This window comes from uncultured Sphaerotilus sp., assembly GCF_963924895.1.
Classification (GTDB): Bacteria; Pseudomonadota; Gammaproteobacteria; order Burkholderiales; family Burkholderiaceae_C; genus Sphaerotilus.
In genome coordinates this window covers 1-101,121 of record NZ_CAWURG010000005.1, presented here as the reverse complement: position 1 = coordinate 101,121, position 101,121 = coordinate 1, and the positions used below count along the sequence as shown (strand labels likewise).

Sequence of the window (101,121 nt, the reverse complement as noted above, 5' to 3'; positions counted from 1 at the left end):
GACAGCACGCCAGCGTGCTTGTCCTTGATGCGCAGCTTGAGGGTCTTCACGGCTTCCATCCGGCAACTGTATTTCCATACATGTCGGTTGACAAGCCGTCCCGGCTTGAACGCTCGACCCCGGGCTGAACCCCGGGGCTTGTCGCTTCGTCCGGGTCATCCCCGGGGCCGGTCCTGCGTTAAGGACTGGCCCCGGGGATTCTGAGCGTGAACCCAGTTCAGGTACCGGGCGGTTTTATGTCGCAGAATCAGGACGCTCGTCGTCCGTCCCGGAGGTGGAACATGTGGAAACGAATCGCGGTGGTGTGGACCCTGGTCAAGGTCGATGCACGGGTGCTCTGGTACGCCCTGCAGCATCCGCAGTCGCCCGGCTGGCTCAAGGTCGGTGTCGTTGGCATGGTCGCCTACCTGCTGTCGCCGATCGACCTGATCCCGGACGTGCTGCCGGTGATCGGTGTCGTCGATGACCTGGTGCTGATCCCGCTGGCCATGCGCTGGCTGCTGAAGCGCCTGCCCGCGGCGATCCGGGACTACGCCGAACGCCGTGCCCGCGGCGAGTCGGTCGACAAACCAGGCCGTCCCACGACGGTGCGCGTGGTCGACTGAGGTCCCGGCGACAGGACCTGCGCCGCTGACGTACGATCGGGTCCATGAACCTGATCGACTTCGAACTCCGCGGCGAGTTCATCCCCCTGGATGCCCTGCTCAAGGCCACCGCCGTCGCGCACAGCGGCGGCGCTGCCAAGACCCTGGTCGCTGATGGCCAGGTGCAGGTCGACGGCCAGCCCGAATCACGCAAGACCTGCAAGATCCGCGCAGGTCAGGTGGTGACCGTCGAGATGGCGCACACGCGCATCCGCGTCCACGCCCCGGCCCTCTGAAGCTTCAGCCCTGGTCCGGTCGCCGGAACTTTCCGGCGGACGGACACTCTCAATGTGGTCCACGGGCATTTCCGCCCAACCATGTCCACCCTAGAGGAAATGATGAACCGATTCTGGCGTACCGCGGTGTGTGTGCTGGCCCTGAGCACGGCCCTGGCTCCTGCGCTCTCCGAGGCCAAGCGCCTCGGCAGCGGCGGGTCTTCCGGGATGCAGCGCAGCCTGCCTTCTCGCAGCACCCCGATGCAGAACGCGCCGGCGCAGGCCCCGCAGCAGGCCGCACCGACCGCGCCGATGGCCGGTGCCGCCGCGACGGGTGCAGCAGCCGCGGGCAAGCGTTCCTGGATGGGCCCGCTCGCCGGTCTGGCTGCGGGTCTCGGCATTGCCGCCCTGATGAGCCATTTCGGCATGGGTGAAGCCTTCGGCAACTTCCTGATGATCGCCCTGCTGGTCATGGCAGCGCTGGCCGCCTTCGCGTGGTTCAAGCGCCGCTCGGCCGGCAACGGTTCGCGTCCGGCCATGGCCGGTGCGGGCGCAGGCCCGGCCTTCGGCACGGCGCAGGCGGACACCCCGGCGCAACGGACGGCGCACAGCGTGAGCTGGCCCGGTTCGGTGGGTGCCGGTGCTCCGGGCAGTGCCGCGGCGAGTTTCTCCCCGGCGGGATCGGCTTCAGCTGCAGCGAGCCTGCCGGCGGATTTCGACCGCCCCGGCTTCGAGCGCATCGCCCGCATGATCTTCATCCGCATGCAGGCCGCCAATGACCGCAATGATCTGAACGATCTGCGCGAGTTCACGACGCCCGAGATGTTCGCCAGCATCCGCACCGACCTGCAGGACCGCGGCAGCAAGGCGCAGGAAACCGATGTGGTCGAGGTGCGGGCCGAGATCATCGACTTCGACCGTGAAGCACAGCGCGACGTGGTCAGCGTGCGCTACACCGGCCTGATCCGCGAAGAAGCCGGTGCACAGGCGGCGCCATTCGACGAGGTCTGGCACCTGATCCAGCCGAGCGACCGCAGCCGCAACTGGGCGATCGCAGGCATCCAGCAAGCAGGCTGACCCACGGCCGGCACGGTGTGCCGGTGTCGGGCGCACTCAGGCGATCATGACCCTGTTGCGCCCGAGGTGCTTGGCACGGTAGAGCAGATCATCGGCCGCCCCGTAGAGCAATTCCACGGTGGTGCCCAGATCCTCCAGCTGGGTCGTGCCGATGGCCACCACCCCGACCGAGACGGTGATCTGCAGGGGCAGCCCGTTCCGCCCGGGCATCGACAGCGACGCGATGGTCTGCCGCAGATCCTCGGCCAGTTCGAGCGCGCCGGCCCGGTCCGTCAGCGGCAGCCCGATGCAGAATTCCTCGCCGCCCATCCGGCCGAACACGTCCGACGCCCGCAGGCGCAGGCGCACCGCCTCGGAAAATCGCCGCAGCACCAGGTCACCGACCAGATGGCCGTGCTCGTCGTTCACCCGCTTGAAGTGGTCCAGATCGAGCAGCACCAGTGCCATCGGTGTGCGCTCGCGCCGGCAGCGGTCGAGCAGGTGGTCCAGCATCGACCGAGCCGTTGCCCGGTTGTAGCAACCCGTCAGCTCGTCGTGCGAGGCGAGTTGTTCCATCTGCCGCTGCGTGCGCTCGAAGTTGGCCAGCAGAAAGCCGAAGCTGACTCCGATCAACGCCAGAAATGCCGTCATGAGCGTCAGGCCTTGCGTCCATCCGGGCTGCAACAGATCGACATAGCGGTCCGGTTCCACCAGAGCATGTGCAGCGCGCGCCGTCAGCGCGACACAGCACACGCCCAACATGATGGAGATGGACCGCAAGGACGGTTCAAGCTTCCAAGCATTTCGCCAAAGGACCTGGAGACTGGGAACCAGCAGCAACGCGAACCAGAAGCTGGCCACTGCCGCATAGTAGGCGTAGGGTTTTGGGTGCAGAACCGTCCAGGCCATCAGCAACAGTCCGCTGCCAAAGAGGATCTTGGTGGCACGCGGCAGGTTCCGCTGGCAGACGAACTGGTGCAGCGCCTGGCCATACACCGTGAGTCCCATCGCCATCAGACCGTTGCTGAGCAGAATCCCAGGACCCAGCGGAATCCAGTGTCGCAGCGGAATGGCCAAGAAGCCCAAGAGCAGCAGCAAGCTGCCGTAGGCCCAGGTGCGCAACTCGGGTCTGTCGGCCATGAGCGAGCGACGCGCCAGAAACAGATCCAGCACAAGCATGGCGTAGCCAGTCACCAAGGCGATCAGGACAGTCGGCAAATGGATGATGGTCATACTGCACTGGCCGACAAGCTGCTGTGGTGCCGCGTTGCCCCCCGCCCCGCGTGTCTCCTGCATGCCTTGTGGCCGTCACGCAGTATCCATCAGCCTGAACTGAAAATATCTCCATGGCACCCTCGACACCTCCCAATTCCTTCGCACCGGCGCCATCGTTGCCTTTGTCACGTCTGGACGGTGAGTTGCTGACCCTGTTGCGCGGACGCAGCACGGCCGCACTGGGGACGCTGACGGAGAGCGGGGAGGTCGCCCTGTCGATGGTGCCCTATGCCTTCGACACAGCCGGCGGCGCATTCGTGATCCTCATCAGCGGACTCGCCGCACACACGCGGCAGTTGCAGGCCCATCCGCGCGCCAGCCTGCTCATCTGCGACAGCGAGGACCGGGCCGACAACGTGCACGCCCTGGCCCGGGTCAGCCTGGATGTCGAAGCCGACTGGCCGATCGCGGACTCCGCGCAAGCGCGCAGTGCGCAGGACATCTACCTGGCCCGTCACCCTGCCGCAGAACTGCTCACGCAGTTGCCCGACTTCCGGTGGGTGCGCCTGCGTCCGTTGCAGGCGCGGCACGTGGCCGGTTTCGGCGCGGCCCGCACGATCGACCAGACACGCCTGCTGGAGATGATGGGCAATAACCCCGACCAAAGGAGGTAGATTTGGTTCCGGAATTAATACACAGTTGCATTGTGCAATTTTGCACTTAGCGACTGAGGAACTTCGCGATGGACATGCAAGCGATGCAGAACTTCCTGAGCACGACGGCTCTGGACCTGGGCATCAAGATCCTGGCGGCGATCGCCTTCTGGATCGTGGGCCGGTGGCTGATCGGCAAGGTGGTGGGCTTGATCCAGGCGGGCATGAACCGCAATTCGATCGACCCGACGCTGACCAAGTACCTCGGCTCGATCATCACGATCGCCCTGAACATCACCCTGGTGCTCGGCATCCTGGGCTACTTCGGCATCCAGACCACCTCGTTCGCCGCGATGCTGGCTGGCGCCGGTGTGGCGATCGGCGCGGCCTGGAGCGGCATGCTCGGCAACTTCGCCGCCGGCGCCTTCATGCTGGTGCTGCGCCCGTTCAAGGTGGGTGACTTCGTGAGCATCGGCGGCATGACCGGCACGGTCCACGAACTGGGTCTGTTCGCCACCACGATCATCACCCCGGACAACGTCATGACCTTGGTCGGCAACGGCAAGGTCTTCGGCGACACGGTACAGAACTTCTCGGCGCTGCCCTCGCGCCGCGTCGAGCGCACCGCACAGCTGGCGCAGGGTGTCGATCCGCTGGACGCCATCGCACGCCTGAAGGCGGCGGTCGCCAAGATCCCGAACGTGGTCGCCAGCCCGGCGCCTGAAGTCAACCTGCTCGACTTCAAGCTCGAAGGCCCGGTGATCTCGGTGCGCCCGTACACGCACACCGACAACTACTGGCAGGTCTACTTCGACACCAACGAAGCCATCATCAAGGTCTGCCAGGAAGCCGGCTGGCCGGTGCCGGCGGCCTACCACAAGGTGGTTCAGAGCTGATTGGCCACAGGCGCTGCGGCCAGCTGGCTGGCCAGTTGCCGCAGCAGCAGGCGTGCCGTGCTCACGATGGTGGCGCACGGCACAGCCAGCAGCACCATCTTGTGCTTCTTGCCGTCGTGGGCAATCAACGCCACTCGCCAGCGACGGTTACACCACAGACTCATTCTGTGTTCATTTTGATGATGCGGCGCAACATCAACTCCGGGAATACGCTACAATCGCAGCTGCTGTCTCTGACGCAACTGCCGCGACGTCTTCACCGACCTTCGCATGGCAGCAACGACAACAGGCACAGCTGTTTCGTTCATCCCCTCTGACCTTCCTCTTTCCCCTCATCCCTCCGGCATTCGAATCCTGATGTTGTTCAGGATCTTGTTTGCGGGGCTGTAGGCGCGGTCGGCGGCGATGCTGTTCGACCCGGGCGGGCTATTTCTCCACCCCTTTGAAGCTGCGAGCGTGGCGCGTTGACGGATGACGCCTCATGGACGCTGGCCCGCCATTGCGTTTGTCGCACGTGTTGTGCTGACAGCGCTAGCCTGAACGGCGCCCATCGACGGTGCCAGATGAGAACCCATGAGCTTTGATACCCTTGGCCTGAACGAAGTCCTGCTGAAGTCCCTGACCGATTCCGGTTACGAGACCCCGACCGAAGTGCAGGCACAGACCATTCCCGCCGCCCTCGCCGGCTCCGATCTGCGCGTGTGCTCCAACACCGGCAGCGGCAAGACGGCTGCATTCGTCCTGCCCGCCCTGGAGCGTGTGCTCGCCGCCCGTGCCGACGCTGCTGCACGTGGCGTCAAGGGCTTCCAGCCGAACAAGGGCCCCCGCGTCCTGATCCTGACCCCGACGCGTGAACTCGCCCTGCAAGTCTCGAAGGCGGCGATGACCTACGGTCGTCACGTCCCGGGTCTGCGTGTGGCCACCGTCGTCGGCGGCGTGCCTTACGGCGCCCAGCTCGCCGCACTGCGTGGTCAGCTCGACCTGCTGATCGCCACCCCGGGTCGCCTGATCGACCACCTCGACAGCGGCAAGGCCATCCTCGGCCAGGTCGAACTGCTGGTGCTCGACGAAGCCGACCGCATGCTGGACATGGGCTTCATCGAGGACATCGAGCGCATCGCCGAATCGCTGCCCGCCGAGCGCCAGACCGTCATGGTCAGCGCCACCTTCGCAGGTCAGGTGGGCCGTCTGGCCGACCAGATCCTCAAGGACGACGCCCAGCGCATCGAGATCGCCAACCACACCGACAACCACGCCAGCATCGAGCAGCAGCTCCTGTGGGCCGACAGCCTGGACCACAAGTCCGCGCTGCTGGAGCACATCCTGACCGACAAGGACATGCAGCAAGCGGTGATCTTCACCAGCACGCAGCGTGACGCCGACGATCTGGCCGCCCGCCTGTACGACCTCGGCCATGCCGTGGCGCCGCTGCACGGTGGCATGCCGCAAGGCCGCCGCACCCGCACGCTGATGGCCCTGCGCCGTGGCGAGCTGCGCATCCTGGTGGCCACCGACGTCGCTGCCCGCGGCATCGACGTGCCGACCATCAGCCACGTCATCAACTACGGTCTGCCGATGAAGGCCGAGGACTACGTGCACCGCATCGGCCGTACCGGCCGCGCTGGCCGCACCGGTCGCGCCATCACGCTGGCCGAGCGCCGTGACGTGTCGATGATCCGCCGCATCCAGCAGTTCACGACCCGTTCCATCCCGATCGGCATCATCGAAGGTCTCGAGCCGACCCGTCCGGCACCGGAAATGAGCCCGAACCGTGGCCCGATGCGTGAAGGTGGTCGTCCGCCGTTCCGTGGTGCCCCGGGCCGTGGCGCTCCTGGCGGTGGCTACCGTGGGGCGAACCCCGGCTATGGCGCTCCGCGCCATGACGGTCCGCGTCCGGACAGCCGTTTCGACGGCCCGCGTGGTGGCGATGCCCCGCGTTTCGACAACGACCGCGGTGCTCCGCGCAGCGCGCCCCGTTTCGACAACGACCGTGGCGCCCCGCGCAGCGGTTTCGGTGCTGGCCGCCCGGCCATGCGTCCGCGCAGCAACGGTCCGCGCTGAGCGCGGATCGAATCCCGGCGGCGCAAGCCGCCAGGACATGAAAAAACCGGCCAGTGATGGCCGGTTTTTTTTCGTCTGCAGCGCGGTGTGACTCAGTGCCCGCGCCACTCGCCGCCGCGCCGCTCCCAGCCGCGCTGGCCACGTTCCCAGCGTCGCGGCTCCCAGCGCTGCCCCTGGCGCTGCGGCTCCCAGTGCCCGGGCATCCAGACATGGCGCCCGCCGGACCAGTTCCAGAACCCCTCGATCCAGAGGTAGCCGACGGCGGGCGGCGGACCCGGTCGTTCCATGCGCACCGGCGGCGGCTCGACCACGACCACGCCGCCATCCTCATAGCCTCGCTGATGCGGATAGGGCGCCACCACGCAGCCGGCCAGCCCGGTGCCGAACACCAGCATCGTCACGGCCAGCGCACGTCGCACCGGAAAAGTCACCTTGGTCGTTGTCATGGCGGTCACGGCGCACAGCGGCGCCGTTATGGTCGAACAGACCTCTTCAACGTGCCAGCACGGACCTGCGCTGACGGGCGCCCCTTTTGGCGCGGAAACTGGCGGCGCACGAAGGCCCAGATCAGCGCGGAGGCGTCCGGCCCGGTCGGATCGCTGAAGGGCAGCGACTTGGCACCGCCACTCCAGGCGTGCCCCATGCCCGTCACCAGCGCCAGCGTCACCACCACCCGCCGCCCCACGCGGTAGTCGGTGATGCGCAACGCCCGCCGCTGGCCGCGCTGCACCGTGCGCTCCGCGGTCGCCCGTGCACCGAGCGCTGTTGCCCAGAGCGTCGCGGCATCCACGCCATTGTTCGACGACACGACAAAGTCCATCGTGCCGTGCAGCACCAGCAAGGGCGGCCAGTGCGCGGCGGCGGCACCCGGTTCGTCCGGAGTCCCCCCGCGTCCGAACATCGCGCGCATGGCCGACAGCGACGAGTCGGCCGATCCCGGCGGCACGCCCGAGTGCATCGCCACCGCGACGAACCGGTCTGGCGCGCGGGCGGCCAACAGCGCGGCCATGCTGGCGCCAGCGGACAGCCCCGCCACGGCCACCCGCGCCGCATCCAGCGGATGCAGGCGCAGTACCTGGTCCAGCGCCAGCAGCAGCGTGGCGGCTTCGGCGTCGGCCAGGTGGGAGCGGGTGCCGTACCAGTTCCAGCAGCCCTGGGGATTCGCCAGCCGGTCCTGCTCCGGGTAGAGCACGGCGAAGCCCTGTTTCGCCGCGAGGCGGTTCATGCGCGTCAGCGCGGCGAAGCCCTCGGCGTCCTGGCTGCAGCCGTGCAGCATCACCAGCAGCGGCACCGCCGCACCGGCACGCAGGCCCGGCGGCAGGTAGAACCGGTAGCGCCTCGCACCGGCGGGGCCGAACACCAGCCCTGACGACCAATCACCGGTCTTGGGTGGCGCATGGGCCTTGGTGTTCAGGCCGATCTGCTGGACCGCCTTGCGGACGCTCTGCTTCACGGCCTTCTTCACTGCGCGCTGCACCATCTTGCCAGCGGCGGTGGTCAATCGCTGGGTCGAGGCCAGCAACGGGGAGAGCTTGACGGGGCGGCGCGCCATCCTTCAGGCGCCCTGGGCGCGGATGGGTTCCAGTGTCACTTTGACACCGCCCTCCGTCACCTTGAGCGCGCCGGGACGCCAGCCTTGCCGGGCCGCCTGGTCGACCGCGGCACGGTCGACCGTGTGCACGACCGTGCCCTCCAGCAGCTCCTCCGCCAGCAACCCGCCCCAGCGGTTCACATTCGACGACAGCAGGCTCGGCAGGCCGTCGATCGACAAGTTCTCGCGGCGCACCCGGTCGAGCCGGACCGTCGCGTCGCCCGCGTCGAAGCGCAGTCCGCTGCTGAACATGAGATTGCCCTTGAACAGGCGCGACGTGATCAGGCGCTCCTGCACGCCGAGGTCGAAGCCCAGCATCAGCCGGTCCTCGGCCGGCAGCAGCTTCAGCCGGGGCGAGGCCAGCCGCACGTCGAAGACCTCCAGCACCCGCCGGTTGGCGGGAAATCGTTCGGACAGTGCCGCGAGAATCTGCCGTTCGCTCAGCGTGAATTCGCGCGGACCGCTGGTGGCACAGCCAGTCCAACTGGCAGACAGACCCAGCAGGGCCAGAGCCGCTCCGCCCCGCAGGCAAAGGCGGCGGTCGCTCCTGGCCAGCGTGCGAACAGGGAAAACGGTCGGTTCAACAGGCATGTACGCACTCCCAGGACAGATCGTCGAGCCCATTCTAGTCAGGCCAGCCTGCGCTGCGGCCGATCCTGATTGACCCGGATCATCGGGACGCACTATATTACTGACCAGTTAGTCACTTAACACCCACGCCCTTGACCCTCCTCCCCGAGCCCACCTCCACCCCCTCGCACCAGCGGCGCAAGGCGGAACGCCCGCAGGAACTGCTGGATGCCGCATTGAGCCTGTTCGTGGAAAAGGGCTTCGCCGCCACGCGGACCGACGAGGTCGCGGCCCGGGCCGGTGTGTCCAAGGGCACGCTCTACCTCTACTACGCCAGCAAGGAAGAGCTGCTCAAGGCCGTCATCGCGCAGCGCCTGTCGAGCCAGATCGCCGAAGGCGCGCGCCAGGTGGCGGAGCACCAGGGCAGTTGCGCCGAGCTGCTGCTGGAGGTGCTCTCCCGCTGGTGGGAGGGCGTGATCGACAGCGACGCCTCCGGCGTGTTCAAGCTCATCATCACCGAGGTGCGCAATTTCCCGGACATCGCCGAGTTCTACGTCCGCGAGGTGGTGGAGCCGGGCCAGAACCTGATCGGCGGCGTGGTGCAGCGCGGCATCGACCGCGGCGAGTTCCGCCCGGTCGACGTCGGCGGGGTGGTGCATTCGCTGGTGCTGCCCATGGTGATGCTGTGCATCCACAAACATTCCCTCGGCGCCTGTGGCGCCGTGGATCCGCTGGTGCAGGCGCCGCACCAGTTCATCCGCCAGCACATCGAGCTGCTGCTGGGCGGCCTGCGCGCCCCTGTGCCCCCCACATCGCCCACACCATGAACCGTTCCGTCAAGTTCGCACTCGTCGCGCTGGTCGTCGTCGCCACGGTACTGGGCATCCGGCTCGTGCAAGGTCGGCGATCCGAGTCGTCTGCCTCGCCACCCAGCGCGCCCCCGGCCGCCTCCGCCGCGGTGGCCGCACTGGACCTGCGCGACCGTGATCTGGTCACCGCCCAGGTGGCCGACCTGCTGCGCACGCAGGCCCTCTCCGGCAGCGTGCGGGCCGTCAGCACGGCCATCGTCAAGGCCAAGGTCGCGGGCGAGTTGCGCCACCTCGAACCCCGCGAAGGCGACAGCGTGCGCGCCGGTCAGGTCGTCGGCGACATCGACGCCACCGAGTTCGAACTGCGTGTGAAGCAGGCCGTGCAACAGGCCGAAGCCGCCCGCGCGCAGGTGGACATCGCCCGGCGCCAGCTCGACAACAACCGCGCGCTGGTCGAGCAGGGTTTCATCTCCGCGACGGCGCTCGACACCTCGGTCGCCAACCACGCCGCGGCGCAAGCCAGCCTGCAGGCTGCCCTCGCCGCGGCCGATCTGGCCCGCAAGGCGCAGGCCGACACCGTGCTCCGGTCGCCGATCAACGGCACGGTCTCGCAGCGGCTGGCGCAGCCGGGCGAGCGGGTTGCCATCGACGCCCGCGTGCTGGAGGTGGTCGACCTGAGCCGGCTGGAACTCGAAGCCGCCCTGCCCGCCGCCGACGCCGGCACGCTGCGCGCCGGCGCAACCGCCGAGCTGAGCGTCGAAGGACTGACCGACCCGGTCAGCGCCCAGGTGGTGCGCCTGAATCCGGCCACGCAGGCGGGCACCCGCGCCGTGCTGGTCTACCTGAGCCTGCAGCCGGCACCGGGCTTGCGCGTGGGCCTGTTCGCCCGCGGCACGGTGGCGCTGGAGCAGCGCCGCGCGCTGAGCCTGCCGCTGTCGGCGGTGCGGCTCGACGACGCCCTGCCCTACGTGGTCGTGCTCGACGGACAGGCGCTGCGCCGCCGCACGGTGAAGACCGGCGCACGCGGGCTGGTGGACCGGGTCGAATCGGTCGAGATCACCGACGGCCTGCGCGACGGCGACCGCATCCTGCGCGGCAGCCTCGGCACCGTGCGCGACGGCACGCCCGCCCGGCTGGTCGCCGCGGCGCGCTGAGCGGAGCCCCCCACCATGTGGTTCACACGCGTCTCTATCACCAACCCGGTGATGGCCACCATGGCCATGCTGGCGCTGGTCGTGCTCGGCCTGTTCTCGTTCCAGCGGCTCAAGGTCGACCAGTTCCCGAGCGTCGAATTCCCGACCGTCGTGGTCAGCATCGACTACCCCGGTGCCTCGGCCGAGATCGTCGAGACCGAGGTGACGCGCAAGGTCGAGGAAGCGGTCAATGCCATCGCCGGCGTCAACCAGATCAATTCGCGCAGCTACTCGGGCACCTCGGTCGTCATCGTCCAGTTCAACCTCGACCTCGACAGCCGCCGGGCCGCGGACGACGTGCGCGAGAAGCTGGCCGTGCTCAAGCCGCTGCTGCGCGAGGAGGTGAAAGAGCCCAAGGTGCAGCGCTTCGACCCGGCCAGCCGGCCGATCTGGACGCTGGCCGTGCGCGCGACCGATCCGTCCAAGGTCAACGCCGTGCAGCTCTCGACCTGGGCCGACCAGACGCTGCGCAAGCGGCTGGAGAACGCGCGCGGTGTCGGCTCGGTGGCGTTGGTCGGCGCGGTGCGGCGCGAGATCAACCTCTACCTCGATCCGCAGAAGCTCGAAGCGGCCGGCGTCAGCGCCGAGCAGGTGATGGCGGCGGTGAAGACCGAGAACCAGGACCTGCCCGCCGGCACGCTGCGTTCGGCCGACAGCGAGCGCGTGGTGCAGATCCGCGGCCGGGTGCAGCGACCGGAAGACTTTGCGCAGCTCGTCGTCGCCCGCCGCGGCGCGGTGCTGGTCCGGCTCGGCGAGGTCGCCCGCGTCGTCGATGGCCCGGAAGAGATCGACACGCTCGCCCTCTACAACGGCCAGCGCACCATCGCCCTCGAAGTCCAGAAGGCACAGGGCGAAAACACCATCGAGGTGGTGGACGGCCTGAACAAGGCGCTCGCAGCGGTGCAGGCCGGTGGCGAGGTTCCTCCGGGCGTCGAACTCAGCATCGTGCGCGACAGCTCGCGGCCGATCCGCGTCTCGGTCAACAACGTGCGCCAGACGCTGCTCGAAGGCGCCGCACTCACCATCCTGATCGTCTTCCTGTTCCTGAACTCCTGGCGCTCGACCGTCATCACGGGCCTGACGCTGCCCATCGCGCTGATCGGCACCTTCCTGTTCATGCAGCTCTTCGGCTTCTCGATCAACATGATCACGCTGATGGCGCTGAGCCTGTGCGTGGGCCTCTTGATCGACGACGCCATCGTCGTGCGCGAGAACATCGTGCGCCACGTGCAGATGGGCAAGTCGGCGCACGACGCCGCGCTGGACGGCACGTCAGAGATCGGGCTGGCGGTGCTGGCCACCACGCTGTCGATCGTCGCGGTCTTCCTGCCGATCGGCTTCATGGGCGGGATCATCGGCAAGTTCTTCCACGAGTTCGGCATCACGATCGTGGCCGCCGTGCTGATCTCGATGTTCGTGAGCTTCACGCTCGACCCGATGCTCAGCTCCCTCTGGCACGACCCGGCGATCCACAGCGAAGGCCAGCCCTTCCAGCCGCGCACGCTCTACGACCACACGCTCGGCCGCGTCACGCACGCCGTGGACCGTTTCTCGCACGGGCTGAGCGGGCTGTACCAGTCGGCGCTCGGCTGGTCGCTGCGCCACCCGCTGGCCACCCTCGGCCTCGCGCTGGCCACCTTCATCGCCAGCCTCGCGCTGGTGAAGTCCCTGGGCACCGAGTTCGTGCCGAAGGCGGACTACTCGGAAACCTTCGTCAGCTTCAACACGCCGGTCGGCTCCTCGCTGGAAGTGACCGAAGGCAAGGTGCGCGAGGTCGAGGCGATCATCCGCGAGCGGCCCGAGGTGCGCTACACGCTGGCGACGATCAACACCGGCCAGGCGCAGGGCAAGATCTACGCGCAGATCTACATCCGCCTCGTCGACCGCAAAGAGCGCACGCTCAACCAGGACCAGCTCACCGGCCCGCTGCGCGAACGGCTGTCGCACATCCCCGGCATCACGGTCACGCACGTCGGCCTGCTCGACGCGGTCGGGGGCAACAAGCCGCTGCAGCTGTCGATCCAGGGCAGCGATCTGGCCGAACTGCAGCGCCAGAGTGCGGCCATCGCCGACCAGCTGCGCGGCATCCCGGGTCTGGTCGATCTGGACACCAGCGCCAAGCCGAACCAGCCGACGGTGGCGATCGAGGTGCGACGCGACGTCGCGGCCGACCTGGGTCTGAGCGTGGGCAGTGTCACCAGCAGCCTGCGCGCGCTGGTGGCTGGCCAGACGATCGGCAACTGGCGCGCCAGCGACGACCTGAATGTCGACGTGAAGGTGCGGCTGGCCCCCGAAGCCCGCGATGCGGTCGGCGATCTGCAGCGCCTGACCTTGGTCGCCGGGAGCAACGCCGACGGCAGCCCGCGCCTCGTTCGGCTGGGCCAGGTCGCTGACGTGCGCGCCGACAGCACCGCCAACCAGATCAACCGCCGCGACCTGACCCGCGAGGTCGAGATCACCGCCAATGTCTACGGCCGCTCGCTCGGCGAGGTGTCGGCCGACGTGCGCCGGGTGCTCGAAGCGCAGACGCTGCCGCCCGGGATGCGCTGGCGCTTCGGCGGCTCGACCAAGGACATGGCCGAGAGCTTCGGCTACGCGGTCTCGGCGCTGGCGATGGGCGTGGTCTTCATCTACATGATCCTGGCCTCGCAGTTCCGCAGCTTCCTGCAGCCGATCGCGCTGATGAGTTCGCTGCCGATGACACTGGTGGGCGTGGTGCTGACACTGCTGGCCTTCGGCTCGACGATGAACCTGTTCTCGATCATTGGCGTGGTGATGCTGATGGGGCTGGTGACCAAGAACGCCATCCTGCTGCTGGACTTCGCCATCCGTGCCCGCGCCGGCGAGGTGACGGGGCAGCCGCTGGAGCGCTCCGAGGCCCTGCTGCTGGCGGCCAAGGTGCGGCTGCGGCCGATCCTGATGACCACGCTGGCGATGATCTTCGGCATGGTGCCGCTCGCGTTCGCGCTGTCGGAAGGCTCGGAGCAACGCGCGCCGATGGGCCAAGCCGTCATCGGCGGCGTGATCACCTCCTCGGTGCTGACGCTGGTGGTGGTGCCGGTGATTTATGGCTACATGGACGATCTGGCAGCGTGGCTGCGCCGCCGATTTGCGCCTCGGGCCGCAGATCGTCAGATCGACGACACAGCCAGCTCCTAAAATGGCAGGTTTCGTTGCGCATGATCCCGAGGAATTCAAGATGATGAATGTCGAACAGGCCCGTTTCAACATGATCGAGCAGCAGATCCGTCCCTGGGACGTGCTGGATCAGTCGGTGCTGTCCCTGCTGGCCATCGTCAAGCGCGAAGATTTCGTGCCGGCCGCCCACCGCAGCATCGCCTTCACGGATCTGGAGATCCCGCTGGCTGGCGGCCAGGTGATGCTGGCGCCGCGGCTGGAGGCCCGCCTGCTGCAGGAGCTGGAGTTGCACCGCCACGAGAAGGCGCTGGAGATCGGCACCGGCTCGGGCTTCATGGCCGCGCTGATGGCCCACAAGGCGCAGCAGGTCGTGACCTACGAAAAGCGCCCGGAACTCGTCGCGATGGCGCGCGAGAACCTGCGCCACGCCGCCGTGATGAACGTCGAGGTCCGCCAGGGTGACGGCGCGAACGGCGACGCCGGCCGTGGTCCGTGGGACGTGATCGTGCTGTCCGGCTCGGTACCCGAAGTGCCGAAGGCCCTGTTGCAGCAACTCAAGGTCGGTGGCCGGCTCGTGGCCGTCGTGGGCGACGAGCCGATGATGCGCGCCCTGCGCGTGCGCCGCGTCAGCGAGCGCGACTTCACCACCGAAGTGCTGTTCGACACCGTGGCCCCGCGCCTCGAAGGCTTCGCGCAGCCCTCGTCGTTCAAGTTCTGAACCAGGACACGCGGCCATGCAGCAACTCCGAGTCGATGCGGTCGCCGCTCTGCTTCGTACTTGTGCGGAACAAGGCCTGCGACCGGTCCTTCTGGACGTCCGGGAACCCTGGGAAGTGGCCACTGCACGGATAGTTCTGACGAACGCGGCATCGGTCACGATCCCGATGCAGCAAATTCCTGCAAGATTGGCCGAAATCGATCGAGATCAACCCATCCTTGCGCTCTGCCACCATGGCATGCGCAGTCAGCAGGTGGCCCTGTTTCTGGAAGCGCAAGGATACCCCACGGTGTATAACATCGCCGGGGGCATCGATGCCTGGTCCCGACAGGTGGATCCGAGTGTGCCCGTGTACTGAGTTCCCGTTCTAGTTCGAGGAAGCGACCATGTCCGTGTTGAAAAACCCCCTGTCGTTCGGCCTGCTGGCTGCGACCGTCCTGACAACCCTGTCCGCGCCGGTGGCCGCAGAGAACCTCAAGGAGGTCTACGAGGCGGCCAAGGCCTACGACGCGACCTACCTGGCTTCGCGCGCCGCGGCCGAGTCGAGCCGCTACAAGGCCGCCCAGGCCGATGCCCTGGTCCGCCCGAGCGTCAGCCTGCAGGCCGGGGTGGCGAACGCCGGCACCGACACGCCGCTGTTCGGCACCCGCTCGACCAACACCGCCTCGCTCGGCCTGGTGGCGACCCAGCCGCTGTTCAACCGGCCCAACGGCTTCACCATCGACAAGGCCCGCAAGGCGCTCGACATCGCCCAGGCGGACCTCGCCAACGCCGAGCAGGACCTGGCTGTCCGGGTCGCGCAGGCCTATTTCGACGTGCTGGCCGCGCAGGACACGCTCGCCACCGCCCGCGCCTCCAAGACCGCGATCAACGAGCAGCTGGCCTCGGCCAAGCGCAATTTCGAGGTCGGCACGGCCACCATCACCGACACCCGGGAAGCCCAGGCCCGCTTCGATCTGGCCACCGCCCAGGAAATCGCGGCAGACAACGATGTGCGCACCCGCCGTCTGGCGCTGGACCAGATCGTCGGCCGCGTCGGTCTGCAGCCCAACGGGCTGACGCTGCCGGTCGTGCTGCCGGTCCAGCCCGATCCGGTCGATGCCTGGGTGGGCCGCGCCGACGAGAGTCCCTCGGTGCGCAAGGCCCGTCTGGCCTACGACATCGCCAAACTCGAAACCCAGCGCACGGACGCCACCCGCCTGCCCACCGTCGACCTGCAGGGCCAGCTCGGCGGCGCGCAGAACAGCGGCTCCGGCGCCAGTTCGTCGGGCGGCACGGGCACGTCGATCAACCGTTCGGTGGGCGTGACGCTGAAGGTGCCGCTCTACACCGGCAACGCGATCGAGAACCAGGTCCGCGAAGCCGTGTCGCTCGAAGAGAAATCGCGCAACGAACTCGAAGCCGCCCGCCGTGCCGTGGCCCAGGCCACGCGGCAGGTCTACTACGGCGTCCAGTCCGGCTCGGCCCAGGTCCGGGCACTCGAAGCCGCCGAAGCCTCCAGCAAGCTCGCGCTGGACGCCACCAAGCTGGGCTACAAGGTCGGTGTGCGGGTGAATCTCGACGTGCTCAACGCGCAGACCCAGCTGTTCTCGACCCAGCGCGATCTGGCCAAGGCCCGCTACGACGTGCTCGTGAACAGCCTGAAGCTGCGCCAGGCGGCGGGTGTCCTGACCGCCAGCGACATCGACGGCGTCAACGCACTGCTGTTGGCGAAATGAGCTGCAGCATGGCCTCGGCCATGCGCACCGCCGCTCCCTGGTCCTGCCCGGCGTAGGTCTGCGCGGCCGCAGACGCCACCGCCCGGTCGGCCGGCGATGCGGCCATCGCACAGGCGGCGGTCACGGCCTCGTCCAGATCGGCACACCGGCGTGCCGCGCCTGCAGATTCAGCCCGCTCGGCCGCCTGGGTGAAGTTGAAGGTGTGCGCGCCCATGAACACCGGGCAGCCGCAGGCCGCCGCCTCGATCAGGTTCTGCCCCCCCAGCGGTGCGAAGCTCCCGCCGAGCAGCGCCACGTCGGCGCAGGCGTAGTACGCCGGCATCTCGCCCATCGAATCGCCCAGCCAGACCTGGGCTTCACGCGCCAGCGCACCCGGTCCACCGGCCCCCCAGCTGCTGCGCTGCACCAGCGTCAGGCCAGCCTCGGCCACCAGACGCGCCACCTCGTCGAAACGCTGCGGATGGCGCGGCACCAGCAGCAGCAGCGGGGCGCGCCGGGCATCGCCTTGCGCCGACCGGCGCGCCAGCATGGCCTGCCAGGCAGCCAGCAGCGGCGCGTCTTCGCCCTCCCGCCAGCTGGCCGCCAGCACCACAGGCCGGGAAAGACCCGCGCTCCAGCTTTCGCCGGCCGCGAGCAGTTCCGGGGACGGACGCTGGTCGAACTTGAGATTGCCCGCCACCTGCACACGGAGCACCCCCGCCAGCCGCAAACGCAGGGCGTCGGCCTCGGTCTGGGCCAGCGCCTGGGCGAGTGAAGCGGCGGCCGGGCGCAGCAGCGCATCGAAGCGCAGCGACTGGCGCAGGCTCTTCTCGGACAGGCGCGCATTCGCCAGCACCACCGGCACCGCGGCACGCTGCGCTTCGTGCAGCAGGCGGGGCCAGACCTCGGTTTCCATCAGGATGCCCAGCGCCGGCCGGTGGCGCCGCAGAAACCGGCGTGTCGCGCCCGGCGTGTCCAGCGGCAGCCAGCACTGGTGGTCCGCAGGGCCGAGCAGCGTGGCGCCGGCCGCACGCCCGGTGGCGGTTCCGTGGGTGAGCAGGAGGCGCAAACCCGGATGCACCTGACGCAGCGCCTGGATCAGTGGCTCGGCCGCGCGGGTTTCGCCGAGCGATACAGCGTGCAGCCAGACGGCGCCCGGCGGCGTGCTCGGCCCGAACCCCAGGCGCTCCGGTAGGGCATGGCCGTACAGCGGCTCCTGCCGGGCCCGCCACCACAGGCGCGCCAGCAGCACCGGCACCAGCAGCCGCATCAGTACCCCGTAGGCCAGCAACGCCAGCCGCTGACGCAGGTTCAAGGCGACACCCCACGGGTCGTCGCCACACGCTGCCAGGCGGTTTCGACCACCTCCAGCGCGGGAACGCGGTCCCCACCGACGCTGACCTGGTGGGCGTGGCCGTGTTCCGGCAGCGGACCGGTGCGCCAAGCAGTCGGAAAGTTGTAGAGCTGGACATGCGGCAGATCGAGGGCCACCGCCAGATGGGACAGGCCGCTGTCGACGCCGACGACACCCTGCGCACTCCCCATCCAGTCCACCAGCGCATCCAGCCCCATGCGCGGCCAGAGATCGCAGGACGCCGGGTCGATGCCAGCCGCGATGCGCCCGGCGCGCTGCGCCTCCTCGTCACTGGCCTGCGGCAGGGCGATGCGCCAACCACGCTGCACCAGCGAACGGCCGAAGGCAATCCAGTCCGCCTCGGGCCAGAGCTTGTCGTCGCGCGAGGTGCCGTGCACGAACACCAGCGTGCGGGCCTGTGGCGGCGGGGCCACGCGGGCGCACAGGCCAAACCGTGGCGGTCCACCCACGGCGTAACCCAGTGCCTCGGCGGCCATGTGGCGCGAGCGGTCGACGACGTGGATGTGCGGCTCCAGCGTGATCGCCCGGTCCGCCAGCCAGCGCGTGGGCGCCTCCCAGCCGGAGCCATCCGTGCGGTTGCCAAGTGCGTAGCGCAGACCGCCAGGGGTCTTCAGGGCCTGCCGCGCCACGAGCGCGGACTTGGTCAGGCCTTGCAGGTCCAGCACCGCGTCATAGCGGTGCTGCTGCAAACGGGCCCGGAAGGCCTGCTTCTCGCGTCGCACGTCGCCCGTCCACCAGCGCTTGCGCCAGCGCCGCTGCGCACAGTCGATCACCTCGCCGATGCCCTCGACCCGGCGCACCAGCGGCGCGAAGCCCGGCTCCACCACCCAGTCGATGCACACCTCCGGGAGTGCAGCCCGCAGGTCCGCCACCACCGGCATCGTGTGGATCACATCGCCCAAAGACGACAGCTTGACGATCAGGACGCGCTGCACGGTCAACAGGAGCCGTCTGCCCTCAATGCGCGGACGCCTGCACTTCGGCTTCCGGCATCACCTTGCGCAGCGCGGCCATGAAGTCGTGCTCGATGCGCGCCAGCGCCTCGGCGGTGTGCCCTTCGAAGCGCAGCACCAGCACCGGTGTGGTGTTGGAGGCGCGGATCAGGCCGAAGCCGTCCGGGTAGTCGCCACGCAGGCCGTCGATGGTGCCGATCTCGGCGCCGGGGAAATCGGCCTGGGCGATGAGCTGATCGACGATGGCGTGCTGGTTGCCGGCCGGCACCGCGACGTTCAGCTCGGGCGTGCTGAAGCTGCTCGGCAGGGCCTTGAGCACGGCGCTCGGGTCGGCGAAGCGCGACAGGATTTCCAGCAGACGGCCCGCGGTGTACATCGCGTCGTCGAAGCCGTACCAGCGCTCGCCGAAGAAGATGTGGCCGCTCATCTCGCCGGCCAGCGGGGCGCCGGTTTCGCGCAGCTTGGCCTTCATCAGCGAGTGGCCGGTCTTCCACATCATCGGCACGCCACCCGCGGCACGGATGCCCACCGGCAGGCGCTGCGAGCACTTCACGTCATAGATGATCAGGCCATCGGGGTTGCGCGTCAGGATGTCCTGCGCGAACAGCAGCATCTGGCGGTCCGGGAAGATGATCTCGCCGTCCTTGGTGACGAGGCCGAGGCGGTCGCCGTCGCCGTCGAAGGCCAGACCGAGTTCGAAATCGGTGGCGTGGACGACCTTGATCAGGTCGGACAGGTTCTCCAGCTTGGAGGGGTCCGGGTGGTGGTTCGGGAAGTCGCCGTCGACGCGGCTGTACAGCTCGACCACCTCGCAGCCCAGTGCCTTGAGGATGCCGGGCGAGGACGCACCGGGGATGCCGTTGCCGGAGTCGACGACGATCTTCATCGGGCGCGCGAGCTTGCAGTCGCCGGTGATGCGGGTGGTGTACTCGGGCAGGATGTCGTGCGTCGTGATGCCACCCGGAGCGTCCGCGGTCGTGTAGGTTTCGGACTCCATGCGGGCACGCAGGCCCTGGATCGTGTCGCCGTAGATGGCCACACCAGCCAGCACCATCTTGAAGCCGTTGTAGTCCTTGGGGTTGTGGCTGCCGGTCACCTGGATGCCGCTGCGGCAACCGATGTCGCCCCGCGTGGCCGCCACGTAATAGAGCATCGGCGTGGTCACCGCGCCCAGGTCGATCACGTCCAGGCCGGTTGAAGCCAGGCCGCGGATCAGGGCGGCGCTCAGGTCCGGGCCGGAGACACGGCCGTCGCGACCAACCGCCACGGCGCGCTCGCCCAGGGCCAGCGCTTCAGTACCGAATGCGCGGCCAAGATGTTCGGCAAAGTCGACGTCAAGCGCCTGGCCGACGATGCCGCGGATGTCATAGGCCTTGAAGGCAGAAGCGATCACTTGCATAAAGAGGAACCCTGGTTCGATAGAAAGAAACCCGCGCATTGTAGGCAGGTGCCCCACGGGCGCCACCACCGGACTGCTGGTTATTCAGAAACTGCAACCACCAATGCAAAATGCCCGCTCACTGAAAATGAACGGGCACTGAGAACTGGCATTTTGGCGGAGTGGACGGGACTCGAACCCGCGACCCCCGGCGTGACAGGCCGGTATTCTAACCAACTGAACTACCACTCCGCAGCGGTATGAAACTGGAAATCTGGCGACTCCTAGGGGATTCGAACCCCTGTAACGACCGTGAAAGGGTCGTGTCCTAGGCCTCTAGACGAAGGAGTCAACTTCGAAGGGTCTTGAAACATGGCGGAGTGGACGGGACTCGAACCCGCGACCCCCGGCGTGACAGGCCGGTATTCTAACCAACTGAACTACCACTCCGCAGTGGCAAAACCATCTGAAACTTGGCGACTCCTAGGGGATTCGAACCCCTGTAACGACCGTGAAAGGGTCGTGTCCTAGGCCTCTAGACGAAGGAGTCATTCTGGAAATTTGGTGGAGGTAAGCGGGATCGAACCGCTGACCTCTTGCATGCCATGCAAGCGCTCTCCCAGCTGAGCTATACCCCCAAATTGTGGCGGAGTGGACGGGACTCGAACCCGCGACCCCCGGCGTGACAGGCCGGTATTCTAACCAACTGAACTACCACTCCGCAGTGGCGACTCCTAGGGGATTCGAACCCCTGTAACGACCGTGAAAGGGTCGTGTCCTAGGCCTCTAGACGAAGGAGTCTTCAAACTTGTCCCATGAACCGCGAAGCGCTTTGATGGTGGAGGTAAGCGGGATCGAACCGCTGACCTCTTGCATGCCATGCAAGCGCTCTCCCAGCTGAGCTATACCCCCGACATTTGACTGTCTGCGGCGCTTCGTTGTTCAAGCGAGAACAAGATTATGGAATGAATTCAGACACCTTGCAAGCGTTTGAGTACAGTATTTTTATCGAACAGGGCCAGCACCGCATCCACCGGGGGCGTCTGGGTCCGCGCGCAGACGAGCACACGCAGCGGAATCGCCAGTTGCGGCATCTTCACCTTCAGCTCGCCGATGGTGTTCTTGATCGCCTGGTTGATCGACGGCGCATCCCAGCCCGGCAGTTCGGCCAGACGATCGCGCAGCGCGATCAGGGCCGGACGCGACACCTCGTTCAGGTGCTGCGCCAGATCCGCCTCGCTCGGCTGCACATCGACGAAGTAGACCGACAGCCAGTCGGCCAGCTCGACCGTCGTGCTGCAGCGGTCCTTGAACAGCGCGCACATCGCCGCCAGCCGCGCATCCGCCGGCACGCTCAGACCCCGGCTGGCGAACTGCGCCGAGACCAGCCCCGCCAGCACGGCGTTGTCGCAGATCTTCATGTGCTGAGCATTCACCCAGCGCAGCTTGGCCTCGTCGAACTGCGCGGCGCTGCGGCCGAGGTGGTCGAGGTTGAACCACTCGACCAGCTGCTCGCGGCTGAAGATCTCGTCATCGCCGTGGCTCCAGCCGAGACGCGCCAAGTAGTTCACCACGCCGTCGGCCAGATAGCCCTCGTCGCGGTACTGCGTCACCGGCTTGGCGCCATGGCGCTTGCTCATCTTCTCGCCCTGCTCGTTCAGCACGGTCGGCAGGTGGGCGTAGACCGGCGGCTCCACGCCCAGCGCACGGAACACATGGATCTGGCGCGGCGTGTTGTTGACGTGGTCATCGCCGCGGATCACGTGGGTGATCTGCATGTCGATGTCGTCCACCACGACGCAGAAGTTGTAGGTCGGCGTGCCGTCCGGGCGCGCGATGACCAGATCGTCCAGCTCGTCGTTGCTGATCTCGATGCGGCCCTTGACCTTGTCGTCCCACACCACCGAGCCGCCCTGCGGCGTCTTGAAACGCAGCACCGGCTGGACACCCTCGGGCACCGGCGGCAGCACCTTGCCCGGCTCCGGCCGCCAAGTGCCGTCGTAGCGCGGCTTGTCCTTGCTGGCCATCTGGCGTTCGCGCAGGGCGTCGAGTTCCGCCATGGACATGTAGCAGGGGTAGACCCAGCCCTGCTCCACCAGCTGCGCCAGCACCGCCTTGTAACGGTCCATGCGCTGCATCTGGTAGAACGGGCCTTCGTCGTGGTCCAGTCCCAGCCACGCCATGCCTTCGAGGATCACGTCGACCGCCGCCTGCGACGAGCGCTCGACGTCGGTGTCCTCGATGCGCAGCACCAGGACGCCGCCCGTGGCCCGCGCCCAGGCCCAGGGATAGAGCGCCGAGCGGATGTTGCCGAGGTGGATGAAGCCGGTCGGCGACGGCGCGAAACGGGTACGAACTTGGGTCATGGTCTTCAATGGCTCGGGAACTCGGGATCAGATCAGCGCGAGGCCGCGGGCGAGGTCGGTCTTCAGGTCTTCGACGTGCTCCAGCCCGACCGCCACGCGGATCATCCCTTGCGTGATGCCGGCGGCCAGACGCTGCGCTTCGGTGAGGCGGCCGTGCGAGGTGCTCGACGGGTGCGTGATGGTGGTCTTGGTGTCGCCGAGGTTGGACGTGATCGAGCAGATCCTCGTCGCGTCGATCACCGCGAAGGCATTGGCCCGCGCCGCCTCGGGTGTGTCGCCGCGCGCGACGAAGCTGACCACTGCGCCGCCATTGCCGCTCTGCTGCGCCATCGCCAGCGCGTGCTGCGGATGCGAGGGCAACCCGGGATAGAACACCCGCGCCACCTGCGGCTGCGCCTCCAGCCACTCGGCCAGCTTCAGCGCCCGCGCGCCCTGCGCTTCCATGCGGATCGACAGCGTCTCCAGCCCCTTCAGCACCACCCAGGCGTTGAACGGCGACAGGCACATCCCCGCCGAGCGCATCACCGACATGAACTTGCCGTCGATGATCGCCTCCGGCCCGCAGATGGCGCCCGCCACCACACGGCCCTGCCCGTCCAGGTACTTGGTGCCCGAATGGATGATCAGGTCCGCGCCCAGATCGGCAGGCCGCTGCAGCGCGGGCGAGCAGAAGCAGTTGTCCACCGCCAGCAGCGCGCCCGCGGCGTGCGCCACCTCGGCCAGCGCGCGGATGTCGCAGACCTCGGTCAGCGGGTTGCTCGGCGTCTCGGCGAAGAGCAGCTTCGTCTCGGGCCGCACGGCCGCGCGCCACTCGGCCACGTCGGTCTGCGACACGAAGGTGGTCAGCACGCCGAACTTCCCGAACTCGCCCTGCAGCAGCTTGATGGTCGAGCCGAACACGCTCTGCGAACAGATGACGTGGTCGCCCGCCTTCAGCAGGCCCATGAGCAGCAGCAGGATCGCCGACATGCCGCTCGACGTCGCGATGCAGGCCTCGGTGCCTTCGAGCGCCGCCAGACGGCGCTCCATCATCATCGTCGTCGGGTTGGTGAAGCGGCTGTAGACAAACGCTTCCTCTTCCTGGGCGAAACGGGCGGCGGCGGTGGCCGCGTCCGGATGCACGAAGCTGCTGGTCAGGAACAGCGCCTCGGAGTTTTCACCCCAGGGCGTTGTCGGCAGCCCTTCGCGCACGGCCAAGGTGTCCAGCCGCGCATCCAAGGGCAGGTCCACCCGCGGCAGGCGCTTCGGGTCGGTGTGGTCACGGCTGCGCATGGCAGGTCTCCAGAGGTCGGGGCGATACGGTCAGGTGGTCGGATTCGGCAGCGCCAGACGGCCGCGGTCGCCCGCTTCCTCGTCCTGCGGCTGCGAGGCGCGCTGGGTCTTCATCGCCTCGAAATCGGCCGGACTCACGTCGCCGGTGATGTAGTGGCCGTCGAAGCACGAGGCTTCCAGCCCGGCCAGCGACGGATTGAGCGACCTCACCGCGCGCTTCATCGCGTCCACGTCCTGGTAGATCAGCGCATCGCAGCCGATGTAGTCGCGGATCTCGTCCATCGTGCGGCCGTGGGCGATCAGCTCGGTCGAGGTCGGCATGTCGATGCCATAGACGTTCGGGTAGCGCACCGGCGGCGCGGCCGAGGCCATGTAGACCTTGTTCGCGCCGGCCTCGCGGGCCATCTGCACGATCTCGCGGCTGGTGGTGCCGCGCACGATCGAGTCATCGACCAGCAGCACGTTGCGGCCCTTGAACTCCATGCCGATGGCGTTGAGCTTCTGGCGCACGCTCTTCTTGCGCGTGGCCTGGCCCGGCATGATGAAGGTGCGGCCGACGTAGCGGTTCTTGACGAAGCCTTCGCGGTAGGGCTTGCCCAGGCGCTGCGCGAGCTGCATCGCCGAGGGGCGGCTCGACTCGGGGATCGGGATCACCACGTCGATGTCGGACGGCGGCATCGTGCTGATGACGCGCTGCGCCAGCGTCTCGCCCATGTTGAGGCGGGCGTGGTAGACCGAGATGCCGTCGATGACCGAGTCCGGGCGTGCGAGGTACACGAACTCGAACACGCACGGGTGCAGCGACGGTGACACCGCGCACTGCTGGCTGTGCAATACGCCGTCGAGCGTGATGAACAGGGCCTCGCCCGGCGCCACATCGCGCACGAGGTGGTAGCCATTGCCTTCGAGGGCCACGGACTCGCTGGCCACCATCCACTCGGTGTCCTTGCCAGCCGCCACGATCGAGCCCAGGCAGAGCGGGCGGATGCCGTTCGGATCGCGGAACGCGACCAGCCCGTAACCGGCGATCAGCGCCACGACCGCGTAGGAGCCCTTGACGCGGCGGTGCACCGCGCTGACCGCCTTGAACACCTCCACGTGCGTGAGCGGCATGTCGTGCGCGGCCGCCTGCAGCTCGTGGGCGAGGACGTTGATCAGCACCTCGGTGTCGCTCTCGGTGTTGAGGTGGCGCCGGTCGATGTCGATCAGCTCGGTCTTCAGCGCGTGGGCGTTGGTGATGTTGCCGTTGTGGACCAGCACCACGCCGAAGGGGGCGTTGACGTAGAAGGGCTGCGCCTCTTCCTCGCTGTAGGCATTGCCGGCGGTCGGGTAGCGGACCTGCCCGAGGCCGAGCGTGCCGGGCAGCGCGCGCATGTTGCGGGTGCGGAAGACGTCGCGCACCATGCCGCGGGCCTTGTGCATGAAGAACTTCGTGCCCACGGCCGTGACGATGCCGGCGGCATCCTGACCGCGGTGCTGCAGCAGCAGCAGCGCGTCATAGATCAACTGGTTCACTGGTGACTTGGAAATCACACCGACGATGCCACACATCGCTCACTCCATCTGTTCAAGACATTCCCAACGGACACCGGGCCGGACGGCACGGTCATCCTCGTTCGTACTCTTCGTGTAGGCGTTGCGGCTCAGCCCGGTGCCGAGACGGCGGGCTCCGGCGCACTGCCCGGCAGTGGCCGCCAGTCTCCGGGCAACCACGGCGCCAGCACCGCCTGCGCCGACGTCAGCCAGCGCACCCCGCTGGATTCCTGCCAGGACGACTGGCGCGCCATCGGCGTCAGCCCCAGCATCATCACGGCCACCAGCAGGATCAGCCCGCCCCGCAGCGTGCCGAACACCGCGCCGAGCAGCCGGTCGAGCGGCGCCAGCGGCGTTGCGTGGATCACCTGCTGCAGCAGCCAGGTGAGCACCCGCCAGGCCAGCAGCGTGGCCACGAAGGTGATCACCAGCCCGGACAGGCGGGCAACCTGCCCTCCCGGCTCGCCGATGTGCAGAGCTGCCGCCACATCCAGCGCCCACGCCTGGGACAGCAGCCACGCCACCACCCAGCCCGCCAGCGACATCACCTCGCTGACCAGCCCGCGCAACATCCCGGCCACCACCGACAGGGCCAGCACCGCCAGCATCGCCAGGTCGATCCATCCGAGGTCAGCGAGCATGGTTCACTTTCAGAGCGGCAGCACCGCTGCGTTCAGTCCGGCCGCCTTGAGCTTTGCCGCGGCCCGCATGGCTTCTTCCTTGGAACTGAACGGCCCCAGGCGAACCCGCGTGCGGGCCGAGCCGGCGGCGGTCTCGACGTGCTGCTCGTGCGAGTCCAGCCCCAGCTTGCCGATGCGGCGGCCCAGGTCGCGTGCGGACCCGGCATCGGCAAAGGAGCCGGCCTGGATGACGTAGCGGCGCGGCTTGTCGCTCTCGCTGTCCGACTTGCCTGCCTTGGCAGACTTCGCGTCCTTCGCGTCCTTCGCTTCCCGGGCGTCCTTGGCGGCTTTGGCGGCCTTCGCTTCTTTCGCGGCCTTGGCCTTGCGGCGTGCATCCGCCTCTTCGCGGGCGTCCTGCGCGTCCTGCGCATCCTTGGTGGCCTGCGCTTCCCGGGCCTTCTTCACGGCGCGGGCCTGGCGGGCCTTTTCCGCTTCGCGGGCCTGTTCCGCCTCACGCGCTTTCTCGGCTTCGCGGGCTTTTTCCGCTTTCAGCCGGTCCGCCTTGGCCTTCTCGCGGGCGACGCGCTCGGCGCGCGCAGCGGCTTCAGCCTTCGGGTCGGACTTGGGTTCCGTGATGATCGCTTCGTCGGCAGGGGGCTTCTTGCCCGTGCCTGGCAGCATGCCGACCGCGACAGCGGCGCCGGCCGTGGCCACCGCCACCGCCGGAACGGACACACCCGCAGACGAGGCCGCCTGGGCAAGCACCGGCCGTGAGGCCGCGACCGGGCCGGCAGACGCTGTGCCCTTGACCGACACGGTTGCCGCACCATCCGGCGCCGCCATGCGGACACTGAAAGTCTGCTCCGGCGGACGGGGCGGCTTGTCGAACAGTGTCGGCAGACCGACGACCGCGCCGCCCACCAGCACCGCCGCGCCGATCAGGCGCCGGCGCGCACGGGTGCGCAGGGCCTCGACGGTGACGGGATCCTGGGGAGGCTGCGTGCGCTTGCGGGTCTCGGGAACCGGCGGTTTCTTGCGCTGAAGGAAGGAGAACAAACCCATCTGTGTCAGCCATCAGGCCGTGTTGCTCGGGGTGGTGGAGCCAGGCGTGTCAGCCGACGTGTGCGGCGCCCAGGCGCGGCAGTCCGTGTTGCAAGACACCGCCGACGGTATGGAAGGATCCGAAGACAACGATTCTATCAGTGGGGTCAGCCCCCTTGATCGCCGCGGCCAGCGCCTGGTGCGGATCACTGCTGCAATGCAGCACTTCCACCGGCGGCAGCGGCGCCGAACCTGCAGGCCGGGCTGCGCGTGCCGCCTGAAGGACCGAACGCAGTGCTTCCGCCGTGGCCGCACGGGGCGTCGGCAGGTCGCACAGGTACCAGACATCGACCAGCGGCAGCAGCGGCCCGACCAGCCCGGGGAGGTCCTTGTCCGCCATCGCCCCCAGCACGGCGTGCGTGCGCGGAAAGTAGCCCATCTGGTCGAGGTTCTGCGCCAGCACGGCCGACGCATGCGGGTTGTGCGCGACATCGAGCACCAGCGTCGGCTGGCCCGGCACCACCTGGAAGCGCCCCGGCAGTTCCACCATCGCCAGGCCATTGCGCACGGCCTGTGCCGGCACCGACAGGCGCGGGCGCATGGCGTCCAGCGCGGCAAGCACACCCGAGGCGTTGATCAGCTGGTTTGCGCCACGCAGCGCCGGGTAGGCCATCGCGTTGTAGCGGCGCCCTCGCCCGCTCCAGCCCCACTGTTGGCGATCGCCGGAGTAGTTGAAATCGCGGCCGAACAGCAACAGGTCCGCGCCGAGCGCTTCGGCATGGTCGATCACGCTGCGCGGCGGCACCGGATCGGACACGATCACCGGACGACCCGCGCGCATGATGCCAGCCTTCTCGCGGCCGATGGCCTCGCGGTCCGGGCCGAGGTAGTCCATGTGGTCGAGGTCGATGCTGGTGATGATGGCGCAGTCGGCGTCGATGATGTTGACGGCGTCCAGGCGCCCGCCCAGACCGACTTCGAGGATCACCACGTCCAGCGACTGCGCAGCGATGCAGTGCAGGATGGCCAGCGTCGTGAACTCGAAATAGGTCAGCGACTCGCCCTGGCGCGCCGCCTCGACCGCGGCGAAATGCGGCAGCAGCACCTCGGCCTGGACCACGTCGCCATTGAGCCGCAGCCGCTCCTCGAAATGCACCAGATGCGGCGAGCCATAGACCGCCGTGCGGTAGCCGCCCTGCAGCAGGATGGCTTCGAGCATCGCGCAGGTCGAGCCCTTGCCGTTGGTGCCCGCCACCGTGTAGACCGGCACGTCGAACTGCAGGCCCAGCCGCTCGCGCACGCGCTGCACCCGGTCGAGGCCGAGTTCGATGGTCACCGGGTGCAGGCGCTCGCAGTGCGCGAGCCAGTCGGACAGGGTCTGGGGCATGAAGATCTCTTCGAAAAACCGAAGGGGCGTCTTGCGACGCCCCCGTGAGCATGGAGCGTGGAACGGCGGCTCAGGACACCGCGTCAGCGCTCTGGCGCTGCAGCATGGCCAGCAGGCGGGCGACGGTCTGGCGCAGCTCGCGGCGGTCCACGATCATGTCCAGCGCGCCCTTCTCGATCAGGAATTCCGAGCGCTGGAAGCCTTCTGGCAGCTTCTCGCGCACGGTGTTCTCGATCACGCGCGGGCCGGCGAAGCCGATCAGCGCCTTGGGTTCGGCGATCACCACGTCGCCCACGAAGGCGAAGCCGGCCGAGACGCCGCCCATGGTCGGGTCGGTCAGCACGCTGATGTAGGGCAGCTTGGCCTTGCCGAGGCGGGTCAGCGCGGCATTGGTCTTGGCCATCTGCATCAGCGACAGCAGGCCTTCCTGCATGCGCGCCCCACCCGTGGCGGTGAAGCAGACGAACGGCACCTTCTGCTCGATCGCCGTCTCGACGCCGCGCACGAAGCGCTCGCCGACCACCGAGCCCATCGAGCCACCCATGAAGTCGAACTCGAAGGCGGCGGCGACCAGCGGAATGCTCATCACCGAGCCGCCCATGCACACCAGCGCATCGGTCTCGCCGGTGGCCTCCATCGCCTCTTTCAGACGCTCGGGGTACTTCTTGCTGTCCTTGAACTTCAGCGCATCGACCGGCAGGACTTCCTGGCCGATCTCGTAGCGGCCTTCGTCGTCGAGGAATCCGTTCAGGCGGGCGCGGGCGTCGATGCGGTGGTGGTGGCCGCACTTGGGACAGACGTTGAGGTTGCCCTCCAGGTCGGTCTTGTAGAGCACCGTCTCGCAGGACGCGCACTTGACCCACAGGCCTTCCGGCACCGTGCGGCGTTCGCTGGGTTTGGTCTGCTGGATCTTGGGGGGCAGCAGCTTGTCGAGCCAACTCATGCGCGTTCTCCTGGGGTTGTTCCTTGGAGCGTGTCCAATGCCGCACGGATCTCGCGGAGGAAACCGGCAGCCACCGGTACCACCCGCTCGCGCGGTTCATGTTCAATCAGCTGGATGATACGGGAACCGATCACGACTGCGTCCGATACCCGGGCCACGGCGACGGCCGTTTCCGCGTCGCGAATGCCGAAGCCGACGCCCACCGGCACGCTCACCTGCGCCCGGATGCGCGGCACCATGCGCGCGACCGCGTCGGTGTCGAGGTGGCCAGCGCCGGTCACGCCCTTGAGCGAGACGTAGTAGACGTAGCCCGTGGCGATGCGGCCGACCTCGGCCATGCGCTGGTCGGTCGAGGTGGGCGCGAGCAGGAAGATCGCGTCCATGTCCGCGGCGCGCAGCCGTGCGGCGAAGGCTTCGCATTCCTGCGGCGGGTAGTCCACGACGAGCACGCCGTCGACCCCGGCCTTCTTCGCGTCATCGACGAAGCGGTCCGGGCCGTAGCACTCGACCGGGTTGGCATAGCCCATCAGCACGACCGGCGTGGTCGCATCCGTCTCGCGGAAGGCACGCACCATTTCCAGCACATGCGCCGTGCTGATGTGCTTGAGCAGCGCGCGCTCGCTGGCGCGCTGGATCACCGGGCCATCGGCCATCGGGTCCGAGAACGGCACACCCAGCTCGATCACGTCGGCGCCGGCCCCGACCATGCCGTGCATCAGATCAACGGTCACGTCGGCATAGGGATCGCCCGCCGTGACATACGGAATCAGCGCCTTGCGGCCCTGCGCGGCCAGGCGCGCGAAGGTGGTCTGGATGCGGCTCACAGCGCACCTCCCTTGACGCTCTGCCCGCGACACGACGGGCGGCAGTAGAAATCGGCACCCGACAGGTCGGCGACGGTGCCGATGTCCTTGTCGCCACGGCCGGACAGGTTCACCAGGATGTGCTGGTCCGGGCGCATCGTCTTGGCCAGCTTCATCGCATAGGCGACCGCGTGGCTCGACTCCAGCGCCGGGATGATGCCCTCGGTGCGGCAGAGGTAGTGGAAGGCCTCCAGCGCTTCCTTGTCGGTGATGCCGACGTACTCGGCGCGGCCGATGTCCTTCAGGTAGGCATGCTCCGGGCCGACGCCAGGGTAGTCCAGACCCGCCGACACGGAGTGCGTCTCGGTGATCTGGCCGTTGGCGTCCTGCAGGATGTAGGTGCGGTTGCCGTGCAGCACGCCGGGCTTGCCGAGTTGCAGCGAAGCCGAATGCTTGAGCGTGTCCAGGCCCTCGCCCGCTGCCTCGACGCCGATCAGGCGCGTGCCTTCATGCGGGATGTAGGGGTAGAAGATGCCCATCGCATTGCTGCCGCCGCCCACGCAGGCCACCACGGCGTCCGGCTGGCGGCCGGCGGGGCCACCCAGCTCGGCGATCAACTCCGGCATCTGCGTCAGGCATTCGGTGCCAATCACGCTCTGGAAATCGCGCACCATGGCCGGGTACGGGTGCGGACCCGCCACCGTGCCGATGATGTAGAAGGTGTTCTCGACGTTGGTGACCCAGTCGCGCATCGCCTCGTTGAGCGCGTCCTTCAGCGTCTTGCTGCCCGACTCGACCGGCACCACACGGGCGCCGAGCAGGTGCATCCGGTAGACGTTCGGGCTCTGGCGCTTGACGTCCTCGGAGCCCATGTAGACCACGCATTCCATGCCGTAGCGGGCACAGATCGTCGCGGTCGCCACACCATGCTGGCCAGCGCCGGTTTCGGCGATCACGCGCGGCTTGCCCATGCGCTTGGCGAGCAGCGCCTGGCCGATGGTGTTGTTGACCTTGTGCGCGCCGGTGTGGTTCAGGTCCTCGCGCTTGAGGTAGATCTGGGCGCCGCCCATCTCGCGGCTCATGCGGTCGGCGTGGTAGACCGGGCTGGGGCGGCCGACGAAGTGCTTCAGCTCGCGCCGGAACTCGGCGATGAACTCCGGGTCGTGGCGGTAGTGCTCGTAGGCCGCGCGCAATTCGTCGAGCGCGTGGCTGAGGGTTTCAGCGACAAAGCTGCCGCCGTAGACCCCGAAATGCCCGCGGGCATCGGGTTGGTCGTATGAAAACATGGTGACTCTCGGAATATTCAGTATCCGCTGTCGGCGTCCGCCCGTCGGGCATCGGCTTCGCGGACCGCTTCGCAGAATTGGCGCATCAGCGCGGCGTCCTTGACGCCCTTGCCGATTTCAACGCCGGAACTCACGTCCACGGCACAGGGCCGCACGCGAAGCACGCCATCGGTCACATTGGCATGATTCAACCCACCAGACAAAACGACCGGACGGAGCACGCCTGACGGAATGAGAGACCAATCGAAAACCTTTCCACCTCCGCCATACCCCTCGACGTGCGCGTCGAGCAGGATGGCCTGGGCGCTGGAGTAAGACTGTGCAAAGTCTAACAAATCGAAGCCCGGCGTCATGCGCGCGGCGCGCAGATAGGGGCGCGTGGGGGCTTCGCACTGCGCGAGCGTTTCATCTCCATGGAACTGCAGCAGCAAGGTCGGGATGGCGGCGCAGGCCTCGGCGATCTGCGCCGGGTCCGCATTCACGAACAGCCCGACCGGCGTGACAAACGGGGGCAGGCGCCGCACCAGTTGCACCGCGCGCTCCAGCGACACATGCCGCGGACTGCGGGCATAGAACACCAGCCCGATGGCATCGGCACCGGCCGCCACGGCCTCGTCGACATCCTGTTCGCGGGTCAGGCCACAGATCTTGATGCGGGTCCGCGCAGTCTGGCTCGACGGCGGAAAATCAATCGAAACGCTCATTGGACGTTACCAGCGAGAAAAGGGAAACCGGGCGAGCAGTGCTCAGCGCTGCCAGCCGCCGGGCAGCCAGTCGAAGCCCGCCGTGCGGGTCGGCAGGCCATGGTGCGCATCGTAGCGGGGTCCGAGAAAGTACAGGCCGTCTGCGGCAAATGTCGGCGCAGCGCGTTCGCGCCGGCGTGAGGCGAGCACCTCGGCCACCCAGTCGCTCGAGCGCGTGCCGGTGCCGACCGCGATCAGGCAGCCCATGAGGTTGCGGATCATGTGGTGCAGGAAGGCCACCGCCTCGAAATCGAAGCGCCAGTAGGCTCCATGGCGCTCGATGGCGATCTCGCGCATCAGCTTCACCGGCGACAGCGCCTGGCAGTCGGACGAGCGGAACGCGGAGAAATCGTGTTCGCCGATCAGGTGGGCCGCGGCCCGGCGCATGGCCTCGGCATCCAGTGGCCGGAAGGTCCAGCCAACGGAGCCCTTCTCGATGGACGGCCGCACCGGCGACTCGACCACGATGTACGCATACCGCCGCCCGCGGGCGAGGTTGCGTGCATGGAAATCGTCACGGACCGGGGAACACCACTGGACCGCGATGTCGTCGGGCAGATAGCGGTTGGTGCCGCGCACCCAGGAGAACGGTTCACGGTCACGGTCGGTGTCGAAGTGGACCACCTGGTTGAGACCGTGCACACCCGTGTCGGTGCGACCGGCACACAGGGTCTGGATGGGCGCCACCGCGAACCGCGACAGCGCCTTTTCCAGATGGTCCTGAACCGTGCATCCGTCAGGCTGGCTCTGCCAGCCGTGGTAGGCGGTGCCGCGGTAGGCGACGCCTAGCGCGAGGCGCAAGGCGAATCACCTGCCCGGACACCGGCCAACCGGCGCATCACGCCAGCTTGTCCAGCATGGCCTGCGCCTTGGCACGCAGGTCGCCATCGGACTTCTCGATCACTTCCTGCAGCATGTCGCGCGCAGATTCGGCATCGCCGAAATCGAGGAACTCCTTGGCCAGCTCGATCTTGCGCGACAGCGGATCACCGTCTTCGCCATCGGTCAGCATCGGATAGGCATCCATGCCGCCCGACGAGGTCGTCGGCTGCAGATCGAAGTCGAGCGACAGGCCGCCCATGTCGATCTTCTGCAGATCACCCGCTTCGGTGATCGGCTCGCTGATCTCGGGCAGATCGTGCAGCTCGAAGTCGAGGCTGCTGTGGCCCGAATCCGCTGCCAGATCCTTCGCACCGGACTTGCCAGTGAAATCGAACGCGCTGGTGGTCGCCGCCACGGCCGCTGCCGCGGATGCCGTTGCTGCCGCGCCAAAGGCGACATGTCCGGTCGAGAACGGGCTCGACAGCGGCGGCAGCGAATCCATCGGACCCGGCACAGAGATATCGAGATCGATGGAGGCCGAGCTGCCCGACGGCGTGTCGGCACCCAGGTCGAAATCAGGGATCGCACTGTTCTCGAACCGGGACGGCGACGGCACCACCGACTGCGGCATGGTGCTGGCACCCAGCATCTCGCCGCCACCGGATTCCGAGGCGTAGCCGGAATTCGGCTGACCGCCCTGCTCGTACAGCGGGTTCTCCGGATCGATCGAGCGACCCAGTTCCTGCGCACGCACCCAGTCTTCGCCCTGGCCACCGGTCAAGCCATACAGCTCGCCCGCCAGCAGTTCATAGCCCTTGGTGTCGCGGCGCTTGGCGTAGACCTCCAGCAGCTTGGTGCGGATGGCGAGGCGCTCCGGATTGGCGCGCATCGCTTCCTTGAGGATTTCCTCGGCCTGCAGGTCGCGGCCGTAGGCCAGGTACACATCGGCCTCGGCGACCGGATCGACATCGCCGATCGCATCGATCTGGCTGAGCGAGTAGCTCATCGACGACGGCGTGCCGGCCGCGTCGCGGGTGTCGACGCGCTGGCCACCGCTGGCACCAAAGAACGAATCCGGCTGGAGACGGCTTTCCAGGAAGGACGTGACGCCGGCTTCGTCCTTGTTCTTGCCACGCAGACGGTAGTAGCCCAGACCGGCCAGGATCGCCAGGATCAGGCCAGCGCCCGGCAGCAGCATCGGGTTCTCGGACAGCGAATCGATCAGCGACGGCTCTTCGGTCGGTGTCGAGTCCATCGGCATGGCCGGACGCGACGCCGCGGGCGCGACCGGCGCGGCGGACGGTGCGCTGGCCACCACCACCGGAGCCGGAGCAGAGGCCACGACCGGCAGCGGATCCCTGGCAGAGGCCGCGGCCATCACCGGGGGGGCAGACGCTGGCGCCACTGGCGCCGAAGCCACTTCGACCGGCTTTTCCGGCGCCTTGCCGACGACGGCCGGACCGGAAGCAGCCGTAACCGCCTTGCCGGTGCCTGCTGCTGCCGCGCCGGAAGCCGCCTGCAGCTTCTTCAGTTCATCCAGATTGCGGGCCAGTTCAGTGACACGCGAACTGGCGTCCTTTTCAGCCCGTTGCTTGACGACGGTCTCTTCGGGCGCCGCAGTCTGGCCCTTGCCAGCAGTCTTCGGCTTGTCGAGTTGCAGCCGGTCCGGCTTGGCCGCGCCGGCCGAGCCACTTTCGACCACTTCCGTGCGGACCTGGCCGCCGGACTTGCGGGACGGCTCGACCGGTTTGGCTTGCTCGGGCACAGCCCCCGCCAGCCGCTGGCGGTAGGCATTGAAATTGGCACTCTGCGCATGCACGAGGCGGCGGGCCTCACGGGCACCGACGCTGCTCAACTGCTGTTCAGACGGCACGTTCAACACGGTCCCGGAACGCAGCCGGTTCATGTTGTTGCCGATGAAGGCTTGCGTATTGCCCTGGTACAGACCGACCAGCATCTGATCAAGGGAGATGCCCTCGACCTGCAGCTTGCTCGCCACGCTCGACAGGGTGTCGCCCGACTTGACCCGGTATTCCGCTCCGCTGCCCGCGGCCGCGGTGTCAGGCGCTGGCGCTGCGGCAGGCGCAGGCGCGACTGGCCGGCGAACCGGCGCCTTGGCGAGCGGCACCGGCTCGATCGTTTCGGTCGGAACGGGTGCTGGTGCCGAGCGCCTCAGCGCTTCCGCACGGGCGGCCGCCTCGGCAGCGGCACTGGCCGCCAGCTCCGCCTTCGTCGGGCGTGCAGGCGCGACCGCCACAACGGCCGGCGTCGCGGGCGCAGCGGGGGCACGTGCCATGGACGGCGGATCGAACAGCAGCGTGTATTCGCGCAGCAGTCGGCCGCTGGACCAGGACAATTCCAGGATCACATCGACAAACGGCTCCTGAACGGAGCGGTCGCTGGTGATTCTCAAATAGGGTGTGCCATCGGCACGGCGCTGCAACGACACCGCGGTGGACGGCAGAACGGCGTTGTAATCAACGCCGGCAATCCGGTAGGCATCCGGCGGTGCGACCCGCACGCGCAGATTGGCAGATTCGTCCGGCGTGAGGCTGGTGACGTCGATCTCGGCCCGCAGCGATTCACCCAAGGCGGATTGAACGCTCAAGCGGCCGAGACTCAAGGACCATGCCGACGGGGCCGCACCAAGTGCTGCCACCACCGCGACCACGGCCGCCACTTCTCTCAGAGCCAAACGCCCCGTGCGCTTCGTCTGGGTATTCAAGGCGTCTCCCAAGCTGCGAATCATGGAACCATTCCGTTTTTTCGCACCAGTCAATACGAGCAATAAGCGCTCAAAATGTCTGAAAAGACAATAGCATCAAGCAGATACAAAGACAAGCTCATGCTCTGCCTGACATTCCGAGCATCTCGCACGATTACCGTCTCTGAAAATATGCACGTTGCCACCGGGCAACGTGCATATCCCGGCAACGCTTACGCGTCCAGCAGGATGCGCAGCATGCGGCGCAGCGGTTCGGCCGCGCCCCAGAGCAACTGGTCACCGATGGTGAAGGCACCGACATACTCCGGGCCCATCGCCAGCTTGCGGATGCGGCCGACCGGAATCGTCATCGTCCCGGTCACCGCCACCGGCGTCAGATCACGGACCGTGGCCTCGCGGGTATTGGGCACCACCTTCACCCACTGGTTGTCGGCCGCGATCATGGCCTCCAGATCAGCGACCGGCACGTCCTTCTTCAGCTTGAAGGTCAACGCCTGGCTGTGGCAGCGCATCGCACCGACGCGCACGCAGAACCCGTCGACCGGGATCGGCGCCGAGTCGAAGCCCTCGCCGAGACCCAGGATCTTGTTGGTCTCGGCCATGCCCTTCCACTCTTCCTTGGATTGGCCGTTGCCCAGGTCCTTGTCGATCCACGGGATCAGCGAGCCGCCCAGCGGCACGCCGAAGTTCGCGGTCTCGGCCGAGGTCAGCGCACGCTGCTTGGCGATCACCTTGCGGTCGATTTCCAGGATGGCGCTCTTCGGGTCGTCCAGCAGCGCACGCACTTCGGCGTTGAGCGTGCCGTACTGCGTCAGCAGCTCGCGCATGTGCTGTGCACCACCACCGGACGCCGCCTGGTAGGTCTGGGTGCTCATCCACTCGACCAGCCCGGCCTTGTAGAGCGCGCCCACGCCCATCAGCATGCAGCTCACCGTGCAATTGCCGCCGACCCAGTTCTTGCCGCCCTTGGCCATCGCGTCCTGGATCACCGGCAGGTTGACCGGGTCCAGGATGATGACGGCGTCGGATTCCATGCGCAGCGTCGAGGCCGCGTCGATCCAGTGGCCGTTCCAACCCGCCGCGCGCAGCTTGGGGAACACCTCGGAGGTGTAGTCGCCGCCCTGCGCGGTGATGATGATCTCGCAGCGCTTGAGCGCCTCGATGTCATACGCGTTCTGGAGTTTCGTCTCGTTCTTCGCCATCGCCGGGGCGGTGCCGCCCGCGTTGGATGTCGAGAAGAACAGCGGCTCGATGAGGCCGAAATCGCCCTCGGCCTGCATGCGGTCCATCAGGACGGAGCCGACCATGCCGCGCCATCCGACCAATCCTACGAGTTTCATGTGATGCCCTTTCCGGTGTTCGACCTGCCCCGCCGACTCGCATCGCCGGGGTGAAGGTCTGGGCGAGACGAGGCGGAGCCGGTCAGCTCTTGGTAATGCCTTTAATGCCCTGGGTGACAGCAGCCACGACCGCGTCCCCCATCTCGCGCGTGCCCACTCGCGTCGTCCCCTCCGACCAGATGTCGGGCGTGCGATAGCCCTCGGCCAGCACAGCACGGACAGCCGACTCGATGCGGTCGGCGGCCTCGGGCTGTTGGAGTGAATAACGGAGCATCATGGCAGCGGACAGGATTGTAGCCAGAGGATTGGCCACTCCCTTGCCCGCGATGTCCGGGGCGCTGCCGTGGCTGGGTTCGTACAGGCCTTGGCCCTTCGCATTGAGCGACGCGGAGGGCAGCATCCCGATCGATCCGGTCAGCATCGCGGCCTCGTCCGAGAGGATGTCGCCGAACATGTTGCCGGTGAAGAGCACGTCGAATTTCTTCGGCGCCTTGACGAGCTGCATGGCTGCGTTGTCCACGTACATGTGGTCGAGCGCGACGTCCGGATACGCCTTGTGCACCTCGGTGACCACGTCCTTCCAGAACTGGAAGGTCTCCAGCACATTGGCCTTGTCGACGCTCGTCACGCGCTTGCTGCGCTTGCGGGCGGCCTGGAAGGCGACGTGCGCGATGCGCTCGATCTCCGGGCGGCTGTAGCGCATCGTGTCGAAGGCTTCCTCGGCGCCGGGGAAGTGGCCGTCGGTGGCGATGCGGCGGCCGCGCGGCTGGCCGAAGTAGATGTCGCCGGTCAGCTCGCGGATGATCAGGATGTCCAGCCCTGCGATCAGCTCGGGCTTCAGGCTGGACGCGCCGACCAGTTGCTCGTAGCAGATCGCCGGGCGGAAGTTGGCGAACAGGCCCAGGTGCTTGCGCAGACCCAGGATCGCCTGCTCCGGGCGCAGCGAACGCTCCAGCGTGTCGTACTTCCAGTCGCCGACGGCGCCGAACAGGATCGCGTCCGAGGCCTTGGCGAGGTTCAGCGTCGATTCCGGCAGCGGGTGGCCGTGGGCCTCATAGGCGGCGCCGCCGACCTTGGCCTCTTCCATCTCGAAGGGCAGGTCGAGCACGTTCAGGACGCGGACCGCTTCGGCGACGATTTCGGTGCCGATGCCGTCACCGGGGAGAACTGCGATTTTCATGGTCATGGGACAGTCTTTCTTGTCTTGATCAGGTTCGCGCGGCTCAGCCCACCAGACGGTGGTTCAGCCACGGCTTGGCGGCCAGGCGCTCGGCCTCGAAGGCGCGGATCTTGTCAGCGTGGCGCAGCGTCAGGCCGATGTCGTCGAAGCCGTTGGTCAGGCAGAACTTGCGGAAGGCCTGCACGTCGAACGGGATCTCCTCGCCGTCGCCCTTCACCACCACCTGCCGCGGCAGGTCGATCGTGAGCTGGTAGCCGGGGAAGGCGTGGACCTCGTCGAACAGTTTCGCGATCACGCTCTCGGGCAGCACGATCGGCAGCAGCCCGTTCTTGAAACAGTTGTTGAAGAAGATGTCGGCGAAGCTGGGCGCGAGGATGGCGCGGAAGCCGTACTGGTCCAGGGCCCACGGCGCGTGTTCGCGGCTGGAGCCACAGCCGAAGTTCTTGCGTGCCAGCAGCACCGAGGCGCCCTGGTAACGCGGCTGGTTCAGCACGAAGTCCGGGTTGGGCTTGCGCACGACGTGTTCCTGGCCGGGCTGGCCCACGTCGAGGTAGCGCCACTCGTCGAACAGGTTCGGGCCGAAGCCGCTGCGCTGGATCGACTTGAGGAACTGCTTGGGGATGATGGCGTCGGTGTCGACGTTGTCGCGGTCCATCGGCGCGACCAGACCCTTGTGCACGGTGAAGGCTTGCATGGTGGTGTTCCTTGAATCCGGTGAATCCGCCGCTCAGGCGAGGTGGCGCACGTCAACGAAGTGGCCTTCCAGCGCGGCCGCCGCGGCCATCGCCGGGCTGACGAGGTGGGTGCGGCCACCGGCGCCCTGCCGGCCTTCGAAGTTGCGGTTGCTGGTCGAGGCGCAGCGCTCGCCCGGCTCCAGCCGGTCAGCGTTCATCGCCAGGCACATCGAGCAGCCCGGCTCGCGCCATTCGAATCCCGCCGCCTTGAAGACCTTGTCCAGCCCCTCGCGCTCGGCCTGCGCTTTCACCAGACCCGAGCCCGGCACGACCATCGCCACCTTGACGTTCGCCGCCACCCGCTTGCCCAGCCGGCGCACGACGGCCGCGGCCTCGCGCATGTCCTCGATGCGGCTGTTGGTGCAGGAGCCGATGAAGACCTTGTCGACGTGGATGTCGGCGAGCAGCTTGTTCGGCTCCAGGCCCATGTACTTCAGCGCGCGCTCGATCGCGTCGCGCTTGACCGGGTCGCGTTCCTTGTCGGGATCCGGCACACGCTGGTCGATCGGCAGCACCATCTCGGGCGAGGTGCCCCAGGTGACCTGCGGAATGATCTGCGCCGCGTCCAGCTCGACCACCGCGTCGAAGGCCGCGTCCGCGTCGGACTGCAGCGTCGACCAGTAGGCCACTGCCTGCTCCCACTCGACGCCAGTCGGCGTGAAGGGGCGGCCCTTGACGTAGGCGATCGTCTTGTCGTCCACGGCGACCAGACCGGCGCGTGCACCGGCTTCGATCGCCATGTTGCACACCGTCATGCGGCCTTCCATGCTCAGCGCGCGGATCGCCGCGCCGCCGAACTCGATGGTGTAGCCGGTGCCGCCGGCGGTGCCAATCTTGCCGATGATGGCCAGCACGATGTCCTTGGCGCCGCAGCCCAGCGGCAGCTGGCCGTCGACGCGCACCAGCATGTTCTTGGCCTTCTTGGCCAGCAGCGTCTGCGTGGCCAGCACGTGCTCGACTTCGCTGGTTCCGATGCCGTGCGCCAGCGCGCCGAACGCGCCGTGCGTCGACGTGTGGCTGTCGCCGCAGACGACGGTCATGCCGGGCAGCGTGGCGCCCTGCTCCGGGCCAATGACGTGGACGATGCCCTGGCGGCCGTCCATGAACGGGAAGTAGGCCGCCGCGCCGAAGGCCTTGATGTTGGCGTCCAGCGTGGTGATCTGCTGGCGCGAGATCGGGTCGGCGATGCCGTCGTAGCCCAGCTCCCAGCCGGTGGTCGGCGTGTTGTGGTCGGCGGTGGCGACGACGGAACTGGTGCGCCAGACCTTGCGGCCGGCCAGACGCAAGCCCTCGAAGGCCTGCGGGCTGGTGACTTCGTGCACCAGGTGGCGGTCGATGTAGAGCACCGCGGTGCCGTCTTCTTCGGTGTGGACGACGTGTTCGTCCCAGAGCTTGTCGTAGAGGGTGCGTCCGGTCATGGGGGGCTCACGTTCACGGTAGGTGGAGGGCAAAAAGGAGGACAGAGAAATTCGACAAAGCGGCGCACGACCGCGGGCAGCACGTCCTGCTCGCGCACGCCAACGAGGTACTCGCGCTGCGCCCAGGGCTCGTCCAGCGCAATCCGGTTCAGGCGGAACAGCCGCGCCAGCCGCTCGGCCACGGCAGACGGCATCAGCGCGATCCCCAGCCCCGCCTCGACGAGCTGGGCGATGGCGTCAAAGCCGCGCACCTGCATCCGCGTGCGCAGCGCCCGACCCTGCTCGGTGGCCTGGGCCAGGATCATCTGCTGCAGCGCCGCGCCGGTGTGCTGACCGACGAAGTCGAAGTCGAGCAGTTCGTCAAAGCGCACCTGCGTCCGGCCGGCCAGCGCGTGCTCAGCCGGCGTGATCAGCACCAGCGTGCCTTCGCGGTAATGCCAGGTCTGCAGCCGCGACTCCAGCAGCGGCGGCACGAAGATGCCGACGTCCGCGCGCCCCTCCGCCACCGAGCGCTGCAGCTCGGCACTGGTCTGGTCTTCCAGCGTGATGCGGATGTCGGGATGGGCGCGCGAGAACGCCGCCAGATCCGGCGGCAGGCACTCCGCGATCGCTGACGCATTGGCGACGACACGCAGGTGGCCGCGGATGCCGCGCGAGTATTCGGCGACCTCGTCTTCCATGGCGTGCAGCGAGGCGTGCAGGCTGCGGATGTGGCGCACCAGCGCGTGGCCGGCGGCGGTCAGCTCGACCCCGCGGGCGCGGCGCTCGAAGAGCTGCACACCGAGGCGGGACTCCAGGTCGCTCAGCCGCTTGCTCGCCGCCGCCAGCGCGAGGTGCTCGCGCTCGGCGCCGCGCGTGATGCTTGCCGTCTCGGCGATCGCGAGGACAAGGTTGAGCGTGACGAGATCGAAGCGCATGGGGCGCCTATCTTGCCCCAAGCCGACCGGGGGGACGGTCGGCAATCAACGAGTGAGCCTTCGTTCAGCGCGAAGGATCGACCCACCGGCGCAGGCGCGGCCCGAACGGCCGCTCGACCACCACGTGCAGCACCCAGGCCGCCGCCGAGACGACCAGCAGCACGCCCGTCACACGGACCGGCAAGGACAGCCCGGACCCGCGCCAGGCGGCGAGCAGCATGTAGCCGATGTTCTGGTGCAGGAGATACACCGGGTAGGTCAGCAGGCCCGCCGCCTTCGTCAGCCCCGAAGCAGCCAGTTGCCAGCGCCGCGCCGCGATGAGCGCGAAGACCCCGAAGAAGCTGAGCAGCAGGCCCGCCACGACCCAGCTGTTCCGGGACGATCCATCGGCCGCCCCGCGGGCCAGCTGGTCCGGCGCCGTCCCGTAGGCCAGCGCCAGCAAGAGACTGCACCACAGCAGCAGGTAGCGCTGGCGGGTCAGCCCGTCCTGCCGGACCAGGCGAAACACGATGCCGGCCGAGAACAGCGGCGCCCAGTCCAGCGCCAGCCAGAGCGTCGGCAGGTACATGCGGCGCATGAAATCGACCAGCGACAGCAGCAACCAGCCCATCAGCAGCGCCTCGATGCGGGCCATCGAGCCGGTCCACAGCACCACCACGATCATCAGATAGAACTGGAGTTCGACGCCCAGCGACCAGTAGGCCCCATCGACCAGTTCCACCCCCAGCCGCAGCGGGAGCAGGTGCATCAGCATCGTGAGGTTGATCAGGACATCGCGCGGGCTCACGCTGAACAGTGGCGAGGCCAGCGCCCACGCGAGCCCGGCCGTCATGCAGACCGCCACCCAGTACGCCGGATACAGACGCGCCACGCGGGACGCGACGAACGCCCGCACCGTCATGCCCTGCGCCGAGGAAAAGACGACGTAGCCGCTGATGATGAAAAACAGATCCACGCCCAGATAGCCGTAACGCGCGATCTCGGACAGCAGCGACCCCACCCGGTCCGTGATCCAGTCGTCCTGCTGCCCCCGGTACAGGAAATGGAACAGCACGACCGAAATACAGGCCACGCCACGCAGCAGATCGATCTCGTGGCTGCGCTCCGGCTTCTTGCCTATCTCCATCTCCATCTGTGTCATCGTCGGGCCATTCCTTGGAAACGGCCACATCGTAACCAGATGTGACAAATTCGCCATTGCAGCCAAATGAAGACAAACCAGAGGAAAAGACCAGCCTCAGTCGCCACAAAGCAAAAACCCCTGTGACCCGAAGATCACAGGGGTGATGCGCATGAAAGCTCTTTGGCGGAGACGGAGGCCGCCGATTGCCCGCATCAAGCTACACCAGACCGCACCGCTAAGTCACTGTCCCCATTGGGAAATACTGGATTGCTTGCACCAATAGGCACCACCTCATATCCTTCAATCACTTTTTCTATGGTGGATTGGAAGGTGGCACATGCCAAAGCGAGCGAAGGACTTGACGGCGGTAGAGGTGAAGCGCATCACGGCGACCGGCTGGCACGCTGTCGGCACGGTGGCCGGTCTCGGGCTGAAGGTGTCGCCCACTGGAACCCGTGCATGGGTGCTGCGCGTTGTGGCCGGCACCAAGCGCCGCGAGATCGGCTTAGGCGCGTTCCCGGATGTGACGCTGGCCGATGCCCACGCAAAGGCCCGCGTCATCCGTGCGGAGATCGTGCAGGGGATCGACCCAGTAGAGAAGCGCCGCGAAGCCCGTAGCCTGCTGATCGCCGCGCAGACGGTGGGCATGACGTTCGACCAGTGTTGCGCCGCCTACATCAAGGCGCACCGCGACGGCTGGAAAAACGCCAAGCACGCGCAGCAGTGGGAGAACACCCTGGCGACCTATGCCGGCCCGGTGATCGGCGCCATGCTGGTTCGTCACATCGAGGTGTCGCATGTCCTGGCTGTCCTTGAACCGATCTGGCGCGACCGCACCGAGACGGCCACCCGCCTGCGTGCTCGGCTGGAACTGGTGATCGACTGGGCAACCGCCCGCGGCGAGCGTGAGGGGCTGAACCCTGCCCGATGGCGTGGACACCTGGACAAGCTGCTTCCGAAGCCGTCCAAGGTGGCAACGACCGGGCATCACGCCGCACTGCCCTGGCGCGAGATCGGCCCGTTCATGGTCCGCCTGCGCGCTGCCGAGGGAGTCGGCGCCCGCTGCCTGGAGTTCGCCATCCTGACCGGCGCACGCTCAGGCGAAGCGAGGGGCGCCACCTGGAGCGAGATCGACACCGAGGCCCGGACATGGACCATTCCCGCCGACCGGATGAAGGCTGGCCGGGAACACCGCGTCCCCCTGTCCGATGCCGCGCTGGCGCTGCTGGCCGGTCTACCGCGCATCGTCGGCAACGATCTGGTGTTCCCTGCCCCGCGTGGTGGCGTGCTGTCCGATGCGACGATGGGCGCCACCCTCAAGCGGCTGGGCGTGCCGGTGACGGTCCACGGTTTCCGCTCCACCTTCCGCGACTGGTGCGCCGAGTCCACCAGCTACCCGCAGCACGTCGCCGAGATGGCCCTGGCGCACACCATCGGCGACAAGGTGGAAGCCGCCTACCGGCGCGGTGATCTGTTCGAGAAGCGCCAGCGCCTGATGAGCGAGTGGGCGAGCTGGTGCGCACGGACCACGACCGCCGAGGTGATCGGCATCGGGGCTGCGCGTGCCGCCTGAACGTCATGCCGCTGGCCGGCGCCACCGAGGTGCTGCTGGCCGACCGGCAGAAGAAACAAGGTGTTGCGCGATGCCGTTGCACGTTGTCATCTGCACGCCAGATCGACGGCGACCGAGTGTTACGCCTGGACGGCCAGCCCACCAGAAAAGGCCCGGTACGGTGTCCTTCACGTGTGGGAAGTCACGGCGGTGGAGCGAGTCGCCACGATTGGCCGCTGGCAGTCCACGACAAGTGCTCGTCATCGGTGGCGTTACGCCGCGCTGCGCCTGTTACGGCCCCGCGACCTCGTGCGGGACACCATGAGCACATGCACCACGACACCCAACCGGATACAAGCCGACACCAACCGCCCCTAGGAGCGATCACCGCGCCCCGTGATCTGATCGTTTCGCCTCGGCACGATCTACATGCACCACGACACCCAGCACCACGAGGAACCAATTGATGAAGCGCCAGCCCACCCTTGACCTGACCACCTTCGCCACCGCGCCCGACGATGCCCGCGTTCGCATAGGTACCACCGCCGCGCTGTACGGCGTGAGCGCAAATACCGTTTGGCGACGCGTAAAGGCGGGACTGATCCCGAAACCCCACCGGGATGTGGGCACCACGTACTGGAAAGCCGGCGACCTGCGCCGCGCCCTGGCTGGGACGGCGCAGTGCTCGCCCCAGAAGTAAGAAGGCCCGCTCAGTCCTGGCTGGGACTGGCGAGCCGTGTTCAACAAAGCCGAGATGAACGGAGAGATCTTCCCATGATCCGCCCCCACGATCAACACCGCGCCGCCATGGCGCATCTCGCCCGCATCGGGTAACCCGGACCACCACCATGAAGAACGCCTTCATCAAGGTGCAGCCGCTGCATTGCCCGATGCCGACCACCCCCACCCTGAACAGCATCGTCATCGTGCAGGACGGCCAGCCCGTCACCACGACCGAGCGAGTAGCCGCCGCCGCCGGACTGCGACACAAAAACGTGCTCGCACTGGTCCGTGAGCATCTGGCGGACTTCGAAGAGTTCGGCGAAGTCGCGTTTCGAACGCGACTTAACCCCCAGGGCTCGCCCACCGAGTACGCCGAGCTGACCGAACCTCAGGCCGCGCTGCTGTTCCTGTACCAGCGCAACACCGAAGCGGTTCGAGCGTTCAAGGTGCGGATGGTCAAGGACTTCGCCCGCGCCACCGCCGAGCTGCAGCGCCAGCGCGCCACCTCAGGATGGTCTGCTGTCGCCCAGCTCGCCAGCCTGGACGCCGAGCGCCAACAGATCGAGGCGTGCGCCAGCGATGCCGCCCGCACGCTCGGCAAGCTGCGCAGCCTGCGCAGGCTGAACGACCTGGAATCTGCGCCACTGCTGGCGCTGGTGCAGCGCGATCTGTTCTCGATCGAGCAAGGCGGTGCCGTATGACCGCGCGCCTGATCTACCTCGTGCAGCGAGCCGCCGCCGCCGTGCTGGTCCTGCTGCCCGTGCTGCTGCCCGGCTGCTGTGTGCTGGGTGCCGGGACATGAGCGCCGACCCCTTCAACAACGTCGCGTCGGCGCTTGAGCAGCGTGGCCGGGTCCGCTACTTCGGGTCTGGTCAGTTGCGCGCCGCCTGCCCGGTCTGTGGCGAGCGCAACACCAACACGTTCAGCGCGAAGGCCGGCGATACCGGCGCCGTCCTGGTCAAGTGCTGGAAGAGCGAATGCACCCCGGCGCAGATCGCCAGCGCGCTCGGCTTGGAAGTCACCGCCCTGTTCCCGCCCCGTGAGCGTGAAGCCGGCAAGGCCGCCAGCGCGCCGCGCCGTGTCGGGATGCTGCCGCCCATGCAGGCCCTGGAGCTGATCGCCGCCGAGAGCTTCCTGGTCATGGTCGCAGCCGAGAACCTGAGCAACGGCCACGTGCTGACCGACACCGACCGCGAGCGACTGCGTGAAGCCGCCGCACGCATCCGATACCTGACCGACGAAAGCCAACGATGAGCCGCCCCGATTACAAGAGCCTGGACGCTGCCGCCGCCCTGGTGGACACGCAGATCCGCGCCAAGCACCGCCCCGGCGCCGAGCCGCCCGAGTGGATGGATGACGTGCCGAGCGAGCCGGCGACCAGCGCCAGCCGGCCACGCAGCGCCGCGCAGGACGGCGTGATCCTGACCCGAGCGTCAGACCTCAAGATCACGCCGATCCTGTGGCTGTGGCGGTACTGGCTGGCCGCTGGAAAGGTGCATCTGCTGGCCGGTGCGCCCGGTCAGGGAAAGACCACCATTGCCTTGAGCGTGGCCGCCACGGTGACGACTGGCGGACGCTGGCCGGACGGTTCACGCTCGCCTGTCGGTAGCGTGCTCGTCTGGTCCGGCGAGGATGACCCCGCCGACACGCTCGCCCCCAGGCTGAAGGCGATGGGCGCCGACATGGACCGGGTTCACTTCGTCACGGGTGCCCGTGTCGATGGCGAGCCTGTGCCATTCGATCCGGCGCGCGACATGGTGCAACTGGCCGCAGCCGTGAAAGCCATCGGTGACGTGCGCGTGTTGGTCGTCGATCCGATCGTGAGCGCTATCGCTGGCGACAGCCACAAGAACAGCGAGGTCCGGCGAGGGCTTCAGCCGCTGGTCGATCTGGCTGCCGAGATTGGCGCCGCCGTGATCGGTATCAGCCACTTGTCCAAAGGCACAGCCGGACGTGACCCGACCGAGCGCGTTACCGGGTCGATCGGCTTCACCGCCGTCGTGCGGCTGGTCTGGCTGGCCGCCAAGGTCCGCGGGCTGGACGGCGAGGACCGGCGGGTGCTGGTGCGCTCGAAGTCGAACCTCGGCCCGGACAACGGTGGCTTCGCGTACAGCCTGGAACAGGTCGAGGCGATACCCGGTGTGATCGCGTCGGCTGTGACTTGGGGCGAGGCCCTGGAGGGATCAGCGCGCGAGCTTATGGCGGAGGCTGAAGCCGAAGAAGAGACGCCGGACGGCACCGCGAAGGCGGACGGAATCGACGAGGTACTGATTCGATTCATTGGCCGGGACATGGTGCCGAGCGAGGCGATCAAGGCACGGCTGAAGGCTGAAGGCTTCTCGGACAAACAGGTGCGAGCCGCCCGCCACCGCATCGGGATCGTGGTGAAACGATCCGGTTTCGGCAAGGAAATGTCTTCGTACTGGAAGCTTCCCGACTCCACCGAGATCCCGGACGACGCCCATTCGTGCCCTTCCGGTCCCATTCGTGCCCATTCGTGCCCTTCAAATAGTGAGGGCACGACTGACACGAATGGGCACGAATGGAGAGCAGAGGGCACGAATGGCACCAGTGGTGAGGCGCTGTGATGGGCGCCGCTGACATCCTTGGCCGCCTGCGTGACCGTGGCCTGACGCTCGCTCCACTGCCGGACGGGCGCATCCTCGCCAGCCCAAGCGACAAGCTCACCGACGCCGACCGCGCCCAGATCCGCGCCCACAAGCGCGAGCTGTTGGACCTGCTGCAGCGCCAGCGACCGACCCGGTTTTATGGTGGAACGGCAGTGCCGCGCCCGAGCGTTCTGGACCTGTGCGGACTGTCCGAAGCCGAGATCACATGCATGGTCCAACGGGTCAACGTCGCCCGCCGAGCCGGCTACAGCCTGGACGACGCCGAGCAGATCGCCGACCGCCTGCTGTGGCGCGATCGGACCCTGATCGACATGCACGCATGCCTTGAGTGCGCCCGTCTGCGTGGCAGCGGCTGCACCGCTCGCCCACCTCAGCAGTTCACCCATGGCGCGGTCCATGAGCTGATCCGCTGCCCCGCCTTCACCCCGACCGCCAAGGACTGACCCGACATGAACCCGAACCTGACCACTCCGCAAATCATCCCCGCCACCGCCGGCACGAACCTGTTGATCGCCGACGCCGACGCGCTCGCCTTCTGCGCAGTACCCGTCATCGCCTGGAGCTGCACGCCGCCCCGCGAAGGGCACGCCGCCCGCGCCGAGCCCGTCACCCTGGCCGGTGACGACGCAGAGCTGGACACGCATGCATGGGCTGTCCGGCACCACCACGGCGTCGTGGAGATTCCCGGAGCTGGGATCTACCCGAACGCCGATGCATGGCTGGCAGACCTGCGCGCCTGCGCCGCTGCCTGAACAGGCCCCCACATCACGCACCAAGGAAACGCCATGAGCCTCACCGTCGCCGATACGGGCACCACCCACCGCATCGTCCCCGCTGGCGTCCATCTCGCGCGCTGCTTCCGCCTTGTCGATCTAGGCACGCAACCGGAGGTGTTCGAAGGCGAGCAGAAGATGATGAAGAAGCTTCGCGTCGAGTTCGAGCTTCACGGCGAGGATGACGCCGGCCAGCCACTCACCCGCGACGATGGCCGACCGCTGACCATCGGCCTGGAGCTGACCGCATCCCTCGGCAAGAAGGCGAAGTTGCGCGCGCATCTGGAGAGCTGGCGCGGTCGCCCGTTCACGCCCGAAGAGCTGCTAGGTTTCGACATGGCTCGGCTTCTGGGCGCCTATGGCCTGTGCAACGTCACGCACCGCACCAGTGGCGCAGGCAAGGCCTATGCCGCAGTGAGCAGCCTCAGCCCGCTGCCTGCCGCGATGCGTGCCACGAAGCCGGCGCCGATCCTGCCGAACTGCATCCTTGACCTGGACGACTTCGATAGCGCGGTGTTCGAGGCCCTGCCCGAGTGGCTGCAACAGCAGATTGACCAGAGCGTGGAGCGCCGCCGCGTGCTGTGCATGCCAGACCCAGAGCCCGCGCCAGCCGCAGATCCTGACGGCACGCCCGCCGACATGGACACGTTCTGACGAGGTGCAGCATGGGAACGCATAGCCGCAACAAGGGCGCAGCCGGCGAGCGCGAGCTGGTCGGACTGCTGCGAGAGCTGACCGGTCTGGACATTCGCCGCCGTGTCTCGCAGTACAGCCAAGACACCGACCTCGTGGGCGTACCGGGCTGGGCAGTGGAGTGCAAGCGCCACGCCCAGGTGGACCGGGCAGACCTGCGCAACTTCTGGAACCAAGCTGTCCGGCAGGCCCGCGGGGTCGAGATCCCTGTTCTGTTCGTGCGCCGCGACCGCGACGAGTGGCGCGCGGTGTGGCCGCTGGCCGCGGTGCTGGGCGTGCCGGTGGAAGGCTGGCTCGATTACGGGATGGCGACCGAGGGGACGCTGTCCGCATGGGCTGCAGTCTTCCGGGAGACGGATGCCGCCAGCGTGCTGACCCCACCCCCCGGGTCGCGGGTCCTTTGTGGTGATTCACCCGCGGGTAATTCGGCCCCCGCTCTTCCGCTGTTCTGCAGCCCCTCCTAGGGGGGTTCTGGTTTTAACGCGACATCAGCGCCGGGCACGACCTGACCGGCACCGCCCCCACCTCAAGGCCCGCCACCGTGCGGGCTTTGCCGCGTCTGCGCGATGCCCTGAAACCGAGGGCGATTGCTGGCGCTGCTGGCTGGCGCCGACCATCTGGAGGATGTGCGCGAGATGGTCCGCCGCTGGCGCTGCTGGACGACACGGTGCTGGCCGGCGGTGCCCAGGCCACCGTCGTGCTGCTGATCGACCTCGTGCAGCTGCCGGACGACGCGGTGCTGGCCGGCGGTGCTGGTCGAGATCCTGGCCGCCGTGGTGCTGCTGGCCGGCGGTGCTTGGCTGTTTCGGCTGACTGCTACCCGTTGACCAGCGCCAGCTCGTCGCGGCTGGTGTTGCCCGAGCGCATCGGGTCAAGCATGTTCCGGGATGGTGGGCGCGATGGTGGAAGACCCGAACTGGCAAGAAAAAAGCCCAAGTGAATCAATCACTTGGGCCAGATCCTGGCGGAGACGGAGGGATTCGAACCCTCGATGCACTTTTGGTACATACTCCCTTAGCAGGGGAGCACCTTCGGCCACTCGGTCACGTCTCCGGCGAAGAGATGAGACTATAGCGCAAATCTGGCGGTCCTGTAAACCGGTCTGCCGAACACTGTCCTCGTCAGGGCGCGCCACCAGGATCCAGCGGAATCGGCTTGCGGGCATCCGCCTCGAAATAGTCGCGCGTGAAACGGAAACCAAAGGGTGCGCCGAGGTCATTGGCCGCATAGCGCTGTCCGGGCTGGTACTGCGCCTGGGACCAGCCCAGACCACCGACCAGCAAGCCGCCACCCGCGCGCACGAACTGCTCGATCGAAGGAACATCGCGGGTCGCGAAATCCGGCGGTGGATCCCAGTCGCTCGAATACCAGAGCACGGCCGCGCAGCGCAGATCTGCGTCCAGCGCACCGGGCTGCACCTGCGCAAACCCCCACCCGCGCTGCTGGATGCGCAGGCGCATCTGCCGCACCTCGGGCGCGGACACGTAGCTGCCCGGCCAGAACAGGATGGTTGGCTGGGCCGGGCAACCCGCGGCCGCCTTGGTGCGCAGCAGCCAGCGCAGCGCGTTTTCACCGAACTGCAGGTTGTCGCCACCGGGCCGGATCTCGTCATCCCGGAGCACGCCATCGTGGGCATAGACCAGCACATGGCCCCGACCGTACTCGCGCGCCACCATGAAATCCCGCGACGCCTCGGCGCCGTCCCCATAGCGGACAACCCCAGCCGGGACGCGGCTGATCGACATCCATGGCGCGCCATCCCCCACCGCCGCGTCGGGCGTCGTGCATCCGGGCAGCACACAGACACTGCCCGGCTTGGCAACTCGCAGGTAGAGCTTCATCGAGGAGAGCAGGCTGCGCACCGAACGTTCCTTCTCGCTTTCGGCCTCCGCGGATTTGAGGGTGGCGCGCGTCGCCTCGGTCTCTGCCCGGCCCTTTTCGACCCAGGCCAAGCCGCTCAGTCCCAGCAGCGACACGCCCACGGTGCCGGCGATCGTCCAGCCCACACGGGCGCGCAGCCTCTTGCGGGCCACGCTCTTGCGGAGGAACTCCACTTCCTTCGCATTGAACCAGTGCGTCGGCTGCTTGAGCGCCGGGGCCAGCAGCGCCAGATCCGGGTTGGTGTTCCAGAGGTAATCGGCATCCCCGGTCTTGCCGAACTCGATCGCCGCGGCGTTCATCTTGGCGCCCAGGATCAGCCGGTCCTTGCCCACGGCGTGGATCCATTCGTGCAAGGTTTTCCAGGCGCGCACCAGTGCGTCGTGGGCCGGCTCGATGTAGTCCTCGCCGCGGACGATCAGCCGGGCCTCCACCAGACGCTCCAGCACCTGCCCGACCCGCGCGTTTTCATCGTCCAGAAACACCAGATCGTCCATCCCCACCCGCTTGCTGGCAAGGTCACCTTCCACCGACACCATGCGCAGCATGAGCATCCGCATCGTGTTCTTCTGCGCCGGATCCAGTTCGGCCAGCAGCGCGTCGGCCCGGGTGCGCAGCGCGCCCATGACACCCCCGAGCCGCTGGTAGTCATCGCCCCGCAGCGCCCGGTCCGAGCGGCCGCTGCTGCAGTAGGCCTCGTAGAGTTCGTTGAGCGCGTACGACAGCAGCGGCATCGCCCCCGGCGACTGCACCACCTCGGCGAGGATGTCGTCCACCAGCTCCGGCGGATCGAAGACCAGCACCTCCTGCACCATCGGCAGCTCGATCACCTCGCGCAACTCCTCCAGGCTGAACGGCGGCACCGTGCAGCGTCCGGCCATCCAGTGCGTCTTCAGCTCGCCGGTGGTGAACTGCGGCTCGAAGTCGGCCCGCACCGTCAGGATGATCCGGTGGATCCCCCCTTCCCCATCAATCAGCTGGTGCAGCCGCTTCAGGAACTGCTGCCGCTCCTGGTCGTCGCTGCAGCGGGTGATCAGTTCCTCGAACTGGTCGATCACCAGCACCGCCCTGGTCGGCTCGATGCCGGCCAACGCCTCGGTCAGCACGGCCACTGGATGCACCCCCGGCCGGATCACCGGCAGGATCTCGAATCCGGCGGCCCGCAGCACCGGCAACAGCCCCGCCTTCACCACCGACGACTTGCCCGTGCCGGACGCCCCGCTGACCACCAGCAGCCGGCAGCTTTCGCTGCGGGCACGCAGGTCCTCGATGACGCGGTCGCGGCCGTAGAACAGCAGCCGGTCGTCCTCGTTGAACGACGCCAAGCCCATGTAGGGACTGCGCCGCGGGATCGGCGGGAGATTGAGGATGTTGTCCGGGTCGAGGAAGATGAACTCGCCCTTGTCGTGCTTCTGGAGCGGAAAGAAGCCCGGGGTCTGGCGCTGGCGCTGCCCGGAAGCCAGGGTCGCGGGCTCGACCCGGTCACGCACATAGGCGTACAGCTCGGTCGCGGTGATGACGCCGTCGCCCTCGCGGTCGGTGCGGGCATCGGCCATGCCGCAGAGTCCGTCGAACAGCGCCAGCGCGAAGGGTGAATGCGCCGCCGCGTCTCCGGACGGGCCGGCGGTACCCCGTGCCCCGGTCGCCTGGCCGTTCAGCACGTCCAGCGCCTTCTGGTCGTAGGCCGCCGAGGTGATCACCTGCCACGCGGGATCGAGGATGAAACGGTCGAAGCGCTCCTTGTAGATTTTCTTCGGCATCAGCGTGCCGATGGAGCGGTGCAGCGTCGACCAGCGGAAGGCGCCGGAAAAGCAGCAGTCCAGGATCAGCAGCAGGTGGCGGCACGGCAGTGCGTTCAGGGCCTGCTGCAGATCGGCCATGGGCACGAAGGTCGAGGGATCGTCTCCGTGCGCATCGGCCGGCACCAGATAGCCGGCCGGCCCGTCCTCGCCGTCGGCCGGGATGCCGTGGCCGGCGAAATAGAACAGCACCCGGTCGTCGCGACCGACTTCTCGCGGCAAGGTGGTCTGCAACAAGGCTCGGAGGTCGGCCCCGGTGGCATCCAGCAAGGGCGGGTGGACCTGGAACCCCTGCTGCGTCGTCAGCACCTCCGCCAGGCGGCGGGCATCGGCCACTGCCGTGCGCAGCGGCGACAGGTGCTGGTAGTGGTCGATGCCGATGAGGAAGGCGTGGTGCCGGTGAAACGGCAGCGTCCCCGGGCGCCCGGACGCCGCCGGATCGGGCGAACTCATGGACCGCCGACCTGCCAGCGCACGTCCCGCAGTGCCGCCTGCCCGGGCGCCGACACGAAGTAGTTCAGGTGGTGGCAGGCGACGTTCCGGACCACCGGCGCGACCGCCCGGCCAGGCCCGACCCCGAGAATGCTCGGCACGCCCACCGCGATGTCATTGGGCTGGTTCGCGAACAGCGCCTCGAAGAGCGGGCCCTTGCCGACCTTGGCCAGCATCCGGGCAAAGAAGGCGTCGGAGGGTTCCTGGTAGGCGTCCACATCCCCCGCCAGGATGGTGTAGGGGATGCCGGGATCGGGACTCGCGTTCAGGGTGCGGATGAACTCGGAGTCCGGGTCCATCTGCTCCAGCGTCGGCGTGACCCGCTTCGAGCGGTTCAGCAGCAGCATCACCGCGCTGCTGAAGGGCACCAGCAGCGGCACATAGTTGAGCGACAGCCCGGTCAGCACGCCCAGGATCTTGCGCGCGCCGTCGAACTTGCCGAAGGGCGAGCCGTGGTTGGGTGTTCCGCACAGGACGAGGTGGTCCACGACCTGGTTGCCGCCTTCGCGCTCGATGAACCAGCGCGACACCAGCCCGCCCATCGAATGCACCAGCAGGGTCAGGCGCTTGCCGTCCCCGGCCTGCAAGCCGACCGCCGCCAGATCGGCCTTGAGCTGCCGCGCGGTGTCGGCAATGGGCGTGCTGAGGTTCTCGTAGTCGTAGGTCAGCACCAGATCGAAGGTCCGGTCCAGCCCGCAGGCCTGCACGCCCGTGGCCATGCCCTCGGTGTCGCCGATGATGCCGTGGACCAGCAGCAGGATGTTCTGCGCCGCGGCGACCCGCTCCGCCACGCCGCCCTTCTCGTAGCGGAAGCTGCCGTCCGGATCGAACTCGAGCCGGCGCAGCTGGTTGACGCTGCTCTGCCGCAGCCAGGTCTTGAAGAAGTACAGCTTGAGCGAGCCACCCAGGCTGCGCCGCCGGTCGCCGATGCCCGGCAGGTGGTCGACGGTGACATGGGTGTTCCCCTCGTCGTCCTGCGTCGACTCGCCGCCCAGGTAGACATGCTGGCCATCGCTGACCAGCGCCAGCAGGCCCTCGTCCGGCTGCAGCGGCACCTTCAGCACGATGTCCAGCGGCTCGTCCGCCAGTGCAGACCCCTGCTGGATGTCCGTCAGTTCGAGGATGTTCTGCGGCTCGCCGCGGGTGGTGGAAAAGTTCAGCAGCGACAGGCCCTGGCGCGCGAAGGCCTGGCAGAAATCCGACGACGCCCCGACACCGCGTGATGCCGCCTGCGCCGACGCCAGACTCACCTGCGCCTTCACCTTGGAATGGGCCTTCACGACGATCTGACCGCCTGCGATCGACAGGTCCTGCGGCCCCACGGCGTCGAGCGGCCGCACGACGCGGATCCGCAACTCCCGGGTGAACCATTCGTTCTGGTGCACCAGCTTCGGGCGAGACCGGACGCTGCCGATGCTGCGGGTGCCGGCTTCCGCCCGAACATCCCGTGTCGGCGACACGATCTGCCCCAGCTCCAGATCCTCCTGGCTGAGCAGGAAGTCGTCGATCTGCTCGGTGCTGACGATCAGCTTGAAGCGCTCGACCGACTCGTTCTGGCCGTCCTCCAGGAAGAAGTAGTCGTCGGGCTTGGCGCCCCAGAGCGTCGCCCAGCCACCGCCCGGCTCCACCGGATCGTTGGACAGGATGTGGATGCCGAACGCGCGCGAGAAATACACCAGCGCCAGATGCAGGGTCTGCGCCGTGCGGTTGCGGGCGCGGATCGCCCCGCGGATCTCGGCCCAGTCGCTGCCGGTCTTCACCAGATCCAGCACGATGTCGTCGCCGGGGTGGACATGGTCGGCGGCCCCGGCCACCCGCTCGGTGAACTGGAAGTCCACCCGCGCCACGTCCATCGCCGTGGCCGGGTTGCGCAGGCCGAGGCTGCGCTCCCACTGCGCCACCTGCCGCAGCGCGGGCAGCAAGGCATCGGCCGCCTGCTCCGCACCGCCACCCAGTCCGGCGCCCTGGATGAGCAGATCCGTCTCGCGCTGCAGCAGGTGCAGCTGGCGCGCTTCCGCACGCAGCAGATACGCCCCCGCCTGCGCAACGTCGGTGAGCGCGGCACCGACCGATCCATCGGCATCGAGCGCCTTCTGCAGGGCCGTGCGCTGGTCGGCGCTGCCTTCGAAGGCCACCAGCAGCGGCGCCACCGGCAGGCTGGTGATTTCGGCCCGGTAGCGCACCGAGGTAGCACTCTCGAACCCGAGCGTGATCTCGCTCTTCTGCGGCCCGACCTGCACCGTGCTGGCGCTGCCCGCGACCCGTGCCTGGTCGTCCTCGGGATACAGACGCAGCGTGACGGGCTGGTCCGGATCGGTCGGCACACCCTGGATCGCGCCGGCGTCCATCTTCCAGCGCCCGTGATCGGCGTAGACGCTGTAGCGGCGGGCGGTCTGCGAAGCGCTCCGGCCGAGGAAGCCGCTCGCCGCGCTGAAGCCGCCCGCTGTCTCGAACTGCGGATTCTGGTCATCCGCCCGGCTGCGAACGGCCGCGCGGCAACGCACGAACAGGTCCGCGTAGGTCAGGTCGCTGCCCGACTTGTCCAGCACCTCGATCAACGTGCTGGTGAAGACCCCGCTGTTGTCGGGCGACTCCTGCGCGAGCTGCGTGCGCTCGCAGGCGGCCAGCAGGATGTGCGGGCTGGTGGGAATCCAGAGCGGTGTGCCGGACTTCGCGAGCCGGTCATAGTGGCCGTCGAGGTAGCTCTCCAGCGGCCGCTCCCGCGTGACTTCGTGGGTGACCCGTGGGCGCAAGCCTCGAAACGCATCGACGCCCCGGGTGCCGGAGCCGGAGTGGCAGCAATCGAGGATGACGGCGACATGCGCGCCCCGCCCCGACACTTCGGCGATCAGGACAGCGAGTTCCTTGTCCGCCAGGTCGTAGCCGCCGGGCTGGCGGCTGTCCACGCAGACCAGGCCCTCGTCCTTGCCGTCGGGGTAGAAATCGTGGAACGCCGCGGCCGAGGCCCAGCGCGCGCCGTGGCCACAGAAATGGAACACCGCCACATCGCCCGGCCCCGCCTTGCCCAGGTGTTGGCGAAAGGCGCGGATGAGCTTATCGCGGGTCGCATCGGCGTCCTTCAGGACTTCGATGCCGAGGCGGGAGGAGTCGAAGTTCCGGACGAGGTAGTCGCGGAAGTGGTCCACATCGTTCACGCAACCGGACAGGGCGCCGACGTCCGGCGGATAGGCGTTGATGCCGACCAACAGCGCGTGGACCTGACTGGACATGGTGCTCTCTCCTGCCGCAATGCACGCAGGTTAGATCCGGAACGGCCACTGGGAACACGCGGGTTCCACAACCCTGATGACGTCGCGGCCGGGCACCGCGCCTGAAAAACAAAAACGGAGCGCGGGTGAGGCGCTCCGTCGTCAGGGACCACCCGAATGGATCAGGCGGGTTCGCCGTCCAGACCGAAGGCCTTGTGCAGGGCACGCACGGCCAGTTCCATGTACTTCTCGTCGATCACGACCGAGGTCTTGATCTCGCTGGTGGTGATCATCTGGATGTTGATGTTCTCGTCGCTGAGGGCACGGAACATCGTCGAGGCCACGCCAGCGTGCGAGCGCATGCCGATGCCGACGATCGAGACCTTGCAGATCTTGGTGTCGCCGACCACGGCCGCCGCGCCCAGCGCCGGCACCACTTCGGACTTCAGCAGCTCGAAGGCGCGCTGGTAGTCGCTGCGGTGGACGGTGAACGAGAAATCGGTCTTGCCGTCGTGCGAGACGTTCTGGATGATGACGTCCACGTCGATGTTGGCCTCGGCCACGCGGCCCAGGATGCCATAGGCGATGCCGGGCTTGTCCGGCACGCCCAACACGGTCAGCTTGGCTTCGTCGCGGTTGAACGCGATGCCCGACACAACGGCTTGTTCCATCTTCTCGTCTTCCTCGAAAGTGATCAGGGTGCCCGACTTGGCTTCTTCCTCGATGGCGATGTCCCACGGGGTGAAGCTCGACAGCACGCGCAGCGGCACACGGTACTTGCCCGCAAACTCGACCGAGCGGATCTGCAGGATCTTGGAGCCCAGCGAGGCCATCTCCAGCATCTCCTCGAAGGAGACGGTGGCCAGGCGGCGGGCTTCCGGCACGACCCGCGGGTCGGTGGTGTAGACACCGTCCACGTCGGTGTAGATCAGGCACTCGTCGGCCTTCATCGCCGCAGCCACAGCGACCGCCGAGGTGTCCGAACCACCACGACCAAGCGTGGTGATGTTCATGTCCTCGTCGACGCCCTGGAAGCCTGTGATCACGACCACGCGGCCGGCGTCCAGGTCGGCGCGCACGCGGGCGTCGTCGATGCTCTGGATGCGCGCCTTGGTGTAGGCCGAGTCGGTGCGGATGGGCACCTGCCAGCCGGAGTAGCTGACGGCGTCCATGCCTTCCGCCTGCAGTGCAAGCGACAGCAGACCGACCGACACCTGCTCGCCGGTGCAGGCGATCATGTCGAGTTCGCGGGTGACGGCCGCCGTCTGGACAGACGGGGACACTTCGCGGGCCAGGCCGAGCAGGCGGTTGGTCTCGCCGCTCATGGCGGAGGGCACGACCACCAACTGGTGGCCGGCGCGGGCCCACTTGGCCACGCGCTTGGCGACGTTGCGGATGCGCTCGGGCGAGCCCATCGACGTGCCGCCATACTTGTGAACGATCAAAGCCATGGGGTTGTGGCTCGCTGGGGAGTCGAAAAGCTCACGATTTTAGCCGGTTCCCTGCGAGGTGGAATCCTCAGTGTGGTGCGCACGCCAGTGCAGCGCAACCTGAGGCTGCCCGGCGGACGCCACCACCCGCGCATCCAGCCCGAGCCCGGGGACAAACACCAGCTGCTCGCCGCAGAACAGCAGCGGCCCGCCACGCGCTTGTGCAGGCACACCCGCCAGCTGGTACTGCTTCTTGAGCGCACGCGGCGGCGTGCCGGCCGCACGCTGGAATTGCTCGCCACCCGAACGCGGTCGTGCCGTCAACCGCGCCAGTCGATCGAGCGCGACACCGCCCTGCACGACTGGGTCGATGTGCAGGACGCCGCCAAAGGTCGGCAGCGGAACGCACCGCTCGACGCGCAGATCCGGCAAGGCCACAGGGGCCGCCAGCGCGGCCACCGGCATCACCGCACTCCAGCGGAGTACGCCGCGCCACAGGAGCAGTTCACCCACCCCGGCCATCGGCCAGCGGGCGTCGGTGCAGGTCGGCAGTTCCCGCGACAGGCGGTCCAGCCAGCTCGCCCGCGGTGGCTCGCCCACCGTGCGCTGCAGCCACAGGTGCAGCAGGTTGCGCAGCCGCGCGCCACCCAGCGCCACAGCGGTCCGGGCGTCCAGACCGTCCTGCACGGCCACGGCACCCAGATCGATCTCGGCGAGCGCCTGCAGACACTCGGCCGCATCCTGCGCATGGCGGGCGGCATCACCCAGCACCTGGGGCGCTTGCGGGAAGGCCGCCGTCAGCGCCGGCCACAGGTGCAGGCGCAGGCGGTTGCGGGCGTAGCGGGGGTCGGCGTTGCTGTCGTCCTCGATGTGCTGCAGGCCGTGCTGCGCGACATAGGCTTCAATGGCAGCTCGCGGATGCCGCAACCACGGGCGCCGCCAGCAAATGCCATCGCGCCAGACGGACGCAGGCATCGACGCCAGCCCGGCCGCCCCGGCGCCGCGCAGGGCTTGCAGCAGGAAGGTCTCCGCCTGGTCTTCCCGGTGGTGGGCGAGCAGCACGGTGTCACAGCCGGTCGAGCGGGCCATGTCCGCCAGCGCGGCGTAGCGTCCGCTGCGCGCCAGTGCCTCGATGCTGTCACCGGTCTTCGGCAACCGATGCAGATGCAGGTGGCGTGCATGGAACTGCAGATCGGCGCCCTGCCCTCGCCACTGCGCGCACTGCTCGGCGCAATGCGCCAGCCAGTCGTCGGCGTGGCGGCTCAGTCCGTGGTGGACATGGAAGGCGTGGATCGGGTGCGGATGGCCAGTGGCATCGGCCAGCACCTGCGCTGCACGCCAGGTCGCGTGCAGCAGGGCGATCGAGTCGCGCCCGCCGCTGCAGGCCACAGCCAGCGGGCGGGGCGTCACGGGCAGATCGGGCCAGGGATCAGGCCTTGGTGTCGGTGTAGCGGCCGTAGCTGCGCAGGCGGTTGTAGCGGTGGTCCAGCAGTTCCTTGGTCGGCAGATCGACGACCTGGCGCAGCGCGTCATTGAGCGCACGCTTCAGATAGGCGGCCATCTGCTTGTGGTCGCGGTGCGCGCCACCGACCGGCTCGTTGACGATCTTGTCGATCAGGCCGAGGGCTTTCAGGCGGTGCGCGGTGATGCCGAGCGCATCGGCGGCGTCGCTGGCGCGCTCGGCCGTCTTCCACAGGATCGAGGCACAGCCTTCCGGCGAGATGACCGAGTAGACCGAAAACTGCAGCATCAGCACCTGATCGGCCACGCTGATGGCGAGTGCGCCGCCGGAGCCGCCTTCACCGATGATGGTGGTGATGATGGGCACTTCGAGCTGCGCCATCTCGAAGATGTTGCGGCCGATCGCCTCGGACTGGCCGCGCTCTTCCGCACCGATGCCGGGATAGGCGCCGGGGGTGTCGACGAAGGTGAACACCGGCAGACCGAACTTCTCGGCGACCTTCATCAGGCGCAGCGCCTTGCGGTAGCCCTCGGGGCGGGCCATGCCGAAGTTGCGGATGGCGCGTTCCTTGGTGTCACGGCCCTTCTGGTGGCCCAGCACCATGCAGGCACGGCCGTTGAACCGGGCCAGTCCGCCGACGATCGACTTGTCGTCCGCGAACGAGCGGTCACCGTGCAACTCCTGGAAGTCGGTGAAGATCTCGTTGACGTAGTCCAGCGTGTAGGGACGCTGGGCGTGGCGCGCAATCTGCGTGACCTGCCACGGCGACAGGCTGGAGTAGATGTCCTTGGCGAGCTGCTGGCTCTTCTTGGACAGGCGGTCGATCTCTTCGGAGATGTCGACGGCCGACTCGTTTTGCACGTAGCGCAGTTCCTCGATCTTGGTTTCGAGTTCGGCGATCGGTTGCTCGAATTCGAGGAAATGTTTCTTGCTCATATGCATTGATCCTTCTGGGTCAGTACTTAAGTTTAGTACGTGACGGGCAACGGGTCGAGACTTCTCCAGACATACCAGGTCGCCACCGACCGGTACGGCGCCCACGCATCGGCGACTTCGCGGGCCTCCGCACGTGAGACTGGCTCGCCGCTGAAATAGTTCAGGCTGATGCCCTTGATCAGTCCGACATCGTCCAAAGGCAACACATTCGGCCGCATCAGGTAGAAGATCAGGAACATTTCGGCCGTCCAGCGACCCACGCCGCGGATCGCCACCAGCTCGTCGATGATGGCCTCGTCGCCCATGGCGTCCCACTGGAACTGCTGCAGGCCGCCTTCCTCGAAATGCCGGGCGAGGTCACACAGGTACTCGACCTTGCGCGCCGACAGGCCGGCACTGCGCAGCACCGGCTCCGGCAGCGCCAGCACGGCGGCCGGCGTGATCAGATAGCGCGAACCGACGCCAAGTGCCACGAACCGTGTCCAGACCGACTGCGCCGCCTTGACCGAGATCTGCTGGCCGACGATCGAGCGTGCCAGCGTGGTGAAGGCGTCCCCCCGGCTCTGCAGCCGCACGGCGCCGAAGCGCTCGACGAGCTTGTTCATCACCCGGTCGCGGCGCGACAGGTGACCGCAGGCGTCATCCCAGTAAGGCGGCGTGACCAGCAGCGGCTCGCCGCCCTCGTCCACAGGGGTTTGGCTCATGGCGGGAGACTCGGTGGCGGCGGCGGGCGTCAGGCCTGGACCCACGTCGTGCCCTGGGCGCTGTCCTTGAGGACGATACCCTGCGCGGCAAGTTCGGCCCGGATGCGGTCGGCCTCGGCGAAATTGCGCGCGGCCTTGGCCGCGGCACGGGCCGCGATCTGCGCCTGGATGTGGGACTCGTCGATCGCGGCCGTGCCGACACCCGCCTGCAGGAATTGCCGCGGCGCCTGCTGCAGCACGCCCAGCACGCCACCCAGGCGCCACAGCAGCGCGGCAGTCTCGGCCGAGCGGCTGCGGTTGACCTCGCCGGCCAGATCGAACAGCACCGACACGGCGATCGGCGTGTTGAAGTCGTCGTCCATCGCGGCCTTGAAGCGGGCGGCGGCAGGGTGGGTCCAGTCGATCTCGGCGGGCGCCGTGTCGGGGGCCACGGCGTCGAGCGCGGTGTAGAGCCGGCGCAGCGCGCTGCGAGCGTCGTCGAGGCCGGCGTCGCTGAAGTTGAACGGGCTGCGGTAGTGCACGCGCAGCATGAAGAAGCGCAGCGTCTCGCCGTCGTAGGACTTCAGCACGTCGCGGATGGTGAAGAAGTTGCCCAGCGACTTGGACATCTTCTCGTTGTCGACGTTCAGGAAGCCGTTGTGCATCCACGTCCGCACGAAACGCTGGCCGGTGGCGCCTTCGCTCTGGGCAATCTCGTTCTCGTGGTGCGGGAACTGCAGATCCAGCCCGCCGCCGTGGATGTCGAAGGTCTCGCCGAGCAGCGCGCAGCTCATGGCCGAGCACTCGATGTGCCAGCCGGGACGGCCGGGACCATAGGCCGAGGGGTACTTGGCGTCTGCCGGCTCTTCCGGCTTGGCGGATTTCCAGAGCACGAAGTCGAGCGGATCGTCCTTGCCATCGGCCACGGCCACGCGCTCGCCGGCGCGCAGGTCGTCGAGCGACTTGCCCGAGAGCTTGCCGTAGCCGGGGAAGCGGCGCACCGCGTAGTTCACGTCGCCGTTGCCGGACTGATAGGCCAGCCCCTTTTCGTGGAGCAGGCCGATCATCGACAGCATCTGCGGCACGTACTCGGTGGCGCGCGGCTCGTGGGTCGGGCGCTCGATGCCGAGTGCGCCGATGTCGGCGTGCATGGCGGCCGTCATCTCGTCAGTCAGCTGGCGGATGGTGATGCCGCGCTCGACTGCGCGGCGAATGATCTTGTCGTCGATGTCCGTGATGTTGCGCACATAGGTGACCTGCCAGCCACTGGCACGCAGCCAGCGCTGCACGACATCGAAGGCCATCATCATGCGCGCGTGACCGATGTGGCAGAAGTCGTAGATGGTCATGCCGCACACGTACATGCGCACGTGGCCGGGGTCGATGGACTGGAAGTCTTCGAGCGAGCGCGTGAGGCTGTTGTGGATACGCAGGGTCATCGATCGGGTCGCTTGGGGCGCGAAAGCTCAGGTACGGCGGGGCAGTATAGCCCCGGTACCAGCGCAGACACGGCTGGTTCGACCGAGTCCCGAGGGCCGGCACTTGTTCAATATATGCACAATCCGGCCATGATCAAACTCCAGGTGCACCGCCCCCGCTGGCTGCTGGCGGCGTCGCTGACCGCCGGCCTGATGCACTCGGTCGTCGCGGGCGAGCCGGTGGCGCCGGCGGCAGATCCCTTGCGCGAGCAGGCGATGGCGCTGGTCGCACAGCAGCAGGACGCACAGGCGCTCCCCCTCTTCGAGGAGCGCGTGCGGCGCCAGCCCGGCCAGGCGCAGGCGCTGATCGACCTGGGGGTGGTGCTGGCCAGGCTGGGACGCCTGACCGAGGCACGCCAGCGCTTCGACGAGGCCCTGCGCACCAGCAGCATCCATGCGCTGGCACACGACAACCTGCTGCAACTGCAACTCAACATGGCCCGCCACGCCTACGCCGCCGCCCTCCAGTCTGGCGAGACGCCACCGAGCGCAGACACAGGCCTGCAGTGGAGCCCTGCGCCTGCGCCCGCATCGGCGCCACCAACGCCCCTGGGGGCCGTGGCGGCTTCGGCTACCCCCGCACTGGTTGCCGCCCAGAAAACCGATTACGCGGCCTGGTTGCGGCCGCTGCTGGCCTCGCTGGTCCTGCTGGCCCTGGGCGCCACGGCCTGGGCGCTGAACCGGCGGGCCCCGGTCGTGGTCCCGGTCGATGCTCCCGCGTCCACACACTCCCCACCCGCCACGCAAGTGATCCCGGAGCATGAGCGGGCGGTTCCGGAAGAGCGCCTGATCCAGGTCTACCGACTCATCGGGCAGGGACATCTCGCGCGTGCGCTGGAAGCGGCCGAGTCGCTCGTGCGGGACCAGCCGCGTTTCACGCTGGCGCAACTCGTCTACGGTGACCTGCTGCTGGCCCACAGCGGCGTGCTGCGTGGCTTCGGGCGCGGCACGGCGCAGGTGCCCGGCGGCCAGGAACTGCAGATCGCGCCGCTACAGCTGGAGGCCCGCCAGCGCCTCACAGCATGGCAAGAGCCGCCGCCACCCGGCACGGTGCCCCGCGAGCTGTTGCTGCTGCCAGCCTCGGTGCGCCAGGTGGTGGTGGTCGACGGGCTGCGCTCCCGGCTGTTCGTGCTGGAGCACCGGGCCGGACAGCTCGTGCCGACCGCCAGCCTCTACGCCGCCATCGGCCGCCTCGGCGTGGGCAAGCAGGACGAAGGCGACCTGCGCACGCCGCTGGGCGTCTACGACATCACCGGCAAGCTCGACAGCCGGCAGGTAGGCGATTTCTACGGCGCGGGCGCCCTGCCGCTGAGCTATCCGAACGAACACGACCGGCGCCTGCACCGCACCGGCGCCAACATCTGGCTGCACGGCACCCGCGCCGAGCGGCACGCCGACGCGCCCTTCTCCAGCAACGGCTGCGTCGTGCTGTCCAACCCCGACATGGAGCGGCTGATGCACGACCTCGTGCCGCGCCGCACGCCGGTCGTCATCGCCGAGCGCCTGGAATGGGTCCAACCCAAGGTGCTGGCGGAGCGCCGCTCCGCGGCTGTTGCGCTGGTCGAGTCCTGGCGCATGGCCCGCATGCAGCCGGATCCGGGCCGCTTGCTGGCGCTGTATGCGCGCACCTTCGACAACGGCGTGCAGGACCTGGCCGCATGGCGCAGGCAACTCGCGAACGACGCCGCTGAACACGGCGCGAAGGAGCGCCAGCTGGCCGATCTGATGGTGCTCGACGCCCAGAGCGGCGGCGACGCGCTGTTCATCACCTTCCGCGAAGTGCTGCGCGGCAGCGTGCACGGACCGCTGCGCCGCCAGTACTGGGCCCGGGAGCGTGGACAATGGAAGATCTTTTCTGAAGGAGTGTTGGAATGAGTTCATCTCAGCTCGTGCGCGCTGCGGCGGCCCTGGCCCTCGGTCTGGCCCTCAGCGGTGGCGCCAGCGCCGAGAAGGTGCGTCTGGTCACCTCGATGGGCGACATCGTGGTCGATCTGGATGCCGCCAAGGCCCCCAAGTCGGTGGCCAACTTCGTCGAGTACGTCAAGGCCGGCCACTACGACGGCACCGTGTTTCACCGCGTGATCAGCAACTTCATGGTCCAGGGCGGCGGCATGGACCCGACGATGAAGGAAAAACCGGTTCGCGCCCCGATCCCGCTGGAAAGCCGCAATGGTCTGAGCAACACCCGTGGCACGCTGGCCATGGCCCGCACCATGGTCCCGGATTCGGCGACCTCGCAGTTCTTCATCAACGTGAAGGACAATCCCTTCCTCGACCAGCCCAACTCGCAGGACGGGAACGGCTATGCGGTGTTCGGCCGTGTGGTCGAAGGCATGGACGTGGTCGACAAGATCCGTGCCGTGCCCACCGGCACCGTCGGACGCAATCAGAACGTCCCGCTGGAGCCGGTCCTCATCAAGAAAGCCTCTCTGGAGAAATAACCATGGCAGCCCCCCAAGTCGATCTGCACACCACCCACGGCACCATCCGCATCGAACTCGATGACGCGAAAGCCCCGCTGTCGGCCGCCAACTTCCTCAGCTACGTCAAGAGCGGCCACTACGACGGCACCGTCTTCCACCGCGTCATCAAGGGCTTCATGGTCCAGGGCGGCGGCATGGAAGCCGGTCTGAAGCAGAAGCCCACGCAAGGCGAGATCAAGAACGAAGCCAACAACGGCGTGAAGAACGAGAAGTACACGCTGGCCATGGCGCGCACCAACGCGCCGCACTCGGCCACGTCGCAGTTCTTCATCAACGTCGCCAAGAACGACTTCCTGAACTTCACCGCCGAGAACGCCTCCGGCTGGGGCTACGCCGTGTTCGGCCGCGTGGTCGACGGCACCGCCGTGGTCGACCAGATCGAGAAGGTCCGCACCGGCAAGCGTGGTTTCCACGACGACGTGCCGGTCGAGGACGTGGTCATCACCCGCGCCGTGGTCGTGGAGTGAGCCTGACGGTGCCGGTCCGTGTGCTCCGGGCTGCGCCGCAGTGGCGCTGCGTGGAGTGCATCTCCGACCTGCACCTCAGTCCGGCCACGCCGCGCACCGCCGCGGCGCTGGCCGACTACCTGCACCACACCGACGCCGACGCCGTCCTGGTGCTCGGTGACCTGTTCGAGGTCTGGGTCGGTGACGATGTGCTGGACGACGCGGACAGCTTCGAGACCCGCGTGCTGCGCCAGTTCGCCGACTGCGCCCGCCACCGCACGGTGGCGATGATGGTCGGCAACCGCGATTTCCTGCTCGGCCCGCGTGCCGCCGCACTGGCCGGCTGGCAGGTGCTGGACGAGGTCTGCGTGCTGGAGGCCTTCGGGCGCCGCACGGTGCTGGTCCACGGCGATGCGCAGTGCCTCGCCGATGTGGACTACCAGCGTTTTCGCCTGCAGGCCCGCAATCCGGCCTGGCAGCACCAATTCCTCGCCGAGACACTGGAACGCCGCCGCGCCTTCGCCCGCGGCCTGCGCGACAGCAGCGAACAGCGCAAGCGCACGCTGGGCATGGCGGCCTACCCCGATCTGGACCGGGACGCCATGCGCGCGCTGCTGCGCCAGCACGGTGCCACGACGCTGGTCCACGGCCACACCCACCGCCCCGGCGACGAAGCACTGGGCGACGGTCTGGTGCGCCATGTGCTGACCGACTGGGACCTGGACCACGACCCGGCCGCGCCGCGCGCCGAGGTCCTGCGCCTCACAGCGGACGGGGTGGAGCGTCGGCGCCTGCCGCTGCCATGCTGAAGCGCTGGCTGGATGCCTGGCGCGAGCGGCGCGCACAGCGGGTCCTTGAACGCCGGGCGATACCGGACGAACTGTGGCTGGAGACGCTGCGGGCCTATCCCTTCCTGAAGCGGCGCCCGCTGCCGGATCTGCTGCACCTGCGCGCACTGGCGACCCTGTTTCTGAACGAGAAGGAATTCAGCACCGCGGGTGGGCTGGAACTCACCGACGCGATGGCGGTGGCCGTGGCGGCGCAGGCCTGCGTGCCCGTGTTGCACCTGCCCGGCGGGCTGACGCTGTACGACGGTTTCGTCGGCATCGTGCTGCACCCACAGGAAGTCGTCGTGCAGCGCCAGTGGAGCGACGACGCCGGCGTCGTGCACAGCGGCGACGAGGTGCTGGCCGGCGAGGCGATGGAGGGCGGCCCGGTCATGCTGTCGTGGCAGGACGTGCAGATGGCCGGCGAGATCGACCGGTCCGAGGACGGCTACAACGTCGTCATCCACGAGTTTGTCCACGTGCTCGACATGCGCCATGGCGGGGTCGATGGTGTCCCCACCCTGCCGGACCGGACGGTGCGCGCGCAATGGCTGGAGGTGATGGCGCGCGCACTGGCCCGGCACACCGCAGAGGTGGACGCTGAACAACCGACCTGGCTCGATCCCTATGCCGCGCAGGGCCCGGAAGAATTCTTTCCGGTCACGGCCGAAGCCTTCTTCGTGGCACCAGACGGCCTGCAGGCCGAATTCCCCGAGGTCTACGCGCTGCTGCGCACGTACTTCGGACAGGACCCGATCCGCTTCCAGCGCTGATCTGCGCGCATCACGCAGCGACAGCGCATGAAAAAAGGGCCCGCAGGCCCTTTCGGTCGATTCAGTCGATCCGGTCGAAACCGTGGCGGCTCACGCCGTCGCCGACTCCGCCTTCGGTTTGTCGCTCTTGTTGCGCGGCTCGATGTCGAGCTGCACTTCGCCCGCCTCGTTCACGTCCACCGTCAGCCGGCCACCGTCCGTCAGGCTGCCGAACAGCAGCTCGTCGGCCAGCGCGCGGCGGATCGTGTCCTGGATCAGGCGCTGCATCGGACGTGCGCCCATCAGCGGATCGAAGCCCTTCTTGCCCAAGTGCTTGCGCAGCGCGTCGGTGAAGGTGACCTCCACCTTCTTCTCGCTGAGCTGACCTTCGAGCTGCAGCAGGAACTTGTCCACCACGCGCAGGATGATGTCCTCGTCCAGCGACCGGAAGCTGACGATCGAGTCCAGCCGGTTGCGGAACTCGGGCGTGAACATGCGCTTCAGATCGCCCATCTCGTCGCCGACTTCGCGGGAGTTGGTGAACCCGATGGTCGACTTCTGCAGATTCTCGGCGCCCGCATTCGTCGTCATGATGATGATGACGTTGCGGAAGTCGGCCTTGCGCCCGTTGTTGTCGGTCAGCGTGCCGTGGTCCATGACCTGCAGCAGCACATTGAAGACGTCCGGGTGGGCCTTCTCGATTTCGTCCAGCAGCAGCACGCAATGCGGCTTCTTGGTGACCGCCTCGGTGAGCAGACCACCCTGGTCGAAGCCGACATAGCCCGGAGGCGCGCCGATCAGGCGGCTGACGGCGTGGCGCTCCATGTACTCGGACATGTCGAAGCGCAGCAGGTCGATGCCGAGGATGTAGGCCATCTGCTTGGCCACCTCGGTCTTGCCCACGCCGGTCGGGCCACTGAACAGGAAGGCACCAATCGGCTTGTCCGGCTTGCCCAGACCCGAACGCGCCATCTTGATCGCGCCGGCCAGCGCGTCGATCGCGGCGTCCTGGCCGAACACGACGCTCTTCAGGTCGCGGTCGAGCGTCTTGAGCTTGCTGCGGTCGTCGGTGGTGACGCTGGCGGGCGGGATGCGCGCGATCTTGGCGACGATGTCCTCGACTTCGATGCGGGTGATGCGCTTCTTCTGCTTGTTCTTGGGCAGGATGCGCTGCGCAGCCCCCACCTCGTCGATCACGTCGATCGCCTTGTCGGGCAGGTGGCGGTCGTTGATGTACTTGGCGGACAGCTCGGCCGCGGCCTGCAGCGCACCCACGTCGTACTTGACGCCGTGGTGCTCCTCGAAGCGCGACTTCAGACCCTTGAGGATCTCCACCGTCTGCTCGACGGTCGGCTCGGCCACATCGACCTTCTGGAAGCGGCGGGACAGGGCGGCGTCCTTCTCGAAGATGCCGCGGTACTCGGTGAACGTCGTGGCACCGATGCACTTGATCTGGCCGGAACTCAGCGCTGGCTTGAGCAGGTTGCTGGCGTCCAGCGTGCCACCGGAGGCCGCACCGGCGCCGATCAGCGTGTGGATCTCGTCGATGAACAGCACCGCGTGCGGGTGTTCCTTGAGCTGCTTGAGCACGCCCTTCAGGCGCTGCTCGAAGTCGCCGCGGTACTTGGTGCCGGCCAGCAGCGCGCCCATGTCGAGCGAGTAGACCGTCGATTCGGCCAGCACGTCCGGCACTTCGCCCTGCGTGATGCGCCAAGCCAGGCCTTCGGCGATCGCCGTCTTGCCCACGCCAGCCTCGCCGACCAGCAGCGGGTTGTTCTTGCGCCGGCGACACAGGATCTGGATGACCCGCTCGACCTCGTGCTCGCGGCCGATCAGCGGATCGATGCGGCCATCGCGCGCCGCCTGGTTCAGGTTCTGGGTGTACTGCTCCAGCGGCGAGCCCTTGCCACCGTCGCCCTCGTCCTTTTCACCGTCGGAGGCCGAAGGACCGGACTCGCCCGGCGCCTTGGTCGGCTCGGGCGGATCGGACTTGCGGATGCCGTGCGCGATGAAGTTCACCACGTCCAGACGGGTCACGCCCTGCTGGTGCAGGTAGTAGACCGCGTGCGAATCCTTCTCGCCGAAGATCGCCACCAGCACATTGGCGCCGGTGACTTCCTTCTTGCCGTTGCCCGTGGACTGCACGTGCATGATCGCCCGCTGGATCACGCGCTGGAACCCGAGCGTGGGCTGCGTGTCCACCTCGTCGGAGCCGCCCACCGTGGGCGTGTTCTCCTTGATGAACTGCGTCAGGCTCTTGCGCAGATCTTCGAGGTTGGCTGCACAGGCGCGCAGGACTTCGGACGCCGAAGGGTTGTCCAGCAGGGCGAGCAGCAGGTGCTCGACCGTGATGAACTCATGCCGCTGCTGGCGCGCCTCGACAAACGCCATGTGCAGACTGACTTCCAACTCTTGCGCAATCATGCGACCTCCATAACGCACTGGAGCGGGTGTGCCGCTCGTCGTGCCGCTGCCAGAACCAATTCGACCTTTGTCGCTGCGACATCACGGGTATACACCCCGCAGACCGCCCTTCCCTCATGGTGGATCTTCAGCATGATGAGGGTGGCGGCGTCGATGCCGTGATGGAAGTGCTCTTGCAGCACCATGACCACGAACTCCATCGGTGTGTAATCGTCGTTGAGCATCACGACTTGATAGGCGCGTGGTGGTTCAACTCTCTGTTGCTGGCGTTCTTCGACGACAGCGCCCTGACCGTCGGCAGGCGGGGTGGGGGATTTCGGAATTTCCGGCGTGTTGCTGGCCATGGATGCATTCTATCGGTCGCTCGGACTCCGCGTGCCGCCGGGGTCAAGCCGGTGCGGATCGAAAGGGTTCCACGTGGATGCGTGCGCCCCCAACAGCATCACGACAAAGGCCGTGACAGCGCCCTCGGATTCTTGACAGCTTTTCTAACGATCCCCAGAATCTTGACAAAATTATTGGGATTTTCGTTGGGAAACTGGAGAACAAAACGATGGCTATTGGCATGGTCAAATGGTTTAACGATGTGAAGGGTTTCGGATTCATCGAACCCGAAGGCGGAGGGGAAGACGTGTTCGCACATTTTTCGGCCATCCAGATGGACGGATTCCGCACCCTCAAGCAAGGCTCGCAGGTGCGCTACGAACTGGTCGACGGCCCCAAGGGCAAGCTCGCGCAGAACATCTGCGCGGTGCAGCCCGACTCACCACGGACGGCGCCCCAGGCTCAAGCCGACAACGCCGACGCCTGAGATACCCCCGAACGCCCATGAAAAAAGCCCGCGCAAGCGGGCTTTTTGCTTCGAACCACCCGCAATGCAGGCGTTTCACATGTGGTCGATCATCACCTGACCGAAGCCCGAGCACGACACCTGGGTCGCGTCGTCCATCAGGCGGGCGAAGTCGTAGGTGACCTTGCGGGAAGCGATGGACCGCTCCATCGACGCCAGGATCAGATCCGCCGCCTCGGTCCAGCCCATGTGGCGCAGCATCATCTCGGCCGACAGGATCTCGGAGCCGGGGTTGACGTAGTCCTTGCCGGCGTACTTCGGCGCGGTGCCGTGGGTCGCCTCGAAGCAGGCCACCGAGTCCGACAGGTTGGCGCCCGGGGCGATGCCGATGCCGCCGACCTGCGCGGCCAGCGCGTCGGAGATGTAGTCGCCGTTGAGGTTCAGCGTGGCGATCACCGAGTACTCGGACGGGCGCAGCAGGATCTGCTGCAGGAAGGCATCGGCGATCGAGTCCTTGACGGTGATGTCCTTGCCCGTCTTCGGATTCCTGAACTTGCACCACGGGCCGCCATCGATCGGCTCGGCGCCGAACTCCTTCTGCGCCAGCGCGTAGGCCCAGTCCCGGAAGCCCCCTTCGGTGTACTTCATGATGTTGCCCTTGTGCACGATGGTGACGCTGGGCTTGTCGTTGTCGACGGCGTACTGCAGCGCCTTGCGCATCAGGCGCTCGGTGCCTTCCCGCGAGACCGGCTTGATGCCGATGCCCGAGGTGTTCGGGAAACGGATCTTGGTGACGCCCATCTCGTCCTGCAGGAACTTGATCAGCTTCTTCGCCTTGTCCGACTCGGCCGCGTACTCGATGCCGGCGTAGATGTCTTCCGAGTTCTCGCGGAAGATGACCATGTCGATCTTGTGCGGCTCCTTCACCGGCGAGGGCACGCCCTTGAAGTACTGCACCGGGCGCAGGCAGACGTAGAGGTCGAGTTCCTGGCGCAGCGCGACGTTCAGCGAACGGATGCCGCCGCCGACTGGCGTGGTCAGCGGGCCCTTGATCGAGACCACGTACTCGCGCAGCACTTCCAGCGTCTCGGCCGGCAGCCACACGTCCGGACCGTAGACGCGGGTGGCTTTCTCACCGGCGTAGATTTCCATCCAGTGGATCTTGCGCTCGCCGCCATAGGCCTTGGCGACCGCGGCATCCACCACCTTGATCATCACCGGGGTGATGTCGAAGCCGGTGCCGTCGCCTTCGATGAACGGGATGATCGGCTGGTTCGGGACGTTCAGCGAGAAGTCCGCGTTGACGGTGATCTTCTGTCCGTCGGCAGGCACCGTGATGTGCTCGTACATGGTTCTGTCTCCGTGATGCGGTGGGTGAACTTGTTCTGTTCGGGGTCGAAAATGATTCTATGTCAGGCACACCAGGCGGCCAGGGTATCGGTCCAGAGCGCATGCCCGAACGACCAGCCCACCAGCACCACGATGGTCGCGCCCGCCATGCGCAGCGACAGCGACGCCGGCGACACCCCGCCACGGCCCCCCGCGGAACGCAGCGCAGCCGGCACCCAGCGCAGCCAGAGCGCCGGACCCACGACCAGACCCAGCGCACTCGTGGTCGCAAAGACGGCCATCACGGTGGCGCCCTCGAGCGGCGTGGACGCCACCGACGCCATCAGCAGCGCCGCGTGCAGCAGGCCGCAAGGCAAGGCGGGCCAGAGCAGGCCCCAGGCGGCGGCCTGCACTTCGCCCGGCATCCGGATGCGGGCTGTGCCATCGGGCAATGCGGGACGGCCACGCTGCTCCAGCCAGGCGGCCAGACTCTCGGGCAGCGCGCCTTTCAGCAGCATCCACAGCCCCAGCAGCAGCAGGAAGACCTGGAGCCCGGTCCAGACCGGCCGCAACCAGCCCGCCGACGTGCCCAACCAGCGCAAGCCGCCCACGAACGCAGCGGCCAGCGCCCCTGCCACGGCATACGCCACCAGCCGCCCCACCAGCATGCCGGCCACGGCGCGCGCCGGCCGATCCGGCTTGCAGCGCCGCGCCACGGCCGCACAGCCCGCACCGCACATCGCCGCGCAATGCGGTGTGCCGGCCAAGCCCATCAATGCCGCGGTCAGCAGCAACGCACCTGTCATCCGATTGCCTCGATCCGCCTCAGATCACCTTGGAAAACCGCTCCCGGCTGCGGTCGGCCCGCAGGTGCCGGTCGAACACCATCGCCACCGAGCGCACGAAGTACCAACCCAGCGGCGTGACCTCCAGCCCGTCCTCGTGGAGCGTGACGAGGCCGTCGCGCGCCAGGTCCTGCAGCGATTCCAGTTCCGGCGCGAAGTACTGCCGCACGTCGATCAGGTGCGCCAGCGCCACCGATTCGTAGCTCAGCCGCCCGTGGCACATGATGGACATGATCACCGCCCGCCGCACCAGATCATCGCGCGTCAGCGCCAGCCCGCGCACCACCGGCAGCGCATCGCCCTTGAGCAGGTCGTAGTACTCATCCAGCGTCTTGGCGTTCTGGCTGTAGGTGGCCCCCACCCGCGAGATGGCCGACACCCCCAGGCCGATCAGGTCACAGTCCGGCTGGGTGCTGTAGCCCTGGAAATTGCGGTGCAGCCGCCCCTGGCGCTTGGCCTGCGCGAGCGCGTCCTCGGGCAGCGCGAAGTGGTCCATGCCGATGTACTGGTAGCCATGGCTGACAAAACCGGCCAGCGCCTGCGCCAGCATCCCGACCCGGTCCGCCCCGCTGGGCAGCTCGGCGTTCACGATGCGCCGCTGCGGCTTGAAGCGCGTCGGCAGGTGGGCGTAGCCGTACATCGCGATGCGGTCCGGCCGCAGCAGCGCGACCTGGCGCACCGTGCGCTCGAAACTCTCGGGCGTCTGGCGCGGCAGGCCGTAGATCAGGTCGACGTTGATCGACTCGAAGCCCAGCTCCCGCGCGTCGCGCATCAGCGCCTCGACCTGCGCATGCGGCTGCACCCGGTGGACAGCCTGCTGCACCGCCGGGTCGAAGTCCTGCACGCCGAAGGAGACACGGTTGAAGCCGAGGTCTTTCAGCAGTGCCAGCCGGTCACGGGTGACGGTGCGCGGATCGATCTCGATGGAGTGCTCGCCCTGGGGCAGCAGCCGCACGCGGGAGGCAATCATGCCCACCACATGGCGGAGTTCGTCGTCATCCAGATAGGTCGGCGTGCCGCCGCCAAAGTGCAGCTGGGACACCTGCGGCGCTTCGCCGAGCGCCTGGCAGACCAGGTCCAGCTCGTGTTCCAGCGCCTTCAGGTAGGCGGCCACGCGGCTGTGGTCGCGCGTGACGATCTTGTTGCAGGCGCAGTAGTAGCAGACCGACTCGCAGAAAGGCACGTGCACATAGATCGACATCGGTGCGCCCGCACCGCCCACACCGCCCAGATCCCCCCGCTGCGCCAGCGCCTGCGCGCAATGTCCGGCGGTGAACGCCTCGACGAAGCGGTCCGCGGTGGGATAGGAGGTGTAGCGCGGCCCCGGCACATCCATGCGCGCCAGCAGGGCGTCGGTCAGTTCCGGCGCAGCCGCTGCCAGGCCCGGCACACCAGATTCGGCCGATGTGTCAGTGCGGCCACGGGAAAGTGTCGTATGTTCCATCCCACGCACTGTGCCGCCACGGCGCCCGCCAGCCTTGACGCAGCTCAAGTGTGCTGCACGGCGGATGCACAAGAATCAACCAAGCTTGATCAACCGGGTTTGCAACATGCACGAAACGTCTACCACTCCCCGCCTGGACGCCCTCAAGGTCGCCTGCTCGGCCTGCAACCTGCGCGAGTTGTGCCTGCCCGTGGGGCTGTCGGACGAGGAGCTGACCTCGCTGGACAACATGATCGGCACCCGCCGGGCCGTGCGCCGCGGTGAAAGCCTGTTCCACGCCGGCGAGACCTTCGCTGCGCTGTACGCGGTCCGCACCGGCTTCTTCAAGACCATCGTGTCCGCCTCGGACGGCCGCGAACAGGTCACGGGCTTCCAGATGGCCGGCGAGCTGCTCGGCCTGGACGGCATCAGCACCGACCGCCACTCCTGCGACGCCATCGCGCTGGAAGACTCGCAGGTCTGCATGATTCCCTATGGCCAGCTGGAGACGCTCTCGCGCGAATTCACGCTGCTGCAGCACCAGTTCCACAAGATCATGAGCCGCGAGATCGTGCGCGACCACGGCGTGATGCTGCTGCTCGGGAGCATGCGGGCGGAGGAGCGTCTGGCGGCCTTCCTGCTGAACCTGACCCAGCGGCTGCAAGCGCGGGGCTTTTCCGCCTCTGCACTGGTGCTGCGCATGACCCGCGAGGAAATCGGCAGCTACCTGGGCCTGAAGCTTGAAACGGTCAGCCGCACCTTCTCGAAGTTCCAGGACGACGGTCTGCTGGAAGTCAAGCAGCGCGACATCCGCATCCTCGACCAGGCAGCCCTGCAACAGGTCGTCAACGCGGCCAACTGCTGAGCGCTGAACAGCCCGTCCCGGACCGCCGCCCGGCGCTCCTTCAGGAACGGGCGCCGCCTGTTCGGTCCGGCTCGGCCAGCATCATCTGCGTGAGGGCACTGCCCAGCGCGACCGCCACCCAGAAGGCAAAGAAGCCCAAGGTGTAGACCAGCATGCGGTTGGCCTCCAGCACCGGTCCGTCCGGCCAGTGCAGCGCGCCAGGGTCGACCAGCGAAAACACCAGCACTTCAAGCACGCCCGCCATCAGGAACGCGGGCCACACCACTGCTGCAAGACGGCGCATCGGCCCCGACATCGGCGGCACCACATCCGCTGGCTCACCCGCCTCGAACCGCTCGACCTCGTCGTCTGCGATCGGTAGCGGCTTGGCGGGATTCACTTGACGCCCCCGGTGGCGGCATGGTTGCGACCTTGCATGGCCGGCAGGTGCGCGGCGCCGGACCGGGCCGAGGACGCCGTGTCCAGCACCGGATCGGGATTCTGGATCGCCAGCGCGAGGGTGATGAAGCTGGCCACGACGACGATCAGCGGACCGCCAATCACCAGCCACACCATCTTGTATTTCCACCAGGGCATCGTGTCCTTGCCGAAGGGGGTCGTGTCGCTTGTCGTCATGCAGGAACTCCTGGATCAATTCAGTCGGATGGGTCAGCGGGGCACGATGAAGGTCGATTTTTCCCGGACGACCGCCGGTGCAGCCTGGTCGTCCAGCCGCTCGACATCGAAGTGGATCTCGTGCGAGCCCGGGCCGGCCTGGGCCGCGGCCTCGAAACTGGCCTGCACCGACACCGTCACCCACTGGGCCTCTGCCGGCCCAACCTCGATCTTGGCATTCTGGTCCACCTTCAGGCCCGGCAGACCGCTGGCGGTGATGCGGAAGCGCTGCGTCTGCTCGGTGGCGTTCATGATCTGCAGACGGTAGACATTCTCGATGTTGCCCTCGTCGACGATGCGGGCCAGCGATGCCCGGTCGCGCACCACATCGACCCGGAACGGATCCCGCAGCCACAGGCTGGCGCCCACGGCACCGACGATCAGCACCAGGATCGCCGTGTAGATCAGCACCCTGGGTCGGAAGGCGCGGCGCCACATCTGGGCCCGCGTGAGGTGCTGCTGCAGGCTGTGCTGCGTGGCGTAGCGGATCAGGCCGGGCGCGTAGCCCATCTTGTCCATGATGTTGTCGCAGGCGTCGATACAGGCCGAGCAGCCGATGCACTCGTACTGCAGGCCGTCGCGGATGTCGATGCCGGTCGGGCAGACCTGCACGCACACGCCGCAGTCCACACAGTCGCCCAGGCCCTTGGACTTGGGATCGACCTTCTTGCCACGCGCGCCACGCGGGTCACCGCGTTCGGCGTCGTAGCTGATGATGAGCGTGTCCTTGTCGAACATGGCGCTCTGGAAGCGCGCGTAGGGGCACATGTACTTGCACACCTGCTCGCGCATGAAACCGGCATTGCCGTAAGTGGCGAACGCATAGAACAGCACCCAGAACCACTCCCACGGACCCAGGCCCAGCGAGAGCACCGAGGCGCCGAGCGAGCGGATCGGGGTGAAGTAGCCGACGAAGGTGAAGCCGGTCCACAGTGCGAACAGGATCCATACCAGCTGCTTGCCACCCTTGCGCAGGATCTTGTCGCCGTTCCAGGGCGCAGCGTCCAGTCGCATGCGCTGGGCGCGGTCGCCCTCGAAACGGTGTTCAAACCACAGGAAGATCTCGGTGTAGACCGTCTGCGGACAGGCATAGCCGCACCACAGCCGCCCTGCCACCGCCGTGAACAGGAACAGCGCGTACGCCGAGATGATCAGCAGACCCGTCAGGTAAATGAAGTCCTGTGGGTAGAGCACCAGCCCGCCGATGTAGAACCGACGGGTGAGCAAGTCGAACAGCACCGCCTGGCGGTCGTTCCACTGCAGCCACGGCGTGGCGTAGAACACGATCTGGGTGATCCAGACCAGCGCCCAGCGCCAGTTGGAGAAGAAGCCCTGCACCGCACGCGGGTAGATCTTCTTGGTCTTCTGGTACAGGGAGACCGTTTTCGCGGCCTCCTGTGCAGTCGTCGGGGTGTCGGTGCGGCTTTCCATGGCCAATTTTCGGACGGATGCCGACGCTAGACCTTGATCCTGGTCACTGCGGAGCGACCAGCGCCGTCTGCTTGTCGCCCTTGTTGGACAGGCTCCAGACATAGGCGGCCAGCACCTTGGTCTGCTCAGGCGACAGGCGCGTGGCGTGCTGCGGCATCACATTGGTCTTGCCACCGTTGATGATCGAGATCACCGCCGCTTCGCCCCAGCCATGCAGCCAGATCTTGTCGGTCAGGTTGGGCGCACCCATGGCCTGCAGACCCTTGCCATCAGCACCGTGGCACGCGGCACACGCACCGAACTTGCTCTTGCCGAGTTGCGCGGCAATCGCGTTGTGGGCACTGCCCGACAGGCTCAGCACGTAGTTGGCGACGTTCTTGACGTCCTCCGGTGTGCCGACCGCGGCGGCCATCGGCGGCATCATGCCCTGGCGGCCTTCGGCGATGGTCTTGGCGATGTAGTCCACGCCTGTGCCGCCGAGCCAATCCTTGTCCGTCAGGTTGGGGAAGCTCTTGCTGCCCCGCGCGTCCGAGCCGTGGCAACCGGCGCAGTTGTTGACGAACAGCCGCTCGCCGATGCCCATGGCCTGCTTGTCGGCCGCCAGCGCTTCCGGCGTCATGGCCATGAAACGCTCGTACAGCGGCGCCATGGCCTGACGCGCCTTGGCATGCTCGGCCTCCAGTTGGCCGGCCGAAGACCAGTTCAGCGTGCCCTTCGCGGTGCCCAGACCCGGGTAGAGCGCCAGGTAGATGGCCGCGAAGACGATGGTCAGGATGAACAGACCCATCCACCAGCGCGGCAGCGGGTTGTTCATCTCGCGCAGGTCGACGTCCCAGGTGTGGCCGGTCGAATTGTCGTCGGCCATCACGGTGCGCTTGCTGGCCACCGCGAGGATGAAGACGCAGAAGGCGAGCCCGCCCACGGTGATCGCGATCACGTACCACGACCAGAAGCTCGAAGTGAAGTCACTCATGGGTGCCTCCGTTGGATGCGTTGGATGTCTTGTTGTCGTCGTCCAGGAACGGAAGCGCGGCGGCCTCGTCGAACGCGGAACGGTTGCGGCTGGAATAGGCCCAGGCAGCAATGCCCAGGAACAGCAGGAAGAAGCCCACAGTCACGAAACTGCGCAGGTCATTGACGATGTCCATGGCCTGCCCCGCTCACTTGGCCACGGCCTTGCCTGCGGTGCCGAGCACCTGCAGGTAGGCGATGACGGCGTCCATCTCGGTCTTGCCCTTGACCTCGTCGGCGGCCTTGGCGATCTCGTCATCGCTGTAGGGCACGCCAACCTTGCGCAGCGCGGCCATGTTGGCGCCGATGCCAGCATTGGCCGTGGCGGTTTCCAGCCAAGGATAGGCGGGCATGTTGGACTCGGGCACCAGGTCACGCGGGTTGGTCAGGTGCACGCGGTGCCACTGGTCGCTGTACTTGCCGCCGACGCGGTGCAGGTCAGGGCCGGTGCGCTTCGAGCCCCACTGGAAGGGGTGGTCGTAGACGAACTCGCCGGCCTTGGAGGTGTCGCCGTAGCGCAGCGTCTCGGCGCGGAAGGGGCGGATCATCTGCGAGTGGCAGTTGTAGCAGCCCTCGCGCAGATAGATGTCCCGTCCGGCGAGCTGCAGCGCGGTGTAGGGCTTGAGGCCCTCGACCGGCTGGGTCGTGGAGGTCTGGAAGAACAGGGGGACGATCTCGACCAGGCCACCGAAGAGGATGGTGACCAGGGTCAGGACGATCATCAGGAAGTTGCTGGTCTCGATCTTCTCGTGACCAGACACGGGGCGGTTAGCGTTTGCCATGGTGTGTGGTTCCGGTTCAGGCGTGGGCGACGACAGCCGGGATGGCAACGGGTTCCATCTTGCCGACCTGGATGGTCTTCACCACGTTCCAGGCCATGATGAACATGCCCGACAGGTACATCACGCCGCCGCCGAGGCGGATGACGTAGAACGGATAGGTGGCCTTGACGCTCTCGACGAAGCTGTAGACCAGCGTGCCGTCCGGGTTCGTGGCGCGCCACATCAGGCCCTGCATCACGCCGGCAATCCACATCGCGGCGATGTACAGCACGATGCCGATGGTGGCGATCCAGAAGTGCAGCTCCATCGCGCGGATGCTGTACATCTGCTTGCGGCCGAACATGCGCGGGATCAGGTGGTACAGCGAGCCGATCGACACCAGACCGACCCAGCCGAGGGCGCCGGAGTGCACGTGGCCGACGGTCCAGTCGGTGTAGTGCGACAGCGCGTTCACGGTCTTGATGGACATCATCGGACCTTCGAAGGTCGACATGCCATAGAACGACAGCGAAACGATCAGGAACTTCAGGATCGGGTCGTCACGCAGTTTGTGCCACGCGCCCGACAGGGTCATGATGCCGTTGATCATGCCGCCCCAGCTCGGTGCGAGCAGGACCAGCGAGAAGATCATGCCGACCGACTGCGTCCAGTCCGGCAGCGCGGTGTAGTGCAGGTGGTGCGGACCCGCCCACATGTACGTGAAGATCAGCGCCCAGAAGTGGACGATCGACAGACGGTACGAGTAGACCGGGCGGCCAGCCTGCTTCGGGATGTAGTAATACATCATCCCCAGGAAGCCTGCGGTCAGGAAGAAGCCCACCGCGTTGTGGCCGTACCACCACTGCACCATCGCGTCCTGCACGCCAGCGTAGGCCGAGTAGGACTTGGTCAGGCTCACCGGGATGGCGGCCGAGTTGACGATGTGCAGCAGCGCCACGGCGATGATGAAGGCGCCGAAGAACCAGTTGCCCACATAGATGTGGCTGACCTTGCGGATGCCGACGGTGCCGAAGAACACCACCGCGTAGCTGACCCACACGACCGCGATCAGCAGGTCGATCGGCCACTCCAGCTCGGCGTATTCCTTGCCTTGCGTGAAGCCCAGCGGCAGCGAGACCGCGGCGGCCAGGATGACCAGCTGCCAGCCCCAGAACGTGAACTGGGCCAGCGCCGGTGCGAACAGGCGGGTCTGGCAGGTGCGCTGCACCACGTGGTAGCTGGTCGCAAACAGCGCGCAGCCACCGAACGCGAAGATCACCGCATTGGTGTGCAGCGGTCGCAGGCGGCCGTAGCTGAGCCACGCGATGCCGTCCGTCAGTTCAGGGAATGCCAGCTGGGCCGCGATCACGACCCCGACCAGCATCCCCACAATGCCCCAGACCACCGCGGCGAGGGCAAATAGCCTCACGACCGAATCGGTGTAGACGGGGCCAGCCGTCTGTGTGTTGATTGCCATTGGTTGTTCTCCTAGGAAACTCTCTCGATCCTCGGGCTGGATTCTTCGGTAGCCGGGATCTGACTGGATTGATCGGCATCAAGCTCGTCACGGTCCGCACGCAAGATGCGCTCGCCCTCGCGCTCGATGTCGTCGAACTGGCCACTTTTCAGGGCCCAGGCGAAGACCGCGATGATCAGGAAAACGAGGACCACCGACAGCGGGATCAACAGGAACAGGATGTCCATGGTTCAGGCCTTGTCCGCCTTGGGGGATGCAGGGCGCCGGGTCAGCCGCAGCGCGTTGAGGACGACGACCAGCGAACTCAGCGCCATGCCGATGCCCGCCAGCCAGGGTGGCAACCAGCCCACCAGCGCCAGCGGCACCGAGGCCGCGTTGTAGAACAGCGCCCAGCGCAGGTTCTGTCGCACGATCGCCACAGTGCGGCGCGCGGTGTCGAGCAGGACGGGCAGATCCTCGATGCGGTCCGACAACACGATCACGTCGGCGCGGGCCTGGGCGAGTGCTGCGGCAGTGCCCAGAGCGATCGAGACATCGGCGCGGGCGAGCACCGGCGCGTCGTTGATGCCGTCGCCGACCATCGCCACGACACGGCCCGCAGCCTGCAGCGCCTCGACGCCCGCGAGCTTGTCCTGCGGCGTGCAGCGGGCGCGGGCATCGCTGATGCCGAGTCGGCTGGCCATGGCCTCGACGCTGGCGGTCTGGTCGCCGGAGAACAGGTGCAGCGCCAGACCGGCCTGGGCCAGACCGGCGGCCCCGCGCACGGCGTCCGGGCGCAGCACCTCGTCGAACTCGAAGCGGCACACCGGCTGCCAGGCGCCACCCTGCTCCAGCGCGAGCCAGACTGCGGGCCGGGCTGGCAATCCGTCGCTCTCGGCCACGCCGCACCAGCCGGGTCCACCCAGCCGGATGCCGCACCGCTGGCCTGCGATCTGCGCGGTGGCCTCCAGTCCCTGGCCGGGCTGCTCGCGCACGGCGTCCAGCGCGGCGGAAGCGTCGTCGGCCTGCGCGTCGGTCAGCGCCAGCGCGCGAGACAGCGGGTGCAGCGACTGCCGTGCCAGCACCGCCGCCAGCGTCTGCAGGCCAGCGTCCGTCAGGCCCGGCACCGGCTGTAGCACGGTGGTCTGCGCCAGCGCCAGCCGGTCCTCGGTCACGGTGCCGGTCTTGTCGAAGACGACGTCCTGCACGCGGGTCAGGATCTCCAGCGCATCCAGTCGCTGCACCAGGATGCCGCGCCGCGCCAGCTCGCCGGCCGACGCCAGCAAGGCCACCGGCGCCCCCAGCGACAGCGCACACGGGCAGGTCACGATCAGCACCGACACGGCGACCCAGAGCGCGCGGCTCGGGTCGATGAACATCCAGGTGCCCCAGGCGGCAGCGGCCAGCACCAGCACGGCCCACAGGAACGGTGCGGCGATGCGGTCGGTGGCGAGGATGAAGGCCGGCCGCTCGGTCAGCGCCCGCTCGACCAGCGCCACGATGCGCTGGTAACGCGTCTGCGCGCCGAGCTGCAGCACCTGCATCACCACTGGCGCGCTCAGGTTGATACAGCCCGCCGACACCTCGTCGCCCACCGCCCGGTCCACCGGCCGCGACTCGCCGGACAGCATGGCCTCGTCGACCAGCGTGCGGCCCTCGACCACGCGGCCATCGGCGGCGAAGGCCTGCCCGGCATGCACCCGCACCCGGTCACCGACGACCAGGGACGAGGCCGGCACCAGCGTGCCCTGCCCTTGCGCATCTAGTCGCTCCACCGCGTCCGGCAGGCGGCGCATCACGCCGTCGAGCGACTGCGCGGCGCGCTGCCGGGCGCGGGATTCGAGCACCCGCGCGCCGAACAGGAAGCTGACAAACATGGTCAGCGAGTCGAAATACACCTCCGAGCCGAAAGGCCCGCGGGCGTCGAAGGTGGCCGCCGAGCTGGCGATGAAGGTGACGCCGATGCCCAGTGCCACCGGCAGGTCCATGCTGATCCGGCCCTCGCGCAGGCCGCGCCAGGCACCGCTGAAGAACGGCCCCGCGGCGAACACCATCACCGGCAGCGTCAGCACCCAGCTGGCCCAGCGCAGCAGCTGCACCATGTCGGGCGTGATGTCGCCGACCTTGGCCACGTAGGCCGGGGTCGCGTACATCATCACCTGCATCATGCAGAACGCCGCCACGAACAGCCGCCAGATCGACTGCCGCGTCTCGCGGGTCGCCAGCGCCACGGCCTGCGCGCCGGTGTCGGGAAAGGCGCCATACCCGGCGCGGCGCACCGCCTCGATCAGCGTGGAAATCTGCGTGCGCCGGGGATCCCAGGTCACGACCGCCCGCTGAGCCGCGCCGCTGACCTCGGCAACACGCACGCCGTCGACCCGGCCCAGCGCATCCTCGATCAGCCCGGCGCAGGCGGCACAGTGCAGGCCGCTCAGCAGCAGGCGCGACTGCCCCAGCTCGCCGCCCTGCCCGTCGTCGATCCACTGGGTGAAGGCGGTCTGTTGCTGGGGGTCATTGACGGCGGCGGCCTGGGTGGGGCTGAGGGCGGGGGCAGGTGACGACATGGATGCGCTATTCTTGAAGTTCAACACCCCACCCAACATGATCCACATCAAGTTCAATCGGTTGACCCGCGGCTTTACACAGGCGGTACTGGCCGCGCTGGCCATGGTGTCGCTCGGCGCCCACGCCCAGGCCGGCCCGCAGAAGCTGCCCACCACCCAGCTCACCGCCGGCATGCACCTGATCCGCGCCGAGGTCGCCGACGACGAGAACGAGCGCGAGATCGGCCTGATGCACCGCCCGAGCATGGCCACCAGCGACGGCATGGTCTTCGTGTTCCAGCAGCCCGGCGTGCAGTGTTTCTGGATGCGCAACACGCTGATTCCGCTGTCGGCCGCCTTCATCGACGACACCGGCACCATCGTCAACATCGAGGACATGAAGCCGCAGACCGACGACTCGCACTGCTCGAAGAAGCCGGTGCGCTTCGTGCTGGAGATGAACAAGGGGTGGTTCGACAAGCGGGGCCTGAAGGCGGGCAGCGTGATCGGCGGCGCGGTGTTCAAGCCGGCTGTGGCCAAGTGAACGCGAACCGGCCCGCGATGTGAACCGCAACCTCTGGCTGCTGGCCGCCGCACAAGGCCTGTTCCTCACCAACAACGTCGCCTTCATCGCGATCAACGGGCTGGTCGGGCTCGCCCTGGCGCCGCTGGGCTGGATGGCGACGCTGCCGGTGATGGGCTATGTGCTCGGCGGGGCGATGTCCACCTCGCTGGTGGCGCGCACGCAGGCCCGGTTCGGCCGCAAGACCTCGTTCCAGATGGGCGCGTTGGTCGCGCTGCTGTCGGCGCTGGCCTGCGCGTGGGCGGCGGTGGGGCGGCACTTCGAGCTGCTGTGCCTGGCCACGGTGGTGGCGGGTTACTTCAACGCCAATGCGCAGCTCTACCGCTTCGCCGCCGCCGAACTGGCGGGTAGCACTGTGCCGGAAAAGGCGGTGTCGATGGTGATGGCCGGCGGCCTGCTCGGCGCGATTGCCGGGCCGAACCTGGCGGCGCAGACCCGCGAGTGGATGGCGGTGCCGTTCGCGGGGGCCTATGTGGCGCTGGCCGGGGTGGCGCTGCTGTCGATGCTGGTGCTGGCCGCGATCGACTTTCCACCGCCACCCGCGAAGAAGTCCGCCACGGGTGGACGCCCCCTGAGCGAGATCGTGCGCCAGCCGGTCTTCATCGTCGCCGCGCTGTGCAGTTCGCTCGGCTACGGGGTCATGAACCTGCTGATGGCGTCCACGCCGATCGCGATGGACCAGTGCGGCCTTCCCTTCTCCGACACCGCGCTGGTGCTGGAGTGGCACGTCATCGGCATGTTCGCGCCGGGCTTCTTCACCGGGCAGCTGATCAAGCGCTTCGGGGTGATGCGGATCATGGCCGTCGGCGTGGCGCTGAATGCGCTGTGCATCGCCGTGGCGCTGACCGGCGTGGACCTGCACCGCTTCCTGATCGCCCTCTTCTTGCTCGGCGTGGGCTGGAACTTCCTGTTCACGGGGGCGACGACGCTGTCGCTGCAGGCCTATGCGCCCGAGGAAAAGGACCGGGCGCAGGGGGCGCTGAACTTCTGCGTGTTTGCGGTGCTGGCGGTCAGCTCGTTTGCGTCGGGGTTGCTGGTGACGACGCAGGGGTGGGGGTTGCTCAATGTGGGGTCGCTGGTGCCGGTGGCGATGACGGCGGGGGCGCTGGTGTGGATGGGGCGGCAGCGGGCCTGAACATCCATCACACTGACCGACTTTCTACAAGCACGGAAAAAGTACCCGCAGCACGCGCGACAACATTCCATCAAAGGAATGTTTGCACTAAGATCTGCTCATGCACTGGGAAGTCGAATACACCGATGAATTCGGGCATTGGTGGGTGAGCCTCACCGAGTCCGAGCAGGAGTCGCTGGCCGCGTCCGTCCGCTTGCTGGAAGAGCGAGGCCCGGCACTGGGCTTCCCGCACAGCAGCGGCGTCAACGGCTCCAGACACGGCCATCTGCGAGAGTTGAGGACGCAACACGACGGCCGACCGCTGCGAACGCTGTATGCCTTCGATCCGCGCCGTTCGGCCATCTTGCTGATCGGTGGCGACAAGACGGGTGACAAACGCTGGTATGACACCCATGTTCCTCTGGCCGACCGACTCTACGACCAGCATCTGGAACAACTGCGAAAGGAAGGGCTGCTCGATGGCTAAGAAATTTTCGGATCTGCGCGCCCAGATGTCCCCGGAGTCTCAGGTCCGCGCCGAGGCCCAGGCCCAGGCGATGCTCGCGGAAATGCCGCTGAACGAACTCCGGCAGGCCCGTGGTCTTTCACAAAAGATGCTGGCCGAGGTGCTGCAGGTGCAACAGCCCTCGATCGCCAAGCTGGAAAAGCGCACCGACATGTACCTCTCGACCCTGCGCAGCCACATCGAGGCGATGGGCGGGCAGTTGGAGGTGATCGCGCGCTTTCCGGATGGGGCGGTCAAGATCAGCAACTTCGCGGAACTGGGTAGCGATCGGGGGCTGGCGACGGGCGGCGGCGCTTGACGGGACTCATGCGCGGGTTGCATCGCTTTCGCGATGGTCCAGGAATCAGGGTTCTGAATGGGGCACCGCACGCACCAACCGCAACCCCACATTGGTACTCCGACTATCCGGCATCTGCATCCCTCGGCGGCCTGGATGCACACACAACGACCGATCGGCCCACGAACCACCGCGAACAACCCGAAGCTCAGGTCGCTTGTGTGCAAGTTCTGGCGCGACGCCGAATTTGCAGGAGCAGAGTTCCCATACGTTGCCTCCCAGATCCTGAGGAAGATCTTTGCCAGCCGTCCAGACTTGGTAAGAGCCAACGACAGTAGTACGCCCCAAACTGAACATTTCATTCTCCAGCTTGGCATCCAACTCTTCACCATACACATCCCGTGCCGCCCGCGCCCATTGCGCTTCGGTCGGCAGCCTCACCGCCTGTTCTGCCGCAACCGACAGCCAACGGCAATACGCCATCGCCTCGTACCAGCTCACCGTTTCGCGCGGCGCGGTGGGTTCTGACCAAGTCGGCGTTATTGGCGCCATGCGCTCGGCCAGCCCTTGCCACCATTGGTCAGTCTCATAACCTCCATCGTCGATGAACGCCTGCCACTGCCGATTCGTGACCAGATAACGGCCGATGTAGAACGGTTCGTTCTCGTCGTCGATCAGCACCCATTCGATGTCCGGCACACCATCCGCCCGCAGCCCGGTGCCGGGCCGGCGGTCAAGATCCAGCGCGCCAAGCCATTCACCGATCGCAGCGCGAGCCTCGGGAGCCGGTTCGGCCGTGTTGTCGGTCAGGCGCGGACACCACTGATCGGCAATCGCCTGTCGCAACTCGGCGGGCAAGGCGGGACGGTTCAGGTGCTTCCACACGTCGGCAGCCACCTTCGGCACTGCGGTGGAAAGCCACTCGATCAGCTTGAGCCGGGCGGCTTCATCGGCCCCGCAGGCTTCTCCGGCGATCTCGGCGACCACTTCCCAGCCCGTGCGCGCCCAGCCTCGCTGTTCAGGCCAGAAATCACTCGCAGGACGCCGCCCGCTGCGGCTCGCGTCGAGCAGCACGTCCGCCGCCAGCGATTCCTGCAACAACTGGTGCGTGAAGCGCAGTTCGCCATCCACCACTTGCAACACGCTGGCGTCGATCGAGAACACCAGCATGGCCTCGTCCAGTGCCACCGGCCAGTCCGTGCGGGCCAGCGCAGTGCGCGCACCATCGTCGCCTTCTCGCCCATCCACCCGCTGCAATGCCTCGGCGACCTGCACCAGCACCAACCGCCACGCGGCCAGCGTCGGCACGCCGACCGCATCGCCACGCTTCTCGCATGTTCGGCGCTCGCGCTCGTGCAGCACCTTCAGAAACCCGGCGAACAGTTGCGCCCGATTCGGTGGAATGGCTTTCAACTGCATCATCACCGTCAGCAGAAACGGATTGACGGCCAGCCAAAGAAGACTTCGGCGGTCGGACAGCGAATCGCCCCAGATGCGTATGTGCTCCATCCGTTTGACGACACTACGATCGGAACATCTAGGCATCACCAGCTCCGAAGACAGCCAGAAATCGTTCCAGGAGGCTCCGTCTTTCTTCCAGATCTGCCATACCTGCTGAAGATCAGGTCGGCCGACAATGTTCCAGAACTTTTCATCAGCCAGACGAGCACCACCTGCCTCACCGTGGACCATCACCAGCGTGCGGCGCAGCAGTTCATGCACCTGCGGTGGTTGTAAGGGCAACAGCTTGAGCGTGTCGAACGCGAGCCGCGATTTCAGCTCCACCTCGAAATCGCGCGCCCGGCAACTCAGCACCATCGCAGCGATGGACTCGTCCCCCGCCAGTTCGGCGATCTCGGCAGCCTTGGCCGAACGCTGGCCCGGCGGAATCTCGTTGACCGCGTCGAGCAGCAGCAACAGCCGGCCCTCGCGGCGCAGCGTCTGCAGATCGTCGGCCAAGAAGGGCGCGCTGCGCCGGACGAGGAAGGCGTCGAGTGTCTCGTCTGCATCCGTCCATAGGCCGAGCGCGACCATCACGGGCACCGGCTGCGTCTCGTCCGCCCGTGCCTTGCGCGCCAGCTCGCAGGCGATGCGCCCAAGTGAGAACGATTTGCCCGCCCCCGGCTCGCCCAGCACCGCCAGCCGCCGCACCTCACCCCGCGCCGGCAAAGCCCGGTATGCCTCCAGCACGTCCTGATAGACCACCGGCTCAATGGACGCATGCCCGGTACACGCCGCCCGGCCGTCCATCTCGAAGGCTTCGAGCACGAAGTCCGACGGGATCACCAGATCCTTGAGTACCCGCTCCAGCCGCTGCTCCGGCGTTTCCTCACCAGACAGCGGGACATAGCGCAGCTCATGCTGGGACAGGCGCTCAGTCAGACCATCCAGGTAGGAGAGTTCGCGCAGGCGTCGGTGATTCGACGGCGAGGGATCGCCCTGCTGACGAATGAACCGCGTGGACAGCCAGACCCGCAGGACGTAGCGCAACTTACTGGCCAGGTCATCTAGATCCGAGAACGGGTTGAACCCGGAGCGCATCGAACCGTCCAGCGGATCGAAATCCTCGATGTACTCGCTGACCGCCAGCGAGGCGCGCTTGGCCTGTGCCGTGTTGGTCATCAACGGCCGCTGGTCATGGAACACCCAGACCGAACGCTGCGCTCCAAGCCCCTGCGCCACCTCCCATTCCGAGCAGTGCCACGGGTCATCACGCCCGGCAGGTACCGAAAAACGATCCTTCGGAAGCGTCCCGCCCATCGTGTGCGCAAAGATCCCAATCACCAACTCGCAGTCGCCGGGCGAGCCGACCTGCTGCACGATGTCCTGCTGCGGATTGCCGGCCCGATCGCAGGCCACCGGCCGCGCCGGATCGTCCCAGCGCCGCAGATCCAGCCGCACATGCGCCGCATACAGCGGATCGGCTCCGATCTCATTGACGACCTGCACCACGCGGGCCCGCGCCTCCAGCGTGTCGGCACTCGGCGACGCCAGAAAGATCCGCACCGTCCGCACGCTGCTGCCATTCCCCATGCCCATGTCTCCCTCCGGTTTTGCCGGATTCTCAACCAGACAGCGCGGCCAGTTGAACGGGACCATCCTCATGCGGACGAAAATCAACCATCGAACGGACGATATTCAACCGTTGGAGGATCTAGCGAGGACCGCTCACCGCGTCTTCGCCGCAATCTTCCCCTTGATCTCCCCCAGCATCGCCAGCGCCATCTCCCGCCCCGCCGCGATCGAGCGCTTGCGCGCCGCGAAGTCCGCGCTGGAGATGCCGGTGAGCTTGGGACGCAGCACGACGTCCGCCTCTTTCAGCTCGAAGTTGTTGATGCTGCGGCCCATGATCGAAAACGTCTGCAGCAACATGCGCATCGCGTCGCCCGTGGCCGCACCATCCGGCGGCGAGGAGATGTCCACCGCGATGACGAACTCGGCGCCCATCTGCTTGGCATAGCGCACCGGCACCGGCGCAACCAGCCCGCCGTCCACGTACTCGCGCTCGCCGATCTTGACCGGCTGGAACACGGCCGGCACCGAACTCGACGCCCGCACCGCCGTGCCGGTGTCGCCGCGCTGGAACAGGATGGGCTGGCCGTCCGCCAGATCGGTGGCGACGATGCCCAGCGGCATCTTCATCTGCTCGATGTTCTTGCCGCCGGTGTTCTTGCGGATGTAGGTGGCCAGCGCCTCGCCGCGGATCGCGCCGCGCAGCGGGAAGGCCCAGTCGGTGATCGCGGACTCGTCCATGCCGTCGGCCAGCGTCGCGAGCTGTGCGCCGGTGTGGCCCGCGGCGTAGAGCGCGGCCACGACGCTGCCCGCCGAGGTGCCGACGACGAGGTCGGGGCGGATGCCGTTTTCCTCCAGCACCTGGATCACGCCGATGTGCGCGAAACCCCGCGCGGCGCCGCCGCCCAGCGCCAGCCCGATGCGCGGGAGGCGCGGTGCCGGGCGCGGCGCGGTGGCCGGTTCGGTCACGGTGGGCGCGCCGGTCGTCTGCACCGGGCCGGTCGTTCCGCAGCCCGCCAGTGCCAGCACGGCAGCGGTCCCGAGCCCCGTCAACAGGCGGCGACGCCCTTTTATAATGTCTGAATTCATATAAGCATCATCTGAAAATGTTGTTTGGCGGCATGACGACAGCCACTAGAGTCGCACATCCTGATTTTGCTGCACTGCAAGGTACCCCTACATGCTCGACACCCTGGGTTTCACGATCGACTGGCTGGCCATCGCCGCGGGCTTCGGCATCGGCCTGATCGTGGGCCTCACGGGCGTGGGCGGCGGCTCGCTGATGACGCCGCTGCTGATCTCGGTGTTCAGCCTGGAGAAGGCGGTCGCCATCGGCACCGACCTGTGGTTCGCCGGCCTGACCAAGGTCTCCGGCTCGATCGCCCACCACCGCCACGGCCACGTCGACTACCGCATCACCGGCTGGCTGCTCGCCGGCAGCATTCCGGCGTCGATCGCCACCACCGCCTACATGCACATCGTCGGCATCACCAAGCGCGCCGACAGCATGTTGAGCTATGCGCTCGGCATCGCGCTGGTGCTGACCGCCGTGACCATCATCTTCCGCCCGGTGTGGCACCGCATCGGCCTGTGGCTGGAGCGGTTCATCACGCCGCAGCGCCAGACCGCCCTCACCCTGGTGTGCGGCCTGATCCTGGGTGTGCTCGTGTCGCTGAGTTCCATCGGTGCTGGCGCGCTGGGCGCCACGATGATCCTGCTGCTCTACCCCCGGCTGCCGACCACCCGGCTGGTGGGCACCGACATCGCGCACGCGGTGCCGCTGACGCTCGTCGCCGGCATCGGCCACGCCACGCTCGGCAACGTCCACTGGGCGCTGCTGATCGAACTGCTCGCCGGTTCGGTGCCCGCCATCTGGATCGGTGCGCGCCTGACCAAGATGCTGCCGGACGTGTGGACACGCCTCGCGCTGTGCGCGTCGCTGCTGCTCGCCGCCAAGAAGATCCTGCTGACCGCCTGAACGCCTGACTGACAGACTGCCCGCCATGTACCAGTACACCGATTTCGACCGCCAGTTCGTCCACGCCCGCGCGGCCCAGTTCCGCGACCAGCTCGACCGCCATTTCGCCGGCCAGCTCGACGGCGACGACTTCAAGGCCCTGCGCCTGCAGAACGGCTGGTACATCCAGCGCCATGCCCCCATGCTGCGCGTGGCCGTGCCCTACGGCGCGATCAGCAGCCGCCAGATCCGCGCGCTGGCCGAGATCGCCCGCGTCCATGACCGTGGCTACACCCACTTCACGACGCGCCAGAACGTCCAGTTCAACTGGATTCCGCTGACGCAGGCCGCCGACGTGATGGACAAGCTGGCCGCCGCGGACCTGCACGGCATCCAGACCAGCGGCAACTGCATCCGCAACACCACCACCGACGGGCTGGCCGGTGTCGCCGCCGATGAGATCGTCGACCCGCGCCCCTACTGCGAACTGCTGCGCCAGTGGAGCACGCTGCACCCCGAGTTCGCCTTCCTGCCGCGCAAGTTCAAGATCGCAGTCTCGGGCGCCGTGGAAGACCGGGCCGCGATCGGCTGGCATGACGTCGGCCTGCAGCTCAAGAAGAACGCAGCCGGCGAGATCGGTTTCCGCGTCCAGGTCGGCGGGGGCATGGGCCGCACGCCGATCATCGGCTCGGTCATCAGTGACTTCGTGCCCTGGCAGCAGATCCTTGTCTATATCGAAGCCATCGTGCGGGTCTACAACCGCTACGGCCGGCGCGACAACGCCTACAAGGCGCGCATCAAGATCCTCGTCAAGGCGGAAGGCCAGAAGTTCTTCGACGCGGTGAACGCCGAGTTCCAGAACATCCTGACGCGCGACCTCGACGGCAGCGCCCACCTCATCACGCAGGCCGAGTTCGACCGCGTGGCCGCCTGCTTCACCCGGCCGGCCGATGTGACGCCGCTGCCGGAAGTCGGCCTGCAGGCGGATCTGCCGCTGGCCTACCAGCGCTGGATCCAGCGCAATGTGCACGCCCACCTCGTGCCGGGCTGGCGTGCGGTGACGCTGTCGGTCAAGCGCGCCGGACAGGCCCCCGGCGACGTGACCGACGTGCAGATGGACCAGGCCGCCGATCTGGCCGACCGCTACAGCCACGGCGAGCTGCGCGTGACGCACGACCAGAACCTGCTGCTGCCCTGGATCAAGGCCAGCGACCTGCCCGAAGTCTACGCCGCCGCCAAGGCCGCCGGCTACGCCACCCCGAACATCGGCCTCGTCACCGACATGATCGCCTGCCCCGGCGGCGATTTCTGCGACCTGGCCAATGCCCGCTCCATCCCGGTGGCGGCCGAGTTGACCGAGCGCTTCTCCGATCTGGACGAGGTGTTCGACCTGGGCGAGATCGACCTGCACATCAGCGGCTGCATCAACTCCTGCGGCCACCACCACAGCGGCCACATCGGCATCCTCGGCGTCGACAAGGACGGCAGCGAGTGGTACCAGGTGACGCTGGGCGGCTCGGACGGCTCGGCGCATGCGCCCACTGCCGTGCCCGGCAAGGTGATCGGCCCGTCGTTTGCGGCCAGCGAGATCACCGACGCGGTGGAAGCCATCCTGGAGACCTACCGCAGCGAGCGCGCGGCCGGCGAGAAGTTCATCGACACGCTGCACCGCCTGGGACTGGAGCCGTTCAAGGTCGCTGCCAACGCCCAGCGCATCGCCACCGCCCGCGACCACACCGCCGCCGCCTGAGCCCGAGACGCGAGAGAGCCCACCATGAAGTTCATCGACACCCCCCACGACGCCTGGCACACCGTCGGCGGTGAAGACGGCCCGTCGCCGCACCCTGTCGCCCGCGACCACCAGCTGCTGACCCTGGCGCAGTGGCACGCCGTGCGCGAGACCTGGCCCGCCGGGCTGCTGACCGGCGTGATCGTCCCGAACACCGTGGACATCGAGACGCTGGAGGCGGATCTGCCGCGCCTGTCGCTCATCGTGCTGCACTTCCCCAAGTGGGTCGACGGCCGTGCCTACACCCAGGCCCGCCTGCTGCGCGCGCGTTACCGTTTTGCCGGCGAGATCCGTGCCACGGGTGATGTGCTGGTCGACATGATGTCGCTGCTGCAGCGCACCGGCTTCAACGCCGTGGTGCTGCGCCGCGACCAGTCGCTGGACGCCGCCGACCGGGCGCTGACCTTCTTCCCCGGCCACTACCAGGGCGATGTGGTCGAACACCGCCCGGTCTTCGCCCGCCCGGCCGCCGAGGCTGGCGCAACCGAATACCTGAACGCAGGAGCCGCGATATGAGCGCCATTGCCCTGTACGGCCGCAAAACGGCTGGCTTCGACGAGCGCCTGGCCGCGACGATCCAGATCCTGAAGGACACCGCCGCCGCCCACCCCGGCACCATCATCCAGTCCACCAGCCTGGGCGCCGAGGACATGGTCGTCACCGACCTGATCGCCAAGCTGGGCCTGCCGATCACGCTGGCGACGCTGGAAACCGGCGCGCTGCACCCCGAGACCGTCGCGCTGATCCCGCGCATCACCGAACACTATGGTCTGGCGGTCGAGGTGTACCGGCCGGTCGAGGAGTCGGTGATTCAGTTCGTGCGCACGAACGGCGAGAAGGCGATGTACGAGAGCCTGGCGCTGCGCAAGGCGTGCTGCGGCATCCGCAAGATGGAGCCGCTCGGCCGGATGCTCACTGGGCGCACCGCCTGGGTGACCGGCCTGCGACGCGACCAGTCCAACGCCCGCGGCGAAGCGCAGGCCGTGGAGACCGACGACAACGGCCGTGCGAAAATCAGCCCTTTGGTGGACTGGAGCTGGAACGACGTGTGGCACTACATCGCGACCAACGATGTGCCGTACAACCCGCTGCACGACCAGTTCATGCCCAGCATCGGCTGCGCCCCCTGCACCCGCGCCATCGCGGTCGGGCAGGAGTTCCGCGCCGGCCGCTGGTGGTGGGAAGACGAGTCGGCCAAGGAATGTGGCCTGCACGTCAAGCAACCCGCCGCCTGAAGCGACAAGACCGACAAGACCCATGAACGCCCCGACGACCATGACCCACCTGCTCCCCGACGTGGACCACCGCCACCTCGACGCGCTGGAAGAAGAAGCGATCTTCATCCTGCGCGAAGTCGCCGGCGCCTTCGAGCGCCCCGGCCTGCTGTTCTCCAGCGGCAAGGACTCCTGCGTGGTGCTGCACCTCGCGGAAAAAGCCTTCAAGCAGAAGCTGTCGAAGCCCAGCGAGCGCCCGGTGTTCGCCGGCAAGCTGCCCTTTCCACTGGTGCATGTGGACACCGGCCACAACTTCCCCGAAGTCATCGAGTTCCGTGACGCCCGCATCGCCGAGATGGGCGAGCGGCTGATCGTCGGACACCTCGAAGACTCGATGCAGCGCGGCACGATCCGCCTGGCGCACCCGCTGGAGTCGCGCAACGGCCACCAGACGGTGACGCTGCTGGAGACGATCGAGGAGCACCGCTTCGACTGCATGATCGGCGGCGCCCGGCGTGACGAAGAGAAGGCGCGCGCCAAGGAGCGCATCTTCTCGCACCGCGACAGCTTCGGTCAGTGGCAGCCCAAGGAGCAGCGCCCGGAACTCTGGAACCTGTTCAACACCCGCATCAAGCCGGGCGAGCACTTCCGCGCCTTCCCGATCAGCAACTGGACCGAACTCGACGTGTGGCTCTACATCGCCCGCGAGAACATCCCGCTGCCGAACATCTACTACACGCACAAGCGCGCCATCTACCGCCGCAAGGGCCTGCTGGTGCCCGTGACGGATGTGACGCCGCCGGACGCGAGCGACACCGTGGAAACCGTGGACGTGCGCTTCCGCACCGTGGGGGACATGACCTGCACCTGCCCGGTGGAGAGCGACGCCGCGACCACCGCCGACATCGTCGCCGAGACGCTGCAGGTGACGGTGTCCGAGCGCGGCGCAACCCGCATGGACGACCGCACCTCCGAGGCCTCGATGGAGCGCCGCAAGAAGGAAGGGTATTTCTGATGACTGACGTGCAGACGAACGTGAACACCGTGGAACACATCGACGCCGGTGAAGAACTGGCCCACAAGGCGCTGCGCTTCCTGACCGCTGGCAGCGTGGACGACGGCAAGAGCACGCTGATCGGCCGCCTGCTGTTCGACAGCCGCGGCATCCTGGCCGACAAGCTCGACGCGCTGGAAAAGCGTGCGGCGGGCGCGCCGATCGACCTGTCGCTGCTGACGGACGGCCTCGAAGCCGAGCGCGAGCAAGGCATCACGATCGACGTGGCGTACCAGTACTTCGCGACCAAGAAGCGAAAGTTCATCATCGCCGACGCGCCGGGCCACGAGCAGTACACCCGCAACATGGTGACAGCGGCTGCCGGCTCGGACGCTGCGGTCGTACTGGTGGACATCACCAAGCTCGACACCTCGGTGGACGACGTCGTGCTGCTGCCGCAGACGCGCCGCCACAGCCTGCTGGCCCGCCTGCTGCGTGTGCCGAGCATCGTGTTCGCGATCAACAAGCTCGACGCGATCGAAGTCGGTACGCAAGCCGCCTTTGACGCCGTGTCCAAGGCGCTGAGCAAGTTCGCCGAAGAAGCCGGCATCACCGTGCGCGGCATCGTGCCGGTCTCCGCGCTGCGCGGCGACAACGTGGCCACGCCGTCGGCGAACTGGGACTGGTACACCGGCCCGACGCTGCTGCAACTGCTGGAAACGCTGCCCGTCGCGGACGAAGCGCACGACGGCAACCTGCTCGTGCCCGTTCAATACGTCGCCCGCGACGAAGGCCACGGCACCGGCCACCAGCACCGCGTCATGTGGGGCCGCATCGCCCACGGCTCGGTGAAGGCCGGCGACACCGTGCAGATCTTCCCGAGCGGCGAGACCGCCATCGTCGCCTCGGTGCGCCACGCCGGCAGCGTGGTGGACGCCTGCACCGCCGGGCAATCCGCCGGCATCGTGCTGGACCGCCAGGTCGATGTCTCGCGCGGCGACTGGGTCTTCACGCCCGGCAGCGCCCCGACGCAGCAGGCCTTCAGCGGCACGCTGGCCTGGCTGGACACCGAACCCGCCGTGCTCGGCCGCAAGTACTGGGTGCGCCACGGCAACCGCTGGGTGCAGGCCCGCATCACCGCGATCGACCACCGGCTGGACATCAACACGCTGGAAAAGGTCGACACGCACGAGCTGGCCGTCAACGAGATCGGCCGCGTGCAGATCCAGACCCAGCAGGCGCTACCGGTCGAAGCCTATGCCGACAACCGCGTCGGCGGCGCGCTGATCGTCGTCGATCCGACCACCAACCGCACCAGCGGCGCGCTGCTGGTCCAGGCCTGAGGTCGCGCGCCTTGCAGCCCCAGCCTCCCCTGTTCGATCACCAGCCGACCGAGCAGGTCCGCGTCGTGTTCGTCGGCGCCGGACCGGGTGCGGCGGATCTGATCACGCTGCGGGGCCTGCGCCGGCTGCGCGAGGCGGAGGTCGTGCTGTTCGATGCGCTGACCGATCCGGCCCTGCGCGACGAGGCGCCCTCGGCCGAATGGGTCGATGTCGGCAAGCGCGGCTTCAGCACCAGCAGCACCGGGCAGGACCGCATCAACGCCCTGCTGGTCGAACACGCGCAGCGCTCGTCGCGCGTGGTGCGGCTCAAGGGCGGTGATCCGAGCGTGTTCGGCCGGCTCGAAGAAGAACTCGAAGCCCTGCGCGCCGCGGGCATCGGCTGCGAGGTGGTGCCGGGCATCACGTCCGCGCTGGCGGCGGCCGCCGCGACCCAGCGCCCGCTCACCCGGCGCGGTGTGGGGCGCAGCGTCGCGTTCAGCACCGCCATGACCCAGACGGGTGAATTGCAGGCCCGCCGCAGCGCCGACACCGAGGTGTTCTACATGGCGGGCCGCCAGCTCGCCTCGCTGGCCGAGCGGCTGCGCGAGGTCGGCTGGGCTGCAGAGACCCCCGTGCTGGTGGTCTCGCGCGCCGGCTGGCCGGACCAGCACATCAGCCAGCACGTCGTCGCCACGCTGGCAGACGCGGGCGAGCGCCACGGCGGCCGTCCCACGCTGGTCACGGTTGGCGCCGGGGCCAGACCCGTGCTTGAGCAAGGTCAAGCCGCGGGAATCGGGCCGACCCCTTAAAATCGATCAGTTTTGCCTTTGCCGTGTCTCCTACCAACTACCGAGTGAAAACCGCGTCATGACCCACGTCGTCACCGAAGCCTGCATCCGCTGCAAGTACACCGATTGTGTGGACGTCTGTCCCGTCGATTGCTTCCGCGAAGGCCCCAATTTCCTGGTCATCGACCCGGACGAGTGCATCGACTGCGCGGTCTGCATCCCCGAGTGCCCGGTCAACGCCATCCTCCCCGAGGAAGACGTGCCCGCCGACCAGCTCGCCTTCATCAAGATCAACGCCGACCTGACGCCCAAGTGGCCCAGCATCACCAAGCGCAAGGCCCCGCTGCCCGACGCCGACGAGTGGAAGGACGTCAAGGACAAGGTCCAGTTCCTGCAGCGCTGATCCGCTGCCGGACATGTCCACCCCCGTGCCTGCCGTGCCGATCGACACCGATGCACTGGTGATCGGCGCCGGCCCGGTCGGGCTGTTCCAGGCCTTCCAGCTCGGCCTGCTCGGCCTGTCGGTGCAGGTGGTGGACGTGCTGCCGCAGGCCGGCGGCCAATGTGTCGCGCTCTACGCCGACAAGCCGATCTACGACATCCCCGGCGTGCCCGTGTGCACCGGCCGGGAGCTGGCCGAGCGCCTGCTGCAACAGATCGCCCCGTTCCGGCCCGGCCTGCACTTCGGCCACGAGGTGCAGACACTGCGCCCGCTGGACGATGGCCGGTTCGAGGTCGGTACCGGTGCGGGGCCGCAGTTTCTGGCGCGCAGCGTCGTCATCGCGGCGGGCGTGGGTGCGTTCACGCCGCGCCGCATCAAGGTAGCCGGGCTGGACGCGCACGAGCAGCGGCAGGTCTTTCACCACCCGGACGATCTGGCGCCCTTCGCGGGCCAGCGGATCCTCGTGGTCGGCGGCGACGAGGCCGCCCTGCAGCGCGCCACCACGCTCGCCGAAGGTCCCCAGACCACCGAGGTGACCCTGCTGCACCGGCGCGACCAGTTCAGCGCCGAGGCCGAGCTGCTGGCGCGGGTGGCCGCGCTGCGCGCCGACGGGCGCCTGCGGGTCCGCATCGGCCAGATCACCGCCGCGCAGGACCTGGGTGATCGGCTGGCCTCCGTGACCGTGCTGGATGCCGAAGGCGTGGAGACGCAGCACGCGCTCGACGTCCTGATCGTCTGCCAGGGACTCAGCCCGCGGCTCGGCCCGCTGACGGACTGGGGACTTGCACTGGAGCGCAAGCTGCTGCCGGTCAACGTCGCCACCTTCGAGACGGCACTGCCCGGGGTGTACGCCGTCGGCGACATCAACACCTATCCCGGCAAGAAGAAGCTGATCGTCTGCGGCTTCCACGAAGCCACGCTCGCCGCCCATGCCGTGCACGAGCGCCTCCGTCCGGACGAACGCGGCCCCCTGCTCTACACGACCAGCAGCGCGCTGCTGCACCGGCGCCTCGGGCTCGCTGGCTGATTCCGGGCCCTGCGCGTCGGCATGGCCCGACAAGGCCATTGCGCATTCCCTCACACGATTCGATACGAATCTGCGCTTAGTGCACCGGTGACCGAGAGATCACCCTTAGCGCCATCACACTCCTTGCTGTCAATATCCATGGCTCTGCGCCCCATCCCATGAATCGTGCACCTGGCCAGACTGGAAGAATCAAGATGCCCTCCCGCTTGGCAACGCTGGCACCGCTGGCAACGACGCTGATCGCCAGTCTGATGGCCTGTTCCGCAGGCGCTGGAGACGTGGTCGACCGGATCACCCGCAGCGGTGAACTGCGGGTCTGCGTCTGGCCGGACTACTACGGCATCAGCTACCGCAATCCCAAGACACGCCAGTTCACCGGACTCGACATCGACCTGTCGGCCGAGTTCGCCCGGGAACTGGGTGCGCGGCTGCACCATGTCGATTCGTCCTTCACCTCGCTGGTCGACGACCTGCTGAAGGACCGGTGCGACATCGCCATGTTTGCCGTGGGTGTGCTGCCACAGCGTGAAAAGGTGCTGCGGTTCAGCCACCCGTATCTCCAGAGTGACATCTACGCGGTCGCGACCCGCAGCAGCCGCGTGGTGCGGCGCTGGGAAGACATCGACCAGCCCGGTGTGCAGGTGGCCGTGCAGGCCGGCACCTTCATGGAGCCGGTGATGCGCGACGCCCTGCACCAGGCCAGCCTCGTGGTGATCCGCCCACCGGCCACCCGGGAACAGGAACTCGAAGCCGGCCGGGTCGATGTCTTCATGACGGACTACCCCTACAGCCGGCGCCTGCTCGACAACGCAGAATGGGCGCGCCTGATCAGTCCGCCCCAACCCTTCCATGTGCTGCCCTATGCCTATGCCATCCGCCCTGGGGATGACGCGTGGCTCGCCCGCGTCAACCGGTTCGTCACCGACATGCGCCAGGACGGCCGCCTCGAAAGCGCGGCCCGCCGCTACCGCCTGTCCGAGATCGTGATCCGACCGACCGTTGGACAATGACCACCACCTGCCGATGAACGCCCGAGATGCTTCGATCCGTCCGACCTGGCTGAGCAGTGCCCAGCTGATCTGGGTCGGATCGGGTCTGCTGCTGCTGCTGGTCCTGCTGTCCGGCACCTTCGCGGTCTACCAGCGCCAGGACACACTGGCGCAGGAAACCCGGCGCACCCAGTTGCTGGCCCGGTTGCTGGAGGACGAGACCACCCGCACCCTGGACGCGACGGCCCTCGCGCTGACCATGGTCAGCGAGCGCCTGCACACCGGTGAGCCGACCACCAGCGACCTGTCCGCGCGCCTGGTCGAGTCCGTGCGCGGCCTGCCGTACATGCGCAGCCTCTCCGTGCTGGACGCTGGCGGCAAGATTCTGGTGAGTTCCAATGCCAGCGCGGTCGGCGCGACCTTCGATCTGCAACTGCTCGGTCACCCCGTCAACGCCGACGACGCCTGGCTGGGCCCGTGGCTGCCCGGACGCGACCTGATCGATGCGACCCGCCTGGACCCGGTTGCCCGCCCGGTCGGCACGCCGCGCCCGCTGGCGGGTGTCGGACTGATGACCCTGGTCCGCCAGAGCACGGCACCCGATGGCAAGACCTACCTGACGGTGGCCGCGCTGAACCCGGACTACCTGTCCAACCATTTCCAGCAGATCCTCGGCGAGCGCACGCTGAACGCCGCGCTGCTGGACTACCAGGGCCGTCTGCTGGCCGGCACCGAGGGTGTGCAGCGCCTGCCCGGCACCAGCGTCCCGAGCCACCGGGCGCTGCAGGAATTCCTGCCCCAGCAGGAGTACGGCAGCTACGAAGGACTGGGGCTGGATGCGACGGCCGTCGTCACCTCCTTCCGCGCAAGCCGCAAGCATCCGCTGCTGGTCGTGGTCGAGGAGTCGATGGCCGAGGTGGGTGCGACCTGGCGCCGCAAGCTGGGCTGGCTGCTGGTCACGGATGTCGTCGGCATGCTGATGATCGTGGCCGGCACGGTCGCCAGCTGGCGCAGTCTGCGTGCGCACGAGCGGGTGGCCGCCGTGCTGGACCGCACCCGCACCCGGCTCGAGGAGAGCGAACGCCACCTGCGCGCCGTGATCGAGGCAGCGCCGGCGCCGATGTTCGTGCTCGATCCGCTGGGCCGCTACGTGCTGGTGAACCAGGCCTTCGAGGACTTCCTGGGCGTGCGGCGCGACGACCTGATCGGGCAGCGCGCCGACACCGATCCGACGCTGAGCCACCTCGCCTACCACCCGGTGCGGGACGTGGCGCTCTGGGCCGGTACGGGCCAGAGCAGCTACATGGAAAACATCATCCTGCGCAATGGCGCCAAGCGGCAGGCCCTGATCGCCAAGGTAGCGCTGACCCGCCCGGACGGCCGCCCCGGCGGCGTGATCGGCAGCATCACCGACGTGACCAGTTTCCGCGAGGCCGAGCAGCGTGCGGCCGACGCGGTGACCGCCTCGGCCGCGGCCCACCGCGCCGAGTCCGAGTTCATCGGCAACCTCAGCCACGCCCTGCGCACGCCGCTGCAGTCGATCATCGGTTTCTCGGAACTGGGCGTCATGCGCAGCCGCCATGACAGCGCACAGCACGACCTGTTCACCCACATCCAGAGCGGCGGTCAGCGGATGCTCATGGTGGTGAACGATCTGCTGGACCTGTCGCGGGTCAAGAGCGCCGCCGGAACCCTGCACCGGGCGCTCGTCGACACGTCTGCCCTGGTCGAGGAAGTCATCCGGCATGCCCGCATCGACGCCAGGAGCCGCCAGATCACCATCGTCGTGAAGCCCTGTGGCGACGGGATGGCCAGCGTCGACGCCCTGCGGTTCCAGCAGGCCGCGCGGACCCTGATCGAGCGGGCGGTGCGCGTGTCGCCGCCGGGCAGCCACATCGAGGCGCGCGCCTCCCGCGACAGCGACGGGGGTTTGCACTGGTGGATCCACGACGCGGGCCCGGGTCTGCCGGAAGCCGAATGCGAAACGATGTTCTCCGCCTTCTTCCAGCCCCTGCGGGCCGCTGACGGTCAGGGCGATGGCAGTGGCCTGGAACTGGCGATCTGCCGGCAAATCCTGCGCGGACTGGACGGCGACGTGCAATGCAAGAACCACCCGAACGGCGGCAGCGTCTTCCACATCGCCCTGCCCGCCATCCACCGCCCGTCCGGTGCGACGTCGACGTCTCTCGATAAAGTTGGCTGAAACTATTGCGCCAACACCATTTTCCGCCCTACAATATGCGTCTTGTCGGTTGACGACAAAGCACGAAACGATTCCCTGATAGCTCAGTTGGTAGAGCGACGGACTGTTAATCCGCAGGTCCCTGGTTCGAGTCCAGGTCGGGGAGCCAGATCAGATCGCGCTGAACATCGTCTCAAACTGCACAATTCCCTGATAGCTCAGTTGGTAGAGCGACGGACTGTTAATCCGCAGGTCCCTGGTTCGAGTCCAGGTCGGGGAGCCAGAATTAGTAAGCAAATCAACGGCTTAGCGCCAAAATCGCTAAGCCGTTCTTGTTTGTGCAATCGGTCCGCCGGTCCCTTTCTGGTCGCTGCCGAACGCACCGGTGAACGCCCTCCGGTTTGGCCAGCCCGCGCCAGAACAATGAGTGGGTCCAGCAGCTGAAGTCCGTCGCGTTCCGCCCGCTCACTGCACCCGCGCCCTCCAGAGATCCACCATCAACCCGCCCGCCTCGAACAACCGGCAATCCGACTCCGACGCGCTCACCAGCTGCAGCCTGTCGCCCGACCATGTCCAGTGGTGGTTGGCCCAGCAATCGCCGATGCCCCGTCCTTTGGCGGCCTCGTGCAGGTCCAGCGTGCCCTCGGCGTAGAGGCCCTCGGTCACAAGCGAGTCGGTCGTGCTGCCATCAGGCATTGGCAGGTCGAGCTGC

At 67.5% G+C, this 101,121-nt stretch carries 94 protein-coding genes and 11 tRNA genes; 46 read left to right on the top strand and 59 right to left on the bottom strand.

What is annotated here, in order from left to right; all coding sequences use genetic code 11:
- The first annotated feature begins 281 nt into the window (after positions 1–281).
- The 3 genes from AABN02_RS02410 to AABN02_RS02400 all read left to right on the top strand — a co-directional run bounded on the left by AABN02_RS02410 (position 282) and on the right by AABN02_RS02400 (position 1,936).
- Entirely contained in the window at positions 282–605 is a 324-nt protein-coding gene (locus AABN02_RS02410; RefSeq protein WP_338413320.1) for a YkvA family protein, read from the top strand.
- A gap of 44 nt (positions 606–649) precedes the next feature.
- Complete coding sequence (locus AABN02_RS02405) at positions 650–880, top strand: RNA-binding S4 domain-containing protein (protein WP_338413319.1); 231 nt, start codon at positions 650–652, stop codon at positions 878–880.
- A gap of 102 nt (positions 881–982) precedes the next feature.
- Positions 983–1,936 carry a TIM44-like domain-containing protein gene (locus AABN02_RS02400; RefSeq protein WP_338413318.1) on the top strand — a complete coding sequence of 318 codons (954 nt, stop codon included), beginning with the start codon at positions 983–985 and terminating at the stop codon, positions 1,934–1,936.
- Positions 1,937–1,972: 36 nt separating this feature from the next.
- On the opposite strand, the gene AABN02_RS02395 is transcribed toward AABN02_RS02400, so the two are convergent.
- Positions 1,973–3,148 carry a GGDEF domain-containing protein gene (locus tag AABN02_RS02395; protein ID WP_338413317.1) on the bottom strand — a complete coding sequence of 392 codons (1,176 nt, stop codon included), beginning with the start codon at positions 3,146–3,148 and terminating at the stop codon, positions 1,973–1,975.
- Between the two features lie 185 nt (positions 3,149–3,333).
- On the opposite strand from AABN02_RS02395, the gene AABN02_RS02390 reads away from it, so the two are divergent.
- Together AABN02_RS02390 and AABN02_RS02385 are read left to right on the top strand one after the other, a co-directional pair.
- Positions 3,334–3,804 (top strand): pyridoxamine 5'-phosphate oxidase family protein, encoded by a 471-nt coding sequence (locus AABN02_RS02390; protein ID WP_338413316.1) that lies wholly within the window; start codon positions 3,334–3,336, stop codon positions 3,802–3,804.
- 68 nt (positions 3,805–3,872) lie between these two features.
- Complete coding sequence (locus AABN02_RS02385) at positions 3,873–4,679, top strand: mechanosensitive ion channel family protein (protein WP_338413315.1); 807 nt, start codon at positions 3,873–3,875, stop codon at positions 4,677–4,679.
- On the opposite strand, the gene AABN02_RS02380 is transcribed toward AABN02_RS02385, so the two are convergent.
- Entirely contained in the window at positions 4,670–4,807 is a 138-nt protein-coding gene (locus tag AABN02_RS02380) for a hypothetical protein (protein WP_338413314.1), read from the bottom strand. The two genes, AABN02_RS02385 and AABN02_RS02380, sit on opposite strands and share 10 nt — an antisense overlap.
- A gap of 445 nt (positions 4,808–5,252) precedes the next feature.
- Between AABN02_RS02380 and AABN02_RS02375 the strand changes: the two genes are divergently transcribed.
- Complete coding sequence (locus tag AABN02_RS02375) at positions 5,253–6,740, top strand: DEAD/DEAH box helicase (protein ID WP_338413313.1); 1,488 nt, start codon at positions 5,253–5,255, stop codon at positions 6,738–6,740.
- Between the two features lie 92 nt (positions 6,741–6,832).
- Here AABN02_RS02375 and AABN02_RS02370 read toward each other — a convergent pair whose 3' ends face one another.
- Genes AABN02_RS02370 through AABN02_RS02360 form a run of 3 tightly spaced genes read right to left on the bottom strand, consistent with a single transcriptional unit; the run spans position 6,833 to position 8,922 of the window.
- Entirely contained in the window at positions 6,833–7,186 is a 354-nt protein-coding gene (locus AABN02_RS02370; protein WP_338413323.1) for a hypothetical protein, read from the bottom strand.
- 26 nt (positions 7,187–7,212) lie between these two features.
- On the bottom strand, positions 7,213–8,292 hold the full coding sequence (locus AABN02_RS02365; RefSeq protein ID WP_338413312.1) for a PHB depolymerase family esterase: 1,080 nt from the start codon (positions 8,290–8,292) through the stop codon (positions 7,213–7,215).
- Between the two features lie 3 nt (positions 8,293–8,295).
- A complete protein-coding gene (locus tag AABN02_RS02360; RefSeq protein ID WP_338413311.1) occupies positions 8,296–8,922 on the bottom strand; it encodes a hypothetical protein in 627 nt (208 codons plus the stop codon).
- Between the two features lie 131 nt (positions 8,923–9,053).
- Here AABN02_RS02360 and AABN02_RS02355 point away from each other — a divergent pair, with 131 nt between their 5' ends.
- From AABN02_RS02355 to AABN02_RS02330, 6 genes are read left to right on the top strand one after another with little or no spacing between them, the layout of a single operon-like run.
- Positions 9,054–9,728 carry a TetR/AcrR family transcriptional regulator gene (locus AABN02_RS02355; protein ID WP_338413310.1) on the top strand — a complete coding sequence of 225 codons (675 nt, stop codon included), beginning with the start codon at positions 9,054–9,056 and terminating at the stop codon, positions 9,726–9,728.
- Positions 9,725–10,864 carry an efflux RND transporter periplasmic adaptor subunit gene (locus tag AABN02_RS02350; protein ID WP_338413309.1) on the top strand — a complete coding sequence of 380 codons (1,140 nt, stop codon included), beginning with the start codon at positions 9,725–9,727 and terminating at the stop codon, positions 10,862–10,864. Before AABN02_RS02355 ends, AABN02_RS02350 begins: the two co-directional genes overlap by 4 nt.
- 15 nt (positions 10,865–10,879) lie before the next feature.
- A complete protein-coding gene (locus tag AABN02_RS02345; protein WP_338413308.1) occupies positions 10,880–14,062 on the top strand; it encodes an efflux RND transporter permease subunit in 3,183 nt (1,060 codons plus the stop codon).
- Between the two features lie 43 nt (positions 14,063–14,105).
- Positions 14,106–14,759 (top strand): protein-L-isoaspartate O-methyltransferase, encoded by a 654-nt coding sequence (locus AABN02_RS02340; RefSeq protein ID WP_338413307.1) that lies wholly within the window; start codon positions 14,106–14,108, stop codon positions 14,757–14,759.
- Positions 14,760–14,775: 16 nt separating this feature from the next.
- A complete protein-coding gene (locus AABN02_RS02335) occupies positions 14,776–15,117 on the top strand; it encodes a rhodanese-like domain-containing protein (RefSeq protein WP_338413306.1) in 342 nt (113 codons plus the stop codon).
- Between the two features lie 28 nt (positions 15,118–15,145).
- Positions 15,146–16,477 (top strand): TolC family outer membrane protein, encoded by a 1,332-nt coding sequence (locus AABN02_RS02330; RefSeq protein WP_338413305.1) that lies wholly within the window; start codon positions 15,146–15,148, stop codon positions 16,475–16,477.
- Here the strand turns inward: AABN02_RS02330 and AABN02_RS02325 are convergent.
- From AABN02_RS02325 to AABN02_RS02185, 29 genes are all read right to left on the bottom strand, one after another.
- Positions 16,452–17,771 carry a 3-deoxy-D-manno-octulosonic acid transferase gene (locus AABN02_RS02325; protein ID WP_338413304.1) on the bottom strand — a complete coding sequence of 440 codons (1,320 nt, stop codon included), beginning with the start codon at positions 17,769–17,771 and terminating at the stop codon, positions 16,452–16,454. The genes AABN02_RS02330 and AABN02_RS02325 overlap by 26 nt on opposite strands.
- Positions 17,768–18,766 carry a lipopolysaccharide heptosyltransferase I gene (gene waaC, locus AABN02_RS02320; RefSeq protein ID WP_338413303.1) on the bottom strand — a complete coding sequence of 333 codons (999 nt, stop codon included), beginning with the start codon at positions 18,764–18,766 and terminating at the stop codon, positions 17,768–17,770. Before waaC ends, AABN02_RS02325 begins: the two co-directional genes overlap by 4 nt.
- Before the next feature lie 22 nt (positions 18,767–18,788).
- Positions 18,789–20,183 carry a phosphomannomutase/phosphoglucomutase gene (locus AABN02_RS02315; protein WP_338413302.1) on the bottom strand — a complete coding sequence of 465 codons (1,395 nt, stop codon included), beginning with the start codon at positions 20,181–20,183 and terminating at the stop codon, positions 18,789–18,791.
- A 154-nt stretch (positions 20,184–20,337) separates the two neighbouring features.
- Positions 20,338–20,414 (bottom strand) — tRNA-Asp (locus AABN02_RS02310).
- A gap of 23 nt (positions 20,415–20,437) precedes the next feature.
- A tRNA-Glu gene (locus AABN02_RS02305) sits at positions 20,438–20,513 on the bottom strand.
- Between the two features lie 22 nt (positions 20,514–20,535).
- Positions 20,536–20,612 (bottom strand) — tRNA-Asp (locus AABN02_RS02300).
- Positions 20,613–20,636: 24 nt separating this feature from the next.
- Positions 20,637–20,712 (bottom strand) — tRNA-Glu (locus AABN02_RS02295).
- 12 nt (positions 20,713–20,724) lie between these two features.
- Positions 20,725–20,800 (bottom strand) — tRNA-Ala (locus AABN02_RS02290).
- Positions 20,801–20,806: 6 nt separating this feature from the next.
- Positions 20,807–20,883: transfer RNA gene (locus tag AABN02_RS02285), tRNA-Asp, on the bottom strand.
- Positions 20,884–20,887: 4 nt separating this feature from the next.
- A tRNA-Glu gene (locus AABN02_RS02280) sits at positions 20,888–20,963 on the bottom strand.
- 35 nt (positions 20,964–20,998) lie between these two features.
- Positions 20,999–21,074 (bottom strand) — tRNA-Ala (locus AABN02_RS02275).
- Between the two features lie 59 nt (positions 21,075–21,133).
- Positions 21,134–22,528 carry a glutamate--tRNA ligase gene (gene gltX, locus AABN02_RS02270; protein ID WP_338413301.1) on the bottom strand — a complete coding sequence of 465 codons (1,395 nt, stop codon included), beginning with the start codon at positions 22,526–22,528 and terminating at the stop codon, positions 21,134–21,136.
- A 27-nt stretch (positions 22,529–22,555) separates the two neighbouring features.
- Complete coding sequence (locus tag AABN02_RS02265; protein ID WP_338413300.1) at positions 22,556–23,800, bottom strand: O-succinylhomoserine sulfhydrylase; 1,245 nt, start codon at positions 23,798–23,800, stop codon at positions 22,556–22,558.
- 30 nt (positions 23,801–23,830) lie between these two features.
- On the bottom strand, positions 23,831–25,351 hold the full coding sequence (purF, locus tag AABN02_RS02260; RefSeq protein ID WP_338413299.1) for an amidophosphoribosyltransferase: 1,521 nt from the start codon (positions 25,349–25,351) through the stop codon (positions 23,831–23,833).
- 92 nt (positions 25,352–25,443) lie between these two features.
- A complete protein-coding gene (locus AABN02_RS02255; RefSeq protein WP_338413298.1) occupies positions 25,444–25,974 on the bottom strand; it encodes a CvpA family protein in 531 nt (176 codons plus the stop codon).
- 9 nt (positions 25,975–25,983) lie between these two features.
- Positions 25,984–27,009 (bottom strand): SPOR domain-containing protein, encoded by a 1,026-nt coding sequence (locus AABN02_RS02250; RefSeq protein ID WP_338413297.1) that lies wholly within the window; start codon positions 27,007–27,009, stop codon positions 25,984–25,986.
- A gap of 55 nt (positions 27,010–27,064) precedes the next feature.
- The gene (gene folC, locus AABN02_RS02245; RefSeq protein WP_338413296.1) at positions 27,065–28,381 is read right to left on the bottom strand and encodes a bifunctional tetrahydrofolate synthase/dihydrofolate synthase; all 1,317 of its coding nucleotides are present in this window, start codon (positions 28,379–28,381) and stop codon (positions 27,065–27,067) included.
- A 70-nt stretch (positions 28,382–28,451) separates the two neighbouring features.
- On the bottom strand, positions 28,452–29,324 hold the full coding sequence (gene accD, locus AABN02_RS02240; protein ID WP_338413295.1) for an acetyl-CoA carboxylase, carboxyltransferase subunit beta: 873 nt from the start codon (positions 29,322–29,324) through the stop codon (positions 28,452–28,454).
- On the bottom strand, positions 29,321–30,148 hold the full coding sequence (trpA, locus tag AABN02_RS02235; RefSeq protein ID WP_338413294.1) for a tryptophan synthase subunit alpha: 828 nt from the start codon (positions 30,146–30,148) through the stop codon (positions 29,321–29,323). The genes accD and trpA overlap by 4 nt, the downstream gene beginning before the upstream one ends.
- Complete coding sequence (gene trpB / locus AABN02_RS02230; RefSeq protein ID WP_338413293.1) at positions 30,145–31,413, bottom strand: tryptophan synthase subunit beta; 1,269 nt, start codon at positions 31,411–31,413, stop codon at positions 30,145–30,147. The genes trpA and trpB overlap by 4 nt, the downstream gene beginning before the upstream one ends.
- A 17-nt stretch (positions 31,414–31,430) precedes the next feature.
- On the bottom strand, positions 31,431–32,117 hold the full coding sequence (locus AABN02_RS02225; RefSeq protein WP_338413292.1) for a phosphoribosylanthranilate isomerase: 687 nt from the start codon (positions 32,115–32,117) through the stop codon (positions 31,431–31,433).
- Positions 32,118–32,159: 42 nt separating this feature from the next.
- Positions 32,160–32,957 carry a tRNA pseudouridine(38-40) synthase TruA gene (gene truA / locus AABN02_RS02220; RefSeq protein WP_338413291.1) on the bottom strand — a complete coding sequence of 266 codons (798 nt, stop codon included), beginning with the start codon at positions 32,955–32,957 and terminating at the stop codon, positions 32,160–32,162.
- A gap of 37 nt (positions 32,958–32,994) precedes the next feature.
- Entirely contained in the window at positions 32,995–35,586 is a 2,592-nt protein-coding gene (locus AABN02_RS02215) for a FimV/HubP family polar landmark protein (protein ID WP_338413290.1), read from the bottom strand.
- Positions 35,587–35,915: 329 nt separating this feature from the next.
- Positions 35,916–37,043 (bottom strand): aspartate-semialdehyde dehydrogenase, encoded by a 1,128-nt coding sequence (gene asd / locus AABN02_RS02210; protein WP_338413289.1) that lies wholly within the window; start codon positions 37,041–37,043, stop codon positions 35,916–35,918.
- Positions 37,044–37,125: 82 nt separating this feature from the next.
- Positions 37,126–38,223, bottom strand: a complete 1,098-nt coding sequence (gene leuB, locus AABN02_RS02205; RefSeq protein WP_338413322.1) for a 3-isopropylmalate dehydrogenase — start codon at positions 38,221–38,223, stop codon at positions 37,126–37,128.
- A 43-nt stretch (positions 38,224–38,266) separates the two neighbouring features.
- Positions 38,267–38,917, bottom strand: a complete 651-nt coding sequence (gene leuD / locus AABN02_RS02200; RefSeq protein ID WP_338413288.1) for a 3-isopropylmalate dehydratase small subunit — start codon at positions 38,915–38,917, stop codon at positions 38,267–38,269.
- A gap of 33 nt (positions 38,918–38,950) precedes the next feature.
- Positions 38,951–40,375, bottom strand: coding sequence for a 3-isopropylmalate dehydratase large subunit (leuC, locus tag AABN02_RS02195; protein ID WP_338413287.1), 1,425 nt, complete (start codon positions 40,373–40,375; stop codon positions 38,951–38,953).
- Positions 40,372–41,292 (bottom strand): LysR substrate-binding domain-containing protein, encoded by a 921-nt coding sequence (locus AABN02_RS02190; protein WP_338413286.1) that lies wholly within the window; start codon positions 41,290–41,292, stop codon positions 40,372–40,374. Before AABN02_RS02190 ends, leuC begins: the two co-directional genes overlap by 4 nt.
- Positions 41,293–41,356: 64 nt before the next feature.
- On the bottom strand, positions 41,357–42,424 hold the full coding sequence (locus AABN02_RS02185) for an acyltransferase (RefSeq protein ID WP_338413285.1): 1,068 nt from the start codon (positions 42,422–42,424) through the stop codon (positions 41,357–41,359).
- 328 nt (positions 42,425–42,752) lie between these two features.
- Between AABN02_RS02185 and AABN02_RS02180 the strand changes: the two genes are divergently transcribed.
- The 10 genes from AABN02_RS02180 to AABN02_RS02135 all read left to right on the top strand — a co-directional run bounded on the left by AABN02_RS02180 (position 42,753) and on the right by AABN02_RS02135 (position 49,726).
- Positions 42,753–43,988 carry an integrase arm-type DNA-binding domain-containing protein gene (locus tag AABN02_RS02180; RefSeq protein WP_338413284.1) on the top strand — a complete coding sequence of 412 codons (1,236 nt, stop codon included), beginning with the start codon at positions 42,753–42,755 and terminating at the stop codon, positions 43,986–43,988.
- 445 nt (positions 43,989–44,433) lie between these two features.
- Complete coding sequence (locus AABN02_RS02175) at positions 44,434–44,667, top strand: transcriptional regulator (RefSeq protein WP_338413283.1); 234 nt, start codon at positions 44,434–44,436, stop codon at positions 44,665–44,667.
- Between the two features lie 148 nt (positions 44,668–44,815).
- A complete protein-coding gene (locus AABN02_RS02170; protein WP_338413282.1) occupies positions 44,816–45,391 on the top strand; it encodes a Rha family transcriptional regulator in 576 nt (191 codons plus the stop codon).
- A gap of 97 nt (positions 45,392–45,488) precedes the next feature.
- Positions 45,489–45,944 (top strand): hypothetical protein, encoded by a 456-nt coding sequence (locus tag AABN02_RS02165; protein WP_338413281.1) that lies wholly within the window; start codon positions 45,489–45,491, stop codon positions 45,942–45,944.
- Entirely contained in the window at positions 45,941–47,278 is a 1,338-nt protein-coding gene (locus AABN02_RS02160) for an AAA family ATPase (RefSeq protein ID WP_338413280.1), read from the top strand. The genes AABN02_RS02165 and AABN02_RS02160 overlap by 4 nt, the downstream gene beginning before the upstream one ends.
- Entirely contained in the window at positions 47,278–47,763 is a 486-nt protein-coding gene (locus AABN02_RS02155; protein ID WP_338413279.1) for a hypothetical protein, read from the top strand. Before AABN02_RS02160 ends, AABN02_RS02155 begins: the two co-directional genes overlap by 1 nt.
- A 6-nt stretch (positions 47,764–47,769) precedes the next feature.
- A complete protein-coding gene (locus tag AABN02_RS02150; protein ID WP_338413278.1) occupies positions 47,770–48,072 on the top strand; it encodes a hypothetical protein in 303 nt (100 codons plus the stop codon).
- Positions 48,073–48,105: 33 nt separating this feature from the next.
- Complete coding sequence (locus AABN02_RS02145; RefSeq protein WP_338413277.1) at positions 48,106–48,747, top strand: hypothetical protein; 642 nt, start codon at positions 48,106–48,108, stop codon at positions 48,745–48,747.
- 11 nt (positions 48,748–48,758) lie between these two features.
- A complete protein-coding gene (locus tag AABN02_RS02140) occupies positions 48,759–49,250 on the top strand; it encodes a hypothetical protein (RefSeq protein WP_338413276.1) in 492 nt (163 codons plus the stop codon).
- 77 nt (positions 49,251–49,327) lie between these two features.
- Positions 49,328–49,726: a hypothetical protein gene (locus AABN02_RS02135; protein ID WP_338413275.1), complete on the top strand. Its 399-nt coding sequence runs from the start codon at positions 49,328–49,330 to the stop codon at positions 49,724–49,726.
- 22 nt (positions 49,727–49,748) lie between these two features.
- Here the strand turns inward: AABN02_RS02135 and AABN02_RS02130 are convergent.
- The 8 genes from AABN02_RS02130 to cysS form a co-directional block, all read right to left on the bottom strand.
- Positions 49,749–49,839 (bottom strand) — tRNA-Ser (locus AABN02_RS02130).
- A gap of 68 nt (positions 49,840–49,907) precedes the next feature.
- Entirely contained in the window at positions 49,908–52,916 is a 3,009-nt protein-coding gene (locus AABN02_RS02125; protein ID WP_338413274.1) for a caspase family protein, read from the bottom strand.
- The gene (locus AABN02_RS02120; protein WP_338413273.1) at positions 52,913–56,185 is read right to left on the bottom strand and encodes a caspase family protein; all 3,273 of its coding nucleotides are present in this window, start codon (positions 56,183–56,185) and stop codon (positions 52,913–52,915) included. Before AABN02_RS02120 ends, AABN02_RS02125 begins: the two co-directional genes overlap by 4 nt.
- A 161-nt stretch (positions 56,186–56,346) precedes the next feature.
- A complete protein-coding gene (locus AABN02_RS02115; protein ID WP_338413272.1) occupies positions 56,347–57,615 on the bottom strand; it encodes an aspartate kinase in 1,269 nt (422 codons plus the stop codon).
- Positions 57,616–57,654: 39 nt separating this feature from the next.
- On the bottom strand, positions 57,655–59,004 hold the full coding sequence (gene tilS / locus AABN02_RS02110; protein ID WP_338413271.1) for a tRNA lysidine(34) synthetase TilS: 1,350 nt from the start codon (positions 59,002–59,004) through the stop codon (positions 57,655–57,657).
- Between the two features lie 19 nt (positions 59,005–59,023).
- Positions 59,024–59,992: an acetyl-CoA carboxylase carboxyltransferase subunit alpha gene (locus tag AABN02_RS02105; RefSeq protein ID WP_338413270.1), complete on the bottom strand. Its 969-nt coding sequence runs from the start codon at positions 59,990–59,992 to the stop codon at positions 59,024–59,026.
- Between the two features lie 32 nt (positions 59,993–60,024).
- Positions 60,025–60,696, bottom strand: a complete 672-nt coding sequence (locus AABN02_RS02100) for a DNA-3-methyladenine glycosylase (RefSeq protein WP_338413269.1) — start codon at positions 60,694–60,696, stop codon at positions 60,025–60,027.
- Positions 60,697–60,725: 29 nt separating this feature from the next.
- Complete coding sequence (gene cysS, locus AABN02_RS02095; RefSeq protein ID WP_338413268.1) at positions 60,726–62,114, bottom strand: cysteine--tRNA ligase; 1,389 nt, start codon at positions 62,112–62,114, stop codon at positions 60,726–60,728.
- Positions 62,115–62,243: 129 nt separating this feature from the next.
- On the opposite strand from cysS, the gene AABN02_RS02090 reads away from it, so the two are divergent.
- From AABN02_RS02090 to AABN02_RS02070, 5 genes are read left to right on the top strand one after another with little or no spacing between them, the layout of a single operon-like run.
- Positions 62,244–64,028: a L,D-transpeptidase family protein gene (locus AABN02_RS02090; RefSeq protein ID WP_338413267.1), complete on the top strand. Its 1,785-nt coding sequence runs from the start codon at positions 62,244–62,246 to the stop codon at positions 64,026–64,028.
- Complete coding sequence (locus AABN02_RS02085) at positions 64,025–64,594, top strand: peptidylprolyl isomerase (RefSeq protein WP_338413266.1); 570 nt, start codon at positions 64,025–64,027, stop codon at positions 64,592–64,594. The genes AABN02_RS02090 and AABN02_RS02085 overlap by 4 nt, the downstream gene beginning before the upstream one ends.
- Positions 64,595–64,596: 2 nt before the next feature.
- A complete protein-coding gene (locus tag AABN02_RS02080) occupies positions 64,597–65,103 on the top strand; it encodes a peptidylprolyl isomerase (RefSeq protein WP_338413265.1) in 507 nt (168 codons plus the stop codon).
- Positions 65,100–65,891, top strand: coding sequence for a UDP-2,3-diacylglucosamine diphosphatase (locus tag AABN02_RS02075; RefSeq protein WP_338413264.1), 792 nt, complete (start codon positions 65,100–65,102; stop codon positions 65,889–65,891). The genes AABN02_RS02080 and AABN02_RS02075 overlap by 4 nt, the downstream gene beginning before the upstream one ends.
- A complete protein-coding gene (locus tag AABN02_RS02070; protein ID WP_338413263.1) occupies positions 65,885–66,682 on the top strand; it encodes a M90 family metallopeptidase in 798 nt (265 codons plus the stop codon). Before AABN02_RS02075 ends, AABN02_RS02070 begins: the two co-directional genes overlap by 7 nt.
- A 90-nt stretch (positions 66,683–66,772) precedes the next feature.
- On the opposite strand, the gene clpA is transcribed toward AABN02_RS02070, so the two are convergent.
- Positions 66,773–69,085: an ATP-dependent Clp protease ATP-binding subunit ClpA gene (clpA, locus tag AABN02_RS02065; RefSeq protein ID WP_338413262.1), complete on the bottom strand. Its 2,313-nt coding sequence runs from the start codon at positions 69,083–69,085 to the stop codon at positions 66,773–66,775.
- A complete protein-coding gene (gene clpS, locus AABN02_RS02060; protein WP_338413261.1) occupies positions 69,082–69,429 on the bottom strand; it encodes an ATP-dependent Clp protease adapter ClpS in 348 nt (115 codons plus the stop codon). Before clpS ends, clpA begins: the two co-directional genes overlap by 4 nt.
- Positions 69,430–69,638: 209 nt before the next feature.
- On the opposite strand from clpS, the gene AABN02_RS02055 reads away from it, so the two are divergent.
- Positions 69,639–69,896 carry a cold shock domain-containing protein gene (locus tag AABN02_RS02055; RefSeq protein ID WP_338413260.1) on the top strand — a complete coding sequence of 86 codons (258 nt, stop codon included), beginning with the start codon at positions 69,639–69,641 and terminating at the stop codon, positions 69,894–69,896.
- A gap of 75 nt (positions 69,897–69,971) precedes the next feature.
- Here AABN02_RS02055 and icd read toward each other — a convergent pair whose 3' ends face one another.
- The 3 genes from icd to hemN form a co-directional block, all read right to left on the bottom strand.
- Positions 69,972–71,225 carry an NADP-dependent isocitrate dehydrogenase gene (gene icd, locus AABN02_RS02050; protein ID WP_338413259.1) on the bottom strand — a complete coding sequence of 418 codons (1,254 nt, stop codon included), beginning with the start codon at positions 71,223–71,225 and terminating at the stop codon, positions 69,972–69,974.
- 62 nt (positions 71,226–71,287) lie between these two features.
- Positions 71,288–72,010, bottom strand: coding sequence for a sulfite exporter TauE/SafE family protein (locus AABN02_RS02045; protein WP_338413258.1), 723 nt, complete (start codon positions 72,008–72,010; stop codon positions 71,288–71,290).
- A gap of 19 nt (positions 72,011–72,029) precedes the next feature.
- The gene (gene hemN / locus AABN02_RS02040; RefSeq protein WP_338413257.1) at positions 72,030–73,493 is read right to left on the bottom strand and encodes an oxygen-independent coproporphyrinogen III oxidase; all 1,464 of its coding nucleotides are present in this window, start codon (positions 73,491–73,493) and stop codon (positions 72,030–72,032) included.
- Between the two features lie 106 nt (positions 73,494–73,599).
- Between hemN and fnr the strand changes: the two genes are divergently transcribed.
- On the top strand, positions 73,600–74,337 hold the full coding sequence (gene fnr, locus AABN02_RS02035) for a fumarate/nitrate reduction transcriptional regulator Fnr (protein ID WP_338413256.1): 738 nt from the start codon (positions 73,600–73,602) through the stop codon (positions 74,335–74,337).
- A gap of 40 nt (positions 74,338–74,377) precedes the next feature.
- On the opposite strand, the gene AABN02_RS02030 is transcribed toward fnr, so the two are convergent.
- From AABN02_RS02030 to AABN02_RS01990, 9 genes are read right to left on the bottom strand one after another with little or no spacing between them, the layout of a single operon-like run.
- Complete coding sequence (locus AABN02_RS02030; RefSeq protein ID WP_338413255.1) at positions 74,378–74,716, bottom strand: hypothetical protein; 339 nt, start codon at positions 74,714–74,716, stop codon at positions 74,378–74,380.
- Positions 74,713–74,952, bottom strand: a complete 240-nt coding sequence (locus tag AABN02_RS02025; protein ID WP_338413254.1) for a hypothetical protein — start codon at positions 74,950–74,952, stop codon at positions 74,713–74,715. Before AABN02_RS02025 ends, AABN02_RS02030 begins: the two co-directional genes overlap by 4 nt.
- A 33-nt stretch (positions 74,953–74,985) precedes the next feature.
- Entirely contained in the window at positions 74,986–76,422 is a 1,437-nt protein-coding gene (ccoG, locus tag AABN02_RS02020) for a cytochrome c oxidase accessory protein CcoG (protein ID WP_338413253.1), read from the bottom strand.
- Between the two features lie 43 nt (positions 76,423–76,465).
- Positions 76,466–77,395, bottom strand: coding sequence for a cytochrome-c oxidase, cbb3-type subunit III (gene ccoP / locus AABN02_RS02015; protein ID WP_338413252.1), 930 nt, complete (start codon positions 77,393–77,395; stop codon positions 76,466–76,468).
- Positions 77,388–77,570, bottom strand: coding sequence for a cbb3-type cytochrome c oxidase subunit 3 (locus AABN02_RS02010; protein ID WP_338413251.1), 183 nt, complete (start codon positions 77,568–77,570; stop codon positions 77,388–77,390). Before AABN02_RS02010 ends, ccoP begins: the two co-directional genes overlap by 8 nt.
- A gap of 12 nt (positions 77,571–77,582) precedes the next feature.
- On the bottom strand, positions 77,583–78,215 hold the full coding sequence (ccoO, locus tag AABN02_RS02005; protein ID WP_338413250.1) for a cytochrome-c oxidase, cbb3-type subunit II: 633 nt from the start codon (positions 78,213–78,215) through the stop codon (positions 77,583–77,585).
- Positions 78,216–78,231: 16 nt separating this feature from the next.
- Positions 78,232–79,671 (bottom strand): cytochrome-c oxidase, cbb3-type subunit I, encoded by a 1,440-nt coding sequence (ccoN, locus tag AABN02_RS02000; RefSeq protein WP_338413249.1) that lies wholly within the window; start codon positions 79,669–79,671, stop codon positions 78,232–78,234.
- Positions 79,672–79,682: 11 nt separating this feature from the next.
- Positions 79,683–79,898, bottom strand: coding sequence for a cbb3-type cytochrome oxidase assembly protein CcoS (gene ccoS, locus AABN02_RS01995; RefSeq protein WP_338413248.1), 216 nt, complete (start codon positions 79,896–79,898; stop codon positions 79,683–79,685).
- Between the two features lie 3 nt (positions 79,899–79,901).
- Entirely contained in the window at positions 79,902–82,214 is a 2,313-nt protein-coding gene (locus AABN02_RS01990; protein WP_338413247.1) for a cation-translocating P-type ATPase, read from the bottom strand.
- Between the two features lie 103 nt (positions 82,215–82,317).
- On the opposite strand from AABN02_RS01990, the gene AABN02_RS01985 reads away from it, so the two are divergent.
- From AABN02_RS01985 to AABN02_RS01970, 4 genes are all read left to right on the top strand, one after another.
- Complete coding sequence (locus tag AABN02_RS01985) at positions 82,318–82,737, top strand: DUF192 domain-containing protein (protein WP_338413321.1); 420 nt, start codon at positions 82,318–82,320, stop codon at positions 82,735–82,737.
- Positions 82,738–82,756: 19 nt separating this feature from the next.
- Positions 82,757–83,911, top strand: coding sequence for an MFS transporter (locus AABN02_RS01980; protein WP_338413246.1), 1,155 nt, complete (start codon positions 82,757–82,759; stop codon positions 83,909–83,911).
- Positions 83,912–84,011: 100 nt separating this feature from the next.
- Entirely contained in the window at positions 84,012–84,377 is a 366-nt protein-coding gene (locus AABN02_RS01975; protein ID WP_338413245.1) for a type II toxin-antitoxin system RelE/ParE family toxin, read from the top strand.
- The gene (locus AABN02_RS01970) at positions 84,370–84,714 is read left to right on the top strand and encodes an XRE family transcriptional regulator (RefSeq protein ID WP_338413244.1); all 345 of its coding nucleotides are present in this window, start codon (positions 84,370–84,372) and stop codon (positions 84,712–84,714) included. The genes AABN02_RS01975 and AABN02_RS01970 overlap by 8 nt, the downstream gene beginning before the upstream one ends.
- Before the next feature lie 45 nt (positions 84,715–84,759).
- Here the strand turns inward: AABN02_RS01970 and AABN02_RS01965 are convergent, their stop codons facing one another.
- Positions 84,760–87,792, bottom strand: coding sequence for an SUMF1/EgtB/PvdO family nonheme iron enzyme (locus tag AABN02_RS01965; protein WP_338413243.1), 3,033 nt, complete (start codon positions 87,790–87,792; stop codon positions 84,760–84,762).
- Between the two features lie 69 nt (positions 87,793–87,861).
- Positions 87,862–88,794: a patatin-like phospholipase family protein gene (locus AABN02_RS01960; protein ID WP_338413242.1), complete on the bottom strand. Its 933-nt coding sequence runs from the start codon at positions 88,792–88,794 to the stop codon at positions 87,862–87,864.
- A 91-nt stretch (positions 88,795–88,885) separates the two neighbouring features.
- On the opposite strand from AABN02_RS01960, the gene AABN02_RS01955 reads away from it, so the two are divergent.
- The 13 genes from AABN02_RS01955 to AABN02_RS01895 all read left to right on the top strand — a co-directional run bounded on the left by AABN02_RS01955 (position 88,886) and on the right by AABN02_RS01895 (position 100,692).
- Positions 88,886–89,683, top strand: coding sequence for a sulfite exporter TauE/SafE family protein (locus AABN02_RS01955; protein WP_338413241.1), 798 nt, complete (start codon positions 88,886–88,888; stop codon positions 89,681–89,683).
- 25 nt (positions 89,684–89,708) lie between these two features.
- Positions 89,709–91,412, top strand: a complete 1,704-nt coding sequence (locus AABN02_RS01950; protein ID WP_338413240.1) for a nitrite/sulfite reductase — start codon at positions 89,709–89,711, stop codon at positions 91,410–91,412.
- Positions 91,413–91,436: 24 nt separating this feature from the next.
- Positions 91,437–91,967: a DUF934 domain-containing protein gene (locus tag AABN02_RS01945; RefSeq protein ID WP_338413239.1), complete on the top strand. Its 531-nt coding sequence runs from the start codon at positions 91,437–91,439 to the stop codon at positions 91,965–91,967.
- On the top strand, positions 91,964–92,686 hold the full coding sequence (locus AABN02_RS01940) for a phosphoadenylyl-sulfate reductase (protein ID WP_338413238.1): 723 nt from the start codon (positions 91,964–91,966) through the stop codon (positions 92,684–92,686). Before AABN02_RS01945 ends, AABN02_RS01940 begins: the two co-directional genes overlap by 4 nt.
- A 22-nt stretch (positions 92,687–92,708) precedes the next feature.
- Positions 92,709–93,680 carry a sulfate adenylyltransferase subunit CysD gene (gene cysD, locus AABN02_RS01935; protein ID WP_338413237.1) on the top strand — a complete coding sequence of 324 codons (972 nt, stop codon included), beginning with the start codon at positions 92,709–92,711 and terminating at the stop codon, positions 93,678–93,680.
- Positions 93,680–95,002 (top strand): GTP-binding protein, encoded by a 1,323-nt coding sequence (locus AABN02_RS01930; RefSeq protein WP_338413236.1) that lies wholly within the window; start codon positions 93,680–93,682, stop codon positions 95,000–95,002. Before cysD ends, AABN02_RS01930 begins: the two co-directional genes overlap by 1 nt.
- A gap of 11 nt (positions 95,003–95,013) precedes the next feature.
- Positions 95,014–95,790 carry a uroporphyrinogen-III C-methyltransferase gene (gene cobA, locus AABN02_RS01925; RefSeq protein ID WP_338413235.1) on the top strand — a complete coding sequence of 259 codons (777 nt, stop codon included), beginning with the start codon at positions 95,014–95,016 and terminating at the stop codon, positions 95,788–95,790.
- 58 nt (positions 95,791–95,848) lie between these two features.
- Entirely contained in the window at positions 95,849–96,172 is a 324-nt protein-coding gene (gene fdxA, locus AABN02_RS01920; protein WP_338413234.1) for a ferredoxin FdxA, read from the top strand.
- Positions 96,173–96,185: 13 nt separating this feature from the next.
- A complete protein-coding gene (locus tag AABN02_RS01915; protein ID WP_338413233.1) occupies positions 96,186–97,238 on the top strand; it encodes an NAD(P)/FAD-dependent oxidoreductase in 1,053 nt (350 codons plus the stop codon).
- Positions 97,239–97,432: 194 nt separating this feature from the next.
- On the top strand, positions 97,433–98,248 hold the full coding sequence (locus tag AABN02_RS01910; RefSeq protein WP_338413232.1) for an ABC transporter substrate-binding protein: 816 nt from the start codon (positions 97,433–97,435) through the stop codon (positions 98,246–98,248).
- A gap of 13 nt (positions 98,249–98,261) precedes the next feature.
- Positions 98,262–100,430 carry an ATP-binding protein gene (locus AABN02_RS01905; protein WP_338413231.1) on the top strand — a complete coding sequence of 723 codons (2,169 nt, stop codon included), beginning with the start codon at positions 98,262–98,264 and terminating at the stop codon, positions 100,428–100,430.
- A 72-nt stretch (positions 100,431–100,502) separates the two neighbouring features.
- Positions 100,503–100,578: transfer RNA gene (locus AABN02_RS01900), tRNA-Asn, on the top strand.
- A gap of 38 nt (positions 100,579–100,616) precedes the next feature.
- Positions 100,617–100,692, top strand: a tRNA-Asn gene (locus AABN02_RS01895).
- A 182-nt stretch (positions 100,693–100,874) separates the two neighbouring features.
- Here the strand turns inward: AABN02_RS01895 and AABN02_RS01890 are convergent.
- A partial coding sequence (locus AABN02_RS01890; protein WP_338413230.1) for a DUF1176 domain-containing protein occupies positions 100,875–101,121 on the bottom strand: 247 nt, incomplete at its 5' end.

Bases quoted from the DNA above. Each gene is read 5' to 3' on its own strand.
- AABN02_RS02410 (WP_338413320.1), top strand. From the start codon at position 282: ATGTGGAAACGAATCGCGGTGGTGTGGACCCTGGTCAAGGTCGATGCA.
- AABN02_RS02405 (WP_338413319.1), top strand. From the start codon at position 650: ATGAACCTGATCGACTTCGAACTCCGCGGCGAGTTCATCCCCCTGGAT.
- AABN02_RS02400 (WP_338413318.1), top strand. From the start codon at position 983: ATGAACCGATTCTGGCGTACCGCGGTGTGTGTGCTGGCCCTGAGCACG.
- AABN02_RS02395 (WP_338413317.1), bottom strand. From the start codon at position 3,148: ATGACCATCATCCATTTGCCGACTGTCCTGATCGCCTTGGTGACTGGC.
- AABN02_RS02385 (WP_338413315.1), top strand. From the start codon at position 3,873: ATGGACATGCAAGCGATGCAGAACTTCCTGAGCACGACGGCTCTGGAC.
- AABN02_RS02375 (WP_338413313.1), top strand. From the start codon at position 5,253: ATGAGCTTTGATACCCTTGGCCTGAACGAAGTCCTGCTGAAGTCCCTG.
- AABN02_RS02370 (WP_338413323.1), bottom strand. From the start codon at position 7,186: ATGACAACGACCAAGGTGACTTTTCCGGTGCGACGTGCGCTGGCCGTG.
- AABN02_RS02365 (WP_338413312.1), bottom strand. From the start codon at position 8,292: ATGGCGCGCCGCCCCGTCAAGCTCTCCCCGTTGCTGGCCTCGACCCAG.
- AABN02_RS02360 (WP_338413311.1), bottom strand. From the start codon at position 8,922: ATGCCTGTTGAACCGACCGTTTTCCCTGTTCGCACGCTGGCCAGGAGC.
- AABN02_RS02350 (WP_338413309.1), top strand. From the start codon at position 9,725: ATGAACCGTTCCGTCAAGTTCGCACTCGTCGCGCTGGTCGTCGTCGCC.
- AABN02_RS02345 (WP_338413308.1), top strand. From the start codon at position 10,880: ATGTGGTTCACACGCGTCTCTATCACCAACCCGGTGATGGCCACCATG.
- AABN02_RS02340 (WP_338413307.1), top strand. From the start codon at position 14,106: ATGAATGTCGAACAGGCCCGTTTCAACATGATCGAGCAGCAGATCCGT.
- AABN02_RS02335 (WP_338413306.1), top strand. From the start codon at position 14,776: ATGCAGCAACTCCGAGTCGATGCGGTCGCCGCTCTGCTTCGTACTTGT.
- AABN02_RS02330 (WP_338413305.1), top strand. From the start codon at position 15,146: ATGTCCGTGTTGAAAAACCCCCTGTCGTTCGGCCTGCTGGCTGCGACC.
- AABN02_RS02315 (WP_338413302.1), bottom strand. From the start codon at position 20,183: ATGCAAGTGATCGCTTCTGCCTTCAAGGCCTATGACATCCGCGGCATC.
- gltX (WP_338413301.1), bottom strand. From the start codon at position 22,528: ATGACCCAAGTTCGTACCCGTTTCGCGCCGTCGCCGACCGGCTTCATC.
- AABN02_RS02265 (WP_338413300.1), bottom strand. From the start codon at position 23,800: ATGCGCAGCCGTGACCACACCGACCCGAAGCGCCTGCCGCGGGTGGAC.
- purF (WP_338413299.1), bottom strand. From the start codon at position 25,351: ATGTGTGGCATCGTCGGTGTGATTTCCAAGTCACCAGTGAACCAGTTG.
- AABN02_RS02255 (WP_338413298.1), bottom strand. From the start codon at position 25,974: ATGCTCGCTGACCTCGGATGGATCGACCTGGCGATGCTGGCGGTGCTG.
- folC (WP_338413296.1), bottom strand. From the start codon at position 28,381: ATGCCCCAGACCCTGTCCGACTGGCTCGCGCACTGCGAGCGCCTGCAC.
- accD (WP_338413295.1), bottom strand. From the start codon at position 29,324: ATGAGTTGGCTCGACAAGCTGCTGCCCCCCAAGATCCAGCAGACCAAA.
- trpB (WP_338413293.1), bottom strand. From the start codon at position 31,413: ATGTTTTCATACGACCAACCCGATGCCCGCGGGCATTTCGGGGTCTAC.
- AABN02_RS02225 (WP_338413292.1), bottom strand. From the start codon at position 32,117: ATGAGCGTTTCGATTGATTTTCCGCCGTCGAGCCAGACTGCGCGGACC.
- asd (WP_338413289.1), bottom strand. From the start codon at position 37,043: ATGAAACTCGTAGGATTGGTCGGATGGCGCGGCATGGTCGGCTCCGTC.
- leuB (WP_338413322.1), bottom strand. From the start codon at position 38,223: ATGAAAATCGCAGTTCTCCCCGGTGACGGCATCGGCACCGAAATCGTC.
- leuD (WP_338413288.1), bottom strand. From the start codon at position 38,917: ATGCAAGCCTTCACCGTGCACAAGGGTCTGGTCGCGCCGATGGACCGC.
- leuC (WP_338413287.1), bottom strand. From the start codon at position 40,375: ATGACCGGACGCACCCTCTACGACAAGCTCTGGGACGAACACGTCGTC.
- AABN02_RS02190 (WP_338413286.1), bottom strand. From the start codon at position 41,292: ATGCGCTTCGATCTCGTCACGCTCAACCTTGTCCTCGCGATCGCCGAG.
- AABN02_RS02185 (WP_338413285.1), bottom strand. From the start codon at position 42,424: ATGGAGATGGAGATAGGCAAGAAGCCGGAGCGCAGCCACGAGATCGAT.
- AABN02_RS02180 (WP_338413284.1), top strand. From the start codon at position 42,753: ATGCCAAAGCGAGCGAAGGACTTGACGGCGGTAGAGGTGAAGCGCATC.
- AABN02_RS02175 (WP_338413283.1), top strand. From the start codon at position 44,434: ATGAAGCGCCAGCCCACCCTTGACCTGACCACCTTCGCCACCGCGCCC.
- AABN02_RS02170 (WP_338413282.1), top strand. From the start codon at position 44,816: ATGAAGAACGCCTTCATCAAGGTGCAGCCGCTGCATTGCCCGATGCCG.
- AABN02_RS02165 (WP_338413281.1), top strand. From the start codon at position 45,489: ATGAGCGCCGACCCCTTCAACAACGTCGCGTCGGCGCTTGAGCAGCGT.
- AABN02_RS02160 (WP_338413280.1), top strand. From the start codon at position 45,941: ATGAGCCGCCCCGATTACAAGAGCCTGGACGCTGCCGCCGCCCTGGTG.
- AABN02_RS02155 (WP_338413279.1), top strand. From the start codon at position 47,278: ATGGGCGCCGCTGACATCCTTGGCCGCCTGCGTGACCGTGGCCTGACG.
- AABN02_RS02150 (WP_338413278.1), top strand. From the start codon at position 47,770: ATGAACCCGAACCTGACCACTCCGCAAATCATCCCCGCCACCGCCGGC.
- AABN02_RS02145 (WP_338413277.1), top strand. From the start codon at position 48,106: ATGAGCCTCACCGTCGCCGATACGGGCACCACCCACCGCATCGTCCCC.
- AABN02_RS02140 (WP_338413276.1), top strand. From the start codon at position 48,759: ATGGGAACGCATAGCCGCAACAAGGGCGCAGCCGGCGAGCGCGAGCTG.
- AABN02_RS02125 (WP_338413274.1), bottom strand. From the start codon at position 52,916: ATGAGTTCGCCCGATCCGGCGGCGTCCGGGCGCCCGGGGACGCTGCCG.
- AABN02_RS02120 (WP_338413273.1), bottom strand. From the start codon at position 56,185: ATGTCCAGTCAGGTCCACGCGCTGTTGGTCGGCATCAACGCCTATCCG.
- AABN02_RS02115 (WP_338413272.1), bottom strand. From the start codon at position 57,615: ATGGCTTTGATCGTTCACAAGTATGGCGGCACGTCGATGGGCTCGCCC.
- AABN02_RS02105 (WP_338413270.1), bottom strand. From the start codon at position 59,992: ATGAGCAAGAAACATTTCCTCGAATTCGAGCAACCGATCGCCGAACTC.
- AABN02_RS02100 (WP_338413269.1), bottom strand. From the start codon at position 60,696: ATGAGCCAAACCCCTGTGGACGAGGGCGGCGAGCCGCTGCTGGTCACG.
- cysS (WP_338413268.1), bottom strand. From the start codon at position 62,114: ATGACCCTGCGTATCCACAACAGCCTCACGCGCTCGCTCGAAGACTTC.
- AABN02_RS02090 (WP_338413267.1), top strand. From the start codon at position 62,244: ATGATCAAACTCCAGGTGCACCGCCCCCGCTGGCTGCTGGCGGCGTCG.
- AABN02_RS02085 (WP_338413266.1), top strand. From the start codon at position 64,025: ATGAGTTCATCTCAGCTCGTGCGCGCTGCGGCGGCCCTGGCCCTCGGT.
- AABN02_RS02080 (WP_338413265.1), top strand. From the start codon at position 64,597: ATGGCAGCCCCCCAAGTCGATCTGCACACCACCCACGGCACCATCCGC.
- AABN02_RS02070 (WP_338413263.1), top strand. From the start codon at position 65,885: ATGCTGAAGCGCTGGCTGGATGCCTGGCGCGAGCGGCGCGCACAGCGG.
- clpA (WP_338413262.1), bottom strand. From the start codon at position 69,085: ATGATTGCGCAAGAGTTGGAAGTCAGTCTGCACATGGCGTTTGTCGAG.
- clpS (WP_338413261.1), bottom strand. From the start codon at position 69,429: ATGGCCAGCAACACGCCGGAAATTCCGAAATCCCCCACCCCGCCTGCC.
- AABN02_RS02055 (WP_338413260.1), top strand. From the start codon at position 69,639: ATGGCTATTGGCATGGTCAAATGGTTTAACGATGTGAAGGGTTTCGGA.
- icd (WP_338413259.1), bottom strand. From the start codon at position 71,225: ATGTACGAGCACATCACGGTGCCTGCCGACGGACAGAAGATCACCGTC.
- AABN02_RS02045 (WP_338413258.1), bottom strand. From the start codon at position 72,010: ATGACAGGTGCGTTGCTGCTGACCGCGGCATTGATGGGCTTGGCCGGC.
- hemN (WP_338413257.1), bottom strand. From the start codon at position 73,493: ATGGAACATACGACACTTTCCCGTGGCCGCACTGACACATCGGCCGAA.
- fnr (WP_338413256.1), top strand. From the start codon at position 73,600: ATGCACGAAACGTCTACCACTCCCCGCCTGGACGCCCTCAAGGTCGCC.
- AABN02_RS02025 (WP_338413254.1), bottom strand. From the start codon at position 74,952: ATGACGACAAGCGACACGACCCCCTTCGGCAAGGACACGATGCCCTGG.
- ccoG (WP_338413253.1), bottom strand. From the start codon at position 76,422: ATGGAAAGCCGCACCGACACCCCGACGACTGCACAGGAGGCCGCGAAA.
- ccoP (WP_338413252.1), bottom strand. From the start codon at position 77,395: ATGAGTGACTTCACTTCGAGCTTCTGGTCGTGGTACGTGATCGCGATC.
- AABN02_RS02010 (WP_338413251.1), bottom strand. From the start codon at position 77,570: ATGGACATCGTCAATGACCTGCGCAGTTTCGTGACTGTGGGCTTCTTC.
- ccoO (WP_338413250.1), bottom strand. From the start codon at position 78,215: ATGGCAAACGCTAACCGCCCCGTGTCTGGTCACGAGAAGATCGAGACC.
- ccoN (WP_338413249.1), bottom strand. From the start codon at position 79,671: ATGGCAATCAACACACAGACGGCTGGCCCCGTCTACACCGATTCGGTC.
- ccoS (WP_338413248.1), bottom strand. From the start codon at position 79,898: ATGGACATCCTGTTCCTGTTGATCCCGCTGTCGGTGGTCCTCGTTTTC.
- AABN02_RS01990 (WP_338413247.1), bottom strand. From the start codon at position 82,214: ATGTCGTCACCTGCCCCCGCCCTCAGCCCCACCCAGGCCGCCGCCGTC.
- AABN02_RS01985 (WP_338413321.1), top strand. From the start codon at position 82,318: ATGGTGTCGCTCGGCGCCCACGCCCAGGCCGGCCCGCAGAAGCTGCCC.
- AABN02_RS01975 (WP_338413245.1), top strand. From the start codon at position 84,012: ATGCACTGGGAAGTCGAATACACCGATGAATTCGGGCATTGGTGGGTG.
- AABN02_RS01970 (WP_338413244.1), top strand. From the start codon at position 84,370: ATGGCTAAGAAATTTTCGGATCTGCGCGCCCAGATGTCCCCGGAGTCT.
- AABN02_RS01965 (WP_338413243.1), bottom strand. From the start codon at position 87,792: ATGGTCCCGTTCAACTGGCCGCGCTGTCTGGTTGAGAATCCGGCAAAA.
- AABN02_RS01960 (WP_338413242.1), bottom strand. From the start codon at position 88,794: ATGAATTCAGACATTATAAAAGGGCGTCGCCGCCTGTTGACGGGGCTC.
- AABN02_RS01955 (WP_338413241.1), top strand. From the start codon at position 88,886: ATGCTCGACACCCTGGGTTTCACGATCGACTGGCTGGCCATCGCCGCG.
- AABN02_RS01950 (WP_338413240.1), top strand. From the start codon at position 89,709: ATGTACCAGTACACCGATTTCGACCGCCAGTTCGTCCACGCCCGCGCG.
- AABN02_RS01945 (WP_338413239.1), top strand. From the start codon at position 91,437: ATGAAGTTCATCGACACCCCCCACGACGCCTGGCACACCGTCGGCGGT.
- AABN02_RS01940 (WP_338413238.1), top strand. From the start codon at position 91,964: ATGAGCGCCATTGCCCTGTACGGCCGCAAAACGGCTGGCTTCGACGAG.
- cysD (WP_338413237.1), top strand. From the start codon at position 92,709: ATGAACGCCCCGACGACCATGACCCACCTGCTCCCCGACGTGGACCAC.
- AABN02_RS01930 (WP_338413236.1), top strand. From the start codon at position 93,680: ATGACTGACGTGCAGACGAACGTGAACACCGTGGAACACATCGACGCC.
- fdxA (WP_338413234.1), top strand. From the start codon at position 95,849: ATGACCCACGTCGTCACCGAAGCCTGCATCCGCTGCAAGTACACCGAT.
- AABN02_RS01915 (WP_338413233.1), top strand. From the start codon at position 96,186: ATGTCCACCCCCGTGCCTGCCGTGCCGATCGACACCGATGCACTGGTG.
- AABN02_RS01910 (WP_338413232.1), top strand. From the start codon at position 97,433: ATGCCCTCCCGCTTGGCAACGCTGGCACCGCTGGCAACGACGCTGATC.
- AABN02_RS01905 (WP_338413231.1), top strand. From the start codon at position 98,262: ATGAACGCCCGAGATGCTTCGATCCGTCCGACCTGGCTGAGCAGTGCC.